Origin of the sequence: Tatumella terrea, assembly GCF_039523755.1 — a bacterium.
Classification (GTDB): Bacteria; Pseudomonadota; Gammaproteobacteria; order Enterobacterales; family Enterobacteriaceae; genus Tatumella; species Tatumella terrea.
Genome location: NZ_BAAAFX010000013.1, coordinates 230,686 through 346,028, shown reverse-complemented (window position 1 = coordinate 346,028; position 115,343 = coordinate 230,686). Strand labels below are relative to the sequence as shown.

Sequence of the window (115,343 nt, the reverse complement as noted above, 5' to 3'; positions counted from 1 at the left end):
TATCACCTGACTGCGCATATTCGGGGGAGAGCTATGGCATACCCGCCTGCTATTTTTGTCAGTATCGCCAGTTACCGTGACCCGGAACTGATCCCGACACTGAAGGATATGATAAAGCATGCCTCGGCACCGCATGGCTTACATATCGCGGTGTGCTGGCAGGACGAGGAAGATTTTTCGGTTTTCATCGATGCCGGTTTTATTGTCTCCGGTGTGGCCGGGGCTCAGGACGTTCGTTTTTTTCACTTTGCCGGCGCCTCTGTCACGGTCATTTCCCGCCATTACCTTACCAGCGAAGGTGCCTGCTGGGCCCGCCATCTGTCGGAAACCTGTTATCAGCAGGAACCCTACTTTTTGCAGATAGACTCCCACTGCCGGTTTATTCGCGGATGGGATCAGCAAATGATCGCTTTACTGGAGTCGCTGAAGACGATCAGTCCGCTACCGATCCTTTCCGCCTACCCGCCCGGCTACCGGCCCGGTGAGGATGAGATAACCGGCAGGCAGTCTTCGGTCAGCCGGATGATTTTCAGGGAGTTTACCCGGGAAGGAATACCGATGGCCGGGAGCCATGCGTTTACCGCCACCGCCCCGGAACGGGGCAGCTATCTGGCCGGCGGCTTTATTTTTGCCCCGGGCCGGTTTGTGCGGGATGTCCCGAACGACCCGCTCATCTTCTTTGCCGGGGAGGAAATTGCTATGTCGGTGCGGGCGTTTACTCAGGGATATGACGTGTATCACCCCCATATTCCCCTGCTCTGGCATTACTATCGGCGCGCGGAATGTGCGAAGATCTGGCAGGATCATAACGACGAGGCCAGACAGCAGGGGACGATCCCCAGGGCATGGTGGGAGCGGGACCGGCTATCAAAGCAACGGATCTGTACCCTTCTCGGACTGAACGATGATGCGCAGGAGGTGGCGGCCCCCTACGGTCATGGCCACCAGCGAACGCTTCGGCAGTTTGAATACCAGACCGGACTGCATTTGCGTCTGAGGGCGGTTCAGCCCGCAGTCACCGGCGATGAAAAACGGGCCTATTTTGCTGTCCCGCCTGCCAGCGATGCCGAATGGCTGGCGGCCTTTACGCTGTGGCATCACCAGAAAGTCACGCTGTCTCTGCCCGTAAGCACCGGCCCGGGGCCAGGTTACGAATTTTTCCGGTTGAGTGTCTATGACAGGGATAACCGGTTACTGTTCACCTGCCGTCTGCCTCCCTCAGACGGGGCGCCCGGGAAGGAACCGTCGGCGACCTCACTGTCGATCCGTTTTTCCACCCCGCCCTGCTGTTACCCGCAAACGTTGCGACTCTGCGGCTGGCAGCCCGGGGCCGGCTGGGGTGAACTGACGGAGCATCCCTGGTGAGCCGCGGGTCCTGTTTTAGTGAGCTGACCGCGTACGGCACAATGATCAGTGCCGGTGCGATCATCCCCTCGGTTTCCGCCCTGCAGCAACGGCTGGCGGATCGGATGGCGGAGTTCAGCCGCTGCCTGACAGAGGAGCACGGTGATACAGATCAAAGCCGCTCACTTTGCCGACTGCTGCGTTATTTTCTCGACCAGCAGCTACAGCGCCACCTGCAACACTCCCCCTGCGGAAGGGTCCATGCCGCATGCGGGCCACAGGCTCCAGCCGACAGAGATTTACCGGCAGACATTTCTGAGGCCCTCCAGACCTTACTGGCGGGCAGCGATAGCATACTCTTCCGTGACAGCTATCGACTGCTCTGCCTGCTTTCTGTGACGGGAAGCGGCAATAAAGCGCTGACTGACGCCTTTCTTGTCGCTTACCGGAAACGCTATTTTTCGTTACCGGGCACAGAGCCTCTCCCTGCGGTCACGCCGCACGATGAGTTACCGGAGAGCAGAGGACAGCGGATCTGCCTTATCACCGGCCCCTGTGCCGGATACGGATTCAGCCGGCACGATACGACGGGCAGCCCCGGTAAAACCGTTCTGCGGAGGGTGGTGACCGATCCACTGTTACTCAGCGAACGCCTCCGCTATTTATCAGAAACTTATCCGCAGGTCGCGCTTGATTGCGTTATTCCTCTGACGGGAGACGCTTACGGGAGTGACGACCTGCTGGCAGCCGCCTTTATCCGCTGGCGACATAGCCTGATCAGTGCCGGTAAAATACCGGCGGTCCGTTGTCAGCTGGTGATCTATGCCCGGCTCAGCCGCCAGCCTCCCCCCGGAGAGCCGCAGGGCGCGATCTGGGTGCGGACCCCTTCGACGGCCGGCACCGGATCCTTTCCGCAGTTGCTGACACAACTGCATCAGCAATTACAGAGTGCGGCGCATTACGGCGACAGTGATGCCACAGCACGCGCCTGCGCGGTAAAACCGTTATCAGACTGGCTCAACGGAGATGAACTTTGCTCTTCACTGAGTGAATTATTTACCGATACTCCGTTACAACTGACGGAGTTGCTGCTGGCTGATATCTGTCAGGGCTTTCCCCGCCATGGCGGCTGGTCACACTGGCTGGCAGAACATTATTTGCTGTATCCGGCCCTGTCGCAGGCCACGCCCTCCCTGCCATTGCCGCCTCCGTTGCCGGTCGCTTCCTTAGCCGCAAAGTCACCCGCGCTTCCGTTCAGGCGGCCTGCCCAATGGCGTTACGCAGCACAGGGGCTGCTGTTATGTCTGCCACTGAGTGCCGCCCTGCTGCTTTCCCGTTCCCCCCGCCCCGGCCCCCCGGTAATGCCTGCTACGGCGGTCGCTCCGCTATCGCTGCCAGATCCCGGGGCTGGCTGGTTTGTGCCAGGCAGCAGCACGATCACCGGCACGCGTTATGCGACGCTGGCGGCGCTGTTACCGGTGCTGCGTCGTACGTCACAGTATCCGGTACTGATCGTCGGTTACACCGATAATACCGGTACACCGGCGGGTAACCGGACGCTGTCCTTACGGCGGGCGGAAGCCGTCCGGGACTGGCTGGTGGCCAACAGTGAATTCCCGGCCAGCCATTTTATCGTTGAGGGTGCCGGTGAAACCCACCCGGTCACCCCCAACGACAGTCAGCAGGGACGCGCAGGTAACCGGCGAATCGAAATCATTCCCCTCATCCCTCATTTATTCCAGGTAAACAAAGACTATGACTAATAAACCCGTCACCTACCCGCTGCCGGAAGGCACATTTCTGACGCTCCCCCCGGATGCGGATTATTCGGTGAATATCCTGAAATATACCGATGACGAGAGCAGGCCCTATGAAGTGATTATCAATCGTGCTCAGCTGGCAGACGGCCAGACCGTGGAAGATTTTTATGAGATGCAGCAGCAGCGGATGCGGCAATTTACGCCCGGCTACACGCCGGAAGGCGAGATCCTCAGTCAGGAGCTCGGGCCATCAAAGCTTCCGGTACTGCAGGCTGCTAACCGGTTTCTGAATAACGGTGAGTGGACAACGCAGATCCTGTCGGTCATCCGCCTGCCTTACGAGAGTTCACTCAATCCTTCACAGAACAACCTGCTGATTTTTACCCTTGCCACGGCGGGGGAATTTACTGACAGCCAGCGCAAACATTATGTCAGGATCATGAACAGTTTTACTGCCGCAGAAACGCCGCTGGCGACGAGCGGCACGGTGGAGTAAGCCTGAGGCCTCCCTTTACCGGGGGGCACGTTATGCTTTTTGTCAGCCCGGTTAGCATTTCACCGGCGACAGGCTCCGCGCCAGTTTTTCGCGGTTAACGCCTCCCGGGTGGCCCGTTCCCCCGGCCCGGGTTGTTGCGGAATTCATCCCGGGCTTCGTCACCCGATGAGGTCATTTGGGGAAGATGTGTTTCCCTCTCCGGATACGGGATGGCCCGATCAGGCGTTGCCACAGGCCGGGGTGACAGACGCGCTCTCCTGACCGCCGGAAATCAGGCACAATTTTCGGGCGGGTTAGTTAATATCTTTTACTTTTAATTCCCCGTTATCTTTCCACACGGAAAAAGTCACACTATAACTATTACCATTTTCGATAATATGATTTTCTTTTATCCGTATTGCATTAACAGAGAATATATATGATTTACCGGGAAAAAAAGTAAAGCCGGCATCTGAAATGCATTTATTTGCAGATAACACTGGCGCATTATCAACAGTGAATGTTCTGGCAATCAACTTTTCACTATTCCTGACCTCATTAATACTTAATGAAGTGATCCTTTCTCCCTGACTCCCCGGGGCAGTAATACACACCCTGCCACCGGCTACACTGACCTTCGCCCGATGATTTTCCGGGCGAGGATCATTTATATGGCAGGAGGTTAAAAAAAAATAGAAATAAGCATGATTATTAATTTCATCATACTACCCCTTATAAAATTGACGCTGGCAATATTTTCCTATATAGAGAAATCGTATTATTATCTAAAGCTCCCTGAAAGCCAGCCTGACGTCCAATTTCGCTTCTCAGACCATTTACACCCTATTTCTTTAATAAAAAGTAATCAGCAATAATCTGAGCCTGTTGTTCCATACTGTATTTGCTTAACTTTTTATTGAGTTCGATGGTATATTTGTAAGTTGATACCCGGCTGAATATACCTCTTATTCTGACCCACATTCCATGCTGATGTTGCCACACATGAGTCATTTCATGCATAAAAAAATGTTGATTAGATTTTGAAGCTAAAGAGAAGTCCTTCAGATAGTTCTCTTTTCTGAAATACATTTCACCCTCTGGTGCCATCCCAACAAACTTTCCCTGTAAACCAAATGGGAAATAGCTCTCACAATGAACCCATACTTTACTATACTCAATTGAATTACCGAAAACTGTATGAGCCAGTTTTTTCCCCTAATGTTAAGAGGCGTAAAGAATTTTCCATTTCCATAAACAATCCTTCGTCAGAAAATCATGACCATAATAAATAAATGATAAACTCAACCACTTCCGACATTCCGACTTATACTTGTAAAACGTATAAATCCCTTCCACACCGCCACATATATGCCCGGTTACAGCCCCTGCACGTCATTTGGATGTTACAAGAGGGAGTCCCCTGTTTTCACAGTACGACGCAGATCGTACTGCGTCTATAGGTATATTACACATGTGAGCCTTTTCACGTAAACGCCATAATCTTCTTTCAGGGACTTCCGCAGGCAGGGTTAAGTAGTTTGCTAAAGAAACTGATAATAGGTACGGCACTCACCATAATGCATAGGTGTATTAATACTGATTATTAACAATTATTTTAGGCCAGGCCTAAAGCGAAACTCTGACCTGATATTCTTTAATTACATGATTGTAATTAATTTTTATCCATACCCATCCTGTATTATAATACCTCTGTTTTCCCACCCTACAGGGTACCTCCATGAGCCGATACCATGTATCCAGCAGTGAAGGCCAGTATGAGAAAGACTCTGGCGAGCAGGTTTTGGCTAATAAGCTGGGGATAGCTACTTCTGATGAGATGGATGAAGCTGAACTTGTCCTGTTAGAACAACTCTACCAGTCTGTTTTTGAAGAACAGTTCCCGGAAGGACAGCTCAACGTAGCCCTGCTAAAAAGCTGGCACCGCCGCTGGTTAGGTAACCTCTACGAGTGGGCCGGGCAGGAAAGAACGGTAAACATCAGCAGGGACGGCTTTATGTTTGCCCCCTCAGCACAGCTGCCTAAACTGCTGAACGAATTCGACACCAGGTATCTGGCTCAATACACGCCATGTCGCAGCATGGACGAAGAACAACTCATTACCGCTATCGCCATCACCCATGTCGAACTGATACTTATACATCCATTCAGAGAGGGAAACGGACGCCTGTCTCGACTATTAGCCGACGTGATGGCCGTTCAGGGAGGATACAAACCGCTGGATTATCAAAGCTGGGAGCAGAACAAAAACCAGTATATCCCGGCTATTCATGCAGGCGTATCAATGGACTACGAGCCGATGAAACACTGGGTCAGTAAGGCATTAAGAAGGCATTAAGAAGGGGTTAAGAAGGGGTTAAGCAAGGCGAAGATGAGCAAACTTTTTACGCGTCGCTTCAAGGGAAGCTTCGATCTTCGCAGAGGACTGCCCCGTTTCAACAGCCGTAGACGTTGCTACCGAACGAACGATGTCAGCACGAGACGGCTTAGCGTAGGCTGCCTGAGTTTTTTTGTTGTTGCTCATAAATACTCCTGAAAAGCAGAATCCGGGCTGAAAACATTATTTAAACATTATACCAAAATTATCAGATTATGCCTCTAATAGATCTTGTATCCATAAGTGCGCAGCACTGCGTTGCCCACGCATGTGAAAATACATATCACCACTAAATGGAGCGTCCCGGTCTTTTGCTCGTCGTAAACGTTCAGCTACTCTGATCATGGGTAGATAGATCAAAAAGGCGTTTAGCTTCATCAGGATCAGCCATAGGTTGAACTGCAACCGTATGTCTATGCTTACATTATGGGTGGCAACGTAATCGTAGACAGCCTGACTTTCCAGACCCTGTAACATGTGCGACAGCAGCTTCCGGCACATCATATCTGACTTCCTGTGTTTACGTGCTGCCACATCTTTGTAGGTAATATTGAATGGCTGCTTTTTTAGTCCCCCTGGATTTATTCTTACTCGACAACAGCACCCTACGGTTAAAATACAACCAATGGAGGTTTGGCATAAAGAAAGGGCATTTCACTGAATCCCGGATCCTTAGGGACCTGAAATCAGTGGAAAGCGGAAGACATGTGAAGGATGTCAGCCTTGAGAATGGAGTTTCAGAAGGTTAAGTCGTTTGCGAAAGAAACCGAGGTTTGCCGGAGGTACTGCGGCGGAAGAAGTCCGCAGAAAGTGCCCCTTTGAACCCGGGCTGGTTTTCCGTCAGGCGTCTCGTGTCGCGCCAGAAAAAACTGACTCCGGGTCAGGCCATCGCAGGGAGCCGATGCACCGAATTTCTCCCGTTTCCGCGGCATCGCCATCATCATATTTCATTCTTTCGGGCGGCCCCGAAAAAAGTCACTTCTCCGCGTGTTTTCCTGTCCTGCAGACTCCGTTATCATATCCACCCTGTACTCGTGAAAGGAAATGTGGGTTGTGGCTTGCGAAGCTGCATTTTCACCCCTCTGCCGTTTGGCACGCTACACGTCAGCCTGCCGTTAACGGCAGGATTTCATGAGATCCCATGAGACAACGTGAAAACAATGATAATCATAAAATCACTTAACTCTCTAATTTTTATGATAATGGACATCTCAACACTATGAGTACCCTCGAAAATTTAGACTCTCACACCCCGATGATGCAGCAGTACCTGCGTCTGAAGGCGGAACATCCGGACATTCTGCTGTTCTACCGGATGGGCGACTTTTATGAGCTGTTCTTTGATGATGCACGGAAAGCATCACAATTACTGGATATCTCGCTGACCAAACGCGGTGCTTCCGCCGGACAGCCTATCCCGATGGCGGGTGTGCCTTACCATGCGGTGGAAGGGTATCTGGCAAAACTGGTTCAGTTGGGGGAGTCTGTTGCACTCTGTGAACAGGTGGGCGACCCCGCCCTCAGTAAGGGCCCGGTCGAACGGAAAGTGGTCCGTATTGTGACCCCCGGCACGATCAGCGACGAAGCCTTACTGAATGAGCGTCAGGACAATCTGCTGGCCGCCGTTTATGAAAGCCCGAAAGGCACGGGATTCGGGTATGCTACGCTGGATATCAGTTCCGGACGCTTCCTGCTGAGCGAGCCCGAAAATGCGGAAGCGCTGGCCGCTGAACTGCAGCGGACCCATCCGTCAGAACTGCTCTATCCGGAAGACTTTGCTGCAATGCCATTAATCGATGGCCGTCGCGGTCTGCGCCGTCGTCCGGTCTGGGAATTTGAACTCAGTACCGCACGCCAGCAGCTTAACCTGCAATTCGGCACCCGCGACCTGCGCGGGTTCGGGGTTGAACAGGCACTGCTGGCCCTGCCTGCCGCGGGTTGCCTGTTACAGTATGCCCGCGATACTCAGCGCACCTCCCTGCCGCACATCCGTGGGCTGAGTATGATACGCCAGCAGGACACCATCATTATGGATGCCGCGACACGGCGTAATCTTGAAATTACGCTAAATATGGCGGGTGGCACCGATAATACCCTGGCGGCGGTGATCGATAAGACGGTCACCCCGATGGGCAGCAGGATGCTGAAACGCTGGCTGCATATGCCCCTGCGTGATGCACAGGTGATCCGGGAACGTCAGAGCTGCATTGCCGAACTTCAGGACCTGAATGAGCAGCTCCAACCGCTGTTACACCAGGTCGGGGACCTGGAGCGTATTCTGGCCCGTCTGGCGCTGCGGACCGCCAGGCCGCGTGACCTCGCCAGAATGCGCCACGCCTTCCGTCAGTTACCGGAATTACAGGAAATCTTAGCCAATGCCGCCAGCCCGCGTCTGAAAACACTGGCACAGCAAAGCGGCTTGTTTACCGGACTGCGAGAGTTACTTGAGCAGGCTATTATCGAAACTCCGCCGGTGCTGGTGAGGGACGGGGGCGTTATCGCGCCGGGGTACAATGAAGAGCTGGACGAGTGGCGGGCGCTGGCGGACGGTGCCACCGATTATCTGGATAAACTCGAAATCCGGGAAAGAGAGTCACTGGGGCTGGATACCCTGAAGGTCGGGTTTAATGCGGTGCATGGCTACTATATTCAGGTCAGTCGCGGTCAGAGTCATCTGGTGCCGATGCATTATGTACGTCGCCAGACGCTGAAAAATGCCGAACGTTACATTATTCCTGAGCTGAAAGAGTATGAAGACAAAGTCCTGACCTCGAAAGGTAAAGCCCTGTCGCTGGAAAAGGCCCTGTATGAGGCACTTTTTGATCAATTATTGCCTTTTCTTGAGCCGTTACAGCAAAGCGCCAGTGCATTATCAGAACTTGATGTATTAACAAATCTGTCAGAACGTGCCATGACACTTAATTATTGCTGTCCGGTTTTACAGGACAGTCCCGGGATCAGTATCCGGGAAGGACGTCATCCGGTCGTTGAACAGGTACTTAAAGAACCCTTTATCGCTAACCCGCTGGCACTTTCGCCGCAACGACGGATGCTGATTGTCACCGGGCCGAATATGGGAGGGAAAAGTACCTATATGCGCCAGACGGCACTGATTGCCCTGTTAGCCTGGACCGGCAGCTACGTCCCGGCAGATGCGGTTACCCTGGGCCCGATCGATCGCATCTTTACCCGGGTCGGTGCCGCCGATGATCTGGCTTCCGGACGCTCGACGTTTATGGTCGAAATGACCGAAACGGCCAATATCCTGCACAATGCCACTGCCAACAGCCTGGTACTGATGGACGAGATTGGCCGCGGGACCTCGACTTATGATGGATTATCACTGGCATGGGCCTGTGCCGAGAATCTGGCCAACCGCATTAAGGCCCTGACCCTGTTTGCGACCCACTATTTTGAACTGACGGCCTTACCGGAAACACTGGAGGGTGTGGTCAATGTGCACCTGAATGCGATGGAGCATGGCGATACCATTGCCTTTATGCACAGTGTTCAGGAGGGCCCTGCCAGTAAAAGTTACGGGCTGGCCGTCGCGGCGCTGGCGGGTGTCCCTAAAGAAGTGATTAAACGTGCACGTCAGAAACTGCGTGAACTGGAGATGATTTCCGCAAAGGATACGCCGTCCCGTAGCGGGGGTCCACAGTTGCCACTGCTGGAAGCCGAGGTTTCGCCGGCAGTTGAAGCGCTGGAAGCGCTGGATCCTGACACTATGTCGCCACGTCAGGCACTGGAATGGTTGTACCGGTTAAAAGACCTGGTCTGAGGCCGGAAAAACGGCAAAAAGAAAGCAGCCTGTCGTGACAGGCTGCTCTCAGTTCATCCCTGAAAATGGTCCGTTACGCGATAACGTCCTGTTACTCGCGAAACAACGCTTCAATGCTAAGACCCTGTCCCTGTAAGATTTCCCGTAACCGACGTAAACCTTCCACCTGAATCTGGCGGACACGTTCACGGGTCAGAGAAATTTCCTGCCCGACATCTTCCAGAGTCGCGGCTTCATAGCCCAGCAGCCCAAAGCGGCGGGCCAGAACTTCACGCTGTTTCGGATTCAGTTCGTACAGCCATTTAACAATGCTCTGCTTCATATCATTGTTCTGGGTACGATCTTCAGGCCCGGTGTCATTGTCATCAGACAAAATATCCAGCAGTGCCTTATCCGAGTCTCCCCCTAACGGGGTATCAACAGACGTTATGCGTTCATTAAGCTTCAGCATCCTGCTGACGTCTTCAACCGGTTTATCCAGTTCCTCGGCAATCTCTTCCGCACTTGGCTCATGGTCAAGCATATGGGCCAGTTCTCTGGCAGTACGGAGATAGACATTCAGCTCTTTCACGATATGAATCGGCAGACGGATGGTCCGTGTCTGATTCATAATGGCACGCTCAATGGTCTGACGGATCCACCATGTCGCATACGTTGAGAAACGGAATCCACGTTCAGGATCAAATTTCTCAACCGCACGGATCAGGCCGAGATTCCCTTCTTCAATCAGGTCGAGCAGAGCCAGACCACGATTGCTGTAACGCCGCGAAATTTTAACCACCAGACGCAGGTTACTTTCGATCATACGGCGACGTGCTGCCACATCACCGCGTAAAGCCCGACGGGCAAAGAAAACTTCTTCTTCGGCAGTCAGTAGCGGAGAAAATCCAATTTCCCCAAGGTAGAGTTGAGTTGCATCCAGAACACGCTGAGATGCCGCCTGAGTCAGCTGCTCATCTTCTGTTACGTCATCATCTTTAGAGTCATTTGCTACTATTGCATTCTCATCAAAGGCTTCGTTGCCATTGTCGTCAAATGCATCTTCCTGTAACTCATTAACTTTAAGTGTATTTCGGTTCATCAATGGCTCCTCCCCTTATCCCGGACAGAGCCATCTCAGCCCTGCCTGTTATCGTTGCGGCAAATAACGCAACGGATTGACGGATTTCCCCTTGTAACGAATTTCAAAATGCAGCCTGACTGAGCTTGTCCCTGTGCTCCCCATCGTTGCAATTTTTTGTCCTGCGCTCACTTCCTGTTGTTCGCGGACCAGCATCGTGTCGTTATGCGCATAAGCACTCAGATAATCGTCATTGTGTTTAATGATGATCAGGTTTCCATACCCTCTGAGTGCGTTACCGGCATAAACCACACGACCTGCAGCAGTAGCGACCACAGGTTGTCCCCGTGAGCCGGCAATATCGATCCCTTTATTGCCACCTTCGGAGGCCGAGAAGCTATCAATAATTTTTCCTTCTGTCGGCCAGCGCCAGGTAGTGATTGGCGCGGAGCTGACTGAAGTACTGCTTGCGGTCGGTGGAGTGACCGGTGCCGTGATAGGTGCCGAAGCACTGCCCACTACCGGTGATCTCGACGGTAATAGTTTACTGCCACTATTAACGGTGCTGTTTGTTTCGTCACCCGAATCATCAGAATACGTAATAACTGGTTGCCGCGCAACCTGCCTGACAGAAGGCGTAGCCGATGGATTTACAGAAGGTTGAGAGGAATCAGCGATTGAAATGGCATTCCCTCCTGTGATTGGCTGTCCGGAGCTATTACCCACCTGCAATACCTGTCCCACGTGGAGGGAATACGGGGCAGCGACATCATTCCGCTGCGCCAGATCACGGAAATCATTGCCGGTGATCCAGGCAATATAGAACAAGGTATCTCCGCGTTTTACGGTATAGGTCGGTCCGTTGTAGCTACCTTTCGGAATATTCCCATACGTCCGATCGTACACAATATGTCCGTTTTCGGTGCGTACCGGAGCCTGAACAGGTTCAGCGGTACGCTGTATCGGTTCAGCCGTGCGCTGAACCGTACGCGTACTCATGCTATTCCCAGGGCCTGAGGGAACGGTACCGTTAAGGACCGGTGCTGCCGGCACCCGACCATAAGAGGCCGGTGCATCACTGGTATGCCCTCCGGCACTGCCGTTGATGGCAGAGATAGGCGCCTGGGTATTGTCACCGGAGCTACAGCCCACCAGGGTTATCGCCGTAATGGTTAAAACTGCCAGTCGGCGTAATGGAAATAATTGAAAAGTTGTGCTTCCCGTGCTCATCGTTCCCCCGGATAACAAAAGGAAGAGATATGACACCCTGCCGGCAGCAAGCCGTAAAGATCTGTACATCCCGGCAAGGGTCACTATAAAGGCGGGTGTCGCTGACTGTCCTGCCAGCGACACGCTGCGCGACCTGTTTTCGTTTAATTCATCAGCCTGTCAGGCTAAGTCACCCTGGATAAGGGGGACAAAACGCACAGGCTCGATCACATCATCAATATACTCATCGCCTGAACGCTGAATACGTCGTAATACCTGTTGTTCATCGCCCACCGGCAATACCATCACACCCTGCTCACTCAGCTGGCCGCATAACGCGGCAGGTATTTCAGGAGGTGCGGCGGTGACTATAATAGCATCAAATGGCCCGCGGGAAGGCCAGCCCAGCCAGCCATCACCATGGCGCGTCGAGATATTATGCAAATCCAGTTGCTTCAGTCGCCGTTTTGCCTGCCACTGCAGCCCCTTAATCCGCTCTACAGAATAAACATGATCCACCAGGTGGGCCAGGATTGCTGTCTGATAACCTGATCCGGTGCCGATTTCCAGCACCCGGGAATGCGGTGTCAGCCCGAGCAGCTCGGTCATCCGGGCCACCATATAAGGCTGGGAGATCGTCTGTCCGTAGCCGATCGGTAAGGCATTATTGTCCCATGCCTTATGTTCAAACGCTTCATCAATGAAATGCTCACGGGGGACATCAGTAATGGCACGTAAAATATGCTCATCATGGATCCCCTGTTTGCGCAGTTGCGCAAGTAACATTTCAATGCGTTTGTTCAGCATGGCAGCGCGACCTCAGCATGCTCCAGCCAGTCGGCCAGCTTTTCCTGAGCAGGATGAGCGGTCAGATCAGCATCCAGAGCGGTAATTGAGATATATCCCTCTTCGATAGCGGCAAAGTCGGTGCCCGGGCCAGCATCCAGGGTGCCGCCCAGCGGACCTATCCAGTAAATGGTCTCGCCACGGGGATCCTGCTGGGTGATCACCTGGTCGGCCGGATGCCGGCGTCCGCAGCGGGTGACCCGGTAGCCTTTAATGTCTGACAACGGCACATCCGGCACATTAATATTCAGTACCCGTCCGGTCCGTAAGGGGACGCGCTGTAATGCCTGCAGAATGGCACAGGCAGCGGCGGCGGCCGTTTCGTAATGACGTTGCCCGTTTAAGGAAATGGCCAGCGCCGGCAGCCCCAGATGACGTCCTTCCATTGCCGCCGCTACCGTTCCGGAATAGATCACATCATCCCCCAGATTCGGTCCGGCATTGATGCCGGAAACAACGATATCCGGCTTCGGGCGCATCAGCGTGTTAACGCCCAGAAAAACACAATCGGTCGGTGTGCCCATTAATACGGCAATATCGCCGTTGCTGTGGGTAAACGTCCGCAGGGGTGATTCCAGGGTCAGGGCATTGGAGGCCCCGCTCCGGTTGCGATCCGGGGCAACGACCTGCACCTCCGCCATTGTACGTAACGCACTGGCCAGAATCTGGATCCCCGGTGCGAACACACCATCATCATTACTCAGCAATATCCTCAATCACGCCTCCCTGGAGTAACAGTTCACGGACAACACTGGTCGCGAAACTGCCGGCCGGTAGCCAGAAATCCAGTTTCAGGGTGGCATCATCCTGCCACTGCCAGTGCATATTTTTCGGGACCACCAGCATCGCTCTGCGGGCCGCATCGGTTTTTTCTTTGCACAACAAGGCACAGAGCCCGGGGTTCTGGTCCAGGATTTGCTGTTCAAACCGTTTTGCGTCTTCCTGCGGACCGGCGTCACCGCGGCCAGCCAGCGGTGCCGTCAGGCGGAGTTCATGGCGGCAGACACGCTCCTGCACGTCTTCCCGTTCATCGTCTTTGACGACAAACCAGCTGCCGCGACCGGTCAGTTGCACACAATCACCGCGCATCAGCGTCTGCAGGTCACCCTGCGCCGCCAGTCGTGCGCTGGTGACCTGATTAAACATAGCACTTCGTGCAGCCGAGAGCAGTAAACTGCGCTTATTCCGATCGCGGACCGTAATTTCCCCACAGGCCCACTGGGTGACCATGGTCAGGTTGTGACCGTCACGGCCGAATCGCTGCTCACCAAAGTAGTTGACGGCTCCGGCCTCAGCAATCAGTGCCAGTCGCTGTTCCGCTGCCTGACGATCGCTGATGTCACGCAGGATCAGGCTGAACGCATTCCCGGCCAGTGCCCCGGTCCGGATTTTGCGTTTATGCCGCGAAACCTGCAGAATTTCACAGCCTTCCAGCTCGAAGCCACTCATATCGGGCATCTCTTTGCCTGGCAGCCGTAGACAGAATGTCTGTTCGGTCACCGCATGACGGTCTTTCATGCCGGCAAAACTGACCTCGCGGGCCGGTATTTTCAGATAACGGGCCAGGGCATCGGCCACAAACCGTGTGTTGCATCCGGTTTTACGCAAACGCACCAGCAGTTGTTCCCCTTCGCCATCCGGCTGATATCCCAGGTCTTCTGTTACCCGGAAATCATCAGCGGTGGCACGGATCACCCCGGAAACCGAGGGCCGGCCGTGCAGATACAGCAGTTCACTCATTTTCATCGGTCAGCTACCGTCAGAAGGGCCACCGCCTCACAGGCAATGCCTTCTCCACGACCGGTAAACCCCAGCTTTTCTGTCGTGGTGGCTTTTACATTGACCTGGTCCATATGGCAGCCGAGATCTTCAGCAATGTTAATACGCATCTGAGCGACATGGGGCAGCATCTTAGGTGCCTGGGCAATCAGAGTGATATCGACATTGCCGATGTCATAGCCTTTCTGACGAATGCGGGACCAGGCTTCACGCAGCAGTCCGCGGCTGTCAGCGCCTTTAAATGCCGGATCCGTGTCCGGGAATAATTTGCCGATGTCCCCCATCGCCACGGCGCCTAATAAGGCATCGGTCAGGGCATGTAAAGCAACATCACCATCAGAATGGGCAATAAACCCTTGCTCAAAAGGAATTCTGACCCCGCCAATGACCAGCGGGCCTTCTCCGCCAAAGGCGTGAACATCAAAACCATGGCCGATACGCATCATGCGTTCTCCTCTGTCTGCCTGCGGGTTAAAAAGAAATCTGCCAGCGCCAAATCTTCAGGGCGGGTGACTTTGATATTATCACTGCGTCCCGGGATCAGTCGGGGATGGTACCCGCAATACTCCAGCGCCGACGCTTCATCGGTGATAGTGGCCCCGTCATTCATCGCCTGAAGCAGGCACTGCTTCAACAATGCTAACGGAAATAACTGGGGGGTCAGCGCATGCCATAGCGCCTCGCGATCGACCGTATGCTCAATCGCATTCCCCTCATGCAGGGCGCGTTTCATGGTGTCAGAAACCGGCGAAGCCAGAATCCCCCCGACCTCACTGTCAGCCGTCAGCGTCAGCAGACGTTGCAGGTCGTCCGGATGCAGGCAGGGCCGCGCGGCATCGTGCACCAGTACCCATTCCGTGTCGCCCGCCGCCTGCAGCCCGGCATAGACCGAATCTGCACGGGAGCCGCCTCCGGTAACCGTTATAATACGCGGGTCAGACGCCAGCGGTAACCGGTGGAACTGGTCATCATCCGGGTGCAAAGCCACCACGACTTTACTGACAGCAGGGTGGGTAAATAAAGAGGCGATACTGTATTCGAGCAGAGTACGCTGACCGAGAGTCATGTACTGTTTCGGACGATCGGACTGCATCCGGCTGCCGATACCGGCTGCCGGAACTACAGCAATCACATCCGGAAGGGATACGGTGCTTGTCATTGTTGTCGTTTTTATCGTTGTTGGTTTGACACCGCAGATTGTGCAGTGCGTTTATTTTGCTCTGTTACCAGACGATAGAAAGTTTCACCGGGACGAATCATTCCCAGCTCATTACGTGCCCGCTCTTCAATAGCTTCCGAACCTCCGTTCAGATCGTCTATCTCCGCGAACAACTGATCATTGCGCGTTTTAAGTTTGGCATTGATTGCCTGCTGAGCCGCGACTTCCTGATTTACCGTGGTGTAATCATGAATACCGTTTTTACCCAGCCACAGCGAGTATTGCAGCCAGCCAAGTAAAATCAGTAACAATATTGTCAGTTTTCCCATCCCCGCCCCCTGAAAAACCGCTCAATCATCCCATAACTTTCGGCAGGACTCCACTGCGGGAACCAAAATGTCGTATTTTTCATGAAAATTCTGTAATAAAAATGCTGTCTTAACCGCAGCAGTATGGCTTTTTTGCAGAAAAGATCCTCAGGACAGGCCCTAATTCCAGCCGGCAAGGAAGGAAAATAACACCCAGAAAAGAGAAATCACAATCAGAAGCGTAAATACCAGGGTCAGTAGCAGACGACGGTTAAGCCAGATGCAGAACGCAATCCCGACAATGACTGACACCGGTAATAATGCCAGAAAGAACGGCCAGGTATACATAAAGAAGAACAATACACTGGCACCAAAGTAGAAAAATGGCGTTGCCAGCGCAAATAAATACGCAAAAAAACCAATAATTCCCCCGGAAAGAGAGGCACCGCTGCCCTCTTCCGGCGGAACTGATTGTCTGGCAAGCAATGAAGTGACGTTCTGCATATCGATCCTGTATTCGGTTACAGGGCAGCAATTCGCCCTGTCATCTCAAAGATCGATAATATCTTTCCTGCGTAACAGATCGATGATTTCGTCACTCAGTTTTGTAACGAATTGTTCGCCATCAAGATGCAGTTCAGGCTGCTCAGGGGCCTCATAGACCGCATCAATGCCGGTGAAATTGGTCAGCTCTCCGGCACGGGCTTTACGGTATAACCCCTTCGGATCCCGCGCCTCACAGACGTGCAGCGGGGTATCCACAAACACCTCAATAAACTGATCCCCGTCCAGTAATTCCCTGACCATCTGCCGCTCACTGCGGTGGGGGGAGATAAAGGCGGTCAGCACCAGTAATCCGGCATCGGCCATCAGTTTTGCCACTTCACCGACCCGGCGAATGTTCTCTTTCCGGTCTGCATCGCTGAACCCGAGATCGCGACACAGGCCGTGACGGACATTATCGCCATCCAGCAGGAAGGTATTGACCCCCTGCTGAAATAACTGCTGTTCAACCGCATCGGCCAGGGTCGATTTCCCCGACCCTGACAGCCCGGTAAACCAGACGACGGCGCCACGATGACCCTGTCGCTGCTGGCGATCCTCCCGCGTAATGCTGTGAGGATGCCAGACCACATTCTCATCATGCTCAGCCATTAACGGCCTCCGGAGAGGTCACGGGCACCCCAGTGCGGGAAATGCTTACGGACCAGCGCATTCAGTTCGCGTTCAAACTCGCTGTACTGATGGCCGGAGGTCGCCTCTGCCTCATCACGTAATGCGGAGATCATCCCGGCACCCACCGTCACATTACTCAGACGGTCGATAAAAATCAGTCCGCCGGTGACCGGGTTGGCCGTGTAGGGGTCGATCACTAACGGTTCATCGAAGGTCAGAACCACTTTACCGATACCATTCAGCGGTAATTCATCAACCGCCGCCGTCTCCAGGGTGTTGATATTGACCTGGTGAACAATATGGTCCACGGTCGCCCGGGCCTGCTTACCGGCGACTTTAATGCCGTAGGTTTTTCCGGCGATCAGCGGAGCTTCCGCCATCCAGACCACATCGGCCTCGGCAGATTGCACCGGCTTCAGGGTTTCCTGTGCATCGACCAGTAAATCACCGCGGCTGATATCCACTTCATCACTCAGGACCAGCGTAACAGCCTCCCCGACCGATGCTTCCTGCAGGTCGCCGTCAAAGGTGACAATCCGGGCAATGGTCGAGCACACCCCGGAAGGCAACACCTTGACGGCCTGCCCGGTACGGACGGTGCCTGAGGCCAGAGTCCCGGCATACCCGCGGAAGTCCAGATTCGGGCGGTTCACATACTGCACCGGGAAACGCATCGGTTGATCAACGGTCGGCGGCACGATTTCCACCGTTTCCAGAATCTGTAACAGCGAAGGCCCGGTGTACCACGGCATATCCTCGCTGCTGATGGCGACATTATCTCCGGTCAGTGCAGAAAGGGGCACAAAACGGATATCCAGGTCGTCCGGCAGCTGGCTTGCAAAATCCAGGTAATCCTGACGAATATCATTGAAGACCTGTTCACTGAAATCCACCAGGTCCATCTTATTCACCGCCACCACCAGGTGTTTGATCCCCAGCAGGGTTGAGATATAGCTGTGGCGCCGGGTCTGGTCCAGTACCCCTTTCCGGGCATCGATCAGCAAAATCGACAGATCACAGGTCGATGCGCCGGTCGCCATATTCCGGGTGTATTGCTCGTGTCCCGGGGTGTCGGCGATAATAAATTTACGTTTTTCGGTAGAGAAATAACGGTAAGCCACATCAATGGTAATGCCCTGCTCACGTTCCGCCTGCAGCCCATCCACCAGCAATGCCAGATCCAGCTTTTCGCCCTGGGTCCCGTGACGCTTACTGTCAGTCTGCAGTGATGAGAGCTGATCTTCATAGATCTGACGGGTATCATGCAGTAACCGGCCGATCAGGGTACTCTTGCCGTCATCGACGCTGCCGCAGGTCAGAAACCGCAGCAGACTCTTATGTTGTTGTGCGGTCAGCCAGGCTTCCACTCCGCCCTGAGCCGCAATTTCCTGTGCTAATACTTCATTCATGGCAGTGTCCTCAGAAATATCCCTGGCGTTTTTTGAGTTCCATAGACCCGGACTGATCACGGTCAATCACCCGGCCCTGGCGTTCGCTGGTTGTGGAAACCAGCATTTCCTCAATGATCTCCGGCAGTGTTTCCGCCTGTGATTCGACGGCACCGGTCAGTGGCCAGCACCCGAGCGTACGGAAACGCACCATGCGGTTTTTAATTTCCTCTCCGGGTTTGAGATCGATACGGTCATCATCAATCATCATCAGCATACCGTCACGCTCCAGCACCGGGCGTTCAGCGGCCAGGTAAAGCGGCACGATTTCGATGTTTTCCAGGAAGATATATTGCCAGATATCCAGTTCCGTCCAGTTAGACAGCGGGAACACGCGGATACTTTCGCCTTTGTTGATCTGCCCGTTGTAGTTGTGCCACAGCTCAGGACGCTGGTTTTTCGGGTCCCAGCGGTGAAAACGGTCACGGAAAGAATAGATACGCTCTTTCGCACGGGACTTCTCTTCGTCACGGCGTGCGCCGCCGAAGGCTGCATCAAAACCATACTTATTCAGCGCCTGTTTCAGGCCTTCGGTCTTCATGATGTCCGTGTGTTTGGCACTGCCGTGAACGAACGGGTTAATTCCCATCGCGACCCCTTCCGGATTGCGGTGAACCAGCAACTCGGCACCGATCTCTTTCACGGTACGGTCGCGGAACTCGTACATCTCACGGAATTTCCAGCCGGTATCCACATGCAGCAGCGGGAAAGGCAGTTTGCCCGGATAGAAAGCTTTCCGGGCCAGATGCAACATCACTGAGGAATCTTTACCAATGGAATACATCATCACCGGGTTGCTGAACTCGGCAGCCACCTCACGGATGATATGAATACTCTCTGCCTCAAGCTGACGCAGATGAGTCAATCGTTTCTGATCCATACAACTTTTCCTCAAACAGAAGGGTTCAGCCGCGGGTCGTCGTCGACCTGCGATGATGAAGTTTGAAACCAGGCAAGCTGATCCTGTAACAGAACCACCTCACCAATAACCAGTAATGCCGGGGAAGGAGCCTGCCGTGCAAGCTCACCCAGTCCGGCCAGAGTGCCTTTACTGACCTGCTGATCCGCTCGGGTGCCGCGACTGATAATCGCCACCGGCGTCTGTGGCTCCCGGCCATGAGCAATCAGCTCGCGGCTGATGGTCTCCGCATTCATCGCCCCCATATAGATAGCCAGCGTCTGACGCGCCCGGGCCAGAGAAGGCCAGTCAAGCTCGCTGCCCGGCTGGCAATGTCCGGTAATAAAAAGCACACTCTGCGAGTGGTCGCGGTGCGTCAGCGGGATCCCCGCATATGCCGTCGCCCCGGAGGCCGCCGTGATCCCGGGGATCACCTGAAAAGGAATGCCGGCCTCTGCCGCAACCTGTAATTCTTCGCCGCCACGACCAAAAATAAACGGGTCACCGCCTTTCAGGCGGACCACCCGTTTACCTTCCTGCGCCAGCCGGACCAGTAACCGGTTGGTCTCTTCCTGGATAACCAGGTGCGCCCCTGCCCGTTTACCGACACAGATACGCTCCGCATCCCGGCGGGTTAACTCCAGGATCTCGTCACTGACCAGATAGTCATACAGCACGACATCGGCCAGTTGCAGCACCTGTAACCCGCGCAGGGTCAGAAGTCCGGGATCTCCCGGGCCGGCACCGACCAGATAAATCTCCCCTTTCGGGGTGCTGTACTGCTGCAGTTCCTGCTCTGCTATTTTTTCTGCTTCCTGCTGGCGGCCGGCCGTGACCAGCGCCGTGAAACGTCCGCCGAACAGGCGTTCCCAGTAGTAGCGCCGCTGGGTGACATCCGGTAAATGTTGCTTTACCCGGTCCCGCCATTCCCCGGCGATCCTTGCCACCTCGCCGAGACTTGCCGGCAGCAGAGATTCCAGTTTTTCGCGCCAGAATCTGGCCAGTACCGGAGCTTTCCCGCCGGAAGAGATCGCCACCACCAGCGGTGAACGGTCGACAATCGAGGGAAAGATAAAGCTGCAACGCGCCTGATCATCCACCACGTTGACCAGCTTCTGCCGGTGCTCTGCGGCGTCATACACCCGCTGATTCAGAGCATTGTCGTTGGTTGCCGCAATCACCAGAAACACCGCATCCAGCTGCGTCTCAGCAAATTCTGTCGCCAGCCAGGTCAGTTGTTGCTGCTGACGCAGGGTTTCCAGCTCTTCACAAAGCTTCCGCGCGACCACAAGCACCTGCGCGCCGGCGCGATTGAGCAGACTAATTTTTCGTGCAGCAATGTCCCCGCCGCCCACCACTAATACGGGCCGGCCACGAAGCTCTGCAAATAGAGGAAGGTAATCCACGGTCACCTGGTTGTTATTTACTTAGAATAATAATGACTATACGACTGCCACGGCAGGTTTGAAATGTCGATTTGGAATGAGCAGTAACCTAATGGAATATGCAAAGCTTATGCGTATTCTTAATAAGCCCCGTTACTCCCCGTTCCGGCAGGCTGTTTAGCGCAGAAGAAGCGGGCAGACTCCGCCGTTCCGGCCGGATTTTTCGGCAGGAAAAATTAATTTAACTCATTAATCCGCAGACTAAAGGGCATTGCCTGAACAGGCGATCCGCCAGCGACAGAACACAGAAACGCTGCACGACACCGGGAGTCCCGTGCAGCAACCGCTTAACCTTCGTGCAGACCGCACTCACGTTTCAGACCAAAAAAACGTGTTTCTTCTTCGGCCATACCAGGCTCCCACTTGCGGGTGGTATGGGTATCCCCCACCGACAGATAGCCCTGGTCCCATAACGGGTGGTAAGACAGCCCGTGTTGTTTCAGGTACTGATAAACCTGGCGGTTATCCCAGTCAATGATCGGCAGAATCTTAAATACGCCGCGCTGGACAGAAAGTACCGGTAACCCGGCACGACTCTGCGATTGTTCACGGCGAAGTCCGGCAAACCACGTCGATGCCTGCAGGGTTTCCAGGGCGCGGTTCATCGGCTCAACTTTATTGAGCGTATTATACTTTTCGATACCCTCAACGCCCTGCTCCCAGAGTTTACCGTAGCGGGCCTCCTGCCATGCCGGGGATTCGGTAGCACGAAATACCTGTAAATTCAGCTGCAACTGATCCGTCAGACGGTCAATAAACTGATAGGTTTCCGGGAACAGATACCCCGTATCGGTCAGGATCACCGGGATATCCGGTCGCTGACGGGTCACCAGATGCAGACAAACCGCAGCCTGAATCCCGAAACTGGAACTGAGCACCACATGACCTGGCAGATTCTCCAGTGCCCATGCTACCCGCTGTTCTGCGGTCAGCGCTTCCAGTTGCTGATTAACCCCGGCCAGCGCCTGCTGCTGTGCTGTTTTGTCCAGTGCATTCAGTTCGGATAACCTGAGAGACATAACTACCTCCGTTATTCCCAGAAATCACGGGCAGGATCGAGAACCGGTCGGATAATCCCCGCCCGAATCACATAATCGCCGAACCCTTCGTCCGCCTGACGTTCGGTGGCCCAGCGGCCTATCAGTTCATCCAGTACCGACAGAATTTCCTGCTGATTAATATTTTCACGGTACATGCGCGGAATACGCGTACCGATACGGTTGCCCCCGAGATGAAGATTATAGCGGCCGGGGGCTTTACCGACTAAGCCGATCTCTGCCAGCAGAGCACGACCACAGCCGTTCGGACACCCGGTCACCCGCAGGACAATGTGTTCATCGCCCACCCCGTGACGGGACAGAATAGTCTCCACCTCATCCACAAACGCCGGCAGGAAGCGTTCGGCTTCGGCCATTGCCAGCGGACAGGTCGGGAAGGCCACGCAGGCCATGGAGTTTTCACGCTGCACACTGACCGATTCCATCAGGCCATGTTCACGGGCGAGATCTTCGATGATCTGCTTTTGCGACTCCGCCACCCCGGCCACGATCAGGTTCTGATTAGCCGTCAGGCGGAAGTCGCCCTGATGGATCTTCGCGATTTCCGCAATCCCGGTTTTCAGCGAACGGCCCGGATAGTCCAGTAAACGGCCATTTTCAATAAACAGGGTCAGGTGCCATTGATTATCGATCCCTTTGATCCAGCCAAAACGATCGCCACGGGTGGTAAATTCATACGGACGGACAGGTTCAAAACGGATCCCGGCACGTTTTTCGACTTCGGCTTTAAAAACGTCAACCCCGACCCGTTCCAAGGTATATTTGGTCTTGGCATTTTTACGATCGGTCCGGTTACCCCAGTCACGCTGGGTGGTCACCACGGCGGTGGCGACATCAAGCGTTTTATCCAGCGGCAGGAAGCCGATTTCGGTCGCGGTACGGGCATAGGTCGCTTTGTTGCCGTGGTCAATGGATAATCCACCGCCCAGCAACAGGTTGAATCCCGCCAGTTTGCCGTTTTCGGCCACTGCCACAAAGTTCATGTCATTGGCATGCAAATCAACGTCATTGTTCGGCGGAATGACGACCGTGGTCTTAAATTTACGCGGCAGATAGGTCTCACCGAGGATCGGTTCTTCATCGGTAGTCGCTACTTTTTCCTGGTCCCACCAGATTTCCGCATAGGCACGGGTCCGGGGTAACAGGTGCTCAGAGAGACGTTTTGCCCATTCGTAGGCTTCCTGATGTAATTCCGACTCGACAGGGTTCGACGTACAGAGCACATTACGGTTCACGTCGTTTGCCGTCGCCAGAGCATCGAGCCCGGCTTCATGCAGCATCTGATGCGCCGGTTTGACGTTTTTCTTCAGGATCCCGTGGAACTGGAAGGTCTGACGGTTGGTCAGACGGATGCTGCCATAAATGGTTTTATCGGTGGCAAAACGGTCAATCGCCAGCCATTGCTGCGGGGTGATAATCCCGCCCGGCAGACGACAACGCAGCATCATGGCATGACGCGGTTCCAGTTTCTGCGCTGCACGGCTGGCACGGATATCGCGATCATCCTGCTGATACATGCCGTGAAAACGGATCAGCAAAAAGTTATCGCCGCGGAATCCGCCGGTCAGACCGTCGGACAAATCATCGGTAATGGTGCCGCGCAGAAAATGACTCTCTTTTTTCAGGCGCTCGGCATCCGTCAGTTTGCCTTCGACCACTAACGGTCCGGGATTTTTATCACTCATTAGTACACATCTCGCTGGTAACGGCGCGCCACGCGCAGCTCACTCAAATATTCGTCGGCAGCATCGCTGTCCATCTGCCCCTGTTCGGCAATGATCTCAATCAGGGCCTGTTCAACATCCTTCGCCATCCGGCTGGCATCGCCACAGACATACAGATGCGCACCTTCCGTGATCCAGCGCCAGACTTCGGCCCCCTGCTCACGAAGTTTATCCTGCACATAGATTTTTTCCTGCTGGTCACGGGACCAGGCCAGGTCGATACGGGTCAGCAGGCCATCTTTTACATATTTCTGCCATTCGACCTGATAGAGAAAGTCCTCGGTGAAGTGCGGGTTACCGAAGAACAGCCAGTTTTTACCCTCTGCGCCGTCATTGTCCCGCTGCTGGATAAACGCACGGAAAGGAGCAATGCCGGTACCCGGGCCAATCATGATCACCGGGGTCTGCGGGTTTTCCGGCAGACGGAAATTATCGTTATGTTCGATAAACACCCGCACCTCGCCATCTTCTTCCAGCCGGTCAGCCAGGAAGCCGGAGGCTCCGCCGCTGCGTTCGCGGCCTTCGATGTCATAACGGACAACACCGACCGTGATATGCACCTCATCTTCGGCCTCGGCCTGAGAAGAGGCAATCGAATAGAGGCGTGGCGTCAGCGGTCGTAACAGTTCTGTCAGTTGCTCTGCCCGTAATTCCACCGGGGCATGGCGGACCATATCGACAATCGGCCACCGTTGCGCATAGGCCTGTAACGCGGCCTTATCCCCGGCCATCGACAGTAATTCACTGTGCCCGGAGAGATGGGCATATTTTTCCACGATCTGCGCGGTATTAACCGTCAGTTCAAAATGCTGTTGCAAAGCCGTTGCCAGAGGCAATGACTGACCGCCAACACTGACCTGCTGCTTTCCGTCCAGCCATAATAATCCCAGCAGTTCTTCCACCAGTTGCGGGTCATTCTCAAACCAGACGCCCAGTGCATCCCCTGGCTGATAACGCAGGCCGGAACTGCCAAGGTCTATCTCCAGATGACGGATATCTTTCTGCGAATCATTGCCGGTGATTTTCTGGCTGACGGCCAGCGACGCGACCAGGGGTTGTTCTTTGGTATACGGGGTACTGTCAATTTCGTCGCTGGCACCACTGGCCGCCTGTGACACTGCCGTGTCGGAGACCGCCGGTAACCGTTGCTGCAGTAATGCCACAATCTCCTGACGCCACTGATCGGCTGTCGCCTGATAATCGACATCGGCATCACCCCGGGTCAGCAGTCGTTCTGCCCCCAGGTCAGCCAGACGCTGGTCAAAGTCTTTACCGGCCTGACAGAAAAACTCATAGGAACTGTCGCCCAGGCCAAACACCGCAAACGCCGTCGCTTTCATTTCCGGGGCTTTTTTCGACATCAGGTATTTATGTAAGGCCACAGCCTCTTCCGGCGGTTCACCTTCCCCCTGGGTCGAGGTCACTACCAGCAGCCATTTTTCCTGAGCGATTTGCTTAAACTTATAATCGCCGGCATTCACCAGTGAGACAGCCACGCCGGTGGTCAGCAAGTCGTCCCGTAACTGCTCCGCCAGTCGCCTGGCATTGCCGGTCTGTGACGCGGAAATAATGGTCACGGTCGGCGCCGGAGCAGCCTGCGGAGTTGCAGAGACAGCAGGGGCAGCGGCGACCGGCGTATCGCCGCTTAACCGTCCCCAGAAATAACCGGAAAGCCAGGCCATCTGGGTCGCAGAAAAATCCTGCGTCGCAGCCTGTAATTGGGCGAGTTGTTCTGCCGAAAGCGGAAGCTGTGGGGCCTTGTTGGTCATTGCGTTTCGTAGTCCAGTATCAGCGGCGAAAAATAGAATCAGAGAATGTAAGGTTAACGGAGAGAGTATGCCCGTTAAAGACAGCTTATGCATATCACATAACCAAATTGCCTAACGGGTTTTATCACTATTATTAACCAGTAAAAGTGGTAAGAGATAAAGGTTTGTTAGCTGCCGGCGACGTGACGTGGTTAGAGGGGGGAATATCAGGGAAAAGTGTGAGAAATGCCGGGTTTTGCGGTAGAATCTGCGGCTTTTACATCCGGGAAGAATTATGTCAGTTACTACACTCTTTAAAGAATTTCAGTTCGAAGCCGCTCACTATTTACCCCATGTCCCGGACGGACATAAATGCGGACGCCTGCACGGGCACTCTTTCCTGGTCCGGCTGGAAATCACCGGGGAAGTGGACCCGCATACCGGCTGGGTAATGGACTTTGCCGAACTGAAGGCCCGCTTCAAGCCCCTGTATGAACAGCTGGATCATCACTACCTGAATGAGATTGACGGTCTGGAAAACCCGACCAGCGAAGTGCTGGCGGCCTGGATCTGGCAGAAAATGAAGCCGGAATTACCTTTGCTCAGTGCGGTGATGATCAAAGAGACCTGTACCGCAGGCTGTGTCTATCGCGGACAGGCTTAACACAGAAAAGTACAGACTCACCGATGCCGGCTATCCTGAGACCGCCGGCTCCGGGTCAGGCAATGTTCAGATACTTATGTGTCTGCATCGATAATCGCCAGTTGCGGGCAATACACGCAGAGATACAAAGCTCCGTCGCCTCTTTCTTACAGCTGATCGGCTGCAGCGCAATAATACGGGACTTATCGTCCTCAACCTGCGCCAGCAACTGCTCCAGAGCTTCGATATCCCGTTCGCGGGCCACCGGATGTTTGATCTCATCCGCACGGATCAGCGCCGGGGTCAGCACATCATAGCCGCCGCGCATATTTACCTTCGGTGAAACGGTGACCCAGGTGTCTTCAGAACACTGGATCGGGTGCGTACCGCTGGTTTCAATCTGGCAGCTATAGCCAAAGGCTTCCAGCGCGGTAGTCAGCGGCCGCAGATCATAGATGGCCGGTTCGCCTCCGGTGATCACCACGTGGCGTGCCGTCCATTGCTGCTCGCTGATAATTTTCAGTAGCGTCAGCGGTTCAGCATTGCCCCACTGCTCGCTTTCGGCCGTCTTCACCAGAATATCCCCGACCGGGACCTCTTTGTCGGCGAATTTTTCCCAGGTATGCTTGGTGTCACACCAGCTGCACCCGACAGGGCAGCCCTGCAAACGGATAAAAATGGCCGGAACACCGGTATAAAAGCCTTCGCCCTGAAGGGTTTGAAACATTTCGTTAATCGGGTACAGCATCACTTGCTCAATTATGACAAAAGATAATCGACCATTATTACAGATCTGCCGCCGCAGATCATGTCTGATCCTGCGGCGACCGCACGCGGTGATCGCCGCAGGATCAGTCCACCGCCAGGTGACCGGTTTCATCACTAATGATCCCTTTAATCAGTTTGATCAGCGAGTCGCTCTGCGTTGCGGTTTTTGCCCGGGCGCTGCCGGTACAATTATCGGCCCAGTATTTCACCCGGCTGACGGCATTATTCGTGGAGACGTAGTAGAACTCGACTTTGCTGGTCCGGGTCTGCGGACGGGCCAGCAGCCCCTCTTCAATTTTTCGACACAGATTGTAGGTTTTAAGGTACTTATCGGTCACTTTTTGCGGATGAAGATTATCGTAACCGTCCGAGATCATAATAAACACCTTACGCCGGTTGGTGCCTTCCATCATCACCGGCACCGAGCGCACCAGGGCCGTGGACAGATGGGTCCAGCCGTAAGGCTCCATTGACTGAAATTCGTGCAACTTACCGGCATCCCCCGTCAAAGGGATAAGCCAGGCTTTCGGTGCCCGGTTCACCATATTGTTGGTTCGCGAATTCCACCACCCTGCCTGACGACACATATGGTTATACCCCCAGGAATAGGTGCCATCCAGCGGTGTCAGTGGCATGGGCATCGTGATAATGGCCTCATCAGAGAACATTTTTTCGAGGGTTGCCGGATAATCGATAGCATCGTCGTGTTCGATGGTATAGGTGGAGAGTTGCTTATATTGGGTCTTTGCCGCACGGAGATATTCCCGCTGAATAATCTCCTGTGACCTTTCCGAAAATATATCTTCATCCGGGTAACGCGTGTCATAACAGCTGTACTGATACTTCCCCGTTTTCTGACCGTAACTGCTGTTCGTCCGGCACCAGGCCGCCTTCATCGATGTATCACCGACGGCGGGCGACGATGCCGCCACATAGCCTTTGTAATAATTGTAGCGCGCCTCATCCATCAGATAATTTTGGCGGTTCAGCGCCTGATAGGCAGAGGTCGTTGCCGTGCGTTTATCGGCCCAGAAAGCATAATTTACCTTCCACTCCTCTTTCGGGACAAAAAGCACGCTGCAACCGAGATTGGCTCCGCCACGGACATTTTTACCCGGTAATTTGACGACCACACCGGTACTGAACGGAACAATCGCAATGCGGGATTCAGGGCTGGCGGAGACGACATAATTGGTTATCTCATAAAAGACACGCTTCAGCATCCGCATCGGGGCACCGGCCTGGGAGGCCGAAAAGTCGACCACAAAAACATAGTCAGCCGGTTTCGATATGTATTTTTTTACATGGCCCTGACCGGCACTGAGCGTGTAATCATTACTGTTGCCGGTCACGGTTTTGTAGCTGAACAGGTAAGGCAGGTCCAGGGAGACCGCCACATTGTAATAGGTATAGCGGATATCCGAGGAGGCCTGATTAAGATCCTGATCGACGGTGAAGGCGATCTGCGGCGAGCCTTTCATCGCCGGGAAATAGTATTTCATCCACGCGGTGACCAGCACTTTAGCGGCGGCGATTTCTTCCCGCCCTTCGGCGGTCCGGTTGTCATTGACAAGGGAGGATGCCGATACCGCCAGTGACGCCTCCGAGGCGGCATCGGCCATTCTGGCTTTACTGGCCAGTCCGGCAGCACTGTTAATACCCAGCGACAGCAAGGCAATCAGGATCGGTAACAGGATAGCAAAAGGAACGACCAGCACGCCCCGCTCACCGGCCAGGCAGGAAATTAACGCTCTCAGCTTTTTTATAAACATTTCCGTATGTCTTCCGCGGTAGTGAGGTGATAGAAGCGCCGGGATTTCCCCTGCTGGCAGAATAAGGCGGGTAATGACAGCGGCCGGTATTTTGCCACCCAGATACCGGACGTATCCCGCAGGTATCGGGCGGCCCCGGATAACGCCGGCCCGTCGGGGGCAATATCGATCAGCGTGACTTCCAGCTGACGTGACAGCGTGCGACTGTAATAGAGTTGCCGGTTAATCTCCCGCGCCAGCCGGTGTTCTTTCCCCTGCTGCGTGTTAAGGAAAATAATGGCCTGTTTTTTCTGCCCGTCCCTGCTTTGTGCGGCCTCACTGCCGGAGGGGAAGGCTCCCGTCAGCAGTAACAGCGCACAGAGTATGCCCGGCAATCGCGTAATAAGTTTCATGTTGCTCCCTGCTTAGCGTGCCAGCACGATATTACTGACCGTGATGGTCTCCGGTAAGGCGCCGGTGCGGCGTAACAGTGCAGACAGACTGCCCCGCGGAGCCGGAATACTGAGAGACACCTGGTAGAGCGGTATCCAGCGACCACGAATGCTTAACGGGGAGAGTTGCAGGTTCGCCGTCAGGGCCGGTGCATTGACCTCACATCGGGATTTTCCTGCGCTGGCTTTCTGATATTTATCGACCTGCCGGGTGGCGGAGTCTTTAAAACTGACGCTTTCCAGCCGGACACAGAGCGAGGATGCCGTACTGTCCTGTGCCAGAAATTTTGCCAGTGAAGCCAGCTCCGTCACTTCACTGCTGCCGGGCGTTTCCTGGCCGTTATATAAGGTATTACGCTCACGGATAACGGCCGCCAGAGAGTAATTGATCCGCTCCGCTTTGCTGCGGGCCATTATCCAGAATCCGTAGTCCATGGCGGCGACGGTGAGTACCGACAGAAAGACAAAGATAAACGCCGCCTCCACCACCACGGAGCCCTGCGGGTTACGGACAAATGCCCCGATGCGCTGCCTGACATCCATATCATTCATTCCCTGATTCATATTCCTGCACATACAACAATTGGCGGGAAAGGTAATTATCCAGCGAAGCAAACAGATTATTGACGGCGCTATTGCCGGTGAAGGTAAATAACAGCGGACGATAACGATAGCGGGCCGAATACAGGGCCAGCGGGACGTTCCGTCCATCCGAACTGCTGCAGTTGCCTTTCATCGCCGCGCTGACCGAGCTGCAATAACGTACCGTCAGGGTGAAATTACTGGCATCAATAAACATCTTCCAGAAACTGCTCTGCTGACGGATATTACTGGCAAAGATATCCGTGTAATTACTGTCCCGGCTCTCGGTACGGGAGGTGATTCTGGCGGCTTCGGATAAGGTGAGATCGATAGTCGCTGATACGTAGACGAAACGGTTTACCTCGAAGAAGAGGAAGATAAAGAAAATAAAAATAATAAAGATAAAGGAGAACTCAATGGTGATCACTCCCTGTTCTCCTCTGACCCGCCGCCCTAATGCCCTGATGCTTTTTTTCATCGTCCATCCTTTACTGCGTCTGACATTGAGTTGCATCAAAAGCTCTGCACGCGGAACAGATCCGCGACCAGCATGTCCGGATTCTTCGCATAATTACCGCGCTTAATGATCTCTTTGGCGTAACGTAAATCTCCCGTTTTCGCCAGAGCAAAGGCCAGGTTGTGTTCCAGTTGCGGGTTATGGTACCCCCGCAGATAAACCGGCAGCAGCATCTGTACGGCCTCGTGATACCGTTTCTGGACGATATAGACCATCGCGATATTGTTAACCACGGACTCTTCCTGGTAATAGGCGTTGCGCGCCGCATCAAAGCTCAGCAGCGCGCTTTTCAGATCGCCGTTTTCCGCCTGAATCACCCCCTTCAGGTTCAGCGCCTCGCCGCTGTTTTTATCTTTATTCAGCGCCATACCGACGAAATTCAGCGCTTCTTTATATTTTTGTAAGGAGCTGAGATTTTTACTCTGCAGCAGATAGACTTTTGTCGCCGTATTATTCCCCATCAGTTTATTCAGGTGGTACAGCGAGGATTTATAATCCCCGGACAAATAATAATATTCCGCCAGCTGGTAGCGGATTTCCGGCGTATCATTAGCCTTCAGCGCCTGTTGCTTCAGGCTGATAAGCCCGGAGTAATTTCTGGCTTTCAGCAGTAATTGTTCGTCGCCTGCGCCGCGGGGCAGAGAGAAGCGCTGTCCCCCGAGGGTGGCCGATGGCTCACTGCACCCGCTGATAAAACTCACCGCAATGGCGAAAAACAATGTTGTTATCCTTAACTTACCCATTGGACATCACCCTCATCACCCCCGGTGCAGCGACAATCACCACGACGGGAAACATAAAAAACAGAATCAGCGGCACGCTCATCTTGGCGCCGAGCTGGCCGATTTTTTCTTCGGTCCCCAGCAACTGAACTTCCCTGATCTCCCGGGCCAGTTCGATCAGTTGCTCATACATGGATGAACCGTAACGAATACTTTGCTGTAACATGGCACAAAACATCCGCGTCTCAGCGGAAGGCAATTCACGGTAAAAATGGTCCAGCGCTACACTCAGTCCGCTGACCTCAGTACGCCTGACCAGACGGGTCAGAAACGGGACAAAGTCAGGGTTAATTCCGTCCATTTTGTCGGCCAGAAAACTGAACGCCTGTTCGATGGTCATCCCGCACTGCACACTCACGGCCAGCAATTCGATCATCCACGGTAACTCTGCACTAAGTGTTTTTACCCGTCGTTTGACAAACATCGCGCGGGCCATGCCGGGCAGGATAATGGTCGCCACCAGACTGAAAACACCGGCCATCAGCCAGGATTCACGGCTCAGCACGCTACCGCTGACCCGGAACCCGCCCACGATCAGGCCAAAGGCCAGCACAGCAAGCAGTACTTTACTCAGCATGCTGGCATCCAGCCGGCGATAGAGGTTCAGTAACGGGTTGTTCTGCTCAAGCACCGCTTCCGTATGATGATGCTCTTTCAGTTGCTGTATTTTCAGCTGATGTATCCCGGCATCCACCACCTTCATGGCTTTCTGCAGTTTACTGGCCCGATATTTTCGTTCTCCGTGGACAATAGCGACCAGTGCAATACCGGTCACGGCAATCAGTAATAACGGACTCATCAGAGCTTCCTCATCAGAAATTTAATCACCAGCAGACCGAACAGTTCACTGCCAATCAGGTAATAGAGCAGTACCTTTCCCCGTTCATCGTGCAGCACAAACTCAAAGTTTTCCGGGCTGATAAATTTCAGCAGGATCAGAAAAATAAAGGGAATGGCCCCGGTGATCCGCGCGGACATCCGCATTTCCGAGGTCATGGACAGCATTTTCTTTTCCATCGCAATGCCGCTGGCAATGGAACGCTGAAGTTTTGCCAGCACCTCTCTCAGACGGCCGCCACTGTTAATGTTCAGCAAAATAGCCACAATAAAAAAATAGTATTCCCGGTACGGATAATGCTGCCAGGACTCCATAAACACCGTCTCCGCCGGTTCCCCCAGGTTCAGACGACGGGAAAGGGTACGGAACTCGCTGGCCAGCGCATTATCACGGCTCTGGCTGTAATCGCTCATCGCCTGCAGAAACGTGCGTCCTGAGGAGATGGCTCCGTTAATGGTGGTCAGCGCTTCACTGAAATCGGCAGAAAACTGCTTTCTGCGCCGCTTTTTCAGCATGCTGTAAAACACCACAAAACAACCGATCCCCGCGACACCGGCAACCCAGCTGGCCGGAAAACCAATATAAAGCCCGTTCAGTACGATGATCCCCGACGCGGCCAGTGCCGGCACGGCCAGATGCTTCACCAGCATGACCAGGCTGCCCGCATAAAATACCCGGTAAACCCCGGCCAGCCTTGCCAGCATGATGTGCCGCAGCCGGGACGGGAGGGAAGCCCGGGGATTTTCGCTCCCCTTCTGGCTGATCAGGGATTGCAGTGTCTGCCGCCTTTGTACCGAGCGGGACAACGCCTTCCGGGTTGACTGATTCCGCTGCAGTACCAGCCATAGCACCAGTACGGCGATGATCAGGGAGGCCAGGAACAGAACGTTCATCCCTTAACCAAATACCGTTTTCAGTAAGGTATCCAGCCCGTGTTCCCGCGCCCGTGTCACCACACTGGAGCGTCCGGACAGGCCGGGGGTGGTAAAATGCCCCACCACTTTTCCCTGCACACTGTCATCCACCTCAAAGCTGAAAATGTCCTGCAGCACAATGGTGTCGCCTTCCAGCCCCATAATTTCGCTGATCTGAGTGATCTTTCTCGAACCATCATGCAGGCGGTTGGCCTGAATGATCAGATTTACTGCCGAGGTAATATTGCGGCGGATCGCTTCGATGGGCAGGCTCAGGTTGGCCATCATGACCATGTTTTCCAGACGGGCCACCGCATCGCGCGGTGAGTTTGCGTGCAGCGTGGTCATCGAACCGTCATGCCCGGTGTTCATCGCCTGCAGCATTTCGAAGGTTTCTCCGCCACGGCACTCCCCGACGATGATCCGATCCGGACGCATACGCAGGGTATTAATCATCAGATCCCGCATAGAGATCTGACCGCTGTTCTCAGCCCCCGCCATACGTGTTTCCAGCCGGACCACATGCTGCTGTTGCAGCCGGAGTTCTGCGGCATCTTCCAGCGTAATAATGCGTTCATCGCTGTTGATATGCTGCGACAGGGCATTCAGTAAGGTGGTTTTACCGGAGCCTGTACCGCCGGAGATCACGATATTACTCTGGCAGCGCACCGCGATAGACAGAAAATTCGCCATCTGTTCATTCATCGCCCCCCAGTTCACCAGATCCCGCAGCGTACGTGATACCTGGCTGAACTTACGTATTGAGATAGACGTCCCGTCCAGGGCGATGGGATTGATCACCACATTCAGCCTGCTGCCATCACTCATCCTGGCATCCACCAGCGGCTGGGATTCATCCACACGGCGACCGACGCGACTGACCAGACGCTTGGCGATCTCCGTCAGTTGCTGGTTATCGACAAACTTTTTACCGGTAAAGACCAGCTTTCCGCCCCGCTCTACAAAAATCTTATCCGGCCCGTTGACCAGAATATCGCTCACCGATTCGTCTTCCATCAGTTCGCGCAGCGGCCCGACCCCGAGAATTTCATCGGCCACCGCAGACGCCAGCTCCCGGGTCTCCTCCGCCGGCAGATACTGGTTCAGCTCCACACTCATCCGGTGCACGGCCTGCGAGATCTCCCGGATCAGCGCAGTACGATCGTCCATCAGTTTGTCTATCTGATCCAGATCCAGCCGGGGCAGCACATTGCTGCGTAAACGGCGGGCTAACGCTTCATATTTCGGATTCATGGTTAATCAGACTTCCTTGTCAGACGCTGTTTCAACACGGATAACAGAGAGGGTTGGGTCAGTTCTTTTTTCTTACCCAGTAGCAGATAGGTCATACTTTCCAGTATCGGACGGAATTTACCATTGACCTCCAGGCTCAGGGAGGGGTCGCCGGCTTTCAGCAGGTAAGGGATAATAATGTCCGCCTGCTGCCCGACAAGATCCCCCATTTCCCGCGCAATCACTTCCCCGTTAATCTTCGGATGATGCTGATTAAAACAGAGGTAAAGCCGTTTAATACCATTATTACTGTTCTGCAGGTGCGCATTCGCTTCGATAATCTTTTTGGCGACGCGGATAGATGACAGGTCACGGTCGCAGATCAGCAGCACGCTGTCGGAATGGGTCAGGATATTTTCGATGTTTTCATCAGAGGCGTTATAGGCACTGAAATCAAACACCACACACTGGTGCCGGTCGTATAACGGATTATTAAAAAACCAGGCATTGTTCGGTTCTTCGTACATGGCGAAGAAATTATTTTGCAGCAGAGTCACCTCATTACTGATGGCCACCCGGGAGATCAAATCCAGATTACGGCTGCCGCCGCAGCCCTGAACCAGCAGGGTCGCCGATTGCCTGATCCGCGCGATATTCTCTGCAATGTGATAACTCAGCCGCGAGGTACCAATACCGCCTTTACACCCCAGAATGGAGAAACGGATCGCGCTGTTTTTGTCACGGAATGTCTGTTTCCCGGAGGCCAGTAACGCCCCTATCGCATTGAGCTGGGAGGGATAATGACAATAGCTGATGCCGTGCTGCATAAAGCTGTCTGCCCGGGTCAGGGAATCCTGTTTGCCTATCGCTATCTGAAAAGCGCTGCGGGAAATATGCAGTTCCAGTAAACCGGCGATGACTTCAACGTCATCCTGTTCACCGACTTCAAAAATCACCCCATCCACATTGCCGGATTCCGTATATTTCTCCAGCTGCGAAACCGTGCCGGCGAATTGTCGTACCTCACCGGTGTTACGGATGGCCAGTTGGTCACAGACACTTTCCATCACCTCCGGATGGTCGGTGATCACCAGTATCCGCTCAGCGATCTGAGCCGGCTGTTTTTCTTTATCCGAAAATAACAACATCAGACCTCCCTGTCGCTCAGTGACGCCCTGCTGAATTCATTTCAGAGACGCGGCGATTATTTTCAACCGCACAGCCGATGCCGGAACCACTGTCGTAACGAAAATTGCTTTCCTGTAACTGACACAACGTATCCTGTTCGCCGGGACGGAGCAGCACGGTCACCAGCCCGGGCGCAGAGCGATTTTCACGGGCCTGGGCTTTCTCTGACCGGATGCTGTTTTCCGGCACACCGGCGGCGATCAGACGCTGTTTCAGCTGGCTGGCAACAGGGTCGGCATCATTCAGGTACCATTGCAGAAAAAGCGTTCCGGGTATAAAGCGATGAAACGAAACGACTTCCGCGACCAGGATTTCCTGGTCGATATCACTGCGGCCCTGTAACGTAAAGCGATACCCCTCGCTCGCCATTACCCCGCAACTCCATAATGCGATTAACAGCAGGATCCCTTGCCGCATAACTGCCTCACTAGTAAATGAAACCACCCTGTTCAAGGAAACTGACCACATTTTTGCCGCCATTGTCCCCGGATAAACTATGAATATTAAAATAGCGCTCCAGTAAGGTACTGCGTTGCCAGGCCGGTAAAGTGACCTGCGTCGATGAGACCGGCCTCACCAGCTTAATGGTGGCCACCACCACCAATTCTGTTTTTTCACGGTGGGCTGAGGTCGAGCGGAAAAATGCCCCCAGTACCGGGATATCGCCGATAAAAGGAACCTTTTTCAGCACTTCCTGTTCTGATTCGCTCAGCAGGCCGGCCAGCACAAAACTCTCACCATCTGCCAGCTCGATGGTGGTCCGGGCCTTACGGGATTTCAGTGTCGGCAGATAGTAAGACTCAGAGGTTGAGGTGTTCTGGCTGTCAATGTTGCTGACTTCCTGATAGATCATCAGCCGGACTTTCTGGCTGTTTTCCACCTTCGCGCCCAGTGTCATACGCACACCAATTTCTTTATATTCCACGTTGCTGCCATTGGATGAACTGGTCACCACGGGGATTTCCCCGCCGACCAGGAAATCTGCGGTCTCTCCCGACAGCACCGACAGATTCGGTTCGGCCAGCACCCGGGCGACCGATTCATTGCCCAGCGCATGGATCATCGAGGTCAGTTCAGAGGCATTAAACTTCAGTTTATTGAGCACAAAGTTTCCGACACTGCCGGCTTGTCCCCACTCAATACCGAGGCTGTCGCTGTAACTTTTATTCAGCTCGACCACGGAAATTTTGACATTCACCTGATTGGCCTGCGGAAGACGCATCCGGTTCTGTAATTTTTTATAGCTGATACGGTTAAGCATCGCGATATTCACGTTGCCCAGGTTTTCCGTACTCATCTCGGTGGCCCGGGTTTCGCTTTCCATCCCCAGCGCTTCACCGACTATCTGATAAATGGCATCGCGGCTCTCTTCATCCACGGCCACCCCGGACAAGACATAGCTTTCGCCGACTTTCCGCAGTTCAATGGTGGATCCCGGGAACTGATCCTGAATTTGTGACGCGAGTTTACCGACCAGAGGATCCACCACCACTTTGATCTTTCGGGTAGCATCGTTCTGGACCAGCAGGATCTCACCGACCCCGTTCCGGATACCGTAAATAACGACTTCACGGTCACTGATCAGGTTGTAGTCCACCACTTCCGGATCGGTGGTGAAGACCGTGTCGATGACTGTGTTCACCTTCAGTGTTCTGGCCCCGCCTTTTGACAGATAAAGCGTCTCGGCAGAGACACTGAGGGGGAACAACAGGCAAAACATGAGTAAGCATTTAAGCCACACTTTCCCGGCGATATTCGCGGAAAATCTGTTTTCGGGGCGTTTCATTTTGCTTTTCCTTGCATTTTACCGGGGGTTACCCTGGGTTGTTCTTCCCTGACAACCGGAAACAGCACCAGCTCATAGTGAGCCGTGACCAGAAATAACCGCTTCAGATCGGCCTGACTCAGTTCGATATCGACACTCAGTGAGCCTTTCCCCGCCGCGCTATCATCAACCTCAATCAGTGACTGACGTGCCAGCAGGGAAGCACTGGCTTTCCCGGGCCGGCTGATGACCCGGCGTGCTTTAAAGATACGGAACAGATTAAGCCGCGATTCTCCATTGATCAGCGAGCGGCGATGCATGCCCTGTGTCTCCGGCCGCTTTGCATCAAACCGCAGATACACATCCACCCAATCTCCCGGCCGGAGATGCTGAATAGCCCCGGTATAGCGTTCAGGGATCAGTGCACTGTAACGGATCATATTTTTACCGGGCTGCTGATCGGCCGGGTCGGTGAGGGTCATTTCCCCGGCGGAAAGTCGCTCACCTGCGGCTTTATCCACCTGCAGATAGTATCCCACCGGCGAGTCCGGCATCCCCGACGGGGCCTCCCCGGCGGACCCTGTCTGCCTAGTAAAATCATCGTCTGTCAGACGGCTGCCGGCACTCAGTGCCCGGGCAGTAACGAAATACGTTACCTGTTTCTGTCCTTCCTCAGGATTATCCGACGGTGAGCTTTGGCCACTCATCAGCAAACCACTGGCGCCGACCACAAGTAACAAAACCGCGATAATAACTAACAGTCTCTGATTCACTGTTCATCCTGTTTATCCCAAAAGGTGAAATAAATATCCGCAACTGATTGCAACCCCATAGGGTAACGTTATTTCATTGCTGCTCCCTGTAACCTTATGGAGCAATACTGTTACCAGGATCAACGGCACACCAGACAGTGTGATTAAAAAAATGAACGCCGGAATGTCTGTGCCGGGTAAAGATAAACTCAGTGCGGCGATGAGTTTAATATCACCGGCCCCGATAATATTCGCCAGCACCAGTAAAACACCCGTGACGATGATCATGACCGGCCAGATCAGGTTTACCGGCTCAGAATGCGTAAGTGCTGAAAGGAATGAAAACAGTGCGATAATAATGACAGTCCTGTTTTTTATTTTCCTGAACCTGATATCGGTATAACAGACACTGATCAGCAACAACAGTATCACGGTCAGACACAGCGTATTTATCATCTGCTTTATTCACAGGATAAGGAGGAAAAACTTCTCCTCCTTATAATTAAAACTCAGTCATTACTGGATCGTGCCATTAATATTTTTGGCAAGCTCATTAAATTTATCGGTAATTGCTTTGACGAAAGAACCATCTTTACTTCCGAAAACAGTCAGTAACATCGCACTTACTGCCACGGCGATAACAGCATATTCTATGGCCGTTACACCATTCTCTTTACGCATCGCCTGACAGATACGGCGTCCACCCTCGCTGAGGGCAATCTGGACTTTCAGAGATAATGAAGTCAGTTGTTCAGTCATTTGTCATCATCCTTAACATTTAAATATAAAAAACAATTAACATTTATTGTGTATGCATCAATGCGTTCCTCAGCATTGTCCGATGATAATACGTTGACAAAAATAATATTCAAGCGACAGGATGCATTAATAAAAATGACAGTGTCCGGATATTATTCACAAACTGACACAGCCCCCGGATCCCACGCCAGGCCGTCAGTACTTGCCGGTAATTCCGGATAATTAAAAAGATATTTATGGTTTCCGGTGATAATACCCCCATAAACATTTTAGCCGGTATCATTACAGGGATTGATAATTATTGCATTAGATCGGTATCATTATATTTAACAAAAAATGAATAAATAAATCGGCCCTGTCTCAGGGTAATCAATTTGTGTTGCGATAATTCATAATGTTGTGCTATGAATATCAGAATTAATCTCTTAATTCAGTACCATTCATAGGGAACATGTATCGATGCTGACTAAACAGACAATAAAACAACAGATGATTGATGATATCAGTCAGATGATTATTATTGGCACGCTAAAAAAAGGAGATTTCCTGCCTTCTATTCGTACCATGGGCACCCGGTACAAAGTCTCCAGAGGGACTGTCTTACTGGTGTATAAAACGCTGGAGTCACTGGGATATATTCAGGGGCACGAACGCAGTGGTTATCTGGTGACCGGGGGGTTCCTTTCTGCGACCTCAGACCCTAAACCGGTCAGAAGCGCCGCGGTAACGGCCGAAAAACCTGCGGAAGAAAAAAAAAACACACTGGAGTTTTCTCAGTGGCTGGGATGCAGCAACCGCGTGCAGTTACCCAAACACTTTATCCGTCGCTGGTGTGAAGAGAGCGGGACGCTGTCACTACCGACCGGCGGTGAGCTGGCAGATAAAAATGATCAGTTACTGAAAAAAAATCTCTGCCGGTTTATTCGTATTTCCCGCGGGATCCCGCTGCAACCGGAACATCTGTTTCTGCTGCCGGGACTGCAGGAAGCCCTGCTACTGATAGCAAAAAGTATCGCGGCAACACGCCCGCATCCGGTGCTGCTGATTGAAGATCCCTGTCCGCCAAATATTCGTGAATTATTCGAATGCTTACATTTCACCGTCATTCCGGTGGGTGTCGATGACCAGGGACTGCGGGTGGAAGACTTTCCCGACAGTGGCGCAGACCTTATCTTTACCTCCCCTGCACACCAGTTTCCGATGGCGGTGCCGTTGAGTGCCGTGCGGCGTAAACTGCTCAGTGAGTGGGCCTGCCGTCATGATGCGCTAATCATCGAAAATGACAGTTTTGCGATGCTGGGGTTTGGTCAGTCAGTGATCCCTGCCCTCAGCCATCGTTACCCCGACCCGCGGATTATTTATCTGACCCAGCTTTCAGAGCTGACCGGCAGCGGAATGAATGTCAGCTGTATTGTTGCCCCCCGGCCGTTAATGCAGACCCTGCGCAGACTGGCTCCGCTGCTGGTCAGTGATATCCATCCTGTGACCCGTTCTTTACTGAGTGCCTTTCTGGAATCCACCCGTTTTATGAAATACCTGACCAGCAGTATGCAGTCGCGCCGTCAGAAGGCCACGCTGGCTCTGGGTGGATTACAGTACCTGCCGGACCCTTGCTGCAATGGCCAGGAAAATGCCAGTTTCTATACTTTTCACGCCAATATCAGTGAACTGCCGGAGGGACTGCTCGATCGCTACTTCTTTCCGGTGAATTTGTTCCGTCATCCGTCCAGCGCGGATACGCACAGTAATAACACGCTGGTATATCCGTTTGCTTTACTGAGCTGTAATGAAATAGAAAAAATTAATCATCAGCTACGTCTGTCACAGCAACGCTCAGCCGCCGCCGGGTAACCCCGCGGGTCTTCCCTTCTGCAGGCATAAAAAAAACCCCTCCGGTTTCCCGGAGGGGCTTTCATTCAGAGAACGGAAAAGGCTTATGCCTGACCTTTGATCTCTTTACGACCGTTAAATTGTGCTTTATGGCCCAGCGCTTCTTCAATACGGATCAGCTGATTGTATTTCGCCACACGGTCAGAACGGCTCATTGAACCGGTTTTGATTTGACCGGCCGCTGTACCTACTGCCAGGTCAGCGATAGTCGCATCTTCAGTTTCACCGGAACGGTGTGAAATTACCGCAGTGTAACCGGCATCTTTCGCCATCTTAATGGCTGCCAGCGTTTCGGTCAGGGAACCGATCTGGTTGAATTTAATCAGGATGGAGTTAGCAATACCTTTTTCGATACCTTCTTTCAGGATTTTGGTATTGGTCACGAACAGGTCATCACCGACCAGTTGCAGCTTATCGCCCAGAACTTTAGTCTGGTAAGCAAAACCTTCCCAGTCAGATTCGTTCAGACCATCTTCGATGGAAACGATAGGATACTGCTGAGCCAGTTCTTCCAGGTAATGGGTGAATTCCTGAGAGGTAAAGGTTTTACCTTCGCCTTTCAGTTCATAGTTACCGGTTTCTTTGTTATAGAACTCAGAAGCCGCACAGTCCATCGCCAGAGTCACGTCTTTACCTAACTCATAACCGGCCGCTTTTACCGCTTCAGCGATAACCGCCAGCGCTTCGGCGTTGGATGCCAGGTTAGGTGCATAACCCCCTTCGTCACCGACAGCAGTATTCAGGCCTTTAGCCTTCAGTACTTTCGCCAGGTGATGGAAAACTTCAGAACCGATACGGATAGCTTCTTTAATGCTGGAAGCGCCCACCGGCTGGATCATGAATTCCTGAATATCGACGTTATTGTCCGCGTGCTCACCGCCGTTGATGATGTTCATCATCGGCAGTGGCATAGAAAACTTGCCGGCTGTACCGTTCAGTTCAGCGATGTGAGCGTAAAGAGGCAGGCCTTTAGACGCTGCAGCTGCTTTAGCCGCTGCCAGAGAAACCGCCAGAATCGCGTTAGCACCGAATTTAGATTTATTTTCGGTACCGTCCAGATCGATCATGATCTTGTCGATATTGGCCTGGTCTTTCGCATCTTTACCTGTGACTGCGTCTGCAATAGGTCCGTTAACCGCCGCAACGGCTTTCGTGACACCTTTGCCCAGGAAACGAGATTTATCGCCATCACGCAGTTCCAGTGCTTCGCGGGAACCCGTAGAAGCGCCTGACGGTGCAGCTGCCAGTCCAACGAAACCACCTTCCAGATGTACTTCTGCTTCAACAGTCGGGTTACCACGTGAGTCGATAATTTCGCGACCGATGACTTTTACGATTTTGGACATTCGTTTTTCCTCAGTACAAGTTAAGCTAAAACTTCTTAATCCTAAGACAAGCAACGCGCGAAAAGTTCGCGCGTTGCAGTGATAAGCTTACTTCGCCAGACTTTTCTGATGCTCAACCGATGCTTTAATAAAGCCTGAGAACAACGGGTGACCATCACGCGGAGTCGAGGTAAATTCAGGATGGAACTGGCAGGCCACAAACCACGGATGGTTAGGGTTTTCGATAATTTCTACCAGCTGGTCATCACCGGAACGACCCGCAATCCGCAAACCTGCCGCCTCAATAGGCTTCAGTAACAGATTATTGACTTCATAACGATGACGGTGACGTTCAACAATGGTTGATGCCCCGTACATCTGACGGACCAGGCTGTCATCAGACAGCTGGCAGGCCTGGCTTCCCAGACGCATCGTGCCGCCAAGATCGCTCTTTTCATCACGAACTTCAACATGACCTTCTTCATCGCGCCATTCGGTGATCAGCGCAACGACCGGTGATTTACAGTTCGGATCAAATTCTGTGGAGCTTGCACCAGCCATCCCGGCCACATTACGCGCAAACTCAATTAACGCAATCTGCATACCGAGGCAGATCCCCAGGTAAGGGATTTTGTTCTCACGGGCATACTGCGCGGCAAGAATTTTTCCTTCGATACCACGGGTACCGAACCCGCCAGGGATCAGGATAGCATCCAGTCCGTTGAGTAACTCAACACCCCGGGTTTCGATATCCTGAGAATCAATCAGTTTAATATTCACCGTCACACGGTTTTTCAGACCCGCGTGTTTCAGTGCTTCGATCACCGATTTGTAAGCATCCGGCAGTTCAACATACTTACCGACCATACCGATAGTGACTTCGCCACCCGGGTTGGCTTCTTCATAGATGACCTGTTCCCATTCGGACAGATCAGCCTGCGGAGCATTCAGATTAAAACGCTTACAGATAAAGTCGTCCAGACCCTGGGATTTCAGCATGCCCGGGATCTTGTAAATAGAATCGACATCTTTCAGAGAGATAACCGCTTTCTCTGCCACGTTACAGAACAGCGCAATCTTGGCGCGTTCGTTGGCAGGGACGGCACGGTCTGAACGACAAATCAGCACATCCGGCTGAATACCAATCGACAGAAGTTCTTTAACCGAGTGCTGAGTCGGTTTAGTTTTTACTTCACCGGCCGCCGCCATATAAGGTACCAGCGTCAGGTGCATATACAGGGTATGTTCACGCCCCACATCGACAGCCATCTGACGAATGGCTTCCAGGAAAGGCAGTGATTCAATATCACCTACCGTTCCGCCGATTTCCACCAGCACGACGTCATGGCCTTCGCCGCCTTCAATAATGCGCTCTTTGATAGCATTAGTAATATGCGGGATCACCTGAATAGTCGCGCCCAGGTAGTCACCGCGACGTTCTTTACGCAGAACTTCAGAGTAAATACGTCCGGTAGTAAAGTTATTACGGCGAGACATACGGGTACGGATAAAACGCTCGTAATGCCCTAAGTCAAGATCCGTTTCTGCACCATCATCAGTGACAAAGACTTCACCATGCTGAGTCGGGCTCATGGTGCCTGGATCGACGTTAATATAAGGGTCGAGCTTCATAATGGTCACTTTCAGACCACGAGCTTCAAGAATAGCTGCCAGGGAGGCTGCAGCAATGCCTTTACCCAGAGAGGATACGACCCCGCCGGTCACAAAAATATAGTTCGTTGTCATGCTGAACCTGAGAGTTAAGGTTTAAAGACGGTGGAATCACCAGGACGGGAAAGCAGTCTACCCGAAAGCCGCATCCGCCACAATTAATCATTCAATGACTCTTCACTCTGCATAACCGACACCTTACGGCAAACTCTCGCCGCTATACTTGATTTTCATCACATTTTTGCCCGTTTTCCGTAAAAAGCTGAAACGAGTTAGCCTGATGAATAAAAGTTATTTATCACGTTCTTATGGCGAATTTATTAACGGAAGGGTGAAAACTGCGCGACTGGCTCCGGCGACGGCCGAAAGTACCGGTGAGGTGAAAAGTCTGGCTACCGTCACCGAACAGAGCAACGCATCCCCGGGGCGACTACCGGGCCCGGATACCCACGTCAGAAAACCCTGTTCTTTCCGCAGAAAGGTTATTGCACAGGAAGGTTATTACGCAGGCTCCGGGCCGGTATCACAGAATACCCGGTCGACAGCTGAAGAAAAGCATCCCCCGGGTCGACTACCGGGGCCGGATAACCCCGTCAGAATACCCTGCCCTTTCCGCAGAAAGGTTATTGCACAGGAAGGTTATTACGCAGGCTCCGGGCCGGTATCACAGCATACCCGGTCGACAACTGAAGAAAAACATCCACCGGGGCCGGATATCCCCGTCAGAATACTCTGCCCTTTCCGCAGAAAGGTTATTGCACAGGAAGGTTATTGCGCAGGCTCCGGGCTGGTATCACAGCATACCCGGTCGACAACTGAAGAAAAACATCCACCGGGGCCGGATATCCCCGTCAGAATACCCGCTCGCCGGGGGTCATAACGTCAGATCACGGGAGAAGCTCCCCGCACAGAGGTGAGCCCGGCGGCGGAGGGAAAAATCCACCTGATTCAGACGGCCCCCCCCGCCAGCCTCAGGATTTTTCCTGCTGTTTGACCTGCTGCCAGGCCGCTTCCATCTGCTCCAGGGTCGCGCCAGGCATCGTCAGCCCCTGTGCTGCAATAATGCTTTCGACCTGACGAAAACGTTTTTCAAATTTATCGTTGGCTTTCTGCAACGCGGTCTCGGCTTTACTGCCAAGATGGCGGGAAAGATTCACCGTGGCGAATAACAGATCCCCAATCTCCTCCTCCAGCCGCTGCGGGTTTATTTCATCGCGGCCAGCCTCTTCCATCACCTCAGCAATTTCTTCATGCACTTTATCGAGTACCGGCCCGGTCTCATTCCAGTCAAAACCGACATTGCTGCAACGCTTCTGGATCTTATAGGCCCGCATCAGGGCGGGCATTGCCCGGGGAATATCATCCAGCGCGGAATGCTGCGATTTCTCCTCCCGCTCCTGCTGTTTCAACGCTTCCCAGTGCTGATTGATATCGTTCACCGCTTTATCCTGCGGTGAGGCAAAGATATGCGGGTGCCTGCGCTCCAGTTTACTGCTGATGCTCTGACAGATATCGCTGAAATCAAACAGCCCCTGTTCCTTTGCCATTTGTGCGTAGAACACGACCTGGAACAGTAAATCGCCCAGCTCTTCACGCAGTTCAGTAAAGTCTCCGCGCTGAATAGCGTCCAGCACTTCATAGGTTTCTTCTAAGGTGTAAGGGGCAATAGAGGCAAACGTCTGCTGCTTATCCCACGGGCAGCCGTGCTGCGGGTCACGTAATTGCTGCATCAGCGTCAGCAAATGCTGTAATGAAGATTCTGATGTGTTCATGGCATTCTCAACGAAGGGGGTAAAACCATCCCCGGTCAGCCAGAGGCTGAACGGGGACCGGTCACCGGTTAATGGCGGCGTTTGGCATCGATAATATCAGGCACCTGATTCAGACGGGCAATAATACGTCCCAGGACCTGCTGGTTATAAATTTCGATATCCATGTCGATGGTGGCGAGCTGCTTTTTCGTATCGCTATGGCTGGAAACCCCCAGCACATTGACTTTTTCGTTGGCCAGAATGGTCGTAATATCACGCAGCAGACCGCTGCGATCATTCGCAATAACCCTCACCACCAGCGAATATCCGCTGGAATAGCTCTCCCCCCAGACGGCATCAACAATACGTTCCGGCGCATGATTCGTCAGCTCCGCCAGCTGATCACAATTCGCCCGGTGAATAGAGATCCCCCGCCCCTGGGTGATAAAGCCGACAATATCGTCGCCCGGGATAGGCTGACAGCAACGGGCAATATGGTGCATCAGATTTCCGACGCCCTCGACCACCACGCGACCACTCTCTTTGCCGGCATGGTGATTACTGTGTGATTTCTGAGTCAGCTGACGCAGGGCTTCCCTGTCTTCTTCTTCGGCGGTCGGTTTATTCAGCTTGCCCTGCAGATAGTTCACCATCTGGTTAAGCCGGATATCGCCGCCACCGATGGCCGCCAGGATTTCATCCATCGAGGTCATGTTATAGCGTGGCAACAGCAGCTTTTCAGCCTCTTTCAGGCTGATATCCAGGTGACTCAGTTCACTGTCCAGAATCTGCCGGCCGGCCAGGATATTTTTATCGCGATCCTGTTTACGGAACCAGGCATGCACTTTGGCACGACCCCGGCTGGTGGTAATGTACCCAAGGTTCGGATTCAGCCAGTCCCTGCTCGGGTTCGGCTGCTTCTGGGTGATCACTTCTACCTGATCCCCCATCTGTAGCTGATAGGTGAAGGGAACAATCCGTCCGCTGATTTTGGCACCGATACAGCGGTGTCCGATATCACTGTGAATATGGTAGGCGAAGTCCAGCGGTGTCGAGCCGGCAGGCAGGTCGATGACATCGCCTTTCGGCGTAAACACATACACCCGGTCGTCAAACACCTGACTGCGGACTTCCTCAAGCATTTCGCCGCTGTCAGCCATCTCTTCCTGCCAGGCGATCAGTTTACGCAGCCAGGCAATCCGCTCTTCGTGACCCGCCGCGCCACGGGTATTGCTGATCCCCGGGCCTTCTTTGTATTTCCAGTGGGCCGCCACCCCCAGTTCAGCATCTTCATGCATCTGCCGGGTACGGATTTGTATCTCGACCGTTTGTCCACGCGGCCCCAGTACCACCGTGTGGATAGACTGGTAGCCGTTAGGCTTAGGGTTAGCGACATAGTCGTCAAACTCACTGGGCAGATGGCGGTACAGGGTGTGGACGATCCCTAACGCGCCGTAACAGTCCTGCAGACGGTCAGCCACAATGCGCACGGCACGGACATCGAACAGTTCATCAAAGGACAGGGCTTTCTTCTGCATCTTACGCCAGATGCTATAGATATGTTTCGGCCGGCCATAGACTTCGGCCCTGACCCCTTCGCGGGTCATTTCCTGACGCAGGTTATCGACGAAATTTTCGATATATTGTTCACGATCGACCCGCCGCTCATGCAGCAGTTTCGCGATACGTTTATATTCTTCCGGGTGCAGATAACGGAAACAGTAATCTTCCAGTTCCCATTTTAACTGACCGATCCCCAGGCGGTTTGCCAGCGGCGCATAGATATTGGTGCTCTCTTTCGCCGCCAGAACACGTTCGTCTTCCGGCGCATCTTTCATTTCGCGCAGATGGGCGACCCGCTCTGCCAGCTTGATCACCACACAACGGAAGTCTTCCACCATTGCCAGCAACATGCGGCGGACATTATCCACCTGCTCTGAGGCCATCGAATCGTTATGGGTCGCCTTCAGCTGACGGATGGCATCCATATCCCGGACACCATGTACCAGCGAGACAATCTCCCTGCCAAACCGCTCTTCCAGTTGTTCTTCGGTAACCACCTCTTCGTTAGCCAGCGGGAACAGCAACGCTGCGCGCAGGGTATCGTTGTCCATACTGAGTTCGGTCAGTATTTCGACCATCTCAATACCGCGCCACAGTAACATCGGCTGAAGAGGATGGTGACTGGTCTCGGTTTCGCAATAACGCCAGCAGTCCGCCAGTCGCTGGCAGGATTGCTCATTAGCAATCCCCAGAGTGGCTATCCACTGTTCGAGGGCAAATTCCCCTGCCGTATTCATATGCGCACTTCTTACCGCAACCATAACTTCTCCTGCATGACGGCCTGCCTGGCCGTTTAGGTTCTGCTGAACAGCACCATGGATTCCAGATGGCTGGTATGAGGAAACATATCCAGCATCGTCACCCGCTCCGCAATATAGCCTGCTGCCATCAAGGGCTCACTGTCACGAGCCAGTGTGGCGGGATTACAGGACACATACACTATACGTTCTGGTGCCAGCGCAATAATATGCGCCATTATTCCGGCGGCACCGGCCCTGGCCGGATCGAGCAGTACTTTAGTGAACCCCTGCGATGCCCAGGGTTGTCCTGTCACATCCTGTTCCAGATCGTGCCGGTAGAACGTGACATTATGTAAATCATTATCCTGCGCATTACGCGCAGCCTGCTGAACTAATGCCTCTACCCCTTCAACACCGACAACATTCTCAACATACTGCCCGACAGGCAGAGTGAAGTTGCCCATTCCGCAAAACAGGTCCAGTACCCGGTCGCCGGGCTGCAACGCCAGCCAGTCGATAGCCGTCGTTACCATCTGCTGATTCACCTTGTCATTCACCTGGATGAAATCCTGCGGGCTGAAGGAAAGCTTCAGGTTATGCGACTGATAATACGGCATTTCTCCGCAAATGTGTTGCAGAGTATTGTTGTCCGGGGCAAGAAACAACATCAGCTGGTGATGTTGCGAAAATCGTTCCAGTTTTTCATGGTCAGCCACAGAAAATGGTTTCAGATGGCGTAAAACCAGCATCACCCCATTGTCCGCCTGCACCAGCTCGGCATGGCCAAGATCCCGGGCACCCTGTAATTCTGTCAGACACTGTCTCAGTTCGGGGAGCAAACGATCCAGAGATTGCACCATAACAGGGCACTGGCGGATATTCACGATTTCGCTGCTGCCATTTTTACGAAAGCCCATGTCCAGCCGCTGCTGTTTATTATCCCAGCGCAGGCTCAGCCGTGCACGTCGCCGGTAGTGCCAGCTGTCTCCGTGGATCACCTGTTCAACCTTTAACGGTTGCGGGCTGTTATGGTTGAGCATTCTTTCCAGGGCTTGTTTTTTACTTTGCTGCTGAAGAGCTTCACTGACGTGCTGCTGCTGGCAGCCACCACATTCACCATAATGAGGACAACGTGCAACCACACGCTCAGGACTTTGCGTGAGAAGCCGGGTCGCTTTGCCGCGGGAATAGTGACGTTTATCTTCCTGCACCGTCACCTGCACTTTTTCTCCGGGCAGCGCCCCACTGACAAACAGGGTTTTCCCCTGATAACGCGCCACGCCCTGACCAAACGGATCCAGCTCATCTATCGTTACCGTGAGTTCTTTGCGGGGCTTCGCGCGCCTGGCAGCGGAATAAAATTGCACCATCAGTAATGTGTTCTCTTAATATGGCAGATTGTCAGAGGTATGCCGGGCTTTCCGGCAACAGAATGTATTTTACCTGCTCTGTAAAATTCTGCAGACAATGATACGGAAAAACAGACGGAATGTAGCGTAAAAAAGCCAAATACATTAACAAATCTCTTCACTCGTTATTCATCCGGCCTGCCGGTAAAAACACCTTTTCTCAGGGCTCCCCCTGACCCGCCGGATGGAATACGTCCCTGATACCGCCTGCGCGGCAGATTGCCTGAAATGTCACGGTGGCTGACAGCCCTATAGCAGCAACCGATAACGGGACAGAACGGAGTGAGCAAACGAAACAGTAAAAGGACGTGACAGACGAAACAGTAAAAGGACGTGACAGACGAAGAAGCAGAACGGGATGACAAAAAGAAGTCGCAGAACAACGTAACAAAGCGAAGTCGCAGAACGGGGTAAGCAAGCGGAGGGGTGAAACGACCCACCGGAGGAAGTCGCAGAACAACGTAACAAAGCGAAGTCGCATAATGGGGTAAGCAAGAAGGGTAATAAAACGACCCATCGGAGGAAGTCGCAGAACAAAGTGGCAAAGCGAAATGGCAAAACGGGGTAAGCAAGCGGAGTGATAAAACGACCCACCGGAGGAAGTCGCAGAACAATGTGGCAAAGCGAAGTGACAGAACGGGGTAAACAAGAAGGGTAATAAAACGACCCATCGGAGGAAGTCGCAGAACAATGTGGCAAAGCGAAATGGCAGAACGGGGTAAGCAAGCGGAGGGGTAAAACGACCCACCGGAGGAAGTCGCAGAACAATGTGGCAAAGCGAAATGGCAGAACGGGGTAAGCAAGCGGAGGGGTGAAACGCCCCAACAGATGAAGAAGCCAAAGGGGCGACAGTAAAAAGACCCGCCCGCCCGCCGGAGAGCGCAAAAAGCGGCGGGCAGGAAAGATGCATCTGCCCACGGTTTCTGCGGATTACAACAAGGTTATCCAGTGTTCAATCCACGGTAAGGCAACCTCTTCGGGCACCGGTGATTCCTGTGCATCGACCCACAGAACCTCACCGATACGCTGTGCCTGATGCTCCTGCAACAGCTGATCGAAAGCCTGACCGGCTCCGCAATATTCCTGATAACTGCTATCCCCCAGAGCAATCAGCCCGTAACGTACCGTCGGCTGGTAACCACACTGATCTTTCATGGCGGTATAAAGCCCTGCGATGGTGTCCGGAAAGTCGCCCTGCCCGGTCGTGGAGGTAATAATTAACCGGATCTGCAGACTCTCATCCAGCCACTGACTTAACACCGGTTCATCATACAGGCGGACCTGGTGTCCGGCGGCTTCCAGCATTGGCTGCGCTTCTTCGGCAATAAGCTGCGAATTGCCATACACGGTACCGATAAAAATTCCGATACTGGCCATTACTTCTCCTCCGTCTCTGACGGTTCAATAAACGGGATGGTCCGGGGTAAATCCGGTAACAGATCCTGCCAGCCGAAATGGTCAAAGGCCGTTTGCCAGACCGTATCGAGGCCGGCCTGCAGATATAGCGACTCCCCGGTCACCGGATGCGTCAGCATAAGCCGGGATGCATGTAACATCAGTCGGTGACATCCGAAATGTCCGGCGGCCCCGCGATTCTGACGTAAATCCCCGTGATTAGTATCACCGATGATCGGATGCCGGAGGTGCGACATATGGCGACGCAACTGGTGCTTACGACCGGTTTGCGGAGTGAGTTCCATCAGAGTGTAACGGCAGGTGGAATAACGCCCTATCGGCACCGGCATTTCAACCTGAGCCAGCGGCTGATAGCGGGTCAGTGCCGACTGAGGCGCGGCAGGCGCGGCGGAATGTTTATCGGCAATCTTATCCCGCTCTTCCATTAACGGATAATCCAGCTCGCCCGCCTCTGTCAGCCAGCCACGCACGACGGCATGATACGTTTTTTCCAGCTGATGCTGTTCGAACTGCTGTGATAACAGCCGGGCAACCTCAGACGATAAGGCGAAGATCAACACGCCGGACGTCGGGCGGTCCAGACGATGGACGGTAAAGACATGCTGGCCTATCTGGTCACGCAGTGTCTGCATCACGAAGGTCGTTTCATGCCGATCCAGCCAGCTCCGGTGAACCAGCATACCCGCGGGTTTGTTGACCACCACCAGCCAGCGATCCTGATAAATAATTTCAAGCATTAAGGCGTTTCTTGTTCAAAGAGACCATCAAGTTGCCTTAAGGTCAGTAACAATACCGGACGTACGCTGTGCTGCGGCTCCAGCGCCATTTCAAAATACGGGGCGATCGCCAGTTTTTCAGGTAACCCGGCCCCGGCATCGATGATGGCCGTCATCCGGGGAATAAAAATCCACTGCAGCCATTCCAGCGGATGCAGAGTGTCCAGGCTGAAAGGCTGGGAGCTTTGCAGCGCGCTCTCTGCCGGTGCCGTTTCCTGCCATAGCTGATGGTCCCGTAAGATCTGTTCAAGTTGCGACAGTCGCTGCAGGACGATATGTTGCTCAGCCACCGGTGTTCTCCTTTTCCTGATAAAAACCGCGCCAGCATACCATTACACGGAGGAAAAGTGATGAGCATAAAAAAGGGAGTACTGTAAAAATACAGTACTCCCAGTCTGTTCGCAGCAATCCAGCTACAATCGTGCTCCCTGCTTTCATTGGGCTTGATCAGTATCAGCCGGGTCATCCTGACCGGACTTTCTGGCCCGATGCGCCACTGTCTATCCCCGACAGCAACTTCCCTCCCGGGGAGGGGGTTAGCTCAGGCAGAGCAGGTTACTTCTTTCCTGAAACAACCTTACGGCATCTGACATCCATAACAGATACCACCTTCCCTGGGCTGTTTTCATCCTGAAAACCAGTCACCTCCACGGCGTCCTGCCAGTGGGTGCCATTCTGTCAGAGTTGCCATTTTTCGCAACGGGATTTTTACTGTAAAAATCCTAATTAGCTTTATAATTCAATGGCTTTTACAGTAACCCCCTGAAATAGGAAGGCTTTATACAATGAGGAATTCCCGGGTAAAAAACACTCTTTATTGATCTGAATCAAGTTACTTACCGCCTTCTGTTCACAAACTGCGGGATTTCAGACTATTTCGTCACGATCCCGTCAGATTCGGTAAGAAAATCAGCCAGTGAAGGGGCCAGAATTTCACGCTTTTTGGTGCCGAGTGATTCCAGGATAACTTCACCGCTCAGGTTACAGACCGAGATAATTTCGGTGTCGTGATCGGTCGCGGCAATAAACAGGGTCGGGGTCTGTTTCAGTCGTCGTTTCATCACCAGGTGTCCGATTAAATTCTCCTGCACCCGGCTGAAATCTTCCTCATTCCAGACCTGCAGCAAGGTCATCTGACGTCCCTGCCAGACGGCTTGCATATCCGCCGCAAACTGCGCGGTATACCAGGCGACTACGGCGGGCTGAATCACAATATCCAGCGCACGTTCTACCGCTTCCAGCGTTGCGGGCAAAGTAAACGGCCGGGGTTGCCAGTAGATCCCCCGCTCATCGCCAGACTCAATACACGGAGAATCGATACCCGCGAGTGCTTCACTCCACGGAAAATGACCGGTTTGCTGCTGCCATTTCTCACAATAGCGGCGGGTAAAGGCGTGTAAAGCATCTAAGGTTTGCTGCATCATTCATTTTCTCACTTCTGATCGGGTACACTGAGCACAACGTTTACTTTATCCGTGGTACTTTCATGACTCATTATGACCAACATCAGGCCCTGGAAGGTCTGACCCTGGGAAAAAAAACTTCCTACACCGAACATTATGCCCCGGAGTTATTACAACCGGTTCCGCGCAGCCTGAACCGTGACGGTCTGGGGTTGCAGGAAGATAACCTGCCCTTTCATGGCGAGGATCTCTGGACATTGTACGAACTCTCCTGGCTGAATGAGCAGGGAGTTCCGCGCGTGGCTATCGGTTATGTGGCGCTCTGTGCCACCAGCCGGAATCTGATTGAATCGAAGAGTTTTAAACTCTATCTGAATAGTTTCAATCAGACAAAATTTGCGGATACTGAAGCCGTCAGAGCCACTCTCGAAAAAGATCTCACTGCCTGTGCCGGGGGTAAAGTCACGGTAACCCTCTCAAGCCTGAGTGAGGCTGAAGGACAACCGGTCGGTCATTTCGCCGGAGAGTGCATCGACGACCTGCCGGTTACCGTCGATAATTACAGTTTTGATAACAGTCTGCTGAAAGGCGCCACGGTGCCTGAGATCGTCGAAGAGACGCTGGTCAGCCACCTGCTGAAATCCAACTGCCTGATCACCCAACAGCCTGACTGGGGCTCGGTCATGATCCGCTATCGCGGCCCGCAGATCGATCGTGAAGCGCTGTTACGCTACCTGCTCTCTTTCCGCCAGCATAATGAATTCCACGAACAGTGTGTTGAGCGCATTTTCAATGATCTGCAGCAGTTTTGCCAGCCGGAGCACCTGACGGTGTATGCCCGCTACACGCGCAGAGGTGGCCTGGACATCAACCCGTGGCGCAGTAACGTTGAGTTTGATGCCCCGATCGCGCGACTGGCCCGCCAGTAAATTCCGCTATTCCCCGCAATCATCACAAGGAATAAGCACTTATCACTTGTGAAAATCCGCGAGCCAGCGATACTCTGAAATACCGGCCAGTGAAACCACAGGGCCGGACAGGGAGCCGGCGTCACGGTCAATGATTTTACAGCCGCTGTGTGATGCAGCAGTTCCCCGCGGGGAGTAAGGAGTTCTCTTGATTACACATATCAGCCCCCTTGGGGCGATGGATCTGCTTTCACAACTGGAAGTAGATATGCTGAAAAGAACCGCCAGCAGTGACCTGTATCAGTTATTCCGCAACTGCTCGCTGGCGGTGCTTAATTCCGGCAGCCAGACAGATAACAGTCAGCAACTGCTATCGCGCTTTACCGACTTTGATATCAATGTATTGCGTCGCGAACGCGGCGTAAAACTGGAGCTGATTAACCCGCCGGAAAATGCCTTTGTCGATGGTCAGATTATCCGTTCGCTGCAGGCAAACTTATTCGCCGTGCTACGGGATATCCTGTTTGTGACCGGTCAGCTGAACCATTCGGCGCGTTTTCGCGAACCGAACCCGAAAGATTCGGCCTACATCACCAATATGGTGTTTTCTATTTTGCGTAATGCCCGTGCTCTGCATGTGGGGGAGTTACCGAATACCGTGGTCTGCTGGGGGGGACATTCAGTGAACCCGGTGGAATATCAGTATTGCCGGGATGTCGGCACGCAATTAGGTCTGCGTGAACTGAATATCTGCACCGGCTGTGGCCCGGGGGTGATGGAAGCGCCGATGAAAGGTGCAGCCGTCGGCCATGCACAGCAGCGTTACCATGAAGGACGTTTTATCGGCCTGACCGAACCGTCCATCATTGCGGCTGAGCCACCGAACCCGCTGGTGAATGAGCTGATTATCATGCCGGATATCGAAAAACGTCTGGAGGCCTTCGTACGCATCGCGCACGGCATTATTATCTTCCCGGGCGGCGTCGGGACGGCCGAAGAGTTACTCTATCTGCTGGGTATTATGATGCATCCGCACAATCACCAGCAGGTGCTGCCGCTGATCCTCACCGGGCCGAAAGAGAGTGCAGACTATTTCCGTGTGCTGGATGATTTTATCGTCAATACGCTGGGTGAGGCGGCCACCCGCCATTACCGGATTATTATCGATGATGCCCCGGCGGTCGCAAAAGCCATGAAACAGGCCATGCCGGCCGTGAAGGAGTATCGCCGTCAGACCGGCGATGCCTACAGTTTTAACTGGTCACTGCGCATCGAACCGGAACTGCAACTGCCGTTCCAGCCGACCCATGCCAATATGTCCGCCCTTAACCTCAACCAGGATCAGCCGAAAGATAAACTGGCCGCAGATTTGCGCCGGATGTTCTCGGGGATCGTGGCAGGAAATGTGAAAGAGATCGGCATCCGCGAAATACGAGCCCACGGACCGTTTAAAATTCACGGCGATGCCGATATCATGCACCGCATGGATGAAATGTTGCAGGGCTTCATCGCGCAGCACCGGATGAAACTGCCGGGCAGTGCGTATGTCCCTTGCTACGAAATCATCAGATAATCTCTCTGCTTGCCGGCCACCCGCCGGTAAGCAGCTTCTGTTTTTACTTTACGCTGTGTTCCGCGTTGATATTCTCCGGCCCTTATGACTTTTCATTTACTGATCATCGATGCACTGAACCTTATTCGCCGAATCCATGCGGTTCAGGGCAGTCAGTGTCTTACCGGCACCCGTGCCGCCCTGCGCCAGCTACTGCAACACAGTCAGCCGACCCATGTGGTCGGTGTGTTCGATAATCCTCATCAGCGTGAAGGCTGGCGACACCGGATACTGAGCGATTATAAAGCCGGCCGCACGGAGATGCCGGAAGAGTTACGTCTGCTGATGCCCGCCCTGCATCAGGTGTTTGCTGACTGCGGTATTCGCTGCTGGCATGCCACAGACGATGAGGCCGATGACCTGGCCGCCACCCTGGCCTGCAAGATGGCGCAGGCCGGCCAGCAGACCACTATTGTGTCGACGGACAAAGGTTACTGCCAGTTGCTGGCCCCCGACATTCGCTTACGTGACTACTTTCAGAAACGCTGGCTGGATGTCCCTTTTATCCGCCAGCAATACGGTGTGTCACCCGGACAACTGCCGGATTACTGGGGGCTGTGCGGTATCGCCGGCAGTAAAATTCCGGGAGTGGCGGGGATAGGACCAAAGAGTGCGGCAGAACTTATCCACCGGTTTGGTAATCTGGAGAGGCTTTTTGAGCAACTGGATCAGGTGGAAGAAAAGTGGCGTAAGAAATTGCAGGGGTCGCAGGAAATCGCGCTGATCTCCAGACAGGTTGCCCGACTGGCAACCGATCTGGAGTTACAGGGAAACCTGAGGAGCCTGCGCTATCTGCCTGCCTCAGGTCACTGACAACCTTTACTCGCGTTCGTCACGACGGCCGGGTGTGGCACCCCAGATACGACGCACGTGGACGGTGATCTCTTCGCGATCATGATAGAGATGACGCGCCCGGATCTGTGCATTGATCCCGCCGGCCTGCAGAGATTCGGCGATCATTTGCAGGTTCTGAGTGACCTCTTCATAACGCTTTTTCATCGGCAGTTTCAGGTTAAAAATCGCTTCCCGGCACCAGCCATTGATCAGCCATTCGGTCATCAGAGCCGCGACCCTGACCGGTTTTTCGACCATATCACAGACCAGCCAGGTCACATTCGTTTTTGGCGGGCGGAATTTAAAACCATCTTCGCGACAATGGATCACCTGCCCGGTGTCCATCAGTGAAGGGGCCATCGGTCCGTTATCGACCGCATATACCATCATGCTGCGTTGCACCAGCTGGTAAGTCCAGCCGCCCGGGCAGGCTCCCAGATCCACCGCATACATCCCGCTGCCCAGCCGCTCGTCCCACTCATCTGCCGGCACAAAAACATGGAAAGCTTCTTCCAGTTTTAAGGTGGAACGGCTCGGGGCATCGGACGGGAACTTCAGCCGTGGGATCCCCATAAACAACGGAGAGTTGTTTTCCGGATAAGAGTAACCGACATAACAGGTCCCGGAGGCAATGAAGAAAACATGCACGACCGGACGCTTCGCCGATTCATAATTCAGCAGAATGCCGTTCTGACGTAATGCAGCCCGTAGCGGCACCGTAAACTTACGGCAGAATTTAAGCAGTTCTTTGGCTTCGTTGGTATCCGGTACTTCAACGCGCAGTTCACCGCCCTTCTCCACGGCACCGGTCAGCATGCCACACACCGGCGTGATACGATCGTCCGGCGGTAAATCCCGTAATAATTCACCGACCACAATCATCTGCCGGGCAAAGATCAGGGACGCAAACGGGATCTGACGGATCAGTTTGTCAGCATCTTCATACTGGTAACATTCGAAAATCACGTAGCCGGAATGATCTTTCACCCGCGCAAAACCAAACACTTCCAGTGCCGTGGCACGGGCAGTGATTTCTGCCGCACATTCTTTTTCAAACCCGGAACGACAATAGAGTAAAACTTTATTCATGGCTGCCTGCCTTTCGTTTCAGACGCAGAGCGCCAATCAACATCAATAACCATCCGGCCAGGAAGCAAAGGCCTCCCACCGGCGTCACAAAAACTAAAAACATCAGATGGGACAGTGCCAGGCAGTAGAGACTGCCACTGAATAACACTGTGCCCAATGCAAGGAGTGCGGCACTCCAGTAAAACCAGATATTCGCCCTGCGCAGCATTGCAGATGCCAGACCGAGGATCGCCAGCGTATGATACGCCTGATATTCAAGACCGGTATGGATCCACGCCATCTCATTACTGCCCAGCGTTTTACTTAATACATGGGCGCCGAAAGCGCCGAAAGCCACCAGTAAAAAACCACTGATGGCGGCAAAAATAAACATCGTGCGGCTGGACATGTCCTGTTCCTCATCGAGCCCGTTGGCTGTGTCCTGTTTTGCTAATCATAGCGAAAACGAAACTTTTCCTGTTCACTGGCGGCACGCGCCAGGATCCACTGCCGGAAAGCCGCTATTTTACCCAGATCTGCCTGGCTGTCATGACAAACCAGATAAAAAGCGTTCTGACTGGCTAAAACATCATTAAACGGGCATACCAGACGGCCACTTTCCAGCTCGCTCTGCACCATAACATTATTCGCCAGTGCAATCCCCTGCCCGTGAATAGCGGCCTGTAACACCATAGCGGTATGGCTGAAAATGGGCCCCTGCTGAACATTCACATGGTTCAGCCCCAGTTGCCGCGTATAGCTCTGCCAGTCGCGGCGCGATGCGTCATGCAACAAGGTGAAATGGGCCAGGTCTGCCGGACTCTTCAGCGAAAACTCACCGGTCAGTAAGGCCGGAGAACAAACGGGCAGTAAGTACTCCGCATACAGTTTTTCCACCCGCAGTCCCGGCCAGTTCCCCCGGCCATAGAAGATAGCCACGTCCACATCATCAGACAGTTTATCCTCTTCACGGTCGACGGCCTGGATACGGACATCGATGCCCGGACAGTCCTGGTTAAAACTGGACAACCGGGGGACCAGCCACTGGATCGCAAAGCTGGGTAACAGACTGACCGTCAGCGCACCTTTCGCACTTCGGGCCTGCAGTTTACGGGTGGCATCGTTCAGTGCGGAAAATATCTCTTTAATATCAAGCGAATAGCTTTGGCCTTCTTCGGTCAGTAACAGAGAGCGGTTACGGCGACGGAACAGTTTCAGGCCGAGAAAGTCTTCCAGCGATTTAATCTGGTGGCTGACGGCGGCCTGGGTAACAAACAGCTCTTCGGCCGCACGGGTAAAACTCAGGTGCCGCGCGGCAGCATCGAAGACTTTGAGAGCATTGAGAGGTGGCAGTCGTTTTGACATAACAATATTCAGATTCAGGGCCAATGGGATGCAGGAGCCGGAATGCACTCAGACATTAGTTTTTTTTATCCGAAGCATTATAAATTGTCCCTTGAGGAACCTCCAGCAAATACCTATAGTTCACGCACTTCCTGAGCCGGAACGAAAAGTTTCCTGAACCAGTCATATCAGGGCCTTTTGGCTTTAGGTGGTGATGTTGTGTTTGCATTTGGTCTGTTTTTCAGACCTGATTTATTTCCTGTGATATACCCTGTCTGTCCATAGTTTATATTTTTACAGCACCGCTTAATGCGGTGTTTTTTTTTGTCTTTCATATTCAGTTCCGGCGATGATGCCTTATCCCCCCTTCAAAACCCCGCAAGCCGCAATAACTCACCTTATGCGAAAAGCGAAACGTTTGCGCAGATATTTGCATAGATTCAGATTATGCATAAACCTGACAGAGGAACGACATAATTAATCATTTCAGTAAAAAACTGGCCGGGCGACAGGAAGGGATTCTCTGCAAAAAACGGCGGGGAAAACGGAGGAAAAGATAAAGCAGCCGCCACCGGCGACTGCAATCAATACGATAGGCTTACTGACCGAGCTGAGTCATTTCTTTGACGTCAGAACGGTTGATCTGCTGCTTGATACCACTGCTGTCTTTATAGACGATCATACCTGTGTCATCATCAACGCCAGGCTTACCTTGTGCTACGATGGTACGGCCATCATTGGTATGCATGACATAATTAGACGAACAACCAGCCAGGGTAAAGACGAGCGCGGATACTGCGAATACTGCTGCGAGTTGCTTTTTCATTTATTATCTCCTTACAGATAAGAATACCTTAAACTGTCAGCGATTCTGCCTTTATGCAGTCCATGTTTTAGTCCGTAACCACGGATAACTAACATTAAGCTATAAATATGCTTACAGCCTGCTAATAAAGCATATGACAATTTTGTCACTTTACCAGCAGAGGCTGTTTTTTCAGTCTTATCTTAAATTTACCTGTAAGAGTACGCTATGAATGGTTTTGATGCCGTCGCTTTCCGCCGGCAGTTTCCTGCGCTCACTGAGGATAATATTTATCTGGACAGTGCTGCCACCGCCCTGAAGCCTCAGGTGATGATTGATGCCAGCTCAGAATGTTATCGCGCCGCGGGAACGGTGCACCGCAGCCAGCACTCGCAGGCGCGAAAACTGACAGCCGCCTATGAACATACCCGCCAGCAGGTCGCGGAATTGCTCAATGCGCAGAGCGCAGCACAGATAGTCTGGACCCGGGGGACCACCGAATCCATCAATCTGGTCGCGCATAGCTGGCTGTCACATCAGTTGCAGGCCGGTGACGAAATCCTGGTCTGTGAGATGGAGCATCACGCGAACCTGATCCCCTGGCTGATGATTGCAGCAGAAAAAGGTGCCCGTGTGGTGAAGTGGCCGGTGACCGCGGAAGGACTGCCACGCAATGACCTGCTGCCGTCACTGCTGAGCGGAAAAACCCGCCTGCTGGCGGTCACTCAGATGTCGAACGTCACCGGGGCGTTGCCGGTATTGTCCGAAATTATTGCCACGGCGCATGCCGCCGGAGTGAAAGTACTGGTCGACGGTGCCCAGGGGATCGTTCATCAGCCTGCCGATGTCACCGCCCTTCAGGCTGACTTTTATGCCTTTTCCGGCCATAAACTCTACGGCCCGACCGGTGTCGGGGTACTCTATGCCAGTGCCGAATGTCTGGCTGAAATGAAACCGTGGATCGGCGGGGGGAAAATGGTCGATCAGGTCAGTTTCGACGGGTTCACGGCCATGGCGCCGCCCCACGGGCTGGAGGCCGGTACCCCGAATATTGCCGGCGTTTGTGCCTTTGGCGCGACTCTGGACTTTTTATCCACCGTCGATCACCGCGCCGCGGCCCGGTGGAGCGAAGCGCTGGCCACTGACGCAGAACAGCAACTGGCACAGTTACCCGGTTTTCGCAGTTTCCGGCAGCATAATGCGCCGCTGTTAGCCTTCAGTTTCGACGGTATCCACCCGTCCGATATGGTGACCCTGCTGGCTGAACAAAAAATAGCGATACGTGCAGGACAACATTGTGCCCAGCCGCTGATGAAAGCGCTGGCTATTCAGGGCTGTCTGCGCGCATCATTTGCCCCTTATAATAATCGACTGGATGTTGACGCTTTTGTCCGGGCAGTCCGGATGGCCCATGATCTGTTAAGTGAGTAATGTTATGACGTCTTTAATCGCCCCCCATCCGTTTGGTCACGACATCACCGCGACCGGCTTAACGGAGCAGTTCGGCCAGTTCCGCCACTGGGAGGAACGTTACCGCCAGTTAATCCTGCTAAGCCGGAAGTTACCGCCGCTGCCGGAGGCACTGAAAACCCCGGAGAATGAAATCAGCGGATGCGAAAACCGTGTCTGGCTGGGAAGCCAGCGTCTGGACGATGGCAGTTTCCATTTTTACGGTGACAGTGAGGGACGCATCGTGAAAGGACTGCTGGCTGTGATGCTGACGGTCTGTGAAGGTAAGACAGCCAGCGAATTAGAAGAATTCGATCCGCTGGCCATTTTTGAACAACTGGGGTTAAAAGAGCAACTCAGTGCCAGCCGCAGCAGTGGCCTGGAAGCACTGGCTGCAGCCATTCAGCGTATTGCCCGCAGCGCCTGAACCGCAGAGCCTCAGGTGGCGTCGGCCGCCTGACGTACTTTCCTGGCGATAAACTTTTTCAGCGCATGAGATACGGCGATAAATCCAAAACTGGCCGTCACCATCGTTGCCGCCCCGAATCCTGCGGCACAATCCATGCGTTTCGGGCCTTCAGCCGTACTGCGCGAAGCACAGACCGTGCCGTCCGGTTGCGGATAGACCAGCGCTTCGGTGGAGAAGACGCAGTCGATGCCCAGTTTGCCTTTACTGTTTTTAACGATCGCGAAATCGGATTTCAGTCGTTCACGCAGTTTTGCCGCCAGTGGATCCTGTATCGTTTTCGCCAGATCCGTCACCGCAATCTGTGTCGGATCGATTTGCCCGCCCGCCCCGCCGGTGGTGATCAACGGGATCTTGTGACGGCGGCAATAAGCCAGCAAGGCTGCTTTCGGTCTGACACTGTCGATGGCATCAATCACGTAATCGAACCGGTGGTCCAGCAGAGCAGCCACATTCTCCGGCGTGACGAAATCATCAATACAGACCACCTCACATTCCGGGTTAATCTGCCGCAGGCGTTCAGCCATCACTTCGGTTTTCGCCTGCCCTACGTTTCCGCGAAGCGCATGGATCTGCCGGTTAGTATTGGTGATGCAGACATCATCCATATCAATTAACGTGATATGCCCGATGCCGGTTCTGGCCAGTGCTTCTGCAGCCCAGGAGCCAACGCCGCCGATGCCCACTACACAAAAGCGCGCATCTGCAAACCAGTGCAAAGCCTGCTGACCATATAAACGGCCTGTCCCGCCAAAACGCTGGCGCCAGGTATCAGTCACTTCCGGCATAGATCCTCTTTCTTTACATTATTCTTTATTACCGCCGGCGGAAGAGTGGCAGGGTTTGCCCCCCTTCCGCCGGACGCTCAACGGGTCAGTAATCCCGTCCCCGGTGCAGATTTTAACACCCAGACGCGTCCGTAGTGATTATAAAAACCGGCCAGATGAGCCGCTTCAGGACCAATTCCCTGATAAATATCGAAATGCTGGCCTTTAATCGCCCCGCCGACATCCAGAGCGACCATCAGCCGCATCTGGTAAGTGCCGTTAAATTTGCCTTTTTCATTCAGTTGCGGCACTTCGGCCAGCAATACGGTGCCGGGCGGGATCAGCGAACGGTCGGCAGCAACGGAGGCTTTAGCCACCAGCGGTACCGCACTGGCTCCCCGCACCGGGGTGTAGGACTCCGGACGGAAGAAGACAAAGGAAGGATTCGTTTCCAGCAAAGCACGGACATCGGCATAAGAGTGGTTCTGAGCCCACTCGCGGATGGCCTGCATTGACATGTCTTCCCGCTTGACTTCCCCGCGATCGATAAGCTCTTTACCGATGCTGTGATACGCCCAGCCGTTCTTGCCACCGTAGCCAAAGAAGGTCAGCGGACGACCATCGCCGTAGTCCACATAACCGCTGCCCTGAACATCCATCATAAAGTTATCAATTAATGAATTACTCCAGGCAATCACATACCGGGAATTCAGTGCACCGTTGTAGATTTCGGCACGGCTCGGCAATTTATAACCGCGACGGCGCGGCGGCATACGATAGATAGGATACTGAAACTCTCCCTGACGGGTATAGCGGGCCTGGATCACCGGGGTATAGTAGCCGGTAAACTGAACGTTACCATAATCATCGGTCCCCTCCATTTGCCAGGCATCGAGACCGAACTGACGCAAGTCGCGGGTATTGCCCCCGGCGACCAGCCAGCTTTCTATAGAGTTATAGGTACTGCTGTTACGACTGAAGAGTGCGCCGGAGGCCCCCTGGATCTGCCGGACCTGTTCGGCAAAGTCACGTGCGTTTACCGGACTGCCTTTGGCATTCGGCTGGTTAACCAACGCAAAGGGTTGTTCCAGTTTTCCGTCTTTATATTGCTGACCGCGATCGGTAGGTCGGGAAGAACATCCGGCCAGTAACGCCAGAAATGCCCCGGTCAGTGCAAGCTTTGCCCATTTTCCTTTCATTACGCTGCCTTCGCTGAATTATCTGAAGCGAAGATAGCAGAGGCCGGGTGATAATTAAATCTTCCGCAGAATCAGCATCGGGGATTTACATAAAAAAAGAAAACTGCCGTAAAATTCAGCAGATGACGGTTTTTTTTACGTTTTTTATCATAAATGGGTTGCATCGAAGGCTATGGGGAGTATAGTGCGCATCCACGGACGCGGGGTGGAGCAGCCTGGTAGCTCGTCGGGCTCATAACCCGAAGGTCGTCGGTTCAAATCCGGCCCCCGCAACCAATTCACATAATGTAGTGGCAGTAAGCAAGTAGTAGCGCGGACGCGGGGTGGAGCAGCCTGGTAGCTCGTCGGGCTCATAACCCGAAGGTCGTCGGTTCAAATCCGGCCCCCGCAACCAATACAATGTGAAGCAGTAACAGTAGTAGTACGGACGCGGGGTGGAGCAGCCTGGTAGCTCGTCGGGCTCATAACCCGAAGGTCGTCGGTTCAAATCCGGCCCCCGCAACCAATACTATGAAGCAGTACAGGTAACAGCACGGACGCGGGGTGGAGCAGCCTGGTAGCTCGTCGGGCTCATAACCCGAAGGTCGTCGGTTCAAATCCGGCCCCCGCAACCAACCGAAGAAAACTTATCAAATTACTTTTGATAAGTTTTTTTTTGCGCTGAATTCAGCGACCTCCCCGGCCCCGGCTGTCGTATTCCTGCCGCCTTACATTCTTTCCGGTACGCGGATCCCCAGCGTCTCCAGCCCTGTTGATAAGACCCTTCCTGTCAGAGCACAAAGGGCCAGACGGCTCTGACGCCGGGATCGCTCCTGATGTGTCAGTACCGGTGACGAGGCATAGAACCCTGAGAACATCGAGGCGAGTTCAAACAGGTAATGACACATAATATTCGGCATCCCCTCTTTTGCGACGGCCAGCAAGGTTTCTTCGAATTGCAGTAATTTTACGGCCAGTGCCCGCTCAGTCTCTGTGGAAAAACTGAGTGTTCCGCTGAAGGTCTGTGGCAACGGCCCCTCAGTTGCCGTCGCTTTACGCAGCAGTGAGGTAATACGGGCACAGGCATACTGAATATAAGGGGCCGTGTTTCCTTCAAAGCTGAGCATCGTATCCCAGTCGAACACATAATCGGTGGTGCGGTTTTTGGATAAATCGGCATATTTTACGGCGCCGATACCTATCATTTCCGCCAGCGTCTCCAGTTCACCGGCAGCAAGCTGCGGAGACTTTTCACTGACCAGCTTATGTGCCCTGGTGACGGCTTCTTCCAGCAGTTCTGCCAGCCTGATCGTGCCCCCTTCCCTGGTCTTAAACGGTTTGCCGGTTTTATCCAGCATCATACCGAATTTATGATGTTCCAGAGTGACCTGCTCAGGGACATACCCGGCACGGCGGACGATCTCCCAGGCCATCATCAGGTGCTGATGCTGGCGCGCATCAATATAATAAAGAATACGATCTGCGTGCAGCTGCTGATAGCGATACTTCGCACAGGCAATATCCGTGGTGGTATAAAGATATCCGCCATCCTGTTTACGGACGATCACCCCCATCGGATCCCCCTGCTTATTGCGGTAGTTATCCAGATAAACGATCGCTGTTTCACCGTCCATCGTGGCAATCCCCCGCGCCAGAAGATCATCGACGATTTCCGGCAGCATCTCATTATAAAAACTTTCCCCCCGGATATCGTCTTTGCTGAGTGACACGCCGAGCCGGTCGTAGTTTTGCTGGTTTTGGGTCATCGAAATATCTACCAGCTTACGCCACATTTCACGGCACCAGGCATCCCCCTGTTGCAGCTTCACCACATAGGCACGGGCCTTCCGGGCAAACCCGGGATCGTCGTCATAACGTTTTTTAGCCGCGCGATAAAAACCTTCAAGATCAGAGAGGGAGATATCTCCCTGATTTTCTGCGATTTCCAGGCAGGCTATCAGCATACCAAACTGTGTCCCCCAGTCACCGATATGGTTAACCCGGGTCACCCGGTGCCCCAGAAACTCCAGGGTCCGCACACTGGCATCACCAATAATTGTTGAGCGCAGATGACCGACGTGCATCTCTTTTGCCACATTCGGCGAGGAATAATCGACCACAATATGCTGCACGTTCTGACGGGCTACCCCCAGCCTTTCATCGTTCGCGGCCTGTCCGGTAAGATCAATAATCCATTCATCACGCAGAAACAGATTAATAAAGCCTGGCGCGACCGCTTCTGCACGGGCAAGCATCGTCCGGGAGTGGCTATTTTTCATCAGAGCATCGGCGACCCGTGCCGCCAGCACCAGCGGATTTTCACCGCAGAGTTTTCCGAGAGCCATCATACTGTCGACCTGGTAATCGCCAAATTCAGGACGGACGGCAGGTCGAACCGTAACAGGTTTATCCGTAATGAGTTGAATATCCGTTAACGCTTCCTGAACCTGCTGAGCCAGTAGTTTTTTTATATCCATAATTTTTCTTTAACCCGTGAGATCATTAACAACCTTTATTCTCCACGGAATAAAGCCTCCTTTTATTTATTCATTGATTAACCATCAGAATGAAGGATACTTATGACCGACTGTTGAAGCTGATGAGAATTAACCCCCATGACCGGAACGATAAAAATCGTATCATCACCCGCTACAGTGCCTAATATTCCCTCTGATTTTCCGCAGGAATCGAGCAGGCGGGCAATTAAGGGAGCCGCACCGGGAACCGTGTGGGTAACCACCATCCAGTCATTGGTTTCAATACTCAGTACTGAACTTTTCAGGGTGGTTTTCGCCGTCGGCACTCCCCGTTCCGCCGGCAGACAATAGACCATTTCCATTTTGGCATTGCGGGTGCGTACCGCGCCATAACTGGTCAGCATGCGAGAGACTTTAGACTGATTGATATGCCTGAACCCGTTGCGGGTTAGATAGTCAACAAACTCAGCCTGAGAGCCAAAACGTTCTTCTCTTAATAATTGCTGAAAGACTTTATCGAGATCCAAATGTTTAATCTTCTTAATCATATCAGTCATGAGTTTTTCCCGGTGCGTATAAAATACAAGACGTATATTTATAGTCGTTACAGAAATACCATTTCCGAATAAATTTATCCCGGCATATATTCACAAAATAATTATTTATTGACCTTAATCATGCCTTTTATTCCATAATAAAAAACGAACAGATAAGAGGTCATAAAGGCTTTTTTCGCTGATATTTCATTCCTGATAGTCGCTAATCATCCTGCGTTATTAATATTAAGGTAAATAGTCAATTAATATTCAGTGTTCTGAATTCCGAAGACCACAACTTATGCGGCCACCGGCCGAGCCACAGAAAATATCAGCGCTGGCCGAAAGGACATACAAGGATCTCAGCCCCTGATTTATTGAATCCCCGGGATCAGCGTCTCCGGTAAAACATACGTTATTCTGTACCCCGTGGTCAGGACCGTCACCGGCAGAGTCATGATGCCGGTGAACAGGTTAGCCTGTGTCACTGATTCCATGAATACCCGGCAGAATAACCAGACAGCGGACACTTAAGTGAGCAGGGAAGTAAAAGACAGATCTCCCGCAGGATAAAATCACCGCATAACTCCCCTGTCGCGTGACAGTGCAATAAAGTTAGTGGTTAGTGGGCAGTGGGCAGTAAGAAGTAAGAAGTAAGAAGTAAGAAGTAAGAAGTAAGAAGTAAGAAGTAAGAAGTCAGCAGTCAGCAGTCAGCAGTCAGCAGTCAGGACTTAATGATCACCAGCCACTGTGCAAAAATCACTCAAAAATCACTTAATATCCGAAAACTTTTAATCCTTCTCCCCGCCCCTTAGAAAATTAACTGACTGATAGTATTAGCTATCTGCCTGTCAAACCCCGCGACCAACGCAGCTTCCGCTTAAACACAATACTTGCATTAAGGGCTATAAAGGAATAAAAATACACAAAAAACGAATAATCATTCACCCGGAGATCGCCGTGAAGGAACGTAGTACCGAATTAGTTCAGGGGTTTCGCCATACCGTCCCCTATATTAATGCCCATCGCGGCAAAACGTTTGTCATCATGCTCGGCGGCGAAGCCATCGAGCACACCAACTTCTCCGGGATTGTCAACGATATCGGTCTGCTGCATAGCCTGGGCATCCGTCTGGTACTGGTCTACGGGGCACGGCCTCAGATAGATGCCAATCTTGCCGATCATCAGCTGACGCCGAACTATCACAAATTTACCCGTGTGACAGATGCCGCCTCGCTTGAGCTGGTAAAACAGGCGGCCGGTCGTCTGCAACTGGATATCACGGCTCGTCTGTCGATGAGCCTGAACAATACCCCTTTGCAGGGCGCGCATATTAATGTGGTGAGCGGCAATTTTATTATCGCGCAACCTCTGGGTGTGGATGATGGCGTGGATTACTGCCATTCAGGCCGTATCCGCCGCATCGACCATGCCGCTATCCACCGTCAGCTGGACAGCGGCGCTATCGTGTTACTGGGGCCGGTCGCGGTGTCAGTCACCGGTGAAAGTTTTAACCTTACTTCAGAAGAGATTGCGACTCAGGTCGCCATTAAACTGAAAGCTGAAAAGATGATTGGCTTCTGTTCCGAGCAGGGCGTCAGTGATGATGACGGTAATATTATTTCGGAAATGTTCCCCGACCAGGCTCAGCAACGTATCGACAGCTTTGAGCAACAGGGGAATTATCTGTCGGGAACCGTACGCTTCCTGCGGGGAGCCGTGCAGGCTTGCCGTAGCGGGGTTCCCCGCAGTCACCTGATCAGCTATCTGGAAGATGGCACCCTGTTACAGGAGCTTTTTTCGCGCGACGGAATCGGAACGCAGGTGGTGATGGAATCGGCCGAAAAAATCCGTAAAGCGACCATCGATGATATCGGGGGGATCCTTGAACTGATCAGCCCGCTTGAGGAACAGGGGATCCTGGTGCGTCGTTCCCGTGAACAGCTGGAAATGGAAATCAATAAATTCACCGTCGTGGTACGGGATAATCTGACCATTGCCTGTGCTGCCCTCTACCCCTTTCCTGAAGAACAGATCGGGGAAATGGCCTGTGTGGCGGTGCACCCGGAATACCGCAGTTCTTCACGCGGCGAGTTACTGTTACAGCATATCTGTCATCAGGCCAGCGCGATGGGCCTGACTAAAATATTCGTCCTGACTACCCGCAGTATCCACTGGTTCCAGGAACGGGGATTTGTGCCGGTCGATATCGAATCTCTGCCTGAAACCAAAAAGAAAATGTACAACTACCAGCGCCGTTCCAAAGTCCTGATGCTGAGCCTGGACTGATCCTGCCACGGCATCTTCCCTGCCGGGAGGATGCCGTCCTCTTTTTGCCGTCAGTCAGCCCGCGGCGGTTCATTCACCAGCTGGTCACTTAATCCGCTTCGTCTGCGGGTACGTGACTGTATCGCCCGCGTAAATACGGCTTCATCACTGTAAATGGTCAGTTGCGTCCGCGCCCGGGTAATGGCGGTGTACACCAGTTCCCGGCTCAGGACCGGGCTGTACCGGGCCGGCAGCACCAGAGCCGTATGATCAAACTCCGAGCCTTGCGATTTGTGAACCGTCATTGCCCAGGCCGTATCATGCGGCGGTAAACGACTGGGGTGAACCGCTTTTACACTGCCATCCGGCAGCAGGAAGTGCGCTTTCAGCTGTTGCGTTTCATCGAACATAATGATGCCAATATCACCGTTAAACAGCCCCAGAGCATTGTCATTACGGGTGATCATCACCGGACGTCCGGCATAAAGATTACCGCTTCCGGCCGCCGGCGGTAGCCGCTGCTGTTGCCTCAGGCGCTGTTCAATGCGCTGATTCAGACCGCTGACGCCAAACGGACCTTCGCGTAACGCGCAGAGCAACTGATAGCGGCTGAAGGTAAGTAACACTTCTGCCGGGGAGGCATGGTTATTCACCTTTTCTATCATTCCGGCATAGCCCAGGCTGATATCATTCAGCATCGACTGCCATTGCTCCGCAGAATCCAGCGGGCATAACCGGATATCCCGGAAATCCTGGCCCCGGACAGCCGCCAGCCGCGACAGATCGCCCTGATTAACGGCTGCAGCCAGTTGCCCGATCCCTGAACCGGACGAAAACCGGTAACTCTGTTGTAACAGACACAGGCTGTCACGCACCGCGGGAGCCTGAGCGGCTTCTGTACCGGCAATATCCGCGCCGGTCAGCACCCCCAGCTCTGCCGCACGGGCCGGGCTATAGCCGAATTCCGCGCTACGGCAAAGATCACCGAGTACAGCACCGGCCTCAACGGAAGCCAGCTGATCACGGTCGCCCAGAAAAATGACTCTGGCCGCAGGCGGCAGCGCACTGATCAGCGAGGCCATCATCGAAAGATCCACCATCGAGGCTTCATCCACCACCAGCACATCCAGATGCAGCGGGTTACCGGCATGATAGCGCAGGCGCCGGGTGGCCGGTTGTGCCCCCAGCAGCCGGTGCAGGGTGGTTGCCTCCTGCGGAAAACGGGCTTTCAGCGCATCGCTGACCGGCAGCGCCTGTAATGCGTTCCCCAGCGATTCGGTCAGTCTGGCCGCGGCTTTCCCGGTCGGTGCCGCCATGCGGATGCGTAAACGGCCAGGCTCCAGGGTGAGCAAGGCGGCCAGCAGTCGGGCAACCGTCGTCGTCTTACCGGTTCCCGGACCGCCGGAGATCACGGAATACTGACGTGTCAGTGCGACAGCCGCCGCCACCTTCTGCCAGTTATTGCCCTCCTCCCCGAACAAGCCGTCCAGTACCTGGCGGATCTGCCCGGGATCCGCCGGCGCAGTCGTCAACCCGTCAGAAAAAAAGCGGGCGACCTGCTTTTCGTAGAGCCACATCCGGTGCAGGTAGAGCTTACGGTGAGCCAGCACCAGCGGTGTGGATTGTGAGCCATCACTTACCGCATCCCAGCCCTCCAGCACTGTCAGCCAGTCATCCTCATTCTCCGGGGCGGCGGCGGCCTGCCAGAGAGCTTCAGCCAGCGCCAGTTGTCGTCCGGCAAACAGAGAGGCCGGCGAAAGCAGCGATAACGGCAAACAGACATGCCCTTCTCCGGTGCCGGCACTCAGGCAGGCCGCCGCCAGACGGCGGGCGGGTGATCCGCCCCCCTCAGTCAACGCAGCGAACCGCAAATCCAGAGGCCGGAACATCTGTTGTTCCTGCGCCTGCTTCAGCAATGAGTCAAATTCAGACATCGGTATCCTCCGGCCCGGCAAACAGCGCATCCAGCTGATCAATAAAGTCTTCCTCCGGGCGGGTGAAAAACACCCCATTTTCCGGCTGTTCACCACCCATTCCACGCAGAAAGAGATAAAACACGCCCCCGAAGTGCTGGCGATAGTCATAATCCGCTATCCGGTGCCGAAGATAACGATGCAGCGCCAGTGAATAGAGCTGATATTGCATATCGTACCGGTGGTCGATCATCGCCTGTGCCATCGCCTGCGGGGTATAGGCAGAACTGTCGGCACCCAGCCAGTTAGACTTATAATCCAGCAGATAATATTTACCCTGCCAGCGAAACACCAGATCGATAAAGCCTTTCAGCATGCCTTTCACCTGCTGAAAATCGACGGCCCCCGCCTGCTGTGAAAGCGGATCATAACGACGCATCAGCGCATCCAGCCGTTCAGGACGCAACAATGTTTTAATAGGAAGATAGAATTCCATTTCCACCAGCAGATCTTTTGGCTGCAGACAGGAAAGCGACAATTTATCCTCCGCTAACGGGGTCTGCAGCAGGGTATCCAGCCATTGCTGCAGCACCGGTACCCAATGTGGCGGATAGCCGTGGGCAGCGACCTGCTCGCTCAGCCACTCGCCGGGGACGGGCTGCGTAAAATCCAGTTGTTCAAACAGGCTATGCAGGAAGGTTCCGGGCCCGGCACCACGCGGAAAATGATGCGCGGTCAGCTGCTGTTCATCGTCGTCCTGCTGCTCTCCGGCGGCATCAATATCAAAGCCGGGCATAATATCCAGTAACCGGGTACCGTGATGATGTTGCAGACCGGAGTAACTGGTCACACGCCAGGCATCGTTCAGTGAACGGCTCAGACGCCGGCTGGTCAGTTGCGGTTCGGCCTCCGGGTGGTCTGTAAACGCGGGGATCTCTTCCGGATAGGGTTCGCTCACCACCATCTGTTCATTCGCCAGCGCAGCCAGCCGTTCACGCAGACCATCCGCACTGAGCGCCTGCCCCTTTTGAATCAGGTATCCGATGGCACTGTGGTGCAGATCGGTCTCCCCCTGCTGTTTACGGTTACCGCGGAACAACGGGGCGATGCCGAGACTGCAATGCCATACAGAACGGGTGACCGCCACGTACAGCAGACGCAAATCTTCTGCCAGCCGCTCCTGCTCCGCCAGTTCGAGACTTGCCTCCTCTTTTTCCAGGTCAAGCACCGCCTGGTAATTCTGCCGGTCATGGTAGAGCGCAGAGGCGGCAGGCCGGTAAGCGGCAATAAACGGCAGCCAGACCAGCGGATATTCCAGCCCTTTGGATTTATGGATAGTCACAATCTGCACCAGGTGCCGATCGCTCTCCAGACGCAGTTGCTGATTGCTGCCGTTAATATCGGGACGCAGGATCTGCCGTGACAGGTAGCGCACCAGCGCATGCGGGCTGTCGAGCTGAACCGCGGCTTCCTGTAACAGTTCCCCGAGGTGCATGATATCGGTCAGCCTGCGTTCACCGCCGTCACTGGCCAGCAGGTTTTCCGGTAACTGCTGCTGTATCATCAGATGGCGTAACATCGGCAGAATGCCCGATTTCCGCCAGAGTTGCTGCCAGCCGGCAAAGCGGTCTGTCATCAGGTCCCACTGACGGCTGTCCTGACTGATTTCCTCAATCTGTACCGCACTCAGCCCCATCAGGGAGGTGGCCAGCGCGGTGCGCAGGGTTCGTTCCTGTTCAGGGGCCAGTATCGCCTGCAGCAGCCATAATAACTCACGGGCTTCCGCCGTCTGATAAACGCTGTCGCGCCCCGACAGGTAGACGGAATTGATGCCTTTGTTCTGTAAGGCCTTGCGCATCAGGGAGGCTTCCTGACGACTGCGCACCAGCACGGTAATATCCGCCGCACTGACCGGTATTTTTTGCTGCGCAGCATCAATAAAGCAGGCCCGTCCCTGCTGACCGGCAATCAGCCAGCGTGCGATGTCCGCCGCTGCCAGTTGTGCCATAAAATGCTGGTACTCACTAACTCCCATCGCATCGGTGGGCGGCAGCCAGAATCGCATGGCCGGCTGGCACTCCCCGTCATAATGCAGGCGCAGCGGATTATTTTTACCGGCCGCCGCCACCGGTAAAAACGGAATATCTTTAAAAACAAAGGGGTTATCGCTCTGAGAGAATAACCGGTTCACACTGCTCACCATACCGGGAGAGGAGCGCCAGTTAGTCCCCAGCGTGTAGTGAGCACTGACTTTTTTCCTTGCCGAAATATAGGTAAAAATGTCTGCACCACGAAACGCGTAAATCGCCTGTTTCGGATCGCCAATCAGTAGCATCGCATTTTCCGGCTGTCCGCCATAGATCGCCTGGAAAATCCGGTACTGGAGCGGGTCCGTGTCCTGGAATTCGTCGATCATCGCGACCGGGTATCGCTGACGGACAGACTCTGCCAGGCTGGCCCCGGCGGCCTGGCCCAGGGCGTGGTCAAAACGGCTCAGTAAGTCATCAAAACTGAGTAATGCCTGCTGGCGTTTCTGCTGATAAACGGACTGGCGGATTTCACGCAGCGCATGCCCCACCAGGCAATCATATAAGGTGACTTTTTTCTGCAGAAAACGTTCTGCCTGAGTGAACAGCGGGTGTTCCGGCACCGCCCCTTTTTTCGTTTTTTCTGCCAGTACCGACTGCTGAAAGCGTTCCAGTTCCTTCGGGACCAGATAATCACAGGTCTCTTCTGCGGCCCAGGCCGTCAGCTTTTCTATCCACGAAGGTAAGTGTTTACTACTGTAACTGCGCTTATCGACACCGGAATCCTGGATCAACGGCAGCAGATCTGCCGCCGCCTCGCCCCAGGCCTGCTTAATGGCCTGAATACGGGCAATATTCCTGCGGTGCCGTTCGGTCAGGCTTTCATTGTCTGACGGTGCCGGAGAGATGACCGGCATTTCTCCCTGCAGCCAGGGTTGCAGGGACGCCAGCAGATGCTCCGGACCGGTAAAGGTTTTCAGGACCTCACGGGCCACCTCTTCTTCCAGCGGGTAACAATAACGACGCCAGAAATCGGCGGCAGCCTGACTGAGCAGTTGCTGTTCGTTTTCCACCAGCTGTTGTTCAAACAACATACCGGACTCAAACGCGTTCATATTCAGCATCCGCTGACAAAAGCCATGAATGGTAAAGACGGAGGAGGCATCCATCTGACGTTCTGCCGCCAGCAGCAGCTCCGTTGCCGCAGTGATATCCTCTATCTGCTCAATCAGTGGCCGCCACTGTGCCGACACCTGTTGCGGATCATCGGCATAGCGCAGACAGGCAATACGCAGTTCATGGATGTTGTGACGAATACGCCCGCGTAATTCGGCGGTTGCGGCCTCGGTAAAGGTCACCACCAGGATCTCTTCGACGCTTAAGGGCCGGTGAAATGCTTTCTCTCTGCCCAGCCCGAGTAACAGGCGCAGGTAGAGGATACCGATGGTAAATGTTTTACCGGTGCCCGCAGAGGCCTCTATCAGCCTCTCTCCCTGTAATGGCAGAATTAACGGGTCCAGCGCTTCAGCCTGCTGAGAATTCATGGGTGTCTACTCGTTAGTCAGTTCAGAAGGATCATCGTGAATGCCGCCGTTATTCCGGCGTATGGGCACGGAGTACCGGCAGATACCAGGTTTCAGCGGCCTGACAAATGGCATTCACGGTATCCTCATTCAGTTCACGGCACAGACGCTGCAGGTAAGGGTCTTCCCCTTCCCCCGGGATCAGTACGGTACCCTGCCAGCCCTCGGTGAGTTTCTGCAGGGCTTTGCGCAGGGTCTCTTCGTCACCGGTAAGCTGCAGCTCTTTATTCAGGCGGGCCTGCAACCAGCCCCCGCCGCTGCGGTTCAGCAACATTAACGGGCTATTCATCCCCTGCAGGTAGCCTGTCAGTAGTTTTTCCAGTTGTTGCATCGCCTCTTCCTGCCCAAGTGGCATAAACCGCCAGCAACTGTCATGGCGGCCATACATGCGGCTGATCCCCGGCATGCCCAGTGCACAACTCACCACATGTTCTATCCATAGCAGTAAACCATCGCTGAGATTCAATTCCCCCGGACGCCAGCGCAGTATGCCGTCATCCTGAACCCCGGTCAGCCAGCCGGTCAGGCGCAATGAGAGAGTCAGATCCACTTCCACACTGCGGCTTTCCGTCAACTGGTCGCTGACTCTGGCGGCGATGTCCTGCATTTCACTGAGTTGTTTATCCCGGAAAATGTTACCAAAGGCCCCGTAAGGCAGATGCCCTGCCATCCGCTGCCGTCTGAAAAACTGTCCGCTGTCATGCCGGCTGACCAGAGTATTCAGCAGCTGAGTATTGATCTGATAGCGTTGCAGGTTATCCAGCTCAAACGGTTCAGTGTCCGGCAATTCATCCTCCTGCGCCAGGAAACTGATCCCCAGACGCTGGGTAAACCACGCCCGTACCGGATGACGCCAGAAACGCAGTAACTGGTCGAGCGACACCTCTTCCGGACTGAACGGTTCCAGTGGCGTCACAAACGCCGGGACCGGCAGCCCCTGACCACTGGCCGCCGGCAGCCACTCGCTGGCAAAACTTTGACGGGCATGTTCCGCAATAAAGTTTTCCGGGGCAAACGGGGTGCGGCTATGCTGATATAACAGGTGCTGCATCACCTGCTGCGCACTGTCATCCACATTCAATGATTCACTGCCGGGCAGGCGGAAGCTGCGGGTAACATATTCACAGAGTTCACTGACCAGTACCGACGGCAGCCGTTCGGCATTGTCACGGATACTGCGCCCGATATAGCTGATGTAGAGCCGGTCCCTGGCGGAGAGCAAGGCCTCAAGAAACAGATAGCGGTCATCATCACGCCGGCTGCGGTCCCCTTTTCGCGGGGACTGCTGCATTAAGTCAAATCCGGAAGGGGTCAGGGTGCGCGGATAAACGCCGTCATTCATCCCCAGCAGACAGACCACTTTAAACGGGATTGAGCGCATCGGCATCAGGGTACAGAAGTTCACCTGACCGGCCAGAAACCGCTGGCTGATCCGCTCCTGTTCCAGACGGCTGCGCAGTTCATCGCGCAGCACCGTTACAGGAACCTCGCCCGGATAGCGGGACTCCAGCCCCTGCTCCAGCAGTTGACGCCACTGTTCATCAATCAGTACCAGGGCCGTTTCGCTATCCGTGTCGCCGGCAAAAAAGGTATCGATCAGCTCACGGCAACAGGGCTGCCACGCTTCCAGTGTCAGTGACTGCCGCAGACGCTGTCGCCAGTCGGCCAGACAACTGAGCAGTTCTGCCAGTTGCCCGGCCAGTTCGGCCTGCAATCCGGCAGATTCATCATAGGGCAGGATCCCCTGCCAGTCGCCCTGCTCACTTTCCAGCGCATAGCCCAGCAGCATCCGTTGCAGGCCGAACTGCCAGGTATGCTGGCCGGTCACAGGCAGTGAGAGATCACTGACGCTGCTGTCATCCAGCCCCCAGCGCACTCCCGACTCATCGACCCAATGGCGCAGCGTCCGCAGGCCCTGTTCATCAATGGCAAAACGTTCCGCCAGGGCTGGCACCTCCAGCAGAGCCAGAATATCTTCAGAGGTAAACCGGCTGTCCGGTAAGGACAGTAACTGCAGAAAGGCCTGGATCACCGGGTGTGCCTGGCTTGCCCTGCGGTCAGAAATGGCAAAAGGCAGATACCGTTCACGGCTGACATCGGTAAATACCGACTGAATAAAGGGGGAGTAACTGTCGATATCGGATACCATCACGATAATATCGCGGGGCTTTAACGTCGGATCGGCATCCATCAGCCCCAGCAGGTAATCCTGTACCACCTCGACTTCACGCTGCGGACTGTGACAGGCCCGCAGGGTAAAGGAGTCATCCTGCGGATTCAGCAACCGCCGGGCACTGCTGTTATTAAATTCTTCCGTCGTAATACCGATCACGGCGTGATCTTCCAGCGTCAGAATATCCTGCTGTAGCGAGTGCAGCAGCGTATCGTGCCCCGGTTCGACAAAGGCATCGATTTCATTATCCAGAGCGTCCATCTGCGCCAGCAAATAGAGGTTATCGCGCCCCAGTTTCCCCCATGAAGCCAGCAGAGGTTGCGTCAGTTGCTGTTCCCCGTCCGGACCAAACAGCGATGAGGCCTGCCCCGGGTCACGGAACAGCGGGCGTTGCTGTGAAGACTGATGCAGCTTACGCTGACGGCTTTGCAGCTTCGCCAGAAATGCCGGGTCACGGATATCCCCCCAGTAATCACGACAAGGGTTAGTAAATAGCAGATGGATATCAATATGACGGCCCAGGGCCTGCAGGGCCTGCAGATACACCGGCGGCAGTGCTGAGATACCGCAGATAAAAACCCGTGGCGGCAGGCCTTCCGGCGGAGTGTCACAATTTTCAAGAGCTTCAATAAACCGGGAATAGAGGTTAGCACGGTGCCATTCGGGCTGTTCCAGTTCGGCGGTATACGCGACCAGCGCCCGCCACAGAGGCGCCTGCCACTGCTGAGCCTCTCCCAGACCATCGACCTGTTGTTGCTGTTCCCACAGGTTCAGCCAGTCCGGACGATACACCAGATACTGGTCAAACAGGTCTGCAATGCGGGTGCTTAACTGAAACAGCTTACGTTTATCATCATCATCGTTCAGGTAATGGCGGAGCGGCAGAAAGGTGTCCTGTGACAGAAGTCCGGGCAGTAACGTCATCAGCTTCCAGCTCATGGCGCTTTTATTGAAGGCACTTTCTTTCGGGATACCGGGAAGTACGCAGACAAACATCTGCCAGATAAAACTGGCCGGTAGCGGAAACCCGATATTCGCGGCTACCGAAAACTCTTCCGCCAGCGCCATTTGCAGCCACTGAGCCATACCGGGACTCTGCACCAGTACGACCTCTTTACTGAACGGATCAGCTAACGGCTCCCTTTTGATAAGGTGTGCCGTCAGATCTTTTAAAATATCCAACTGATTTGAATGATAGACCCTGAACATATTGTCTCCTGCGACGCCTGCCGTCTCTGCCACGTCACTCTACCTGCTCATCTTCCGGTTGCAAGCCCCGCGCCCACTTATTACGGTAAACGATCACCAAAGGGCGGACAAAACAGTTGTTGCAGGGTGGCCTGCCGGCGAAATGGTCCTTCCGTATGTGCGATTACCCGCACACAGCCATCTGCCGCAGGCTGACGGCTGACATCACTGCGCCAGCCGGCGGGGGGCTTGCCCGCCAGTACCTGAGCGGCAGCCCGTACGGCATCGCGTTGTGCCCATTGTCGCTGGTAACTGCTGACCAGTTGCCGATGGTACTGACTGAGCAGCAAAACGCTGAGTGAGAGGATAAGTAAAGCGATAAGGCATTCAGCCAGACTAAAGCCCCTGCCGGCATTCCCGTTCATCGGGTAACGGGCAAAGGTCACTCCAGCCAGCAGGGATGGCGGTAATACGCGAACGGGCCGCATCTGCTGGCTGAACCCATCGCCAGAGCAGTGTCTCGCCATTGGCCGATTGCCCGCGTAATATCCCGCGTTCGCGGGTCTGCCATAACAGGCAACTGCGCCAGCCTTCTTCCGGGGACTGCCGGCATTGCCATCCCTCATGGTCTTCCCAGCGTTGCTGTCCACCCCAGGCCAGTGACGATGCGGCCTGAAAGAAATCCTGCAGGTAATGATATTCATCGCTCCCTCCCGGCATACCGGCCCGTAAGATCCGTTCACTGGCCTGCAGTAACAGGCTCCCCATCAGCAACAGCAAAACGACAATCAGCAGCGGTGAGCTGCCCCGCTGTTTCACAGGTTTTCGGACAGCACCCAGTGCCGTCGCGTCAGCGTCACTCCGGAACCGGCGCTGGCCGTCAGTTCCACCCCCAGCCGGGAACGCTCACGCAGAAAGCGTAATCGCGTCATCTGCAGCGATGCCGGATCATTAACGCCTTCCCACCCGGAGCCGTCACAGCCTTCCACCCCCCGCTGAGTCTCCAGGCGTTTATCCCGCCAGCGGAAGCCGTAACTGTCATTTTTCAGGCTACCGGAAACCTCTCCCGGCACATAGCGCCGCGACTGTAACCGCACTATCAGGCAGCGACCATCGGCACTCAGCATGACCGGCGGACGCGCACAGGGCGGCCTTTCGCAGTACCCCGCACGCCGGAAATGTTTTTCCAGCATCAGCAGCAGTTCATGGACTTCCTGTGCCAGCAGGGTTTGCTGTTGCAGTCGTCCGTTGTTCCGGACCAGATGCGGGAAGAATCGCGCCGCGCCCAGAAAGATACCGCTGCTGATCAGCAGGGCCAGCAACATTTCCCCCAGAGTAAAGCCGTGACGCTTTCCGCTGCGCTTTCCCGGTTTCGGCATTATTCGCATCCCCCTGCCGCTGGCTGACAGAGCCTTATCCTCGCCCGCGACGAAATAATCACCCGCATGCGCCGGACGGGTGTACCAAACTCCAGGCTGCCTGCCCGCGCAACATTCCGGCGACCGTAAAACCCGGGCTCCCCGAGCACCGCCAGTAACTGTATCTGCGGATAGGGCGCGCGCCAGACAAAACGGGCCGTCCGCAAACATCCGTTGCGCTCTGCCTGAGGACGGGTGTCCACGCACCAGATATCGCCACTGCGATAAATGGCCAGCGGCAGATGACGATTGGTGCGGTTCGCAACCTCGCGGACCCCGGCAAGAAACACCTGTAAACCGGTCGCCGTCTCTGCCAGTTGCTGTTGCTCACGCCAGCCCTGCCAGAACAGGCCGCCGCCGCCCGCCAGCAAGGCAGTGATCAGCAGGACCAGTGCCAGTTCAGGCAACGTGAATCCATCCGAAGAAAGGTGAGTGTTGTTATTCATATCCGCAGTATGCGGCAGAAAAAGCAGCCGGTACTCCGGCAACGCGACAGCCTCCGGGCGGCTACGCAGAAAAAGACCGGTCACCTCAGACATTCAGCGGGATTTGTGCGGAGAGGCAAAAAAAAGCGGCAGTGCCAATGCACTACCGCCGTGATGCGTTTACTGCGCAAATGAACTCAGACGGCGACCGGGGCCTTGATCGCCGGGTGAGGATCATAGCCTTCAATCTCAAAATCATCGAAGGTGTAATCGAAGATGGAATCAGGCTTACGCTTGATTTTCAGCACCGGTAACGGGCGTGGCTCCCGGGTCAGTTGCAGACGCGCCTGCTCAAGGTGGTTGTTGTACAGGTGAGTATCCCCGCCGGTCCAGACAAAATCACCCACCTGCAAATCGCACTGCTGGGCGACCATATGCACCAGTAAGGCATAGCTGGCGATATTAAACGGCAGGCCCAGGAAGACGTCACACGAGCGCTGATACAACTGACAGCTCAGACGGCCGTCCGCCACATAGAACTGGAAGAACGCATGGCAGGGTGCCAGCGCCATTTTGTCCAGTTCACCGACGTTCCATGCAGAAACAATAATACGCCGTGAATCCGGGTCCTGTTTCAGCTGACGAATGACCTCACTGATCTGGTCGATATGGTGGCCGTCTGCCGAAGGCCAGCTCCGCCACTGACGACCATAGACCGGCCCCAGATCACCCTGTTCGTCTGCCCACTCATCCCAGATAGTGACCTTATTCTCCTTCAGATAAGCAATGTTGGTTTCCCCTTTCAGGAACCAGAGCAACTCATGAATAATGGAGCGGATATGACACTTTTTGGTCGTGACCAGCGGAAAGCCCTGCTGCAGATCAAAGCGCATCTGGTGACCAAATATCGACAATGTGCCGGTACCTGTACGGTCATCTTTTGATGCACCCTCGTTTAAGACTTTCTGCATCAGTTCCAGATACTGTTTCATTTTACTTCACCCGGTTGTTTCAGCGAGCTTCTACGGTAAGCCCAAATCATCATAATCACACCGGCCAGAATCATCGGAATCGACAGGATTTGCCCCATACTGATCACACCGTCAAACAGACCCAGCTGGGCATCCGGTTGGCGGAAGAATTCAACGATGATACGGAAAGCGCCGTAACCAATCAGGAACAGACCTGACACACTTCCCAGCGGGCGCGGTTTGCGAATAAATACATTCAGGATGATAAACAGGATCACCCCTTCCAGCAGCAGTTCATAGAGCTGTGACGGATGACGTGGCAGGACACCGTAGGTGTTCAGTAATGACTGCCACTGCGGATGCGTCGCGACCAGTGCCAGATCCTCATCCCTCGAGCCCGGGAATAACATCGCCCATGGACAGTTCGGGTCGACGCGGCCCCATAATTCGCCATTGATAAAATTACCCAGACGTCCGGCACCCAGCCCGAAAGGGATCAGCGGTGCAATAAAGTCAGAGATCTGGAAAAAGTTACGGCCGGTACGATGGGCAAACACCAGCATAACCACGATGACGCCGATCAGGCCGCCATGGAAGGACATCCCGCCATCCCAGACTTTGAACAGATACAATGGATTCTGTAAAAACAGCGGCAGGTTATAAAACAGCACATAACCGATCCTTCCGCCCAGGAAGACCCCGAGGAACCCGGCATAGAGCAGATTTTCGACTTCATTACGGGTCCAGCCACTGCCGGGTTTATCGGCGCGACGTCCGGCCAGCCACATAGCGAAAATAAAGCCGATCAAATACATCAATCCGTACCAGTGCAGTGATACCGGACCGATAGAAAAAATCACCGGGTCAAATTTTGGAAAAGCGATATAGCCGTTAGTCATCTTTCACCATTATTCTTTCTATCTGAAAGCCTGTCACCGGAAAAACCATTTTACCGGTGAAGACCGCGAAGAGTTGCGCATGATAGCACAGCCACCCGGGGCCGGGGGTGGCTAAATGTAAACGGGGATGAGCCGCTAACGTCCGCCGCGGATCAACCCTCCGAGTCCGCGCCGCTCCATAAAGACGGCCACCTGATAACGGACTTCACTCGCGGTACTGGCCTGTAATACCTGTGCAACCAGTTGCTCTGTCTCGCTGCAATCCAGGTGACGCAGCAGGTATTTCACCCGCGATACGTTTTTACCGTTCATACTTAAATGGCGGTACCCCATCCCGGTCAGCAGCGGCACACTCATCGGGTCCCCGGCCATTTCACCACACACACTGATCGGCAGGTTATGGCGCCGCGCCTCTAAGTTAATCTGATACATCGCTTTCAGTACCGACGGATGCAGCGAGTCGTAAAGGTTTGCCACCCGGGTATTATTCCGGTCAACGGCCAGCAGATACTGCGTCAGGTCGTTGGTCCCGACCGAAATAAAGTCAACCGTACGGGCCACCTGCGGTATCAGAAAAATCATCGACGGCACTTCTATCATGACACCGACCTGAGGTCGCGGGATCTCGTAGCCCAGCATCTCTTCCACTTCATGCCCTGCACGCTCGATCAGTTTACGGGCCTCATCGATCTCCTCGATACTGGTGATCATCGGTAACAGAATTTTAAGGTTACCGGAGGCCGCATTGGCACGCAGCATCGCCCTCACCTGAACCAGAAAAATTTCCGGCTGGTCGAGCGTCAGACGAATTCCCCGCCAGCCCAGGCTGGGGTTTTCTTCGCTGATGGGCATATACGGCAGCTGTTTATCGGCCCCGATATCCAGGGTACGCAGGGTCACCGGCTTATTATTAAAGACCTGCAGCATGCCCTGATATTGCGCGACCTGCTCTTCTTCCGACGGAAAGCCACTCTGCAACATAAAAGGCACTTCGGTACGGTACAGACCGACACCATCGACCCGGTCTCCCATCGTCTGCTCAAGCTCAGCACTCAGACCGGCATTCAGCAGGATAGTCACCGGTTCACCGTGTTTCATGACCCCTGGCTGCCCGGCGACGGTCTCGGCGGTTTCGCTGAGCGCATTCTCTTCGCGGATCAGCCGCTGATACTCTTTGATCAGTATCGGCTCAGGGTCTATCAGTAATTCCCCCCGGTAACCGTCAACAATCAGCAGATGTTTGTGTAACTGTCCGGGACGGATATCCGCTCCCATAACCGCCGGGATGCCCATGGCCCGGGTCAGAATGGCGGCATGGGAGTTCGCCGCACCGTCGCGGACCACTACGCCTATCAACCGTTCCGGAGGCACTTCGGCCAGTGCCGTCGCGGTCAGTTCATCCGCCACCAGCACAAAACGTTCCGGCCAGGCATTGGTGCCATGCAGGCTGTCATCGAGATGGAACAGTAAACGCTGCCCGAGTTCACGAATATCGCCGCTGCGTTCGCGCAGATACGCATCTTTCAGGTCAGCAAACTGCCCGGCGTACTGCTCGATCACGGTTTTAACGGCCCATTCGGCCACGGCACCCTGGTCTATCTCACTGAGCAGGTCTTTCTTCAGCCGCGGGTCACTCAGCAGGTGAGAGTAAAGGTCAAAAATGGCCGCGCTCTCTTTCTGAATACTGCCGGAGAAGCGCTTACTGTAGCGACGGAATTCGTCGCCGGCTTCACTCATCGCCCGTAACAGACGTTCGCGTTCCTGCGCCGTATCCAGCGTCGAGGCCGGGGTGACCTGTTCGAGGGTTGGCTGAATATGGTCAACCCAGCCCGGGGCGACCGCAACCCCGGGTGAGGCGGCAATGGCACGGATACGGCTCTGACGAAATACCCCGAATAGCTGCCCTACCTGCGACTGGGAAAGCAGCGTACCGACCTGGGTCGCCAGGGTGACCAGAAAGGACTCTTCTGACTCGTCAAACGAGCGTAATTCACGCTGCTGAACCACCAGAACACCAAGCACCTGACGACGGTTGATGATAGGTGCGCCCAGAAACGAGCGATAATGCTCTTCTTTTACGGAAGGAATAAATTTGAAGCTGGGATGGCTCTGGGCGTCGGCCAGGTTAATCGGTTCGGCCAGGCGACCGACCAGTCCGACAATCCCTTCATCCAGAGCCAGAGTAATGGTGCGACCACGCGGTTTTTTCAGACCGCGGGTTGCCATCAGGTAATAGCACTGACGCTCCTGATCGGCCAGGTACACCGAGCAGACCTCGGTTTCCATCGCCTGGCAGATCTCATTCACCAGTATATCGAGTGCTTCATTGAGTCTGGAAGCACTGGCTACCTTTTCTACAATATCGCGTAACCGGGTGAGCATCAGCGCCATGCTCTATCCTCTTTTTCTTCGGCCGGGCTGTTGACTGCGTGGCAGTGAATTCTCTGTTGCAGACATCACCACAGTCGCGAACTCTTTCATCACGCGGCGATAAACATCACGTTTGAAAGAGACAACCTGGCGCACCGGGTACCAGAAACTTACCCAGCGCCAGCCATCAAATTCAGGGGTACTGCTTCCCTGGACATTAATGGCATTCTCGTGGCATTGCAGTTGCAGCAGAAACCATTTTTGTTTCTGGCCGATACACACCGGCCGGGTATCCCAACGCACCAAACGTTTGGGCAATTTGTAACGCAACCAGTTACGGGTAGAGGCGATAATCCGTACATCTTTACGATGTAAGCCGACTTCTTCAAACAATTCCCGATACATCGCCTGTTCCGGGGTCTCTCCGGGATTAATGCCTCCCTGAGGAAACTGCCAGGAGTGTTGTCCGAAACGCCTGGCCCACAGAACCTGTCCTTGCCTGTTACAGATTACGATCCCAACATTCGGGCGGTAGCCATCATCATCGATCACCAGACTACCTCAAAGCTATCTTTAGATAGCCTGATTGTTTCATACTCCTTACAGGCGGTAAACCACTGGCTGACAGGGATTCGACAGAATAAATCAGGGATAACCCACAAAAAACCTTAGAGTTATAAACAGAGACCGGTCAGAGAGCCTGATTTTATGCACCTTTTCTGTGGATAGCTTTGTGCAGAACACGGGATTTCCCTGAATAATAGCGAAATCCCCCGTAAAGCACCGGGTGAGGAAATAAAAAATAAATTGCTATATTTCATTTAGTTAAGCAATTAACCACAGGCAAAAAATAAGGGTTTTACGGGCCGTGCCGCAAATAACTTAGCGGGAAGAACAAAAAATAACCATCGCTATTTTTATCCACAGTTTATGGTGATATGTTATCCACCATCGCAAAAAAAATTGCACGGACCGCTAAAGTCAAGGCTGTAAATCGAACCAGTAGTCAGGGTCATACACAGTTATCCCATTTTTCTGTGGATAACTCTGCGTATAATCCTGTTTATTACCCATGACAAACAGGTATAACGCTGGCCCCTGTTCTTCTGACATCCCGCCGGGTACATAAAAAAGTGCGTTGAATCATGCTATTATTAGATTTACTCACTGCATTCAGGCGTATCAATAAATCCCCCTGCCTGGCAGGTTGTTTTTTAATCAGTTAAATGAGGGCTTATGTCTGACTCGCCGGCACCTCTGGCCGCCCCGGAAAATGAACAGGTATTACTGCAGCGTGCTTATGCGCTCGCCGGACAAACACTGGAAGAACTGGCTGCTACGTTCTCCCTGCCGGTGCCGGCCGATCTTCGCCGGGATAAGGGCTGGATAGGGACCCTGATCGAATGGCACCTCGGGGCGTCGGCAGGCAGTAAGGCGGAACAGGACTTTGCGCATCTGGGGATCGAACTGAAAACCATACCTGTGGATAGCCGGGGGCAGCCACTGGAAACCACCTTTGTCTGTGTTGCGCCGTTAACCGGTAATACCGGTGTCAGCTGGCAGCACTGCCACCTGCGTCATAAGTTATCGCGTGTCTTATGGGTGCCGGTGGAAGGCGAACGGTCCCTGCCCCTGAAACAGCGACGGATAGGCACCCCGTTATTGTGGAGCCCTACCCCGGAAGAGGAGGAACAGCTGCGCGCGGACTGGGAGGAACTGATGGAAATGATTGTACTGGGTGACGTGGATAAAATTACCGCCCGCCACGGTCAGTATCTGCAAATCCGCCCGAAAGCCGCCAACCGTAAAGCCCTCACGGAGGGCATCGGTGCACAGGGCCAGCCCATCATGACGCTGCCCCGCGGCTTCTATCTGAAGAAAACCTTTACCGGGCCGCTGCTGGCCCGCCATTTTCTGCTGTGATTTTTTACTGTAACCGATTAATCCTGCCCGGTTATACTCTTTGTTTAGCTTTCGTTTAGGATTGATGTGAATATGTTTGAGTGGATTGCTGATCCCAATGCCTGGCTGGCGCTGGGGACACTGATAGTGCTGGAAGTGGTTCTGGGTATCGACAATATTATTTTTCTGTCGCTGGTGGTGGCTAAGCTCCCTGAGAAACAACAGGATAAAGCCCGTAAACTGGGTCTGATGGCGGCGATGCTGATGCGTCTGGCACTGCTGGCGTCTATCGCCTGGGTGGTGCGACTGACTCATCCGCTGTTTACCGTGTTTGATCATGCCCTATCGCTGCGGGATCTTATTCTGATGGCGGGCGGGCTGTTCCTGATCTGGAAATCGGCCAAAGAGATCCATGAAACCATCGAAGGGGGCGAAGAAGTGCACGAGAGTCGCGTGTCTTCTTTTGCCGGGGCGATTGTCCAGATCATGCTGCTCGATATTATTTTCAGCCTGGATTCAGTGATCACCGCCGTGGGTCTGTCTGACCATCTGTTTATTATGATGGCCGCAGTGGTGATTGCGGTGATTATGATGATGTTTGCGGCAAAGGCTATCGGCGAGTTCGTTGACCGTCATCCGACCATTAAGATGCTGGCGCTGGCATTTCTGATCCTGGTCGGCTTCACCCTGATCCTGGAGAGTGTGTCGATACACGTACCGAAAGGCTATATCTATTTCGCCATGTTCTTCTCGATGGGCGTGGAGATGCTTAACCTGTTGCGAAGTAAGAACAAATCACATTAACCCTCCGCCGGCGGAAGGCCGTCTCTGTGACGGGAAACTTCCGCCGGACATCCCGGTTTTTATCTGATTTTCACGTTTTTTTGCGCTTTATCGTCGGTTTCATAGCGCTGCTGTTTGTCTGTGGCAGAGAAATCATTTATTACTATAACCTGTAATAAAATGACAACTGCACATGAGGAGAGCCATGAACGGATTACGTATCATTGCAGGCGGCGGCCTGATGCTCAGCGCACTGCTGCTTGGCGGCTGCAGCAGCCATTATGTCATGGCCACCAAAGACGGCCATATGATCATGACCCAAGGCAAACCGGAGATCGATAAAGATACAGGGCTCGTCCAGTACACCGATGAGTCAGGGAATCAGGTTCAGATCAACGGGGATGAGATTTCCGGCATTATCGAACGCTGATTTCAGCCTGCCGCTGTTCCGGCGGCAGTCGCGGGTACTTTTTCCTTTCGCGCCATCATTTCGCCGGTTATAGTCCGGAGAGGCCTTTTTTACCCGTAACCACAGAAGGAAGCCAGCAATGCATTATCACCGCATTCCCCATAGTTCGCTGGAAGTCAGTCAGCTGGGACTGGGTACCATGACCTTTGGTGAGCAAAACAGTGAAGCCGATGCCCATGCACAGCTCGATTTTGCCCTGAGCCAGGGGATTAACCTGATCGATACTGCCGAGATGTATCCCGTTCCGCCACGCCCGGAAACCCAGGGACTGACGGAAAAATATATCGGCAGCTGGCTGAAGAAGACCGGTAACCGCGACAAAATCGTACTGGCGAGTAAAGTGGCCGGTCCGGTACGTGGCAATGATGCCTCGATCCGTCCGGGTCAGGCGCTGGACCGTAAAAATATCCGCGCCGCCTTAGATGCCAGCCTGCAGCGACTGAATACCGATTATCTCGACCTCTATCAGTTGCACTGGCCACAACGGCCTGCCAACTTTTTTGGTCGTCTGGGCTATGAGTATACCGACGAAAACGTGCCGGTGACCCTGCTGGAGACCCTGGAGGCACTGACTGAGCAGGTCCGTGCCGGCAAGATCCGTTATATCGGGGTATCTAACGAAACCGCATGGGGCGTGATGCGCTATCTGCAACTGGCAGAAAAGCATGACCTGCCACGGATTGTGACCATTCAGAACCCGTATAGCCTGCTGAATCGCAGTTTTGAAGTCGGTCTGGCAGAAATCAGTCAGTATGAAGGGGTAGAGCTGCTGGCTTACTCATCGCTGGCTTTTGGTACGCTAAGCGGAAAATACCTGAATGGCAGGCAACCTGCCGGGGCGAGAAATACCCTGTTCAGCCGTTTTACCCGATACTCCGGTGAACAGTCATCACAGGCGATTGCAGCCTATGTGGCACTGGCTGAGCGGCACGGGCTGGACCCGTCACAGATGGCACTGGCATTTGTCCGCCAGCAACCTTTTGTCGCCAGTACCCTGCTGGGTGCCACCACTCCCGAACAGCTGAAAATCAATATCGACAGTGCTAATCTCACGCTGAGTGCAGAAGTCATCGCAGAGCTGGAAGCTATCCATCGCCGCTTTACCTACCCTGCCCCCTGACCGGCCTTTTTCTGCACCGCCACGCGGTGCAGAAACCTCACTGTCGACGGTGTTTCAGCCACTGCCAGCTCCAGAGCAGTGTGATCCCCAATGCGAATAAGCCGCCGAAGGCACAGCCGGTCGCAACCGGAGGTGCACCCAGTCTGACCGCCAGGGTATAGATCGCCAGCATCCCCAGCATGGCGACATTTTCACCCAGATTCTGTACCGCAATGGCATAACCGGCCCCGACCGATGCCCGGCCACGAACCTGTAACAACGCATTCAGTGGCACGACAAACACCCCGCCACAGACACCGGCCATGATCAGCCAGAAACCGGCAGTGTACATGTGGTGCATCAGGGTAAAAATAATCACCACCCCGCCCAGCAAAATACCCGCAGGGAAGCAGCGCCGGGTATTCTTCAGGGTAATCAGCCTGCCGGCCAGCAATGCCCCACCGACGATACCGACGGCCACCAGCGCATTCAGCAGCGTCGGCGTGGTGTTGTCGGTGATCCCTAATGCCACCGGCACCCACAGCACCAGCAGGAAACGAAGCGTTACCCCGGCCCCCCAGAACAGGCTGGTGCCGATCAGCGAGAAGCGGGTTTCACTGTCCTGCCAGAGGGTGCGGCAGGCGGCCAGAAATTCCTCCAGCATCACCCGCAGATGACGGTATTGTGCCGGCCGGGCGGCCGGCAGTCCCGGGATCATGATATTCGCCAGCACCGCCAGTGCGTAGATGACAGCACACATCAGCAGGGCCGTGGAAACATGCCAGTCGGCAAGCATTCCGCCGGACAGCGATCCCAGCAGGATCGCGGCAATGGTAGAGCTTTCCATTAATCCGTTCCCCCGGATCAGTTGCTCCTCGGGCATCAGTTCCCCCAGGATGCCGTACTTCGCGGGGGAGTATGCCGCGGCACCGACACCGACCAGTCCGTAACCGATAAAAGGATTAACGTTAATGCCGATCAGCACCGCCCCGATAAATTTCAGGCCGTTGGCGACCATCATTACCCGGCCTTTAGGAAAGCTGTCCGCAAACTGCCCGACAAAGGGGGCCAGCAGAATGTAGGCCACCACGAAAACCATCTGTAGCACAGGTTGCGACCAGGCCGGGTAGTCATTATTTTTCATCAATGCCAGGGTCGCAAATAACAGCGCGTTATCGCCGAACGCCGAGAAAAATTGCGCGGTCAGCACCGGACGCAGCCCTCCGCGGCCGGCCGGCGGCGGTATAATGATATTACTCATGATCCTTTACCACTGTGGACGGTGTTGTCGTCGCAGCCATTGTTTTAAGTTGCTGATAGTCCGGTTTGCCACTGCCCAGCAGGGGCATCTGTGGCAGCCAGCGAATATCACGCGGCACACTCAGTTCGCTATAGCCCAGCTCACGCCCCGCCTGCAGCAGCCTGTCCCGTGTCAGCGTGTTATCCGTGCTAAACAGGACCAGCGCTTCGCCACGCGTGGCATCGGTTCTGACGACCGCGGCATGCTGATGTTCCGCCGACACCTTCAGGGCCAGAGTCTCCGGGATCTCCAGCGAGACCATTTCCCCGGCCAGTTTGGCAAAACGTTTCACCCTGCCCTGAATACGGCAGAAACCATCGCTGTCAAAACTGACCAGGTCGCCGGTGTCATACCAGCCGGCTTCCATAACGCCTTCACCGTTATCCGCGGACGGTGGCTCAATCACCCCGGGGGCCGTCGCCCGCAGATAGCCTTTCATCAGGTTCGGGCCCCGCACCTGCAGTCGCCCGCCGTCGTCGATGCCGGGAACCGCGATCAGCCGGAAGTCCATCGCCGGAAGGATGCGACCGACGGTATTAAAACGGGCCGCCATCGGCACATTGATCGACAATACCGGGGCGCATTCTGTCGCGCCGTAGCCTTCCAGAATGCGTAAACCAAACTTTTCCAGGTAGAGATCACGGGTCGATGCCGGCAGACGGTCAGCACCGGCAACCACATAACGGATGCGCGCAAAATCATAAGGATCGGCAAAACGGGCATACTGTGCCAGGAAAGCCGGGGTACCGAACAGCACGTTACAGTTCCGGTCATAAACCAGTTCGGGAATAATGCGGTAATGCAGAGGGCTGGGGTAAAGTAGCGCCTCTGCGCCGGTAAACAGGGGGGTCAGCAGACCGACCGTCAGACCAAAGGCATGAAATAACGGCAGGGAAGACATAAAGCGATCCCCCGGTCTGAAATCTGCCACGGTGCGGATCTGTTCGACATTAGCCAGCAGGCTCTTGTGGCTGTGCACCACCCCTTTCGGGTCACCTTCCGAGCCGGACGTAAAGAGGATCACCGCGGCATCCTCCGGGGACTGCGGGGCCTGGGCCCGCTCCGGTTGCAGCAGATGACGGAGGATCCACAGCTTATCGCGGACAGTCAGTGACCCTTTCAGATCTTCCAGATAGATCCAGTTCACCCCTTGCAGTCCTTCGGTCAGGTGCCAGAGTTTGCCCTTATCGAGGAACTGCCGGGAGGTAAAGATAGTGGTGATTTGGGCTGCATTCACCGCCACCTGCAATCCGCGCACTCCGGCAGAGTAATTCAGCATTGCCGGGACGCGGCCGCGTAAAATCGCCCCGAAAATCACCGCCGGGGTGATGGACGTATTGGGCAGTAACAGGCCGGGTGTCTGTGCGGGCGGGCAATACTTGTCGAGTAACCGGGCCACACCCAGCATCTTTTTCAGCAGTTTCCGGTAACTGTCGGCCGGGGATAAGACATCCGAGATACAGGTCCGTCCCGCGCCATAGCGTTTTGCCGCACTCAGGAAGGCTTCAAATAAGGTTTCTCTGGGGCGGGCCGCCATCCGGGCTTCCATCATAATATGATGCAGATGTTCACCGGCCTGTGCCCGGCGCTGGCGTCCGGTAGATGCCGCCGGCATCGGTATGCGGGTGGCAGGCAGGATATGCAGGCTAATCTGCGGGAAGGGGCGACGCGGGATCTCTCCGCTCTGGCGCGCAAACCAGCTGTATTCTGCCCCCTCGATGCGTACCGGCACCACGGTCGCTCCGGTTCTGGCCGCCAGAAAGCCGGCTCCGCTGTAAACTTTCATCAGTGAACCGGTGATACTGATCCGCCCTTCCGGGAAAATCACCACCGGTCGTCCCTGATTAATCAGACGAATAAGCTGTTTAACGGAGACCGCTTTTAACGGGTCCAGCGGGACCACCTCAACCAGTGAACGGACGACTTTCATGTACCAACGGTCAGACAGCCCGGACCAGACCGCAAACACCGGTTTTCCCGGTAAGAACAGGCTCAGTAAGACACCATCAAGAAAAGAGGTATGGTTAGGAGTAATCAGTAATTTGTCATGCTGAAAGGGTGACAAATCGCCGTGCACCCGCACCCGCCAGAACAGACGGCAGAGTCCACGTAACAGACTAAACATCCACTCTCCTTAATATTCAAACAGTCGTCCCCGGATTAAACACGTTTGTGTCGCAGGACACAATTAATCAGCACGAAATGTCGCTATTTTTTTACTCCGGTCACCGGTCTGTCGTCTTTCTGACCGGTTCCGGAGTAAAAATGAAGAGTGAGGATGGGGAAACTAGCGGGGATTGCCGGCGGGCGCATCCGGCAGGTCAGAGGTGCTCCAGCCCCCGCCCAGGGCCGCCACCAGAGCCACACTGGTCACCCATTGGGTACTCTGCAGTGCCAGCAGGCTCTGTCGGGCGCTGAGACGGCTGTTTTCGGTGGTCGCCACATCAAGGTAGTCAATCATCCCGGCATCATACTGATTGCGGGTGACACGGGCAGATTCAGCCGCGGCATCACTGGCGGCTTTCTGGGCCGAGATTTCGTCGTTCAGGGTATTCAGTTCGACCAGATTATCTTCCACACCCTGCATCGCCGTCAGCACCGTCTGGCGATAAGTCGCCACACTGGCGTCATAGGAGGCGCGGGCCTGTTCCACCTTCGCGGAGGTGGCACCGAAGTCCAGAACCGTCCCGCTCAGCTCCGGTCCCAGCGACCAGACACGCTCAGGCAACGAAAACAGATTGTGCAATATACTGGACGTAAAGCCGCCGCTGGCCGACAAGGTCAGGTCCGGATAGTATCCGGCAATCGCCACCCCGACCGCCGCGTTGGCCGCAGCCACATTACGCTCGGCATAGGCGATATCCGGACGGCGCTGTAACAGGCTGCCCGGCAGACTGACCGGGATGGCCGGTAAGGTCGCGGTCAGCGGTGCCGCCGGCAGCGAGAACTGTGACGGTGTCTGGCCGATCAGCAGAGCAATGGCGTGTTCCAGTTGCGCGCGCTGCCACTGATAGTCCAGCGCCGTTGACCGGGTACTGGCCAGCTGCATCTGTGCCTGCGCCAGCGTCCCGCGATCTTCATTACCGGCCAGGTATTTATTATTGATTACCCGCAGATAGCCTTCATAAGCAGTAATACTCTGCTGATAGAGGGCGATCCGCTCATCCATAATCCGCAGCTGGAAGTAGTCCTGCGCCAGTTCAGACTGCGCACTCAGGGTGGCATTGGCAAGCTCGGCCGCACTCGCCGAAGCACTGGCGCGATCTTCTTCCCGCTGACGACGCAGACTGCCCCAGAGATCCACTTCCCAGCTAGCGGTCAGTTGGGCGGAGTGGCTGTCAGCAATACTCTGCACCGGAGAACTGCCATTGGAGTGGCTGGCTGCCCGGGTCGAGCTGCCGGTAGCACTCAGCGACGGGAACAGCGCGGCTTTGGATTGCGCAGCCAGCGCACGGGCCTCACGGTACTGTGCGGCATACATAGCAATATTCTGGTTGGAAATCGCCACCTGAGGCATCAGCTGGTTCAGTTCCGGGTCGTTAAAGATCCGCCACCACTCCCCTTTCGGTTCCGCATCCAGCGGGGTGGCCTGTTGCCAGCCTTTCGCTTCTTTAAACTGTATCGGCACATCTGCCGACGGACGATGGTAATCCGGGCCGACCATACAGCCACTGAGCAGCAATACCAGGCAGATCGGGGTAAGCTTTTTTACTGTTTTCATCAATCAGGATCCTGAGGCCCGCAGGCGGTGCCATTGTCGTTTTGTGGCGCGGCTCAGCCGGTCCAGCCACAGATAGACCACCGGGGTGGTAAAAAGGGTCAGCAACTGGCTAAGCGCCAGACCGCCGGCAATCGCCATGCCCAGCGGACTGCGCAGATCGGCGTCCCCGCCGCTGCCCAGCGCCAGAGGAAGTGCGCCGAAGAACGCCGCCAGCGTGGTCATCATAATAGGACGGAAGCGTTTCACGCAGGCCTGCGTGATGGCCTCCTGCGGGGTAAGCCCCTGTTTACGTTCCGCATCCAGCGCGAAGTCGATCATCATTATGGCGTTCTTCTTGACGATACCGATCAGCAGCACAATACCGATCAGTGAAATCACCGTCAGCTGGGTATTGGTGAGGATCAGCAGCAGCAAGGCCCCCACCCCGGCAGACGGCAGTGTCGAAAGGATAGTCAGCGGATGAATATAGCTCTCATAGAGCATGCCAAGCACGATATAGACGGTGGCCAGCGCTGCGGCAATCAGCCACGGCATGGTCGCCGTCAGCTGTGTAAATGCCGCGGCGGTCCCCTGGAAACCGGCCTGAATCGTATCCGGCAGACCAATTTTTGCCATCGCCTGATGAATGGCGGCCTGGGCTTCTTCCAGCGATGCCCCGTCCGCCAGGTTAAAGGCCAGCGTACTGGTCGCCGACTGCCCCTGGTGGTTGACCGACAGCGGCGCATTGCCGCCACGGAAACTGGCAAAGGCCGACAGCGGGATCCGGTCGCCGCTATCGTTAATCACGAACAGCTTCTCCAGTTCCGACGGGTCACGGGTCTGGTCACTTTGTAGCATCATCACGACATGATACTGGTTCAGCGTCTTGTAAATGGTGGCTATCTGGCGCTGGGCAAAGGCATTATTCAGCAGGGTATCCAGCATCTCCACATTCACCCCTAAGCGGCTGGCCCGATCCCGGTCGATATCGATCATCACTTCCTGCCCCCCGGTCTGGGAGTCTGAATCCACATCGGTTAACTGCGGGATAGCCCGCAATGCGGCCGCCACTTTCGGTGTCCAGGTGCGCAGCAGGTCCAGATCATCGGCCTGCAGACTGTACTGATAGGTCGCATTCGCGCTGCGTCCGCCAATATGTAAGTCCTGAGCCGCCATCAGGAATAGCTGTGCTCCGGCCACGTGGCTGGCTTTCATACTCAGCCGGTTGGCAATTTCGGTAGCATTACCTTTCCGTTTGTCGAAGTCCTTCAGCCGGACAAAGAAATTCGCCGTGTTACGCGACCCGAACATCCCGCTACCCATGGAGGACATCACACTTTCCACCGCCGGGTCAGAGCGGATAATTTGCGTAAATTCGGCCACTTTCGGTTTCATCGCCTGGAAGGAGATATTCTGGTCGGCCCGCGCCATTCCCATCAGTAACCCGGTATCCTGGTTCGGGAAGAAGCCTTTCTGAACCACCGAATAAAGAAACAGATTCAGTAACACGGTCAGCAGCAGACTGAACATGGTCAGTTTCTGGTGTGCCATCACCCAGGCCAGCCCGCGACCGTAGGCGGCAGACAGCCGGTTAAGCTGCTTTTCAATCCAGCGGAACACCGGATGCGGTTGCTGTGTCTCCGGCGGCTGACGCTTCAGCAAACGGGCACATAACATCGGCGTCAGACTGAGCGACACAAACATCGAAATGACCAGCGAGATACTGAGGGTCACTGCGAATTCGCGGAACAGGCGGCCCACAATGCTGCCCATCAGCAGGATGGGGATAAAGACCGCAATCAGCGAGATGGTCATCGATAACACGGTAAAGCTGACTTCCTGTGCCCCGCGCACCGCGGCCCGCACCGGCCCCAGTCCGGATTCGATATGGCGCATGATGTTTTCCAGCACCACTATCGCATCATCCACCACAAACCCGGTGGCGATGATCAGCGCCATCAGGGAAAGGTTATCCAGGCTGTAGCCCAGCAGATACATGACTATACAGGTTCCGATCAGCGAGACCGGTAATGCCAGTGCCGGGATCACCACCGCCCGCCAGTTACGCAGGAACACAAACACCACCGCAATCACCAGCAATACGGCCGTCAGCAGGGTTTCTTCGGTGTCATACAGTGAGGCACGGACCAGCGGCGCACGGTCAACCACCAGCTGCAGACTGGTGTCTGCCGGCAGGGTCGCCCGCATGGCCGGTAGCTGTGCCTTTATGGCATCGATCGTCTTCAGCATGTTGGCACCGGCCTGCCGGGTGACGCCAATCATCACCGCCGGTTTACCGTTCAGAAAGCCGGCACTGTACTTATCCTGCACGCCGTCGTAGACGGTGGCGACATCGTGTAAGCGCACGGCTTTGCCATTCCGGTACAGAATGATCAGGTTGCGATAGCGGTCGGCACTTTCCAGCTGACCGTTACTGTCGATAGACCAGGAGAAGTTCTTCCCTTCCAGTATGCCTTTCGGCAGATTGGTGGTGCTGTTGGCCACCGCGGTTCTGACGGTATCCAGCGGGATCCCGTATTGCGTCAGTTTTTCCGGCTGCAAATCGATACGCACCGCCGGTAACGCACTGCCCATCAGGGAGACTTCACCGACTCCCTGCACCTGCGAGACCACCTGTTCTATCTTACTCTCGGCGAGGTCATATAACTCGCCGGGCGGTCGCGTCGAGGAGGTCAGCGCCATCATCACTATCGGCGCATCGGACGGGTTGGCTTTCCGGTAGGTCGGCATCGAAGGCATACTGCCCGGCAGTAAGCTGCGGGCGGCGTTAATTGCCGCCTGCACATCCCGCGCGGCGCCGTTGATATTCCGGTCCAGAGAAAACTGCAGAATAACGGTGGTGGAGCCCTGAGAACTGCTGGACGTCATCTGGGTGACGCCGGCAATTTCGCCCAGCGCACGCTCCAGCGGGGTGGCGACCGTAGCCGCCATCGTTTCAGGGCTGGCACCAGGCAGGCTGGCGCTGACCATAATGGTCGGGAAATCGACCTGAGGTAACGGGGCCACCGGCAACAGCCGGTAGCCCAGCGTCCCCAGCAATAGCATTGCCAGAGTCAGCAAAACGGTGGCGACCGGCCGGAAGATAAATAGCCGGGTGATACTCATGACTCCCTCCGTGCGGCATCACGGCGACGCTGAATAAAACGTTTTCCGCGCTGTGATATGCCGTCGAACCAGAGATAAATCACCGGGGTGGAGAACAATGTCAGCACCTGACTGACGATCAGACCCCCGACGATCACCAGCCCCATCGGTTCACGCAGTTCAGACCCGGAGCCCGAGGCCAGCATCAGCGGTAATGCCCCCAGTAATGCGGCCATGGTGGTCATCAGGATCGGGCGGAAACGCAACAGACAGGCCTGGTGAATCGCCTCGCGCGGTGACAGATGCTGTTTATTTTCGGCTTCCAGCGCAAAGTCGATCATCATGATGGCGTTCTTCTTCACGATACCGATCAGCAATATCACCCCGATAAGGGCGATCAGACTGAACTCCGTGCCGGTCAGCAGTAACGCCAGTAATGCACCTATCGCGGCCGACGGCAGGGTCGAGAGGATGGTGACCGGGTGGATAAAGCTCTCATAGAGAATGCCGAGCACCAGATACATGGTCAGCAGGGCCGCCAGGATCAGCCACAGGGTATTGGCCGTGGCGCTCTTAAACGCCGACGCCTCGCCCTGATACTGCAGCGTGATGGAGGACGGCAGGTTTAACTGCTGAATAATATCCCCGATCGCCTGCTGTCCCTGCTCTATCGAGTATCCCTGGTTGAGGTTAAACGAGACCATGACCGCCGGGTACTGGTTAAGACGCATATTCATCAGTGACCCGAGCCGCTGATGGATCGTCGCAATCGATGTCAGCTTCACCATCCCGCTACGGGTCGTGGTATCGGTGCTGCTGTCCGTAGTGGTGTCTGAACTGCTGCCGGCAGACGTGGTGCTGGCGGAGTCGCTGGTGCTGGTCACCGAAGATTTCAGATAGATATCATTCAGCGATTGCGGACTTAACTGATAATCAGGCGCGACTTCCAGCACCACCCGGTACTGATTCGCCTGGGTGAAAATGGTCGAGACCAGACGCTGACCGAAGGCGCTGTACAATGCCGTATCCACATCCGCGGCAGTGATCCCCAGCCGTGAGGCTTTATCACGGTCCAGATCAACGTACGCAATACGTCCCTGATCCTGCAGGTTGCTGACCACACTGTTAAATTCCGGACGTTTCGCCATCGCGGCAATCAGTTGCGGCGTCCACTTCACCAGCGGTTCGCTGTCCAGAGAGGCCAGCGTAAACTGGTACTGACTGGGGGTCACCTGGTCATTGACGGTCAGATCCTGCGCCTGTTGCATATAGAGGCTGATACCCGGCACCTGACGCGCCGCCTGCTGCAGTTGTTTCACAATCTCATCGCCACTGTCGCTGCGCTCTGAGAAAGGCTTCAGGTTAATTTGCAGACGACCGCTGTTCAGGCTGGTATTGGTGCCGTCGATACCTATCGTGGAACTCAGCGATGCCACGGACGGGTTTTTCAGCACAATCGCCGCCAGGGCCTGCTGGCGCTGCGCCATTTCCTGAAAGGAGACATCCTGCGAGGCAATAGTGGTACCTTCAATCAGTCCGGTATCCTGCGGCGGGAAGAACCCTTTCGGCACCATCACATACAGCAGGGCCGTCAGTGCAAAGGTCGCAACCGCCACCCACAGGGTAATTTTCTGGTGGTTGAGCACCACATTCAGTAACCGGTCATAACCACGGATGATACGGTCAAACCCTGCCCCCACCTTGCGGGAAAAACGGGATTGTTTTTCTTCGGGGACATGGCGAAGTAAGTACGCACATAACATCGGGGTCAGGGTCAGGGAGACCACCAGCGATACCAGAATAGAAACCGCCAGCGTAATGGCGAACTCCCGGAACAGGCGTCCGACTACATCGCCCATAAACAGCAGCGGGATCAGCACCGCAATCAGCGAGAAGGTCAGCGAGATCAGGGTAAAACCTATCTGCTGCGCGCCTTTCAGGGCCGCCTCCAGTGGCGACTCCCCCTCCTCCAGACGCCTGGAGATATTCTCGACCATGACGATGGCATCATCGATCACAAAGCCGGTGGCAATGGTCAGCGCCATCAGAGACAGATTGTTGAGGCTAAAGTCCAGCAGATACATGACGCCGAAGGTGCCGACCAGTGACAGCGGTACCGCCACACTCGGGATCAGGGTCGCGGACAGATTGCGCAGGAACAGGAACGTGACCATCACCACCAGCGCTATCGACAGCATCAGCTCAAACTGAACATCGCTGATCGAGGCCCGGATGGTCTGGGTACGGTCGGAAATCACGTTCAGTTTCACACCGTCCGGCAGGGCTGCCTGCAGCGCCGGGAGCTGCGCTTTAATACTGTCGACCACCTGGATAACGTTCGCACCGGGCTGACGCTGAACACTGACGATAATCGCCGGCTGGCGGTTGGCCCAGGCTGACTGGAAGCGGTTTTCGGCACCCTGCGTGATGGTGGCGATATCTTTCAGGCGCAGTGCCGCACCGTTCTGCCAGGTGAGGATCAGATTGCCGTACTCCTGTGGCGTTTTCAGCTGATCATTGGCATCGATGGTCACCGAGTGAAACTGGCCGTCAAAGCCCCCTTTCGAGCCATTGACGTTGCTGTTGGTGATCAACGTATCCACATCAGAAAAGGTCAGGTTATGGGCGGCCAGGGCCTGCGGATTAAGCTGGATGCGGATGGCCGGCTGATTTCCGCCTGCCAGCGTGACCAGCCCCACACCACTGATCTGCGACAGTTTCAGGGCGACACGGGTGTTAATCAGATCCTGCACGCGGGTCAGTGGCAGGGTGTCGGAGGTTGCCGACAGTGTGATCACCGCCGTATCGGCCGGGTTCACCTTTTTGTAGGTCGGCGGATTCGGCAACCCACTGGGTAACAGGCTGTCTGCGGTGTTGATCGCGGCCTGCACTTCCTGCTCGGCCACATCCAGAGCGGTATCCAGCCCGAAACGCAGAGTGATCACCGAAGAGCCGCCGGAGCTTTCAGAGGTCATCTGGCTGAGGCCGCTCATCTCGCCCAGATCACGTTCCAGCGGGGCGGTGACCGAGGTGGATATTACCTCCGGGCTTGCCCCCGGATAGAGCGTGGTGACCTGGATGGTCGGATAATCGACCTGTGGCAACGCAGACACGGACAAAAAGCGGTAAGCAAAAATACCGGAGAGCAGCAGGCCGATCATCAGTAACAGGGTTGCGACCGGTCGTTGGATAAATAGCCGGGAGGGATTCATTAATTCTTCGCCTGTGAACGCTCTTTGTCTGAAACAGTCCCGGCTGCCGCCCGGGTTTCACTGCTATCCACGACCGATACTTTCGCGCCGGTGGTCAGTCTGTCGATCCCTTCCGTGACCAGCCTGTCACCCGGTTTAACGCCGCTGAGGATCACCTGCTGATCACTGCCATAGGCCGGACCGGTGGTTACGCTGCGGCGGGTCACCGTATCGTCGGCATTGATCACAAACACAAAGCTGCCATCACTGCTGAGCTGTAAGGCCTGTGCCGGGATCACCGTGGCATTGTTCAGTACTTCGGTCTGCAGACGCAGATTAACAAACTGGTTAGCAAACAACGCCTCATCGGTATTCGGGAACATCGCTTTCAGTTCCACGCTGCCGGTACTGGTATCAATTTCATTGCTCATAAACCGCACGGTCCCCTGAGCGAGCGCGGTGCTGTCGTTCTGATCAAACGCCGTGGCAGGCAATGCCTCGCCGTGATGCAGCGTTTTAACCAGTTGCGGGATATTACTCTGCGGTACGCTGAAGGTCACGGCGGCAGGCTGCATCTGCGTTATCGTGACCAGTGAGGTGCTGGAGGCGGTCACCATATTCCCCGGGTCGACCAGACGCAGGCCGACACGACCGCTCACCGGCGCGGTGATGCGCGAGTAACCGATATTGATTTTTGCACTGTTAATCTGGGCCTGATCTTCCTGAACCGCGCCGCTGTACTGCCCTACCGTCGCCATCTGGCTCTCCAGATCCTGACGTGACAGCGAGTCCTCCGCATAAAGCTTACGGTAACGGGCGAGTGTCAGCCTGGCGCTGGTCAGCAGGGCTTTGTTCTGAGCAAGCGCCCCTTCATACTGCTGCAGTGTGGCCTGATACGTCCGGTCATCGATCTGTGCCAGCAACTGCCCTGCGGTGACTTTCTGACCTTCGGTGAAATACACTTTATCCAGCTGCCCGTCGACACGACTGGTGACGGTCACGCTGGCATTAGGCACCACCGTCCCGGGAGAACTTAGATAAACAGGGACGTTCGCCTGCGTTGCGCTACCGGCATGCACCAGCGTGCCGCCGCTACCGGCCTGCATTCCCATGCGATGACCGCCCGGACCTGGCATACCGCCGCCAGCGCCGTGACCGGAAAACCAGACCCGCCAGATAACCCCGGCAATAATCAAACAGAAAACGCCGGCCAGAAGCCATCTCAGCCAGTGATATCGAACGGTTTTTTCAGTGTTATTTGTCATCAGATTCTGTGGTTATCAGAGAAATCGGGCACAGCAGATAGTCGTATCTTTGTGCAGCGGAATTTATATAACTTGCTCTATTATTGACAACAGTGGCGACATATTTCCACCGTCAAAGCGTAAGGTTTTCGTTAAAAAGTGTCGACAGCCGCAAGACGGCCGGGGATGGCGGCGATAAAAACGGGATGAATTTTCAGTGTGTTGGGCAGCCGTCCCCCTGCACCGCGGGCGGTACAGAGGAGGTGAGTGCAAATTCAGGGGGTCGTTTCAGGCGTGTTGGTGCTGTACAACGCATCCGGCGCAACATTCAGATATTTAAGCACCGGGCCGATGATATTCCCGAAAATCGGTGAGGCCACCGATCCCCCGAAGTGAGCCCCTGCTGTCGGGTGGTTGATCATGATCACCAGTGCCACCACCGGATGGCTGGCAGGTGCGACGCCGGCGGTATAGTTAATATACCCGCCGTCATATTTACCGTTAGACCCCATTTTTTCTGCCGTACCGGTCTTAATCGCCAGCCGGTAGCCGGGAACCGCGGCCCGGACACCGGAACCGCCGGGCAGGGCGTCACTTTCCATCATATGGACGACACTGCGAACCACATCCTCATCGGCGACCCGGTTACCTTCTACCGGGGGCGTCACTTTGGTGATAGACAGCGGACGATAGATGCCAAACGAGCCGAGGGTCGCATATTCACGCGCCATCTGCAGCGGTGTCACACGCAGGCCATAACCGAAGGAAAAGGTAGCACGTTCGATATCCGCCCAGCGCTGACGATGCAGCGGAAAATACCCGGTACTTTCGCCGGTCAGCCCCAGGTCGGTTGGCCGCCCCAGACCGAAGGAGCGGTAAGTATTTACCAACACGTCAGCCGGCATCGCCAGGGCAATGTGTGAAACCCCGATATCACTCGATTTCTGCAGGATCCCGGTCATGGTCAGACGGGGCCAGTGGCCGACATCGCGGATCAGGTGTCCGTTAACCACATACGGGGTGGTATCGATCACCGAGTCCGGACGGACCAGATGACGCTGTAACCCTTCCATTACCACCAGCGGTTTAACGGTAGAGCCAGGTTCGAAGCTGTCGTTAATCGCCACGTTACGCATCTGTACCGGGGTGGCCCCGTCGTAGTTATTCGGGTTATAGGACGGATAAGAGGCCATTCCCAGTACTTCGCCGGTATCGACTCTGACCATGACGGCGGCGCCGGAGTCGGCTTTATTCAACAAGACCCCGTCCCGCAGCTTGCTGTACATGGTGTACTGGATAAATTTATCGATACTCAGCTGCACGTTCGGTGGCTGAGACGGCGGCTGGTAACTGATCATCGAAATGATATTACCGTGACGATCCTGGCGGTATTTCTCTTTACCCGGTTCGCCTTGCAGGATCTTATCGAAACTTTTCTCAATGCCGTTAAGACCGCTGTTATCTGTCCCGACAATCCCAATCAGGGGTGCCGCGGCATCGCCCATCGGGTAGAAACGGCTGTCATCATAGACAGAGGAGATCCCCGTCAGGTGCAGCTGAGAAATATCTTTGGCGATACCCAGCTCAACTTTACGCCCCAGATAAAGGAAGCGTTTTTTCGGGTTTGCGGTAATTTCGGCCGCCAGTTCCTCCGGGCGCATACTCAGCGCAGAGGCCAGATAGTTCCATTTGGCCCCATAGAAATCAGGATTGGCTTCGAGCACTTTCAGCGGATCGGCAATAATGTCACGGGACGGAACGCTCAGGGCCAGGGTATCGCCGTTGCGATCCAGCAGGGTGCCGCGGTTGGTCGGCAGGATCACGGTACGCAGTGAACGCTGGTCCGCTTCGCGCTCCAGCATAGGATGGTCAAGCAGTTGTAAATCCCCGACCCGCAACAGCAGAAAAGCCAGACAACTCACGACACCGAGGCACACCAGGCGAAATCGGAAAGGGTTAAAGTTTTTGTTGATCTGGTCTTTACCCAGCATCTTTTTTATCCGGGGCATAACAATCCGCTGAATTAATAAAATAAGTCAATCTGACGCTGTTTTATAATGAATTTACCCGCAGGATCACAGCTAAAGTGTGTATCAGTTGGTAATAGTCCGTTATCACAGAACAGTGATAGCATATCAGGCGGCCGGGAAAAATGGGAATCAGCGGTAAAAAAAAGGGGATATTCCTGGTAAAAAAAAACCTGCGCTTCAGCGCAGGCTGGTGTAATCAAAAACTTTGATGTTCACCCATCAATACCTCTGGGACAATTAATTTACCAGGTAAGTATCCTCAGCCACCACCAGATAAACGCAACTATTCTCCGCAAAATGTAAGCAGCTATTTAAAAGTAAACCCGCCGAAATAACACGGCTGTCAACGTTTTCCACCACCCGACCGCCAAAAAAACCGTCAGCGGGTGTAATTTTGCCGATATCGGACCGTGGACAGCTCTGCGGCTTGCAGTCCGCGGCGTTTTCCGTAACACTTCCCCGATATGCCACTCTCCCCCCGGACTCAACTTAATGGCTACCATAAAGGATGTTGCCAGACTTGCCGGTGTTTCAGTCGCGACTGTCTCCCGGGTTTTAAACCATTCTCCGAAAGCCAGTGATGCCTCACGTCAGGCCGTCCGTGCGGCGATGCAGCAACTGCACTATCAGCCGAATGCCAATGCCCGCGCGCTGGCTCAGCAGACTACCGCAACCATCGGGCTTATCGTCGCCGACGTGGCTGACCCGTTTTTCGGGGCCATGGTGAAAGCCGTCGATGAAGTCGCCAGCCAGACCAGTAACTTTTTGCTGATCGGTAACGGTTATCATAATGAGCAACAGGAGCGGCTGGCGATACAGCAACTGATCCGCCACCAGTGTGAAGCGCTGGTACTGCATGTGAAGAAGATACCGGACGATGAACTGGCCGGATTAATGCGCCAGATCCCGGGCATTGTACTGATCAACCGTACCTTGCCGGGGTTTGAGTCACGTTGCATAGCCCTGGATGATAACTACGGCAGCTGGCTGGCGACCCGCCATCTGATCCAGCAGGGCCACGAAAATATTGCGTTTATCTGCTCTGATCATGCGATTTCGGATGCCGGTGACCGGCTGGCAGGGTATTACCGGGCACTGAATGACCACCGGATCCCGCAGAATCCGCAACTGGTCGCCTTTGGTGAGCCGGATGAAACCGGAGGTGAAAAAGCCATGATTAGCCTGCTGGCACAGGGAAAAACCTTCAGTGCCGTCGCCTGTTATAACGACTCAATGGCCGCCGGCGCGCTGGCGGCGCTGAACGATAACAGTATTCCGGTGCCGCAACAGATGTCGCTGATTGGCTTTGATGATGTGCTGGTCAGCCGGTATGTGCGGCCACGGCTGACCACTATCCGCTACCCCGTCGTGACGATGGCGCAACAGGCTGCCCGGCTGGCGCTGGCGCTGTCCAAAAATCAGCCTCTGCCGACGGTGACACACCTGTTCCATCCGACACTGGTGATCCGTCACTCCGTCGCGCAGTACAACGAGCCGGGCTGAGGCGCCCGGCAACGGTGAGTTATTCGCCGGTGTCCAGTTCTAACGCCAGCAATTCCCCGATGGTCTGGGCGCGACGAATTTCACGCACCTGCCCGTCTTCAAACATCACTTCAGGGATCAGCGGTCGGCTGTTATAACCGGAAGACATCGACGCCCCGTAGGCACCGGTGTCATGAAACACCAGATAATCCCCGACCCGCGCGGCGGGCAGTGCCCGGGGGGCGATGGTCCCGCCCTCAAGCTGGGTAAACACATCCCCGGACTCGCACAGCGGACCGGCGACCACGGTATCCTGCAACGTCCCCGTGTCCGCAGCAGAGTTATCTGCCGGCATCACCGAGATTTCATGGTAACTGCCGTACATGGCTGGCCGCATCAGATCACTGAATCCGGCATCGACCAGTACAAAATGCCGGCTGCCCATCGGTTTTACCGCCCGCACCTGGCTGACCAGTACCCCGGATTGCGCCACCAGGAAGCGGCCCGGCTCAATTTCCAGTTTGACCGGGTGACCGAGATGGCTGGCAATACGCTGACGCGCGGCATTCCACAGACTGAAATAGTGGCGGGTATCGATTTCGTCTTCACCGTAACGGTAAGGGACCGAGAGCCCGCCGCCGGCAGAAATCGCCGGGATATCCGCCCCGCTTTCGATGACCTGGCCGACCATCGCATCACAGACCTGCTGCAGATGCTGGTAATCCACTCCGGAACCGATGTGCATATGCAGTCCGGCGAGGGTTAATCCGTGGTCACGGATCACCTGCAACGCTTCACCCAGTTGCTGATACCAGATGCCATGTTTACTGTTTTCCCCGCCGGTATTGGTCTTCTGGCTGTGCCCGTGGCCAAAGCCCGGATTGATACGCAGCCAGACACGGTGCCCGGGCGATACCGCCGCCAGCTGATGCAGCATATCAACCGACCCGGCATTGACCGCGATCTTCAGTTCTGCCACCCGCTGCAGTACGCTGTTATCCAGCAGATCGGCGGTGAATACAATATCGTCGCCTTCCGGCTGATAGCCTGCCACCAGTGCCCTTTCGATTTCGCCCAGCGATACCGAATCCACTTTCACACCCGCCGAACGCATCAGCCGCAGAATATGAATATTAGAACAGGCTTTCTGGGCAAAGCGGATAATATCGAAATCGCGCAGTTTCTCGATCTGCTGCAGGATGACACCGGCATCATAAGCCCAGAAAGGCCCCGGGTATTGCTGTGCCAGCGGCAGCAGATTGTTTTGATTTAGGGCGGTTTCGGTGGTGGCTAACGGGCGCGGCATAATTTCATCTCTCCTGTTCGGTAGCCTCCAGTAAGCCACAGACCAGCCATATTGAAAAATATCAATTTATCGTTAATCTATTCATTACTGATATGCTTTTACTGAGATAACGGCCATCGTCACGCCAGTCGGACCAGGTTGCCACTTAATAGTGATGAACAGCGATGGCGGAGAGAGCGGCAGACGGAACCCTCCGCCATGCTCACACATTTGGCGGTTATCGATTACGCTGTAAGTCTAAGGACCGCCATTTTTCGCGGTTACCGCCCCCCCCCCCCCGGATCGGAGAGAAATGTATGAAGAAAGCACTGCTTCTGGCCGCAGGTTTGTTCTGTTCAGCCAGCACACTGGCCGCCGCCAGTCAGCCTTTTCCGCCGCCCTCTGACACTCAGCCGGTCAGAAACCTGGCACAGGAAAACCGCAACCTGCAACTGGTCTATCACTTTTATGATCAGTTCTTTAATGACCATAATCTCAGCGCCGCCCACAGAGACCTCTCCGCCGGCTATAAACAGCATAATCCTCATGTTCCCGATGGCCGCGCGCCTTTTGTGAAATACTTTGCCGGCTATTTTAAAGCGAACCCGCAGGCACACTCCGTGATCAGTCAGTACGGCACTTACGGAGACCGCGTATTTCTGCGGGTCCATTCGGTACGTAATCCGGACGATCGCGGACGGGCCATTGTCGATATTTTTCGTGTGAAAGACGGTAAAATAGTCGAGCACTGGGATTCGGTTCAGGATGTCCCGGCAACCGCCGCCAATGATAATACGATGTTCTGAATCACCGCGGCTCTGCCCTGCGATACCGGCAGAGAAACGCGGCCACAGAGGCGCTGCGCGATCGCCACAGCGGGCGCAGCGCTGACAAGGTAAACAGGGAATGCAAAAAATTAACTGGCGTCAGGTTGAAATATTTCATGCCATTATGACCCGTGGCAATCTGACTCAGGCGGCAGAGTTTCTGCATACATCACAGCCGACCCTCAGCCGTGAGCTGGCCCGCTTCGAACAGCAGCTGGAAGTGACGCTGTTCAGCCGTGTGCGCGGCAGGCTGCAGCCGACCGTACAGGCTCTGCGCCTGTTCGAGGAGGTTGAGCGCAGCTGGTATGGTCTGGAGCGCATCAGAGAGACGGCGGAAGGATTACGGGATTTTCATCAGGCCGAACTTTCGGTGGCCTGTCTGCCCGCCTTCTGTCAGTCACTGCTGCCTTCACTGTGCCAGCCCTTTCTGCAGCGCTATCCCGGGGTGAGTATGAATATTATCCCGCGTGAATCGCCGCTGCTTGAAGAGTGGTTATCGGCCCAGCGGTATGATCTGGGCCTGACGGAAACCTCTCAGCAACCCGCCGGCACCAGGCTGTTGCCCCTGCTGACGGTCGATGAGGTCTGTGTGCTGCCGGCGCATCATCCGCTGGCGGCCCGGCCGCAACTCACCCCGCAGGATTTTTCAGGGTTACCCTTTATCAGCCTGTCGCGGGATGACAGCTATCGCCAGCTGCTGGATACCCTGTTCAGGGAACATAATGTCAGCCGGCAGTTACGGATGGAAACGCACAGCGCCGCCTCGGTCTGTGCCATGGTGAAGGCGGGGGTCGGGGTGTCGATCATTAACCCGCTGACTGCGCTCGATTATGCCGGACAGGGGGTGGTGATGAGGAAGTTCAGCATCAGCGTCCCCTTTACGGTCAGTCTGATCCGTCCGCTGCATCGTCCGGAATCGTCGCTGACCGGGGCATTTATCGATCACCTGCAGCAACAGGCCGGACAATTCGTCCGGCAGATAGCGCGACAGTTACAGACGGACGGGTAAAGGCTATGGGTGGGCCTGCTGACCCGCCGCACGCGAACCGCCACGGAAGATCATCAGGGTGGTCAGCAGCCCCGCCAGTGCCAGCAGGGCGGCCGCCACAGGCACCCCACGCAGCCCCGCGCTGTGTCCGATCACGACGCCGCCCAGCCAGGCACCCAGCGCGTTGCCGAGGTTAAAGGCAGAGATATTCAGGGTAGACACCAGATGCGGGGCATCATGACCATAACGCACCACGTTTATCTGCAGTGCCGGCACCAGAGAGAACGCTGCCATCGACCAGAGGAACAATGTCACCTCTGCCAGTAATATTTCCCCGCTGCTCCAGCGGAACAGTAATGAAAAAACGGTCAGCAAAATAAAACTCAGCAGCAGACTCAGCGATAATTTGTGATCGGCCAGCCGGCCTCCCAGCGTGTTACCGAGCGTCAGGCCCGCGCCCATCAGGAACAGCGTCCAGCTGACACCGTCTGCGCTGATACCGGTGATCTGTATCAGTATCGGTGCGATATAGCTGAACAGAGCAAACATCGCCGCAGAAAACCAGACCGTAGTCAGCAGAGAGAGCCACAGCTTACCGCTGTTCAGTGCCCGCACTTCACGCATCAGCGACACCGGCTTTTCGTCTTTATCCACCGGCAGGCTGACCAGCAGCGCAATAAACGCCAGCAGACCGATGCCACTGACCGCCCAGAAGGTGGCACGCCAGCCATATAACTGACCAAACCAGGTGCCCAGCGGCACCCCCAGCACATTGGCCAGCGTCAGGCCGGTGAACATCAGGGCTACCGCCGATGCCTGCCGCTCCGGCGCCACCAGCCGCGAAGCCACCACGGCACCGATGCCAAAGAAGGCGCCATGACAGAGCGCCGTCACCACCCGGGCCAGCATCAGGAATGCGTAGCCCGACGCGGTGGCGCACAGCAGATTACCGAGAATAAAAATCAGCATCAGTAACAGCAAGGTTCGCTTACGCGGCAGCCTGGCCGTCAGCACCGCCATGACCGGGGCGCCGATAGCGACGCCGAGGGCATATCCGCTAATCAGCCAGCCTGCCGACGGGATAGACACATGCAGGTTACCGGCGACATCCGGCAGTAATCCCATGATGACAAATTCAGTCGTACCAATGGCAAAGGCACTGAGTGCCAGAGCCAGCAAAGCGATGGGCATAACGACTCCTGTTACAGGTGATGAATTCAGCGCGTGACAGCACAGAGTGCCGGTGGCTGAACGGTGATAGATCATATTTTTATTCATTAAGTAAAGCACAGGCGCCGGGAAGGACAAAGAGTGAAAACTGCAAAGGATTATTGTACTGACAGCAATAATAACCGGACCGCCACGGCATTTATCACCCGCGGGTGCCTCGTCGGGATGACATTATCACCGGTAGAAATGCAACCACCGGAATTTTTCCTTTTATTGATTTATTATTAAAATTAACTGAAACCGCCAGTAAATAACCGAAAGGCTTTACCGGTAACGTTAATAATATAAATCGGATAATTATTTCTGTGCCGTTTTAATTTCTCCTTGGCACTCATTCTCATTCGGTGTGATTACCCGCACACTATTCCGCACTGCCCTGAGGTATAAAATAACGGTTTCATATTCCGTTCAGGATGACATTCACTACGACAGGGAAACCACCATGAAAAGAATATTACTGTGTTGCGCAGCCGGAATGTCCACCAGCATGCTGGTCGCTCGTATGCAGAAACATGCCAGCGAAAACAACCTGGCAGTAGAGATCAATGCCATCAGTATCAGCGAGCTGGAAAACCATATCCACCAGTGTGACTGTTGCCTGCTCGGGCCGCAGATAAAATATAAACTCGCTGATATTCAGGAAAAACTGGCCCCCCTCAATATCCCGGTTGCGGTCATTAACACCATGGATTACGGAATGATGCGCGGTGATAAAGTTCTGGAATCCGCCTTAGCGATGTAACGCACCCCCGGGGGTTATATGGATATCAACAAGCTTTTCACGTCGCTGGAAAAGTTTATGCTGCCTCTTGCGGCAAAACTCTCCTCTCAGCGCCATATTATGGCTATCCGTGACGGATTTATTACCGTCATGCCATTTATGATTATCGGATCCTTTGTTCTGATATTTGCCTACCCGCCCTTTACCGAAGGTAATACGTTTTTTATTGCCCGTGGCTGGCTGTGGTTTGCCAGCGAATATAAAGAACAGTTACTGACGCCCTATAATATGACGATGGGTATTATTTCGGTCTATATCTGCCCTGCCGTCGCCTATTGCCTGGCCCGTCATTATAAACTGGAAGGGCTGAATATTGCCTTACTGTCTCTGGCGGCGTTTATGCTGCTCTGCTGCCCGATGACTGACGGGGTGATGGCGAGCAGTTTTCTCGGCGGAACCGGCATTTTCACCGCGATCATCATCGCCATCATCATTACCGAAATCTCGCGGCTGCTGCACCTGAAAGATATCGGTATCCGTTTGCCTGAACAGGTACCGGATAATATCCGTAAATCGTTTAACCAGTTGATCCCGATGGCCCTGATGCTGATCGTGCTGTTTCCCGTCAGCCTGGGCGTTCAGGCTTTCAGCGGCATGCTTATCCCACAGGCCATCATGGCGGTATTCAGCCCGCTGCTTTCGGCGTCAGACTCTCTACCGGCGGTGATCCTGGCGGTGGTTATCTGTCATGTCCTCTGGTTTGCCGGGATCCACGGGGCCAGTATCGTCGGTGGCGTATTCCAGGCGTTCTGGCTGACGAATATTGGTCTGAACCAGATGAATATGGCCAATGGCCTGCCACCGGAGCGTATTTTCGTTGAGCCGTTCTGGGCCTTTTTCATTCTGTTCGGCGGCTCCGGTGCCACCATGGGCCTGGTCCTGCTGTATCTGCGCAGTAAATCTGCCCACCTGCGTTCTATCGGGAAAATATCGCTGGTCCCGGCCATCTTCAATATTAATGAACCGGTGATTTTCGGCTCGCCGATTGTGATGAATACCCTGTTTTTTATCCCCTTTATCCTCAGTCCGATGGTCAACGGCATTCTGGCCTGGTTCGCCATCAAATATGGCCTGGTGGAACATATTGTCTCTCTGGTGCCGTGGACCGCCCCCGGGCCGATCGGCGCCGCCTGGGCTGCCGGCTGGAATATCAACGCCGCATTGCTGGTGATCCTGCTGATCGTGATCTCCGCGGTGATCTATTACCCGTTTTATAAAATGTACGAGCGCAGCCTGCTGGCCGCAGAAACTGCCGGGGAGGAGTGATATGAAAATCGATGAAGAGATGCTCATCAGCTTAATCATCAGTGCCGGAGAAGCAAAGTCCTGTGCGATGGAAGCCATCAGTGCCGCTCGTCACGGGCAATGGGACAAGGTCCCGGCCTTATTAAAGCAATCGGACGATGCCGCCCGCGAATGTCATAACGCTCAGACCCGAATGATAGGAGAAGATGAAGGCTGCGGAAAAATCCCTGTCAGCCTGATCATGGTCCATGCCCAGGACCATATTATGAACGCCATGCAATGCCGCGAAATGGCTGAGGAGATCATCTGCCTGCACCGGAAGTTTAATACACTCACCTCACAGAGTAAGGATGCCTGATGAAAATTGTTACGATCGGAGGAGGTTCCAGTTATACCCCGGAACTGATTGAAGGTTTGATTCTGCGCCAGAAAAAATTACCCATTACCGAGATCTGGCTGGTTGATATTGAAGACGGTAAAGAAAAGCTACAGATTGTCGGGGATATGGCCCGTCGTATGGTCGAGGCCGCCGGTCTGAACTGGCAAATCCGCCTGACCCTGGACAGGAAAGCCGCGCTGAAGGACGCCGACTTTGTCACGACCCAGTTCCGGGTCGGGTTACTGGAAGCGCGTCAGAAAGATGAATGTATCCCGTTATCACACGGTTTTCTGGGTCAGGAAACCAACGGTGCCGGCGGGATCCTTAAGGCCTTCCGGACCATTCCGGTGATTCTGGATATTATTAAAGATATGCGTGAACAGTGCCCGGAGGCCTGGCTGGTGAACTTCACCAATCCGGCCGGCATGGTCACTGAAGCCGCCATCCGCTACGGACACTGGGAAAAGACAATCGGTTTGTGTAATGTCCCGTTCAGCCATATCGAACAGGCGAAGAAAATTCTCAATCAGCCCGAAGAGTCATTATTTTTTAAATTTGCCGGCCTGAATCATTTCCACTGGCACCGCGTGTGGGACCGCCACGGCAAAGAACAAACCCGGGCGCTGATTGATGCTATCTATGGCCAGCATATGCAGAATGAAGGGCTGACGAATATTCACCAGATCCCCTTCTATCCTGAACTGGTTCGCCATCTTTCCATTCTGCCGTGCGGGTATCACCGTTACTACTATCTGGAACAGCAGATGCTGGAGCATTCAGTCACCGATTTTGAGGCGTATGCTACCCGTGCAGAAGTAGTAAAAGCGACAGAAAACCGCTTGTTTGAGCTGTACAAAAATCCTGACCTGAAGGAAAAACCTGAAGAACTCGCTCAGCGCGGAGGGGCCCATTACAGTGATGCCGCCTGCGATCTGATCGAATCTATCCATAATGACAGCCGCAGAATGATGGTGGTCAGTACCCGTAATAACGGTGCCCTGACCGATTTACCTTATGACAGCATTGCCGAAGTGACCGCGGTTATTACTTCACACGGTGCCGAGCCACTGAACTGGGGCACATTCCCGCCGGCTGCGCGCGGTATGTTGCAGATTATGAAGGCGATGGAACAGACCGTGATTGAGGCGGCGGTCAATGGTGACTACGGGGCTGCCCTGCATGCATTTACCATTAACCCGCTGATCCGGGCCGGGGAAACCGCAAAACAGGTGCTGGACCAGTTACTGTACGCACATAAAAAATACCTGCCGCAGTTTGCCGATACCATCGCCCGAATTGAGGCGGAACAGCCTGCCGATACACAGTTTGTCGATCAGTTACTGGCGGATCGTAAACGCCACCAGCAATAATCGCCACGCCCTCCGGCAGCTCTCTTCGGGGAGTCGCCGGAGATTTCTATACAGAACCGGTCAGCCAGAAACATGGTCTCTGTTCCCTGCCCTCTGCTGCTTTCCTGTTCTTGACTGCTTACCTGTCCTTTAAAGCTTACCTGTTTTTATCATCCCGTTGCTGATGAACCAGATCACACGTCCTGTAAACCAGCCTGCTGCGAACAGAAAATGCTGCACAATCTGGTCGATGAATTCAAAACGCCGGGAGTAAATAGCGGACAGGAAGTACAGAAAACCATGCGTGCTGCTTCTGTCGTTAAAAGTATGCCCGTTTATGACAACCGTCAGTCTCCGGAGTGACTTCCATTCGGGAATAGTGGGTATTGCCAGTGCTGAGGGTTCATATACAGACAAAGCTAAAGGTGGAGTATTGCCCTATGCGTAAGTCTCTTAAGGTATCCGGAAGTGCAATTTTCATTACTGCTGTCGCTCTCACCCAGGCCTGGCCATGGGTCAAAATGGAATTCGCGGGTAGTGCTCACTATACTGAGCAGGATAAGCGGGAGTATGATTTTTATACTCCTGAAATATTGAGAAAAATGCCGCGAATTTCTGCCCGTTATTCCTTTGATTTTGCAAACATCACAGGACCTGCGACGCAGGTGTATGCCGTCAAATTTTACGATACGAACGATACCCGTAAAATAGAAAATTATCTGACATCTATAGGATACCAACGGACCGAATGTGACTTTGAGTCAACGTGTTGGCGCAGAACAGACCCTCAGGGCTCTGTTTATGTCGGTACTTTGAAGGGGGAGAAAACCGTCATCGTGCAGGTTGTCTGTAACTTCACATCACGCTCTTCTGCTGTTAATAAACGATTCAACGGAGAGCATCCCCACCAGCATTGAGTCGTCAGGCCTGATTGTACAGACCCGGCATGATGATAACGGGTAATAATCGCATTTGATCACCTGTGTCCCTGAAGATCAATACCGTTCCGGACGCGGGTATCCTGTCTTTGCAGCGCCGGGACAGACGACGAACGGGTATGATTGAAGGTAAGAGAGTCAAATCCTGTGCTGACAGACTGACCGCAGGGAGCGAAATACGCTAAGGTCACTGGCCCGGGGTTCATCCGAGACCTTGTTAACTTGCTGCCCGAACCCTGTTAAAAACAGGGTACAAAGCTATTCCTGACGTTCACTTTTTAACTGATGTATGACCTTGATCACGGCGTTATGCCAGTCCGGAATGTGCATCATATCGGCTAACTTTTTATTAGATAAAACCGAACGGGCGGGACGCTTCGCCGGGCGGCCAAACTCATGACGGGTGATAGCCTGTAATGTCTGAGGCAGATGTAATAATCCCGCCTTATAGCTTTGTTCAAAAATAAACTCAGCAAACTGGTACCAGCTCACCGGTGTATTACCACAATAGTGATAGAGGCCGGGTTTAACGTGATTCTCCAGTAAATATATGATGGCCGTGGCCAGGTCTCCCGCATAGGTCGGGCAACCATACTGGTCTGACACTATTTTTAGTGGCGTATTTTTTCCTGAAAGCGCTAACATGGTTTTCATAAAATTATTACCATATTCACTGAAGAGCCAACTGGTTCTTATGATGAGTGAATCCGGCAGAATTTCGGATAGCGCAAGTTCCCCATCAAGTTTTGTTTTCCCGTAAATATTCAGGGGATTAGCCGGGGTATCTTCGGTATAGGGCGAGGAGGAGTCACCATCGAAAACATAATCGGTGGAGATATGAAGAATGCCCGCACCACAGTTTTTGGCAGCAATTGCCAGATTTTTCACCCCATCGGTGTTTACTGCTCTGGCATGTTCCGGGTCGTCTTCTGCGAGATCTACGGCAGTATATGCAGCAGCATTAATGATGAAATGTGGGTGCGTCTTCTCTATCAGCGCTTTCACCCGGTAAGGGTCCGTTATATCCAGTACCGATCGGTTAGTCGCCGTGACCTGCCAATGCGAGGGATAATGCTGTAATAAACAGCGACCGAGTTGTCCGTCAGCGCCGCAAATGAGTACTTTCATCCTGTCAGCTCTGCCAGAGGTTTCCCTTGCTGATCTTTAGCTGAAAGTATCGGCTGATCCGTTTGCCAGATAATCCCGACGGCAGGATCATTCCAGAGCAGACATCCCTCGTCACCGGCAACATAGGGGGCGGTACATTTGTATTCGACGTCGGCCGTATCAGACAATACCAGAAATCCATGGGCCAGACCTGGCGGAACCCATAACTGAAATTTGTTAATTCCGGAAAGACTGGCACTGACCCAGCGGCCATAGGTAGGGGATTCGGGACGAATATCGACGACTACATCATATATTTCCCCGCGTACGACACGAACCAGTTTTCCCTGCGGATAGTGGCGCTGGAAATGCAAACCACGAAGAACCCCTTTAACCGAACGGGAATGGTTATCCTGAACGAAATCTTCAGTAATATTTAAGGCCTGCAGATAACGATTTTTCTGGAATGTCTCAAGAAAGAAACCGCGTTCGTCGTCGAATACGGCGGGCTGGATAATTTTAACATCTGCAATTAAAGTATCCTGTACTTTCATCTGATACGCACTTAATGACTGTCTAATAGTTGTGAAAGATAATAGCCATAGCCCGTTTTCTCTAATCTCCTGGCCTGCTCAGCGACCTGTTGCATTGAAAGCCAGCCATTGCGATAAGCAATCTCCTCCAGGCAGGCAACTTTAAACCCCTGACGTTCTTCGATAGTGTGTATGAACTGTGAAGCATCAAGCAGGCTTTCATGCGTCCCGGTGTCCAGCCAGGCAAAACCTCTTCCCAGACGTTCCACATTCAGTAACCCTGCTTCCAGATACATCTGGTTAATTGTGGTAATTTCCAGTTCTCCGCGGGCAGATGGTTTAACCTGTTTAGCCATATCGACCACCTGAGCGTCGTAGAAATAAAGCCCGGTAACGGCCCAGTTTGAACGGGGTACCTGTGGTTTTTCTTCCAGTGACAGAGCAACCGTATTCTCATCGAACTCAACAACACCATATCGCTGAGGATCCTTTACCTGATACCCGAAGACTGTCGCCCCAAGGCTTCTGGCTGCGACATTCAGTAATTTACTGCCAAATCCCTGACCGAAAAAGATATTATCGCCAAGCACCAGAGAACAACGTTCTTTTCCGATAAAATCTTCGCCAATCAGAAATGCTTCTGCCACACCCGCGGGACGGGATTGGATCCTGTAGCTAATATGGATGCCGAAGCTGGAACCATCGCCCAACAGTCGACGAAAGGATTCAATATCCTCCGGAGTTGTAATGACCAGAATATCTCTTATCCCGGCAAGCATAAGTACCGAAATCGGATAATAGATCATGGGCTTGTCATAGACCGGTAATAGCTGTTTCGATACCCCCTGGGTTATGGGATAGAGTCTGCTTCCCGTACCACCCGCCAGCACAATTCCTTTCATTCTGTACTCCTCATTATCTGGTGACGCACTGTCGCTGCCAGCCATCATTTTTTACCTGAACACTTTGCCACCAATGTTGATTTTCCAGATACCACGTCACTGTCTTGCGTAAACCCGTTTCAAACGTTTCCCTGGCGACCCAGTCTGTGCTGGTAAGAATTTTTGTAGCATCGATAGCATAACGTTTGTCGTGTCCGGGCCGGTCAGCCACGAATGTGATCAGATCACTATAACCGGATAGGCCCGCAGGCTTAGCCGGATGTAATTCTTCCAGCAACCCACAGATACGCTGGA

General features: G+C 54.2%; 102 protein-coding genes and 4 tRNA genes (2 of these 106 only partly in view). 31 read left to right on the top strand and 75 right to left on the bottom strand.

Annotated features, from left to right (window positions below):
• The 4 genes in view from ABD035_RS09710 to ABD035_RS09695 are tightly spaced (at most 23 nt apart) and all read left to right on the top strand, a layout consistent with a single transcriptional unit that may run on beyond the window.
• Nucleotides 1–10: the 3' end of a fimbrial protein gene (locus ABD035_RS09710; RefSeq protein ID WP_343869701.1), read on the top strand. Its footprint begins 986 nt before the window's first position; the window shows 10 of its 996 coding nt (coding positions 987–996); its start codon lies beyond the left edge, outside the window; its stop codon occupies nucleotides 8–10.
• Between the two features lie 23 nt (nucleotides 11–33).
• Nucleotides 34–1,365: a GlcNAc-transferase family protein gene (locus ABD035_RS09705; protein WP_343869699.1), complete on the top strand. Its 1,332-nt coding sequence runs from the start codon at nucleotides 34–36 to the stop codon at nucleotides 1,363–1,365.
• Complete coding sequence (locus ABD035_RS09700) at nucleotides 1,362–3,107, top strand: OmpA family protein (RefSeq protein WP_343869697.1); 1,746 nt, start codon at nucleotides 1,362–1,364, stop codon at nucleotides 3,105–3,107. The genes ABD035_RS09705 and ABD035_RS09700 overlap by 4 nt, the downstream gene beginning before the upstream one ends.
• Entirely contained in the window at nucleotides 3,100–3,600 is a 501-nt protein-coding gene (locus ABD035_RS09695; RefSeq protein WP_343869695.1) for a DcrB-related protein, read from the top strand. Before ABD035_RS09700 ends, ABD035_RS09695 begins: the two co-directional genes overlap by 8 nt.
• Nucleotides 3,601–3,893: 293 nt before the next feature.
• Here ABD035_RS09695 and ABD035_RS09690 read toward each other — a convergent pair whose 3' ends face one another.
• Nucleotides 3,894–4,295, bottom strand: coding sequence for a putative T6SS immunity periplasmic lipoprotein (locus tag ABD035_RS09690; protein WP_343869905.1), 402 nt, complete (start codon nucleotides 4,293–4,295; stop codon nucleotides 3,894–3,896).
• 127 nt (nucleotides 4,296–4,422) lie between these two features.
• Entirely contained in the window at nucleotides 4,423–4,686 is a 264-nt protein-coding gene (locus tag ABD035_RS09685) for a hypothetical protein (protein ID WP_343869693.1), read from the bottom strand.
• A 631-nt stretch (nucleotides 4,687–5,317) separates the two neighbouring features.
• Here ABD035_RS09685 and ABD035_RS09680 point away from each other — a divergent pair.
• Nucleotides 5,318–5,935: a Fic/DOC family protein gene (locus ABD035_RS09680; RefSeq protein ID WP_343869691.1), complete on the top strand. Its 618-nt coding sequence runs from the start codon at nucleotides 5,318–5,320 to the stop codon at nucleotides 5,933–5,935.
• Between the two features lie 18 nt (nucleotides 5,936–5,953).
• Here ABD035_RS09680 and ABD035_RS09675 read toward each other — a convergent pair whose 3' ends face one another.
• Nucleotides 5,954–6,121: a hypothetical protein gene (locus tag ABD035_RS09675; RefSeq protein WP_276972387.1), complete on the bottom strand. Its 168-nt coding sequence runs from the start codon at nucleotides 6,119–6,121 to the stop codon at nucleotides 5,954–5,956.
• A 1,072-nt stretch (nucleotides 6,122–7,193) separates the two neighbouring features.
• Between ABD035_RS09675 and mutS the strand changes: the two genes are divergently transcribed.
• Complete coding sequence (mutS, locus tag ABD035_RS09670; RefSeq protein WP_343869686.1) at nucleotides 7,194–9,755, top strand: DNA mismatch repair protein MutS; 2,562 nt, start codon at nucleotides 7,194–7,196, stop codon at nucleotides 9,753–9,755.
• A 91-nt stretch (nucleotides 9,756–9,846) separates the two neighbouring features.
• Here the strand turns inward: mutS and rpoS are convergent, their stop codons facing one another.
• The 16 genes from rpoS to cysJ form a co-directional block, all read right to left on the bottom strand.
• A complete protein-coding gene (gene rpoS, locus ABD035_RS09665; protein ID WP_212714372.1) occupies nucleotides 9,847–10,836 on the bottom strand; it encodes an RNA polymerase sigma factor RpoS in 990 nt (329 codons plus the stop codon).
• 48 nt (nucleotides 10,837–10,884) lie between these two features.
• Entirely contained in the window at nucleotides 10,885–12,045 is a 1,161-nt protein-coding gene (nlpD, locus tag ABD035_RS09660; protein WP_343869684.1) for a murein hydrolase activator NlpD, read from the bottom strand.
• A 159-nt stretch (nucleotides 12,046–12,204) separates the two neighbouring features.
• Nucleotides 12,205–12,831: a protein-L-isoaspartate(D-aspartate) O-methyltransferase gene (locus ABD035_RS09655; protein ID WP_212714374.1), complete on the bottom strand. Its 627-nt coding sequence runs from the start codon at nucleotides 12,829–12,831 to the stop codon at nucleotides 12,205–12,207.
• Entirely contained in the window at nucleotides 12,825–13,586 is a 762-nt protein-coding gene (gene surE / locus ABD035_RS09650) for a 5'/3'-nucleotidase SurE (RefSeq protein WP_212714375.1), read from the bottom strand. Before surE ends, ABD035_RS09655 begins: the two co-directional genes overlap by 7 nt.
• The gene (gene truD, locus ABD035_RS09645) at nucleotides 13,567–14,616 is read right to left on the bottom strand and encodes a tRNA pseudouridine(13) synthase TruD (protein WP_371813123.1); all 1,050 of its coding nucleotides are present in this window, start codon (nucleotides 14,614–14,616) and stop codon (nucleotides 13,567–13,569) included. The genes surE and truD overlap by 20 nt, the downstream gene beginning before the upstream one ends.
• Nucleotides 14,613–15,092: a 2-C-methyl-D-erythritol 2,4-cyclodiphosphate synthase gene (gene ispF / locus ABD035_RS09640; RefSeq protein WP_305803617.1), complete on the bottom strand. Its 480-nt coding sequence runs from the start codon at nucleotides 15,090–15,092 to the stop codon at nucleotides 14,613–14,615. The genes truD and ispF overlap by 4 nt, the downstream gene beginning before the upstream one ends.
• Nucleotides 15,092–15,808, bottom strand: coding sequence for a 2-C-methyl-D-erythritol 4-phosphate cytidylyltransferase (gene ispD / locus ABD035_RS09635; protein ID WP_343869681.1), 717 nt, complete (start codon nucleotides 15,806–15,808; stop codon nucleotides 15,092–15,094). Before ispD ends, ispF begins: the two co-directional genes overlap by 1 nt.
• 11 nt (nucleotides 15,809–15,819) lie before the next feature.
• The gene (ftsB, locus tag ABD035_RS09630) at nucleotides 15,820–16,137 is read right to left on the bottom strand and encodes a cell division protein FtsB (RefSeq protein WP_212714378.1); all 318 of its coding nucleotides are present in this window, start codon (nucleotides 16,135–16,137) and stop codon (nucleotides 15,820–15,822) included.
• Nucleotides 16,138–16,296: 159 nt separating this feature from the next.
• Entirely contained in the window at nucleotides 16,297–16,620 is a 324-nt protein-coding gene (locus ABD035_RS09625; RefSeq protein ID WP_343869679.1) for a DUF3561 family protein, read from the bottom strand.
• Between the two features lie 45 nt (nucleotides 16,621–16,665).
• Nucleotides 16,666–17,271 carry an adenylyl-sulfate kinase gene (gene cysC, locus ABD035_RS09620; RefSeq protein ID WP_212714380.1) on the bottom strand — a complete coding sequence of 202 codons (606 nt, stop codon included), beginning with the start codon at nucleotides 17,269–17,271 and terminating at the stop codon, nucleotides 16,666–16,668.
• On the bottom strand, nucleotides 17,271–18,701 hold the full coding sequence (cysN, locus tag ABD035_RS09615) for a sulfate adenylyltransferase subunit CysN (protein ID WP_212714381.1): 1,431 nt from the start codon (nucleotides 18,699–18,701) through the stop codon (nucleotides 17,271–17,273). The genes cysC and cysN overlap by 1 nt, the downstream gene beginning before the upstream one ends.
• Nucleotides 18,702–18,711: 10 nt before the next feature.
• Nucleotides 18,712–19,620, bottom strand: a complete 909-nt coding sequence (cysD, locus tag ABD035_RS09610) for a sulfate adenylyltransferase subunit CysD (RefSeq protein WP_212714382.1) — start codon at nucleotides 19,618–19,620, stop codon at nucleotides 18,712–18,714.
• 11 nt (nucleotides 19,621–19,631) lie between these two features.
• Nucleotides 19,632–21,044 (bottom strand): siroheme synthase CysG, encoded by a 1,413-nt coding sequence (gene cysG / locus ABD035_RS09605; RefSeq protein ID WP_212714383.1) that lies wholly within the window; start codon nucleotides 21,042–21,044, stop codon nucleotides 19,632–19,634.
• A gap of 326 nt (nucleotides 21,045–21,370) precedes the next feature.
• Entirely contained in the window at nucleotides 21,371–22,102 is a 732-nt protein-coding gene (locus tag ABD035_RS09600) for a phosphoadenylyl-sulfate reductase (RefSeq protein WP_343869674.1), read from the bottom strand.
• A gap of 11 nt (nucleotides 22,103–22,113) precedes the next feature.
• On the bottom strand, nucleotides 22,114–23,826 hold the full coding sequence (cysI, locus tag ABD035_RS09595; protein ID WP_212714385.1) for an assimilatory sulfite reductase (NADPH) hemoprotein subunit: 1,713 nt from the start codon (nucleotides 23,824–23,826) through the stop codon (nucleotides 22,114–22,116).
• Nucleotides 23,826–25,634 (bottom strand): NADPH-dependent assimilatory sulfite reductase flavoprotein subunit, encoded by a 1,809-nt coding sequence (cysJ, locus tag ABD035_RS09590; RefSeq protein WP_212714386.1) that lies wholly within the window; start codon nucleotides 25,632–25,634, stop codon nucleotides 23,826–23,828. The genes cysI and cysJ overlap by 1 nt, the downstream gene beginning before the upstream one ends.
• 274 nt (nucleotides 25,635–25,908) lie before the next feature.
• Between cysJ and queD the strand changes: the two genes are divergently transcribed.
• Nucleotides 25,909–26,277, top strand: a complete 369-nt coding sequence (gene queD, locus ABD035_RS09585) for a 6-carboxytetrahydropterin synthase QueD (protein ID WP_025902604.1) — start codon at nucleotides 25,909–25,911, stop codon at nucleotides 26,275–26,277.
• 55 nt (nucleotides 26,278–26,332) lie between these two features.
• On the opposite strand, the gene queE is transcribed toward queD, so the two are convergent.
• The 15 genes from queE to ABD035_RS09515 form a co-directional block, all read right to left on the bottom strand.
• The gene (gene queE / locus ABD035_RS09580) at nucleotides 26,333–27,004 is read right to left on the bottom strand and encodes a 7-carboxy-7-deazaguanine synthase QueE (protein ID WP_212714387.1); all 672 of its coding nucleotides are present in this window, start codon (nucleotides 27,002–27,004) and stop codon (nucleotides 26,333–26,335) included.
• A gap of 103 nt (nucleotides 27,005–27,107) precedes the next feature.
• A complete protein-coding gene (locus ABD035_RS09575) occupies nucleotides 27,108–28,796 on the bottom strand; it encodes a vWA domain-containing protein (RefSeq protein WP_343869669.1) in 1,689 nt (562 codons plus the stop codon).
• Nucleotides 28,787–29,188 carry a hypothetical protein gene (locus ABD035_RS09570; protein WP_343869667.1) on the bottom strand — a complete coding sequence of 134 codons (402 nt, stop codon included), beginning with the start codon at nucleotides 29,186–29,188 and terminating at the stop codon, nucleotides 28,787–28,789. The genes ABD035_RS09575 and ABD035_RS09570 overlap by 10 nt, the downstream gene beginning before the upstream one ends.
• Before the next feature lie 12 nt (nucleotides 29,189–29,200).
• The gene (tadF, locus tag ABD035_RS09565; protein ID WP_343869665.1) at nucleotides 29,201–29,779 is read right to left on the bottom strand and encodes a tight adherence pilus pseudopilin TadF; all 579 of its coding nucleotides are present in this window, start codon (nucleotides 29,777–29,779) and stop codon (nucleotides 29,201–29,203) included.
• A complete protein-coding gene (locus ABD035_RS09560) occupies nucleotides 29,772–30,287 on the bottom strand; it encodes a TadE/TadG family type IV pilus assembly protein (protein WP_343869663.1) in 516 nt (171 codons plus the stop codon). The genes tadF and ABD035_RS09560 overlap by 8 nt, the downstream gene beginning before the upstream one ends.
• A gap of 35 nt (nucleotides 30,288–30,322) precedes the next feature.
• Nucleotides 30,323–31,069 carry a tetratricopeptide repeat protein gene (locus tag ABD035_RS09555; protein WP_343869661.1) on the bottom strand — a complete coding sequence of 249 codons (747 nt, stop codon included), beginning with the start codon at nucleotides 31,067–31,069 and terminating at the stop codon, nucleotides 30,323–30,325.
• On the bottom strand, nucleotides 31,062–31,907 hold the full coding sequence (locus tag ABD035_RS09550; protein ID WP_212714393.1) for a type II secretion system F family protein: 846 nt from the start codon (nucleotides 31,905–31,907) through the stop codon (nucleotides 31,062–31,064). The genes ABD035_RS09555 and ABD035_RS09550 overlap by 8 nt, the downstream gene beginning before the upstream one ends.
• Nucleotides 31,907–32,839, bottom strand: a complete 933-nt coding sequence (locus ABD035_RS09545; RefSeq protein WP_212714394.1) for a type II secretion system F family protein — start codon at nucleotides 32,837–32,839, stop codon at nucleotides 31,907–31,909. Before ABD035_RS09545 ends, ABD035_RS09550 begins: the two co-directional genes overlap by 1 nt.
• Nucleotides 32,840–32,842: 3 nt before the next feature.
• The gene (locus ABD035_RS09540) at nucleotides 32,843–34,114 is read right to left on the bottom strand and encodes a TadA family conjugal transfer-associated ATPase (RefSeq protein WP_212714395.1); all 1,272 of its coding nucleotides are present in this window, start codon (nucleotides 34,112–34,114) and stop codon (nucleotides 32,843–32,845) included.
• A gap of 2 nt (nucleotides 34,115–34,116) precedes the next feature.
• Complete coding sequence (locus ABD035_RS09535; protein WP_343869656.1) at nucleotides 34,117–35,241, bottom strand: CpaE/TadZ family protein; 1,125 nt, start codon at nucleotides 35,239–35,241, stop codon at nucleotides 34,117–34,119.
• Between the two features lie 16 nt (nucleotides 35,242–35,257).
• Nucleotides 35,258–35,698 carry a hypothetical protein gene (locus ABD035_RS09530; RefSeq protein ID WP_212714397.1) on the bottom strand — a complete coding sequence of 147 codons (441 nt, stop codon included), beginning with the start codon at nucleotides 35,696–35,698 and terminating at the stop codon, nucleotides 35,258–35,260.
• A gap of 10 nt (nucleotides 35,699–35,708) precedes the next feature.
• On the bottom strand, nucleotides 35,709–37,067 hold the full coding sequence (locus tag ABD035_RS09525) for a type II and III secretion system protein family protein (protein ID WP_212714398.1): 1,359 nt from the start codon (nucleotides 37,065–37,067) through the stop codon (nucleotides 35,709–35,711).
• The gene (locus ABD035_RS09520) at nucleotides 37,064–37,819 is read right to left on the bottom strand and encodes an SAF domain-containing protein (protein WP_343869652.1); all 756 of its coding nucleotides are present in this window, start codon (nucleotides 37,817–37,819) and stop codon (nucleotides 37,064–37,066) included. Before ABD035_RS09520 ends, ABD035_RS09525 begins: the two co-directional genes overlap by 4 nt.
• Before the next feature lie 12 nt (nucleotides 37,820–37,831).
• Nucleotides 37,832–38,254: an A24 family peptidase gene (locus ABD035_RS17660; RefSeq protein WP_212714400.1), complete on the bottom strand. Its 423-nt coding sequence runs from the start codon at nucleotides 38,252–38,254 to the stop codon at nucleotides 37,832–37,834.
• 60 nt (nucleotides 38,255–38,314) lie between these two features.
• Nucleotides 38,315–38,557, bottom strand: a complete 243-nt coding sequence (locus ABD035_RS09515; protein WP_249213601.1) for a Flp family type IVb pilin — start codon at nucleotides 38,555–38,557, stop codon at nucleotides 38,315–38,317.
• A 459-nt stretch (nucleotides 38,558–39,016) separates the two neighbouring features.
• Here ABD035_RS09515 and ABD035_RS09510 point away from each other — a divergent pair, with 459 nt between their 5' ends.
• Nucleotides 39,017–40,408 carry an aminotransferase-like domain-containing protein gene (locus tag ABD035_RS09510; RefSeq protein ID WP_343869649.1) on the top strand — a complete coding sequence of 464 codons (1,392 nt, stop codon included), beginning with the start codon at nucleotides 39,017–39,019 and terminating at the stop codon, nucleotides 40,406–40,408.
• A gap of 83 nt (nucleotides 40,409–40,491) precedes the next feature.
• Here ABD035_RS09510 and eno read toward each other — a convergent pair whose 3' ends face one another.
• The 9 genes from eno to syd form a co-directional block, all read right to left on the bottom strand.
• Complete coding sequence (gene eno, locus ABD035_RS09505) at nucleotides 40,492–41,793, bottom strand: phosphopyruvate hydratase (RefSeq protein WP_212714402.1); 1,302 nt, start codon at nucleotides 41,791–41,793, stop codon at nucleotides 40,492–40,494.
• Nucleotides 41,794–41,880: 87 nt separating this feature from the next.
• Entirely contained in the window at nucleotides 41,881–43,518 is a 1,638-nt protein-coding gene (gene pyrG / locus ABD035_RS09500; RefSeq protein ID WP_212714403.1) for a glutamine hydrolyzing CTP synthase, read from the bottom strand.
• Nucleotides 43,519–44,414: 896 nt separating this feature from the next.
• Nucleotides 44,415–45,215, bottom strand: coding sequence for a nucleoside triphosphate pyrophosphohydrolase (mazG, locus tag ABD035_RS09495; RefSeq protein WP_343869645.1), 801 nt, complete (start codon nucleotides 45,213–45,215; stop codon nucleotides 44,415–44,417).
• 68 nt (nucleotides 45,216–45,283) lie between these two features.
• Complete coding sequence (relA, locus tag ABD035_RS09490; protein WP_343869642.1) at nucleotides 45,284–47,518, bottom strand: GTP diphosphokinase; 2,235 nt, start codon at nucleotides 47,516–47,518, stop codon at nucleotides 45,284–45,286.
• A 32-nt stretch (nucleotides 47,519–47,550) separates the two neighbouring features.
• Complete coding sequence (rlmD, locus tag ABD035_RS09485) at nucleotides 47,551–48,867, bottom strand: 23S rRNA (uracil(1939)-C(5))-methyltransferase RlmD (RefSeq protein WP_343869639.1); 1,317 nt, start codon at nucleotides 48,865–48,867, stop codon at nucleotides 47,551–47,553.
• 969 nt (nucleotides 48,868–49,836) lie between these two features.
• Nucleotides 49,837–50,283: a flavodoxin gene (locus tag ABD035_RS09480; RefSeq protein ID WP_343869637.1), complete on the bottom strand. Its 447-nt coding sequence runs from the start codon at nucleotides 50,281–50,283 to the stop codon at nucleotides 49,837–49,839.
• Entirely contained in the window at nucleotides 50,283–51,059 is a 777-nt protein-coding gene (truC, locus tag ABD035_RS09475; RefSeq protein ID WP_212714408.1) for a tRNA pseudouridine(65) synthase TruC, read from the bottom strand. The genes ABD035_RS09480 and truC overlap by 1 nt, the downstream gene beginning before the upstream one ends.
• The gene (locus ABD035_RS09470; RefSeq protein WP_343869634.1) at nucleotides 51,059–51,388 is read right to left on the bottom strand and encodes a YqcC family protein; all 330 of its coding nucleotides are present in this window, start codon (nucleotides 51,386–51,388) and stop codon (nucleotides 51,059–51,061) included. The genes truC and ABD035_RS09470 overlap by 1 nt, the downstream gene beginning before the upstream one ends.
• A gap of 582 nt (nucleotides 51,389–51,970) precedes the next feature.
• Nucleotides 51,971–52,522: a SecY-interacting protein gene (gene syd, locus ABD035_RS09465; RefSeq protein ID WP_343869631.1), complete on the bottom strand. Its 552-nt coding sequence runs from the start codon at nucleotides 52,520–52,522 to the stop codon at nucleotides 51,971–51,973.
• A 62-nt stretch (nucleotides 52,523–52,584) separates the two neighbouring features.
• On the opposite strand from syd, the gene queF reads away from it, so the two are divergent.
• The 3 genes from queF (at nucleotide 52,585) to xni (ending at nucleotide 55,834) form a co-directional block, all read left to right on the top strand.
• Nucleotides 52,585–53,430, top strand: a complete 846-nt coding sequence (gene queF / locus ABD035_RS09460; protein ID WP_212714411.1) for an NADPH-dependent 7-cyano-7-deazaguanine reductase QueF — start codon at nucleotides 52,585–52,587, stop codon at nucleotides 53,428–53,430.
• Between the two features lie 187 nt (nucleotides 53,431–53,617).
• Nucleotides 53,618–54,982 carry a nucleotide 5'-monophosphate nucleosidase PpnN gene (gene ppnN, locus ABD035_RS09455; protein ID WP_212714412.1) on the top strand — a complete coding sequence of 455 codons (1,365 nt, stop codon included), beginning with the start codon at nucleotides 53,618–53,620 and terminating at the stop codon, nucleotides 54,980–54,982.
• Between the two features lie 84 nt (nucleotides 54,983–55,066).
• Entirely contained in the window at nucleotides 55,067–55,834 is a 768-nt protein-coding gene (gene xni, locus ABD035_RS09450) for a flap endonuclease Xni (RefSeq protein WP_343869627.1), read from the top strand.
• Between the two features lie 6 nt (nucleotides 55,835–55,840).
• Here the strand turns inward: xni and rlmM are convergent, their stop codons facing one another.
• The 4 genes from rlmM to ABD035_RS09430 all read right to left on the bottom strand — a co-directional run bounded on the left by rlmM (nucleotide 55,841) and on the right by ABD035_RS09430 (nucleotide 59,093).
• On the bottom strand, nucleotides 55,841–56,944 hold the full coding sequence (gene rlmM, locus ABD035_RS09445; RefSeq protein WP_343869625.1) for a 23S rRNA (cytidine(2498)-2'-O)-methyltransferase RlmM: 1,104 nt from the start codon (nucleotides 56,942–56,944) through the stop codon (nucleotides 55,841–55,843).
• Entirely contained in the window at nucleotides 56,937–57,332 is a 396-nt protein-coding gene (locus ABD035_RS09440) for a DUF423 domain-containing protein (RefSeq protein WP_212714415.1), read from the bottom strand. The genes rlmM and ABD035_RS09440 overlap by 8 nt, the downstream gene beginning before the upstream one ends.
• 41 nt (nucleotides 57,333–57,373) lie before the next feature.
• Nucleotides 57,374–58,288 carry a transcriptional regulator GcvA gene (locus tag ABD035_RS09435; protein ID WP_025902635.1) on the bottom strand — a complete coding sequence of 305 codons (915 nt, stop codon included), beginning with the start codon at nucleotides 58,286–58,288 and terminating at the stop codon, nucleotides 57,374–57,376.
• Nucleotides 58,289–58,865: 577 nt separating this feature from the next.
• Nucleotides 58,866–59,093: a YgdI/YgdR family lipoprotein gene (locus ABD035_RS09430; protein ID WP_212714417.1), complete on the bottom strand. Its 228-nt coding sequence runs from the start codon at nucleotides 59,091–59,093 to the stop codon at nucleotides 58,866–58,868.
• A gap of 207 nt (nucleotides 59,094–59,300) precedes the next feature.
• On the opposite strand from ABD035_RS09430, the gene csdA reads away from it, so the two are divergent.
• Nucleotides 59,301–60,503, top strand: a complete 1,203-nt coding sequence (gene csdA, locus ABD035_RS09425) for a cysteine desulfurase CsdA (RefSeq protein WP_343869622.1) — start codon at nucleotides 59,301–59,303, stop codon at nucleotides 60,501–60,503.
• A 4-nt stretch (nucleotides 60,504–60,507) separates the two neighbouring features.
• Nucleotides 60,508–60,948 carry a cysteine desulfurase sulfur acceptor subunit CsdE gene (gene csdE / locus ABD035_RS09420; protein ID WP_343869620.1) on the top strand — a complete coding sequence of 147 codons (441 nt, stop codon included), beginning with the start codon at nucleotides 60,508–60,510 and terminating at the stop codon, nucleotides 60,946–60,948.
• Between the two features lie 11 nt (nucleotides 60,949–60,959).
• Here the strand turns inward: csdE and tcdA are convergent, their stop codons facing one another.
• Entirely contained in the window at nucleotides 60,960–61,775 is an 816-nt protein-coding gene (gene tcdA, locus ABD035_RS09415) for a tRNA cyclic N6-threonylcarbamoyladenosine(37) synthase TcdA (protein WP_212714420.1), read from the bottom strand.
• A 77-nt stretch (nucleotides 61,776–61,852) separates the two neighbouring features.
• Nucleotides 61,853–62,953: a murein transglycosylase A gene (gene mltA, locus ABD035_RS09410; RefSeq protein ID WP_212714421.1), complete on the bottom strand. Its 1,101-nt coding sequence runs from the start codon at nucleotides 62,951–62,953 to the stop codon at nucleotides 61,853–61,855.
• A 199-nt stretch (nucleotides 62,954–63,152) separates the two neighbouring features.
• Between mltA and ABD035_RS09405 the strand changes: the two genes are divergently transcribed.
• The 4 genes from ABD035_RS09405 to ABD035_RS09390 all read left to right on the top strand — a co-directional run bounded on the left by ABD035_RS09405 (nucleotide 63,153) and on the right by ABD035_RS09390 (nucleotide 63,567).
• Nucleotides 63,153–63,229 (top strand) — tRNA-Met (locus ABD035_RS09405).
• 41 nt (nucleotides 63,230–63,270) lie between these two features.
• Nucleotides 63,271–63,347 (top strand) — tRNA-Met (locus ABD035_RS09400).
• A 34-nt stretch (nucleotides 63,348–63,381) separates the two neighbouring features.
• Nucleotides 63,382–63,458 (top strand) — tRNA-Met (locus ABD035_RS09395).
• 32 nt (nucleotides 63,459–63,490) lie between these two features.
• Nucleotides 63,491–63,567: transfer RNA gene (locus tag ABD035_RS09390), tRNA-Met, on the top strand.
• Between the two features lie 93 nt (nucleotides 63,568–63,660).
• Here the strand turns inward: ABD035_RS09390 and argS are convergent.
• Together argS and argR are read right to left on the bottom strand one after the other, a co-directional pair.
• Nucleotides 63,661–65,409 carry an arginine--tRNA ligase gene (gene argS, locus ABD035_RS09385; protein WP_343869617.1) on the bottom strand — a complete coding sequence of 583 codons (1,749 nt, stop codon included), beginning with the start codon at nucleotides 65,407–65,409 and terminating at the stop codon, nucleotides 63,661–63,663.
• 77 nt (nucleotides 65,410–65,486) lie between these two features.
• Nucleotides 65,487–65,957, bottom strand: a complete 471-nt coding sequence (gene argR, locus ABD035_RS09380; protein WP_212714427.1) for a transcriptional regulator ArgR — start codon at nucleotides 65,955–65,957, stop codon at nucleotides 65,487–65,489.
• A 948-nt stretch (nucleotides 65,958–66,905) separates the two neighbouring features.
• Between argR and argA the strand changes: the two genes are divergently transcribed.
• Complete coding sequence (gene argA, locus ABD035_RS09375) at nucleotides 66,906–68,234, top strand: amino-acid N-acetyltransferase (RefSeq protein ID WP_343869615.1); 1,329 nt, start codon at nucleotides 66,906–66,908, stop codon at nucleotides 68,232–68,234.
• Nucleotides 68,235–68,284: 50 nt separating this feature from the next.
• On the opposite strand, the gene recD is transcribed toward argA, so the two are convergent.
• The 11 genes from recD to rppH form a co-directional block, all read right to left on the bottom strand.
• Nucleotides 68,285–70,147 (bottom strand): exodeoxyribonuclease V subunit alpha, encoded by a 1,863-nt coding sequence (gene recD, locus ABD035_RS09370; RefSeq protein WP_343869613.1) that lies wholly within the window; start codon nucleotides 70,145–70,147, stop codon nucleotides 68,285–68,287.
• Nucleotides 70,140–73,697, bottom strand: coding sequence for an exodeoxyribonuclease V subunit beta (gene recB, locus ABD035_RS09365; protein WP_343869611.1), 3,558 nt, complete (start codon nucleotides 73,695–73,697; stop codon nucleotides 70,140–70,142). The genes recD and recB overlap by 8 nt, the downstream gene beginning before the upstream one ends.
• Nucleotides 73,698–73,746: 49 nt before the next feature.
• Nucleotides 73,747–77,118, bottom strand: a complete 3,372-nt coding sequence (gene recC, locus ABD035_RS09360) for an exodeoxyribonuclease V subunit gamma (protein ID WP_343869608.1) — start codon at nucleotides 77,116–77,118, stop codon at nucleotides 73,747–73,749.
• Between the two features lie 80 nt (nucleotides 77,119–77,198).
• Nucleotides 77,199–77,522, bottom strand: coding sequence for a prepilin-type N-terminal cleavage/methylation domain-containing protein (locus tag ABD035_RS09355; RefSeq protein WP_212714241.1), 324 nt, complete (start codon nucleotides 77,520–77,522; stop codon nucleotides 77,199–77,201).
• Complete coding sequence (locus ABD035_RS09350; RefSeq protein WP_343869605.1) at nucleotides 77,494–77,916, bottom strand: DUF2509 family protein; 423 nt, start codon at nucleotides 77,914–77,916, stop codon at nucleotides 77,494–77,496. Before ABD035_RS09350 ends, ABD035_RS09355 begins: the two co-directional genes overlap by 29 nt.
• The gene (locus tag ABD035_RS09345; protein WP_343869602.1) at nucleotides 77,913–78,476 is read right to left on the bottom strand and encodes a prepilin peptidase-dependent protein; all 564 of its coding nucleotides are present in this window, start codon (nucleotides 78,474–78,476) and stop codon (nucleotides 77,913–77,915) included. Before ABD035_RS09345 ends, ABD035_RS09350 begins: the two co-directional genes overlap by 4 nt.
• A complete protein-coding gene (locus ABD035_RS09340) occupies nucleotides 78,476–78,961 on the bottom strand; it encodes a prepilin-type N-terminal cleavage/methylation domain-containing protein (RefSeq protein WP_343869600.1) in 486 nt (161 codons plus the stop codon). The genes ABD035_RS09345 and ABD035_RS09340 overlap by 1 nt, the downstream gene beginning before the upstream one ends.
• Before the next feature lie 176 nt (nucleotides 78,962–79,137).
• Nucleotides 79,138–79,932, bottom strand: a complete 795-nt coding sequence (gene thyA / locus ABD035_RS09335; protein ID WP_343869598.1) for a thymidylate synthase — start codon at nucleotides 79,930–79,932, stop codon at nucleotides 79,138–79,140.
• On the bottom strand, nucleotides 79,929–80,810 hold the full coding sequence (gene lgt / locus ABD035_RS09330; RefSeq protein ID WP_343869596.1) for a prolipoprotein diacylglyceryl transferase: 882 nt from the start codon (nucleotides 80,808–80,810) through the stop codon (nucleotides 79,929–79,931). The genes thyA and lgt overlap by 4 nt, the downstream gene beginning before the upstream one ends.
• A 135-nt stretch (nucleotides 80,811–80,945) precedes the next feature.
• Nucleotides 80,946–83,192, bottom strand: a complete 2,247-nt coding sequence (ptsP, locus tag ABD035_RS09325) for a phosphoenolpyruvate--protein phosphotransferase (protein ID WP_212714243.1) — start codon at nucleotides 83,190–83,192, stop codon at nucleotides 80,946–80,948.
• Between the two features lie 12 nt (nucleotides 83,193–83,204).
• On the bottom strand, nucleotides 83,205–83,732 hold the full coding sequence (gene rppH, locus ABD035_RS09320; protein WP_025902652.1) for an RNA pyrophosphohydrolase: 528 nt from the start codon (nucleotides 83,730–83,732) through the stop codon (nucleotides 83,205–83,207).
• Nucleotides 83,733–84,416: 684 nt separating this feature from the next.
• On the opposite strand from rppH, the gene mutH reads away from it, so the two are divergent.
• The 4 genes from mutH (at nucleotide 84,417) to ABD035_RS09300 (ending at nucleotide 87,454) form a co-directional block, all read left to right on the top strand.
• Entirely contained in the window at nucleotides 84,417–85,103 is a 687-nt protein-coding gene (mutH, locus tag ABD035_RS09315; RefSeq protein WP_343869592.1) for a DNA mismatch repair endonuclease MutH, read from the top strand.
• Nucleotides 85,104–85,175: 72 nt separating this feature from the next.
• The gene (locus tag ABD035_RS09310) at nucleotides 85,176–85,886 is read left to right on the top strand and encodes a TerC family protein (protein ID WP_343869899.1); all 711 of its coding nucleotides are present in this window, start codon (nucleotides 85,176–85,178) and stop codon (nucleotides 85,884–85,886) included.
• 184 nt (nucleotides 85,887–86,070) lie between these two features.
• Nucleotides 86,071–86,295 (top strand): YgdI/YgdR family lipoprotein, encoded by a 225-nt coding sequence (locus ABD035_RS09305; RefSeq protein WP_212714173.1) that lies wholly within the window; start codon nucleotides 86,071–86,073, stop codon nucleotides 86,293–86,295.
• Nucleotides 86,296–86,413: 118 nt separating this feature from the next.
• Nucleotides 86,414–87,454: an NADP(H)-dependent aldo-keto reductase gene (locus ABD035_RS09300; RefSeq protein WP_343869590.1), complete on the top strand. Its 1,041-nt coding sequence runs from the start codon at nucleotides 86,414–86,416 to the stop codon at nucleotides 87,452–87,454.
• Nucleotides 87,455–87,491: 37 nt separating this feature from the next.
• On the opposite strand, the gene lplT is transcribed toward ABD035_RS09300, so the two are convergent.
• From lplT to ABD035_RS09265, 7 genes are all read right to left on the bottom strand, one after another.
• Nucleotides 87,492–88,697 (bottom strand): lysophospholipid transporter LplT, encoded by a 1,206-nt coding sequence (gene lplT / locus ABD035_RS09295; RefSeq protein ID WP_425579718.1) that lies wholly within the window; start codon nucleotides 88,695–88,697, stop codon nucleotides 87,492–87,494.
• The gene (gene aas / locus ABD035_RS09290; protein WP_343869586.1) at nucleotides 88,687–90,858 is read right to left on the bottom strand and encodes a bifunctional acyl-ACP--phospholipid O-acyltransferase/long-chain-fatty-acid--ACP ligase; all 2,172 of its coding nucleotides are present in this window, start codon (nucleotides 90,856–90,858) and stop codon (nucleotides 88,687–88,689) included. The genes lplT and aas overlap by 11 nt, the downstream gene beginning before the upstream one ends.
• Before the next feature lie 162 nt (nucleotides 90,859–91,020).
• Nucleotides 91,021–92,454, bottom strand: a complete 1,434-nt coding sequence (locus ABD035_RS09285; protein ID WP_343869584.1) for an efflux transporter outer membrane subunit — start codon at nucleotides 92,452–92,454, stop codon at nucleotides 91,021–91,023.
• 3 nt (nucleotides 92,455–92,457) lie between these two features.
• Nucleotides 92,458–95,559, bottom strand: coding sequence for an efflux RND transporter permease subunit (locus ABD035_RS09280; RefSeq protein WP_343869582.1), 3,102 nt, complete (start codon nucleotides 95,557–95,559; stop codon nucleotides 92,458–92,460).
• Nucleotides 95,556–98,750: an efflux RND transporter permease subunit gene (locus tag ABD035_RS09275; protein WP_343869580.1), complete on the bottom strand. Its 3,195-nt coding sequence runs from the start codon at nucleotides 98,748–98,750 to the stop codon at nucleotides 95,556–95,558. The genes ABD035_RS09280 and ABD035_RS09275 overlap by 4 nt, the downstream gene beginning before the upstream one ends.
• Nucleotides 98,750–99,994, bottom strand: a complete 1,245-nt coding sequence (locus tag ABD035_RS09270) for an efflux RND transporter periplasmic adaptor subunit (protein ID WP_343869578.1) — start codon at nucleotides 99,992–99,994, stop codon at nucleotides 98,750–98,752. Before ABD035_RS09270 ends, ABD035_RS09275 begins: the two co-directional genes overlap by 1 nt.
• Nucleotides 99,995–100,248: 254 nt before the next feature.
• The gene (locus ABD035_RS09265; protein ID WP_343869576.1) at nucleotides 100,249–101,982 is read right to left on the bottom strand and encodes a penicillin-binding transpeptidase domain-containing protein; all 1,734 of its coding nucleotides are present in this window, start codon (nucleotides 101,980–101,982) and stop codon (nucleotides 100,249–100,251) included.
• 513 nt (nucleotides 101,983–102,495) lie between these two features.
• On the opposite strand from ABD035_RS09265, the gene galR reads away from it, so the two are divergent.
• On the top strand, nucleotides 102,496–103,506 hold the full coding sequence (gene galR / locus ABD035_RS09260; RefSeq protein ID WP_212714182.1) for an HTH-type transcriptional regulator GalR: 1,011 nt from the start codon (nucleotides 102,496–102,498) through the stop codon (nucleotides 103,504–103,506).
• 19 nt (nucleotides 103,507–103,525) lie between these two features.
• Here the strand turns inward: galR and lysA are convergent, their stop codons facing one another.
• On the bottom strand, nucleotides 103,526–104,791 hold the full coding sequence (gene lysA, locus ABD035_RS09255) for a diaminopimelate decarboxylase (protein WP_343869574.1): 1,266 nt from the start codon (nucleotides 104,789–104,791) through the stop codon (nucleotides 103,526–103,528).
• A gap of 296 nt (nucleotides 104,792–105,087) precedes the next feature.
• Between lysA and ABD035_RS09250 the strand changes: the two genes are divergently transcribed.
• A complete protein-coding gene (locus ABD035_RS09250; protein WP_343869572.1) occupies nucleotides 105,088–105,576 on the top strand; it encodes a nuclear transport factor 2 family protein in 489 nt (162 codons plus the stop codon).
• A gap of 100 nt (nucleotides 105,577–105,676) precedes the next feature.
• Nucleotides 105,677–106,606 (top strand): LysR family transcriptional regulator, encoded by a 930-nt coding sequence (locus tag ABD035_RS09245; protein ID WP_212714185.1) that lies wholly within the window; start codon nucleotides 105,677–105,679, stop codon nucleotides 106,604–106,606.
• A gap of 3 nt (nucleotides 106,607–106,609) precedes the next feature.
• Here ABD035_RS09245 and ABD035_RS09240 read toward each other — a convergent pair whose 3' ends face one another.
• Nucleotides 106,610–107,776, bottom strand: a complete 1,167-nt coding sequence (locus tag ABD035_RS09240; protein WP_343869570.1) for an MFS transporter — start codon at nucleotides 107,774–107,776, stop codon at nucleotides 106,610–106,612.
• Nucleotides 107,777–108,257: 481 nt separating this feature from the next.
• Between ABD035_RS09240 and ABD035_RS09235 the strand changes: the two genes are divergently transcribed.
• The 6 genes from ABD035_RS09235 to ABD035_RS09210 all read left to right on the top strand — a co-directional run bounded on the left by ABD035_RS09235 (nucleotide 108,258) and on the right by ABD035_RS09210 (nucleotide 112,486).
• Complete coding sequence (locus ABD035_RS09235) at nucleotides 108,258–108,557, top strand: PTS sugar transporter subunit IIB (protein WP_212714187.1); 300 nt, start codon at nucleotides 108,258–108,260, stop codon at nucleotides 108,555–108,557.
• A gap of 18 nt (nucleotides 108,558–108,575) precedes the next feature.
• A complete protein-coding gene (locus ABD035_RS09230) occupies nucleotides 108,576–109,862 on the top strand; it encodes a PTS sugar transporter subunit IIC (protein WP_343869568.1) in 1,287 nt (428 codons plus the stop codon).
• Nucleotide 109,863: 1 nt separating this feature from the next.
• Complete coding sequence (locus ABD035_RS09225; protein WP_343869565.1) at nucleotides 109,864–110,199, top strand: PTS lactose/cellobiose transporter subunit IIA; 336 nt, start codon at nucleotides 109,864–109,866, stop codon at nucleotides 110,197–110,199.
• Nucleotides 110,199–111,590 carry a 6-phospho-beta-glucosidase gene (locus tag ABD035_RS09220; RefSeq protein ID WP_212714190.1) on the top strand — a complete coding sequence of 464 codons (1,392 nt, stop codon included), beginning with the start codon at nucleotides 110,199–110,201 and terminating at the stop codon, nucleotides 111,588–111,590. The genes ABD035_RS09225 and ABD035_RS09220 overlap by 1 nt, the downstream gene beginning before the upstream one ends.
• A gap of 210 nt (nucleotides 111,591–111,800) precedes the next feature.
• Nucleotides 111,801–111,932 carry a hypothetical protein gene (locus tag ABD035_RS09215; RefSeq protein WP_343869562.1) on the top strand — a complete coding sequence of 44 codons (132 nt, stop codon included), beginning with the start codon at nucleotides 111,801–111,803 and terminating at the stop codon, nucleotides 111,930–111,932.
• A gap of 77 nt (nucleotides 111,933–112,009) precedes the next feature.
• Nucleotides 112,010–112,486: a hypothetical protein gene (locus ABD035_RS09210; protein ID WP_343869560.1), complete on the top strand. Its 477-nt coding sequence runs from the start codon at nucleotides 112,010–112,012 to the stop codon at nucleotides 112,484–112,486.
• Nucleotides 112,487–112,765: 279 nt separating this feature from the next.
• Here ABD035_RS09210 and rfbD read toward each other — a convergent pair whose 3' ends face one another.
• The 4 genes in view from rfbD to rfbB are tightly spaced (at most 13 nt apart) and all read right to left on the bottom strand, a layout consistent with a single transcriptional unit that may run on beyond the window.
• Nucleotides 112,766–113,635, bottom strand: coding sequence for a dTDP-4-dehydrorhamnose reductase (gene rfbD, locus ABD035_RS09205; RefSeq protein ID WP_343869558.1), 870 nt, complete (start codon nucleotides 113,633–113,635; stop codon nucleotides 112,766–112,768).
• On the bottom strand, nucleotides 113,632–114,168 hold the full coding sequence (gene rfbC, locus ABD035_RS09200; protein WP_212714193.1) for a dTDP-4-dehydrorhamnose 3,5-epimerase: 537 nt from the start codon (nucleotides 114,166–114,168) through the stop codon (nucleotides 113,632–113,634). The genes rfbD and rfbC overlap by 4 nt, the downstream gene beginning before the upstream one ends.
• Before the next feature lie 11 nt (nucleotides 114,169–114,179).
• Nucleotides 114,180–115,049, bottom strand: a complete 870-nt coding sequence (rfbA, locus tag ABD035_RS09195; protein ID WP_343869556.1) for a glucose-1-phosphate thymidylyltransferase RfbA — start codon at nucleotides 115,047–115,049, stop codon at nucleotides 114,180–114,182.
• A gap of 13 nt (nucleotides 115,050–115,062) precedes the next feature.
• Nucleotides 115,063–115,343, bottom strand: the 3' portion of a protein-coding gene (gene rfbB / locus ABD035_RS09190) for a dTDP-glucose 4,6-dehydratase (protein ID WP_343869896.1). 787 nt of this gene lie beyond the right edge of the window; 281 of the gene's 1,068 nt are visible here — the last part of the coding sequence; the start codon falls outside the window, past its right edge; the stop codon is at nucleotides 115,063–115,065.

What these genes read in the sequence shown, in the direction of transcription:
- mltA (WP_212714421.1), bottom strand. Translation starts at nt 62,953, where the DNA reads ATGAAAGGAAAATGGGCAAAGCTTGCACTGACCGGGGCATTTCTGGCG.
- ABD035_RS09220 (WP_212714190.1), top strand. Translation starts at nt 110,199, where the DNA reads ATGAAAATTGTTACGATCGGAGGAGGTTCCAGTTATACCCCGGAACTG.
- ABD035_RS09240 (WP_343869570.1), bottom strand. Translation starts at nt 107,776, where the DNA reads ATGCCCATCGCTTTGCTGGCTCTGGCACTCAGTGCCTTTGCCATTGGT.
- cysJ (WP_212714386.1), bottom strand. Translation starts at nt 25,634, where the DNA reads ATGACCAACAAGGCCCCACAGCTTCCGCTTTCGGCAGAACAACTCGCC.
- ABD035_RS09235 (WP_212714187.1), top strand. Translation starts at nt 108,258, where the DNA reads ATGAAAAGAATATTACTGTGTTGCGCAGCCGGAATGTCCACCAGCATG.
- ABD035_RS09310 (WP_343869899.1), top strand. Translation starts at nt 85,176, where the DNA reads ATGTTTGAGTGGATTGCTGATCCCAATGCCTGGCTGGCGCTGGGGACA.
- ABD035_RS09300 (WP_343869590.1), top strand. Translation starts at nt 86,414, where the DNA reads ATGCATTATCACCGCATTCCCCATAGTTCGCTGGAAGTCAGTCAGCTG.
- lgt (WP_343869596.1), bottom strand. Translation starts at nt 80,810, where the DNA reads ATGACTAACGGCTATATCGCTTTTCCAAAATTTGACCCGGTGATTTTT.
- ispD (WP_343869681.1), bottom strand. Translation starts at nt 15,808, where the DNA reads ATGACAAGCACCGTATCCCTTCCGGATGTGATTGCTGTAGTTCCGGCA.
- recC (WP_343869608.1), bottom strand. Translation starts at nt 77,118, where the DNA reads ATGTTCAGGGTCTATCATTCAAATCAGTTGGATATTTTAAAAGATCTG.
- ABD035_RS09685 (WP_343869693.1), bottom strand. Translation starts at nt 4,686, where the DNA reads ATGGCACCAGAGGGTGAAATGTATTTCAGAAAAGAGAACTATCTGAAG.
- thyA (WP_343869598.1), bottom strand. Translation starts at nt 79,932, where the DNA reads ATGAAACAGTATCTGGAACTGATGCAGAAAGTCTTAAACGAGGGTGCA.
- ABD035_RS09625 (WP_343869679.1), bottom strand. Translation starts at nt 16,620, where the DNA reads ATGCAGAACGTCACTTCATTGCTTGCCAGACAATCAGTTCCGCCGGAA.
- ABD035_RS09355 (WP_212714241.1), bottom strand. Translation starts at nt 77,522, where the DNA reads ATGAACGGGAATGCCGGCAGGGGCTTTAGTCTGGCTGAATGCCTTATC.
- ABD035_RS09210 (WP_343869560.1), top strand. Translation starts at nt 112,010, where the DNA reads ATGCGTAAGTCTCTTAAGGTATCCGGAAGTGCAATTTTCATTACTGCT.
- nlpD (WP_343869684.1), bottom strand. Translation starts at nt 12,045, where the DNA reads ATGAGCACGGGAAGCACAACTTTTCAATTATTTCCATTACGCCGACTG.
- mutH (WP_343869592.1), top strand. Translation starts at nt 84,417, where the DNA reads ATGTCTGACTCGCCGGCACCTCTGGCCGCCCCGGAAAATGAACAGGTA.
- ABD035_RS09540 (WP_212714395.1), bottom strand. Translation starts at nt 34,114, where the DNA reads ATGAATCCGAAATATGAAGCGTTAGCCCGCCGTTTACGCAGCAATGTG.
- rpoS (WP_212714372.1), bottom strand. Translation starts at nt 10,836, where the DNA reads ATGAACCGAAATACACTTAAAGTTAATGAGTTACAGGAAGATGCATTT.
- ABD035_RS09525 (WP_212714398.1), bottom strand. Translation starts at nt 37,067, where the DNA reads ATGAAACGCCCCGAAAACAGATTTTCCGCGAATATCGCCGGGAAAGTG.
- ABD035_RS09695 (WP_343869695.1), top strand. Translation starts at nt 3,100, where the DNA reads ATGACTAATAAACCCGTCACCTACCCGCTGCCGGAAGGCACATTTCTG.
- ftsB (WP_212714378.1), bottom strand. Translation starts at nt 16,137, where the DNA reads ATGGGAAAACTGACAATATTGTTACTGATTTTACTTGGCTGGCTGCAA.
- ABD035_RS09245 (WP_212714185.1), top strand. Translation starts at nt 105,677, where the DNA reads ATGCAAAAAATTAACTGGCGTCAGGTTGAAATATTTCATGCCATTATG.
- ispF (WP_305803617.1), bottom strand. Translation starts at nt 15,092, where the DNA reads ATGCGTATCGGCCATGGTTTTGATGTTCACGCCTTTGGCGGAGAAGGC.
- galR (WP_212714182.1), top strand. Translation starts at nt 102,496, where the DNA reads ATGGCTACCATAAAGGATGTTGCCAGACTTGCCGGTGTTTCAGTCGCG.
- ABD035_RS09440 (WP_212714415.1), bottom strand. Translation starts at nt 57,332, where the DNA reads ATGTCCAGCCGCACGATGTTTATTTTTGCCGCCATCAGTGGTTTTTTA.
- ABD035_RS09545 (WP_212714394.1), bottom strand. Translation starts at nt 32,839, where the DNA reads ATGAACGTTCTGTTCCTGGCCTCCCTGATCATCGCCGTACTGGTGCTA.
- ABD035_RS09340 (WP_343869600.1), bottom strand. Translation starts at nt 78,961, where the DNA reads ATGAATAACAACACTCACCTTTCTTCGGATGGATTCACGTTGCCTGAA.
- ABD035_RS09280 (WP_343869582.1), bottom strand. Translation starts at nt 95,559, where the DNA reads ATGAGTATCACCCGGCTATTTATCTTCCGGCCGGTCGCCACCGTTTTG.
- queF (WP_212714411.1), top strand. Translation starts at nt 52,585, where the DNA reads ATGACTCATTATGACCAACATCAGGCCCTGGAAGGTCTGACCCTGGGA.
- ABD035_RS09430 (WP_212714417.1), bottom strand. Translation starts at nt 59,093, where the DNA reads ATGAAAAAGCAACTCGCAGCAGTATTCGCAGTATCCGCGCTCGTCTTT.
- queE (WP_212714387.1), bottom strand. Translation starts at nt 27,004, where the DNA reads ATGCTGTACCCGATTAACGAAATGTTTCAAACCCTTCAGGGCGAAGGC.
- ABD035_RS09560 (WP_343869663.1), bottom strand. Translation starts at nt 30,287, where the DNA reads ATGAAAAAAAGCATCAGGGCATTAGGGCGGCGGGTCAGAGGAGAACAG.
- ABD035_RS09705 (WP_343869699.1), top strand. Translation starts at nt 34, where the DNA reads ATGGCATACCCGCCTGCTATTTTTGTCAGTATCGCCAGTTACCGTGAC.
- ABD035_RS09435 (WP_025902635.1), bottom strand. Translation starts at nt 58,288, where the DNA reads ATGTCAAAACGACTGCCACCTCTCAATGCTCTCAAAGTCTTCGATGCT.
- ABD035_RS17660 (WP_212714400.1), bottom strand. Translation starts at nt 38,254, where the DNA reads ATGATAAATACGCTGTGTCTGACCGTGATACTGTTGTTGCTGATCAGT.
- ABD035_RS09510 (WP_343869649.1), top strand. Translation starts at nt 39,017, where the DNA reads ATGCTGACTAAACAGACAATAAAACAACAGATGATTGATGATATCAGT.
- ABD035_RS09305 (WP_212714173.1), top strand. Translation starts at nt 86,071, where the DNA reads ATGAACGGATTACGTATCATTGCAGGCGGCGGCCTGATGCTCAGCGCA.
- ABD035_RS09230 (WP_343869568.1), top strand. Translation starts at nt 108,576, where the DNA reads ATGGATATCAACAAGCTTTTCACGTCGCTGGAAAAGTTTATGCTGCCT.
- eno (WP_212714402.1), bottom strand. Translation starts at nt 41,793, where the DNA reads ATGTCCAAAATCGTAAAAGTCATCGGTCGCGAAATTATCGACTCACGT.
- aas (WP_343869586.1), bottom strand. Translation starts at nt 90,858, where the DNA reads ATGTTTAGTCTGTTACGTGGACTCTGCCGTCTGTTCTGGCGGGTGCGG.
- ABD035_RS09675 (WP_276972387.1), bottom strand. Translation starts at nt 6,121, where the DNA reads ATGAGCAACAACAAAAAAACTCAGGCAGCCTACGCTAAGCCGTCTCGT.
- cysI (WP_212714385.1), bottom strand. Translation starts at nt 23,826, where the DNA reads ATGAGTGATAAAAATCCCGGACCGTTAGTGGTCGAAGGCAAACTGACG.
- ABD035_RS09270 (WP_343869578.1), bottom strand. Translation starts at nt 99,994, where the DNA reads ATGACAAATAACACTGAAAAAACCGTTCGATATCACTGGCTGAGATGG.
- tcdA (WP_212714420.1), bottom strand. Translation starts at nt 61,775, where the DNA reads ATGCCGGAAGTGACTGATACCTGGCGCCAGCGTTTTGGCGGGACAGGC.
- cysD (WP_212714382.1), bottom strand. Translation starts at nt 19,620, where the DNA reads ATGGATCAGAAACGATTGACTCATCTGCGTCAGCTTGAGGCAGAGAGT.
- cysN (WP_212714381.1), bottom strand. Translation starts at nt 18,701, where the DNA reads ATGAATGAAGTATTAGCACAGGAAATTGCGGCTCAGGGCGGAGTGGAA.
- ABD035_RS09275 (WP_343869580.1), bottom strand. Translation starts at nt 98,750, where the DNA reads ATGAATCCCTCCCGGCTATTTATCCAACGACCGGTCGCAACCCTGTTA.
- ABD035_RS09250 (WP_343869572.1), top strand. Translation starts at nt 105,088, where the DNA reads ATGAAGAAAGCACTGCTTCTGGCCGCAGGTTTGTTCTGTTCAGCCAGC.
- ABD035_RS09265 (WP_343869576.1), bottom strand. Translation starts at nt 101,982, where the DNA reads ATGCCCCGGATAAAAAAGATGCTGGGTAAAGACCAGATCAACAAAAAC.
- recD (WP_343869613.1), bottom strand. Translation starts at nt 70,147, where the DNA reads ATGTCTGAATTTGACTCATTGCTGAAGCAGGCGCAGGAACAACAGATG.
- ptsP (WP_212714243.1), bottom strand. Translation starts at nt 83,192, where the DNA reads ATGCTCACCCGGTTACGCGATATTGTAGAAAAGGTAGCCAGTGCTTCC.
- rfbD (WP_343869558.1), bottom strand. Translation starts at nt 113,635, where the DNA reads ATGAAAGTACTCATTTGCGGCGCTGACGGACAACTCGGTCGCTGTTTA.
- ABD035_RS09285 (WP_343869584.1), bottom strand. Translation starts at nt 92,454, where the DNA reads ATGAAAACAGTAAAAAAGCTTACCCCGATCTGCCTGGTATTGCTGCTC.
- ABD035_RS09570 (WP_343869667.1), bottom strand. Translation starts at nt 29,188, where the DNA reads ATGAAACTTATTACGCGATTGCCGGGCATACTCTGTGCGCTGTTACTG.
- ABD035_RS09655 (WP_212714374.1), bottom strand. Translation starts at nt 12,831, where the DNA reads ATGCTGAACAAACGCATTGAAATGTTACTTGCGCAACTGCGCAAACAG.
- syd (WP_343869631.1), bottom strand. Translation starts at nt 52,522, where the DNA reads ATGATGCAGCAAACCTTAGATGCTTTACACGCCTTTACCCGCCGCTAT.
- ABD035_RS09535 (WP_343869656.1), bottom strand. Translation starts at nt 35,241, where the DNA reads ATGTTGTTATTTTCGGATAAAGAAAAACAGCCGGCTCAGATCGCTGAG.
- relA (WP_343869642.1), bottom strand. Translation starts at nt 47,518, where the DNA reads ATGGTTGCGGTAAGAAGTGCGCATATGAATACGGCAGGGGAATTTGCC.
- csdA (WP_343869622.1), top strand. Translation starts at nt 59,301, where the DNA reads ATGAATGGTTTTGATGCCGTCGCTTTCCGCCGGCAGTTTCCTGCGCTC.
- ABD035_RS09215 (WP_343869562.1), top strand. Translation starts at nt 111,801, where the DNA reads ATGCTGCACAATCTGGTCGATGAATTCAAAACGCCGGGAGTAAATAGC.
- ABD035_RS09575 (WP_343869669.1), bottom strand. Translation starts at nt 28,796, where the DNA reads ATGTTTATAAAAAAGCTGAGAGCGTTAATTTCCTGCCTGGCCGGTGAG.
- rfbA (WP_343869556.1), bottom strand. Translation starts at nt 115,049, where the DNA reads ATGAAAGGAATTGTGCTGGCGGGTGGTACGGGAAGCAGACTCTATCCC.
- truD (WP_371813123.1), bottom strand. Translation starts at nt 14,616, where the DNA reads ATGAAAATGAGTGAACTGCTGTATCTGCACGGCCGGCCCTCGGTTTCC.
- ABD035_RS09555 (WP_343869661.1), bottom strand. Translation starts at nt 31,069, where the DNA reads ATGGGTAAGTTAAGGATAACAACATTGTTTTTCGCCATTGCGGTGAGT.
- rfbC (WP_212714193.1), bottom strand. Translation starts at nt 114,168, where the DNA reads ATGAAAGTACAGGATACTTTAATTGCAGATGTTAAAATTATCCAGCCC.
- ABD035_RS09515 (WP_249213601.1), bottom strand. Translation starts at nt 38,557, where the DNA reads ATGACTGAACAACTGACTTCATTATCTCTGAAAGTCCAGATTGCCCTC.
- queD (WP_025902604.1), top strand. Translation starts at nt 25,909, where the DNA reads ATGTCAGTTACTACACTCTTTAAAGAATTTCAGTTCGAAGCCGCTCAC.
- ABD035_RS09550 (WP_212714393.1), bottom strand. Translation starts at nt 31,907, where the DNA reads ATGAGTCCGTTATTACTGATTGCCGTGACCGGTATTGCACTGGTCGCT.
- mutS (WP_343869686.1), top strand. Translation starts at nt 7,194, where the DNA reads ATGAGTACCCTCGAAAATTTAGACTCTCACACCCCGATGATGCAGCAG.
- ABD035_RS09480 (WP_343869637.1), bottom strand. Translation starts at nt 50,283, where the DNA reads ATGGCCAGTATCGGAATTTTTATCGGTACCGTGTATGGCAATTCGCAG.
- xni (WP_343869627.1), top strand. Translation starts at nt 55,067, where the DNA reads ATGACTTTTCATTTACTGATCATCGATGCACTGAACCTTATTCGCCGA.
- rlmM (WP_343869625.1), bottom strand. Translation starts at nt 56,944, where the DNA reads ATGAATAAAGTTTTACTCTATTGTCGTTCCGGGTTTGAAAAAGAATGT.
- cysC (WP_212714380.1), bottom strand. Translation starts at nt 17,271, where the DNA reads ATGGCTGAGCATGATGAGAATGTGGTCTGGCATCCTCACAGCATTACG.
- rlmD (WP_343869639.1), bottom strand. Translation starts at nt 48,867, where the DNA reads ATGGTGCAATTTTATTCCGCTGCCAGGCGCGCGAAGCCCCGCAAAGAA.
- truC (WP_212714408.1), bottom strand. Translation starts at nt 51,059, where the DNA reads ATGCTTGAAATTATTTATCAGGATCGCTGGCTGGTGGTGGTCAACAAA.
- ABD035_RS09530 (WP_212714397.1), bottom strand. Translation starts at nt 35,698, where the DNA reads ATGCGGCAAGGGATCCTGCTGTTAATCGCATTATGGAGTTGCGGGGTA.
- lysA (WP_343869574.1), bottom strand. Translation starts at nt 104,791, where the DNA reads ATGCCGCGCCCGTTAGCCACCACCGAAACCGCCCTAAATCAAAACAAT.
- ABD035_RS09680 (WP_343869691.1), top strand. Translation starts at nt 5,318, where the DNA reads ATGAGCCGATACCATGTATCCAGCAGTGAAGGCCAGTATGAGAAAGAC.
- ABD035_RS09345 (WP_343869602.1), bottom strand. Translation starts at nt 78,476, where the DNA reads ATGCCGAAACCGGGAAAGCGCAGCGGAAAGCGTCACGGCTTTACTCTG.
- argR (WP_212714427.1), bottom strand. Translation starts at nt 65,957, where the DNA reads ATGATTAAGAAGATTAAACATTTGGATCTCGATAAAGTCTTTCAGCAA.
- csdE (WP_343869620.1), top strand. Translation starts at nt 60,508, where the DNA reads ATGACGTCTTTAATCGCCCCCCATCCGTTTGGTCACGACATCACCGCG.
- tadF (WP_343869665.1), bottom strand. Translation starts at nt 29,779, where the DNA reads ATGAATGATATGGATGTCAGGCAGCGCATCGGGGCATTTGTCCGTAAC.
- recB (WP_343869611.1), bottom strand. Translation starts at nt 73,697, where the DNA reads ATGAATTCTCAGCAGGCTGAAGCGCTGGACCCGTTAATTCTGCCATTA.
- mazG (WP_343869645.1), bottom strand. Translation starts at nt 45,215, where the DNA reads ATGAACACATCAGAATCTTCATTACAGCATTTGCTGACGCTGATGCAG.
- argS (WP_343869617.1), bottom strand. Translation starts at nt 65,409, where the DNA reads ATGGATATAAAAAAACTACTGGCTCAGCAGGTTCAGGAAGCGTTAACG.
- ABD035_RS09600 (WP_343869674.1), bottom strand. Translation starts at nt 22,102, where the DNA reads ATGTCTCTCAGGTTATCCGAACTGAATGCACTGGACAAAACAGCACAG.
- pyrG (WP_212714403.1), bottom strand. Translation starts at nt 43,518, where the DNA reads ATGACAACGAACTATATTTTTGTGACCGGCGGGGTCGTATCCTCTCTG.
- ABD035_RS09225 (WP_343869565.1), top strand. Translation starts at nt 109,864, where the DNA reads ATGAAAATCGATGAAGAGATGCTCATCAGCTTAATCATCAGTGCCGGA.